Source organism: Dyella humicola (assembly GCF_026283945.1).
Taxonomy (GTDB): domain Bacteria; phylum Pseudomonadota; class Gammaproteobacteria; order Xanthomonadales; family Rhodanobacteraceae; genus Dyella; species Dyella humicola.
The window spans coordinates 1661737-1774773 of sequence record NZ_JAPDPC010000001.1; the positions used below are offsets into that span (position 1 = coordinate 1661737).

Consider the following 113037-nt stretch of genomic DNA (forward strand, 5'->3'; position numbering starts at 1 on the left):
TATCTGCGGACCCTGGTATGGGCAACCTCGCTAGCCGGTCTGCTGATGGTCGCTTTCGGCTTGTTCTGATTTGACGCCCTGCCGCGACGTTGCCGCGTTCGCGTGGCAACGTCGCTAGCCACGACCTCTTTCACTTAGGCGCATGTGAGCCAGCGGGATGAGTCGCGTCATTCATTTGACGATCGTCGATTTCTTGACGCCAGCCGTTCGCCGTCTCCGTGAGCTGGATACTCGCATTGACGACTGTCTATATTTAAATATGCATAATTATCAATTACGTACGTTACATTTGTGCGGTTAAGCATTAAGTAGGGTGTTCGCAAGAGCTCCGGTGCATGACCACTATGCGCCTCCGACGCCTACTCGCGTCGGGCCGCCGGCAAGGGGTCGGCGGTTTTCCCTACTGATGATTGGAGAACTGCATGAAAGCTCAATTTGAACGCACCGGCTCGCTGACCGAACTCGCCAGCTACCCGCAGTGGGCGCAAGACATGATCGCCTCCTGCGAACCCGCCCGCCGGAGCGTCCGTGACCACGCCATGTGGGACCTGATGAGCGAGGGGCGCATCGATCACCAGACCATGCGCAATTTCATGGTCGGTACTTGGTCGCTGATCGAGCGCTTTCCTTCGTTCATGGCGCAGAACCTGCTGAAGACCCAGTACGGCCGTAGCCCTGGTGACAACCTTGCCCGCCGCTGGCTGGTACGCAACATCCGGGTCGAGCAGAACCATGCCGAGTACTGGCTGGATTGGGCTGACGGGTCTGGTGTGCCGCGCGAGGAGGTGCTCGGTGCGCGTCCACCCAGGGGAACCCAGACGGCGGCCGACTGGTGCCATGAGGTGTGCGGTCGCGATACCTTGGCTGCGGGCATTGCCGCAACCAATTACGCTATCGAGGGGGTGACCGGCGAATGGTCGCAAAAGGTCTACGACAGCGTAGCCTACGCGCAGAGTCTGCCGGAGACAGGTCGCAAGGCGACGTTGCGCTGGCTTCAGTTGCACGCTGCCTATGACGATACCCATCCGTGGGAGGCGTTGGAAATCGTGTGCACGCTGATGGGCACGCGGCCGGCGCCGGAGCAGGTCGAGCATGTGCGGGAGTGCATCGTGCGCAGTTATACCAGCCTCCATTACGGACTGGAGCGTTGCATGGTGCCTCAGCTGGCCGAAGAGATGGGGGAGCGCGCTGCCTAAGTTTCAGACGGCGTCGTCGACAGTGTGATCAGCGAGATGTAGGTTTTCGAAGTGGTCGTGTAAAAGGTACGCCATGGATTCGATCCGCTCTCAAAGACCTCTGTCACGGCGCTTGAGGCCACTGGCCTACGGGCTGGTGGCCGTGATTGGTCTGATTCTCCTGTTGACCTGGGGCGCGCTCCAGGTCCAGGTCACTCTCGCCGGTTTTCTCAACGGCGAGAGTGTTTGGAGCAAGGCCGAGAAGCAGACGGTCATCGATCTGCTGAGCTTCGCCGAGACCGGCGATGCGGCTCGGCTGGCCAGCTTCAAGGACAACTATGAGCTGCTGATCTCCGATGGCCGGGCGCGCGACGCGATTGCGTCTGGCGTGTTCGATCACGCGGACGTGCATAAGGCGTTTGCCCGCGGCAAGATCCTGCCCGCGGCCGAGCCCGGGATGATCTTCATGCTCCGGTATTACACCGGGGCACGACACATGCGCGAGGCGGTCGAAGCCTGGCGCGCCGCCGACCGCCCCATCGCGCAACTCGGAAGGATTGCCGAGGAATTGCAGCGTGCCTACGCGCAGGGGCGGCCCGACGACGAACTGATTGCCCAACAGCGGGCGCGAATCAATGCACTCAACGACGAGTTGGAGCCGCTGACCAAGCGGTTCTCGCTGGAGGTTGCGCAAGGTGCGATCTGGCTCGGGCGCGTGTTGTTCGTGGGTGTGTTCTTCGCCGCCTGCCTGGCTTCCTTGCTATGGCTGCGCATGGCACAACGGGCACTGTCGCGCATTCGCGGGACGGAAGAGCGCTACAGCCTGCTGTTCGATAGCGCAGCAGACGCCATCGTCATGGTGGACGAGGCGAGTGGCCGCGTGCTTGGCGCGAATCGCACGGCGCGCGAGTGGACCGGACTCAATACCGATGCGCTGATCGGCGCCGAGCTCTCCAGCTTGTTCGTGCCCTTGCTGCACCGTGCCGACGGCGCCGTCACCGGCGAACTGCACGGACCCGACGGGCGCACGCGCCCGGTGGAAATGCGCAGCAGCGTGGCCAAATGGGGCGAGCAGAGCGTACGTCAGTCGATCTTGCGCGACATCACCGAGCGCGTGAACCTGGAGCAGCAGCGCCGTATCGCGTCCGAGGCGCTGGCGGGCATTGCCGAGGGGGTGATCATTGCGGATGCTGCGCGTCGGGTGACGCGGGTGAACGCGGCGCACATTCGCATGACCGGTTTCACGGCGCAGGCGCTGCAAGGCGTGCGTTTCGACGACTTGCGCAGCCTGCCCGATGGATCCCCGCTACCCGATTCGGTATGGAAGGCCATCGACATCGACAGCAACTGGGTGGGCGAGGTGCGCAGCCGGCGCCTCGACGGCTCGGCGTATCCCGAACTGCTGAGCATCAGTGCGATCCGTGATCCGGACGGGGCCGTGCAGCACTACGTGGCGGTCATCAACAACGTCAGCGCCGCGAAGGCGAACGAGAAGCGCCTCCAATACATGGCGGCACATGATCCGCTGACCGGCTTGGTCAATCGCGCCGAGTTCGAGCGGCGTTGCGTGCAGGCGATTGCCCAGGCGGAGCGCGACCGGGGCATGATTGCGGTGCTGTTCATCGACCTGGATGCGTTCAAGGCGGTCAATGACAGCTATACCCATGCCATTGGCGATCACCTGCTGGTGAAGGTAGCCGAACGCATCGCGTATGAACTGGGCGAGCGCGGCCTGGCTGGACGCATCGGCGGCGACGAGTTCACTGTCTTGCTCGGCGACCTGTATTCGCGCGAGCAGGCCAGCGCCTTGGCGGGGCGCCTGCTCACCACGCTGGCCGCGCCGGTGGTGGTGGGCGAATACGAGGTCGCGCTGAGCGCCAGCATCGGCATTGCCTGCTATCCGCTGGATGGCATGGATGTGCCGACGCTCGTCACCAATGCCGACGCCGCCATGTATGCGGCGAAAACCGAGGAGCGCAACGCGTTTCGCTTCTATTCGCCACGCATGCACGCCGATGTGCTCCGACGGATCGCACTGGCTTCGGAGTTGCGCAAGGCGCTTGCGGAGAAGGAGTTCCGCCTTGTCTATCAGCCCACGGTGGATATGCGCAGCGGCCGCATCGTGGCGGTGGAGGCGCTGTTGCGCTGGCATCATCCCGAGCGCGGCGCGATTTCGCCGGGCGAATTCATCCCCATGGCGGAGAAGCTGGGTCTGATCCGCCGGATCGACCAGTGGGTGCTGCAGGCGGCCTGCACGCAAATGTACCTATGGGACCTGGCTGGCGTGCCGCCGTTGCGCATGGCGATCAATGTCTCTGCGCACTGGTTCGGCCAGGCCAATTTCGTTGATGACATCCGTTCCCTGCTCGAATCGCGCCGGCTGGCACCGGAGCGCCTGATGCTGGAAATCACCGAGGGCGCGATCCTGCGCCTGGGTGAAGAGATGGAGCGAACCCTGCATTCCTTGCACGCGCTCGGCGTGGGCGTCGCCATCGACGACTTTGGCACCGGCTACTCGTCGATGCGCTATCTGAAGCTGCGCGCCATCGCTTATCTGAAGATCGACCAGAGCTTCGTCTTTGGCTTGCCGGACGACAGCAGTGACGCGGCCATCGTCGAAGCCATGCTCACGCTATGCCGCAACCTTGGCATCAGCCCGATCGCGGAAGGCATCGAGACGGAGGAGCAACACCGCTTCCTGCTCCGCGCCGGGTGTGTGGAAGGGCAGGGCTTCCTCTATTCCAAGCCGGTCGAGCCGGACGAAATCGTGCAATTGTTGAGCCCTGGCCTACGCCAGGGTGGTCCGCATCTCCGGCTGGTGCCGCCAGAATCGATCTGATCCCGGCGGCCCGTGGCCGCCGTGCTCAGTGCAGCTGCACGTCCACCACCATCTGCTCGGGCTGGTACAGGGCGGGGAGCAGCTGCTTGAGGTGCGTCACCTTCGGCGCATCGTTGAAAACGATATATGGATCATTCGGGTGCCGCTGCGCGTACTCCTGGTGATAGGACTCGGCCACGTAGAACGCCTGCAATGGCACCACTTGCGTGACGATCGGGCCGGGGAACGACCTGGCCGCCGCCAGCTGCGCGATATAGGCCGTGGCGACGCGCTTCTGCTCGTCGTTGCCGTAGAAGATCACCGAGCGGTACTGGGTGCCCACGTCCGGCCCCTGGCGGTTGAGTTGCGTGGGATCGGTGGCCACGGAGAAGTACACCTTGAGCAACTGGCCGTAGCTCACCTTGGCCGGGTCGTAGAGAATCTTCACGGATTCGGCATGACCGGTGTCGCCATCGCTGACGCGCTCGTATTCGGCGGTGTTGGCGGCACCACCCGAATACCCGGCCCAGACTTTCTTGACGCCTTTCACATGCTCGAATACCGACTGCAGGCCCCAGAAGCAACCGCCCGCCAATACGGCGACCTGGTTGCCTTGGCCCGGACTGGCATCGACGGTGGGGTCCGGGAGGCTGACGGCATCGCTGCCCGCAGCGGGCAGGCTGCAGGCAGCCAGGCCGGCCATGAGGAACAGACTGGTGAGGCTAGGCAGCAGCTTGAATCGGCGGATACTCATAACGGAACGCTCCATCGACAGATGAGACGGTATGCGCCGGCCCACGCGTGGGTCGCCGGCACGGTGGCCCGTTGCCTACAGGGTGGGCCGTCAAACCTGTATTCGCCGCAAAGCCGCGCCCGGTTACCTTGATCCTCGCACTCCGCGCCGGCTCGCGTGCAAAGCGGTCGACAACGCGATGTTATGTTGCGCGTCCAGCTTCCTTACAGGCTTGTCCATGTCCCATGCGATCGACCTGAATGCCTATCTGCGCCGGATCGGCTATAGCGGCCCGGTGCAGGCCGATATCGCCACGCTGCGCGGCCTCGCCACCGCGCATGTCGCCGCCATTCCCTTCGAGAACCTGGGCCCGTTGCTGCGCGTGCCGGTGTCGCTGGAGCCGGATGCGGTCGAGCGGAAACTCGTGCATGAAGGGCGAGGCGGCTACTGCTTCGAACAGAACCGGTTGTTCCTCGACGTGCTCAAGGCCATCGGGTTCGAGGTTTCGGGTCTGATCGCGCGCGTGTTGTGGATGCTGCCGGAAGACGCGGAAACAGCCCAGACGCACATGTTGTTGCGTATTGAGCTGGATGGCGTGAGCTGGCTGGCGGACGTGGGCTTCGGCAGCATGGCGCTCAGCGGCGCCTTGCGGTTGCAGGCAGAGATACCGCAGGTCACGGGAAACGAGCCATTTCGCCTGCTCAATCACGCGGGCGATTGGCGCATGCAGGCGCTGGTTCGCGGCGAGTGGAAAACGCTATACCGATTCGATCTGCAGCCACGCCGGGATATCGACTACGTGGTGGCCAATCACTACACGTCGACCTATCCGGGCTCGCACTTCCTGCACGGGCTGATCGCCGCGCGCACGCTCGCGGACCGGCGCATCGGTCTGCGCAATCGCGAGTTTGCCGTGCATCCCACGGGCGGCGAGTCAGTGCGACGCACGCTGCTCGGCGTCGCGGAGATCAAGCAGGTATTGCAGGAGCAGTTCGCGATTCGACTTCCCGCTCACGCGGATCTGGATCGCCGGCTGGAAGCGCTGCCGACACCCGCATAAGCCACGCCTGCCGGTAGGGCGTGGCGGCCTTGCTCACTCTGCCGCGTGCACGTGGATGACGATGTCTTCAATCTGCACCACCTGGCCCGCGTGGATCTTGCAGGTCTTGCGCAGCTCTTGCGCGCCGTCCACCGACACCGCGCCGCTGGCCACGATGGCCTTGCCGGCGCCGCCGCTATCGCATAACCCCACCAGCTTCAACAACTGGTTGAGTTCGATGAAGTCGCGGTCCAGTTCAAAATCGAGTTCGTGCATGGTGGCTCAGGTGTCGGTTTCGTCAAAGGCGCTTTCGGGTAGCGCGAAAAAAACAAAGAAGGGAGAACCCGCCTCCTGCCAGAAGTCCACGGCCTCCTCGAGAATATCGAGCAGGGCGTCGAAATCTTCCTCGTTCGAATCGCGCATGCTTTCCGCCCGATCGAACAGCAGGATGTAGCCCGGTGCTTTCAGCCAGGAGAGATCACGCAGGCTATCGGCCAGCGCGTCCCAATTGCGTCCGAAGTCGGCGGGCAAGCGAAGCGTGGCGGTCAGCTGATCGAACAGTGCCTCGCGGTCACGGTACTCGGCCAGGTTGACCCGGCAAACGCGCAAGCCCTGCATGCCGGCGGCGTCCGCCAACGGCTCGAGGTCTTCCGAAGTGACGAAGAAAATTCCGCCGTGCGAGGCATCGCCAAAGTCGAGATCGAATTGCGCATTCATCGGGCTACCTCAAAGGGGCGGAAACTGCGGTAGTGATCGTCGGTGTAGTAGTAGACCTGCGGTGGCGTGCCGCCGGTGATGATGCGGCGAGCGCCCCGATAGTCGAGGTTCGGCGTTTCCACCGTGTACTCGTGATAATAGCCTTCGGGCATTGGCGGCAGGCGGCCTTCGCGGTTGTTGAACACTACGCCGTCCTGGCGGTGGTTGAACGGGCCGCCGCGCGCGATGCGGGCCAGTGTGTCGGCCGCTTCCGGCGGCAGGAAGCTGGGCAGCGTGCCGTGGTTGCCGGAGGTGGCGACGGCGGGTGATGCCGCCGGCGTGCCGGTTCCCGAGGGGACCGTTTCCGGCGCATGCCGGCCCCACAGCAAGGCTGCGACTGCCAGCACAACCAGCAAGAGCAAAGGTTTGAGTGTGCGCATGGCACGGGCCCGGATGGAGTGGCGCGAGTGTAGAGCTTCCGCCCCGCCGAGGCACGCGTCACGCGCCTCAGGCCTTGCTGTCGACCCGCTGTTGCAAGGCCATCGCGGCAGCCGGGTTGCGCTCCTTCGCGCTGCTGATGAAGTAGATATACACGTCACGCGGCGCTTGCTTCACAACGGGAACGGTGACGTGGGGCAACTCGGCCGGATCACCACCTTGCGCCCATGCATGGGCACGCACCGTCCAGGCATCGAGATCGCTGGCGGCATAGCCGCTGTCGATATGCGATTCGCTGCGCATCAGCCGCGCATAAGCGAAATCGCCGGTGAGGTCGCCTAACGAAGGGTATTGCGGCGAATCGGTGAAAACCGTGGGAATGCAATGTGCGCGAGCCAACGCGACGTAGCGCTCATCCAGAAAGCTTTGGTGGCGCACTTCCAGCACATGCCGCATCGGCCGGCCGGCAAGCTCACGTGGCAGATGCTCGAGGAAGGCGGCCAGGTCATCCGCATCGAACGCACGCGATGGCGACAACTGCCAAAGCACAGGGCCGAGGCGATCCCCAAACGCTTCCAGTCCGCCAAAGACAAAGCCTTCGATGCCACGTGCGCTATCGGCCAGTCGCTTGCCCTCGGTGATGTAGCGCGGCGCCTTCAGCGAGAACACGAAACCCTCCGGTGTTTCGGCCGCCCATTTCGCATAGGTCGCCGGCTTTTGCGCTCCGTAGTACGTGCCATTGATTTCGATCGCACGCAGCTGACGACTCGCAAACTCCAGCTCGCGACGTTGCACCAGGCCTGCGGGATAGAAGTTGTTGCGCCACGGCGCGAAGTTCCAGCCGCCGATGCCGACGCGGATGGGTGAGGCGGTGCTGGGCTTCGGTGCGTTGGAGAAGAGATCGGCGGTTGGGGAGGATGTGGGCATGGGGGGCTCCCTTGGGAGGGCGCATGATGCCATGGAGGGGCGATGGTTTTGATGAGGCAACGTCATGCCGAAGGCCCTTAACTCCCTCTTCCCTCCGGGGAGAGGGTTGGGGTGAGGGGCGGGTGTTCGCGGAGGCGTCGATGGTGTGGTTGTCTTTGCCGCTTTGCAGGCGAGCAAGCGAGCGCCAACATCTCCACAGACCATCGACAACGTTGCCGCACCAGGCAGCATTCACCCACCCTGATCCCCCTCCACCACCTGCGGCCACGCTGGTGGCGCCGACGTCTCCAATTTCTCATCCAGGCGCGCCCGATTGCGTCCCGCGAGCTTGGCCCGATACATGGCGTGGTCGGCGCGCTCGACGAGGGACTCCACGGTGTCGTCGGGCACGCGCATGGCGATACCGATGCTCGCGCTGAGCACGAGTCCGTCAGTGGTCACCGGAATATCCAGACGATGCACGCGGCGACATAGACGGGTGGCCACTTGCATCGCCTGGCCTTGCTCGACGCCGTAGAGCATGGCGACAAACTCCTCGCCGCCGTAGCGGCCGAGCAGGTCGTGAGGGCGTAGTTCGTGCCGCAATGCATCGGCCACAGCGATCAATGCACGATCACCGGCGGCATGGCCCTGGAGATCATTGAGCAGCTTGAAGTGGTCGAGGTCGAGGAATAGCAGTGCCACCGGCTGCTCGGTCCCACTCGCCATGACCTTGCAGACGCCAGCGGTCCAGGCGCGGCGATTGAGCACATTGGTCAAGGCATCGTTGTCGGCAAGCTCCTGCACCAGCTCATGGTCGTGACGCATGATGAGTGCGCGATCGGCCAGGCCCAGCGACAGCACGATGGCCTCGAAGGCACCCGCGGCCAGGGCGGCGTCGCTAAGCCAGATGACGTCCGCCAGCATGCCGTTCACCTGGCTGCTGGACAGTGCGGTGAGGGCGAGCAAGGGTGTCCAGCCCACCAGGAAGAACCACGCTGGTCGGGCGCCTCGCACGGCGGCGACGATGGCGGCCAGCAGCAGCAAGAGCGTGCCGATGATCAGCAGCGGATCGATGAGGACCTGCGCGGTCTGTTGCAGCAGGGGAATCTGGCAACTCCGCAGCAATACGATCAGGGGCATGCCTACCGCCAGCGCCAGCGTTGGGGTATGCAGCAGCGGTGCGTAGCGCGGCAGTTCGCAAAAGCGCGCCACGAACATTGCGGCAAATGCCAGCGACAATGCCACCGCCGATGAACCGAGCAGCGGCGCGTTGCCGGCGAGCCAGGTCAGTCCGAGTGGATGATAAAAGTAGCCGGTCTGAATACCCTGGATGAGTGCGTAGCAGAGGATGTAGCCGGCATACCAGCCATAGGTGGAGTCGCGCAGCATGATGGCCAGGCACAGCGCCATCAACGCCATGGCCAGCATCACCGCAAAGCATGCACTCGCGAAGACCAGCCAATGGGCGTCCCGCTCGAGATAGTCGCTCCAGGTCTGTAGCTGGAAGCTCACCGGAATGTCGCGCGCCGACGCGGGTTCGAACTTGAGAAGAATCGGATCGGACGCAGGCGTGTCTTCGGTGAGGCGGTAGGCCAGGCGCCCGTTGCCGTGCGCGATGGCGGTGAAATCGTCCAGCGACAGGGTGAGCGGCGCCCCGTGGGCGGTGACCATGGTCACCGGAGTCAGCGGTGGCGGATAGATCGACAGCACGCGCTCCTCGCTGACGAGCGGCGGCTGCGGCTGCAGGATCACCCACGTGCCAAGCCCTTGCTGCGGGAAGCGCTGAAGCATAAGGGGGTCGAAACCATTGAGGCCGCCGTGGCGGTAATCCTCGAGGACACTGGCCGGCGTATCGCCAGCGCGTACCTCTCGCGTTAGGCCGGCTAGCGGGATGCCTGCATGGGCCGCGGCCACAAGCAGACTGGTGGCGACGATGCACAGCATCCGCCAGCGGTGACGCCTCGCGTGTGGCACGACCTGACCGCCCATCTGCCGTTCCCCTGTAACCGGCAAACTTGCCCACTCAAGAAAGTGCGTACTGCTCTCGCTCTCCGGTTGCCCCTGGTCGTATCTCCCCGTGCGCACCGGAAGCGCCCGGGGTGGCCTTGCCCTGGTGAAGCCCGGCGGCGCCAATCGGAGAGGCGGCCGATCCTGGCTGAGCTATGTCGAAAGGTATGGATGGCTGGGGCAGAGCATGCCACAAGACGCGCGTCACGGCAGGTAGGGGGCGATCACGAGGGGTTAACCGCCTGCGCTGGCATGCTTGGGGCTCCCGCTTCCCCATGACGTCCCCATCCGAAGGAGTAGAAGGGCATGAGCAAGATCCGCGTGGCCGTGCTGGTCGGCAGTCTCCGCCAGGGTTCGTTCAACCGGCATCTGGCCTTGGCCGTGGGGCGGTTGGCGCCGCCCGAATTCACGTTCGAGCACCTCCGTATCGACCACCTGCCGCTATACAACCAGGACTTCGACGGGGCCTACCCCGAAGAGTGCAAACGCCTGAAGCAGGAGGTGGAGGCCGCCGATGCCTTGTTGTTTGTGACACCCGAATACAACCGATCGATCCCCGGCGTCCTGAAGAACGCTATCGACATCGCCTCGCGGCCGTGGGGTACCAACTCATTCGCCGGCAAGCCCGCGGCGGTCATCGGAATTTCCGTAGGCGCCACCGGCACGGCGCTCGCGCAGCAGCATTTGCGCGGTGTACTGGCCTATCTGGATGTGCCGACGCTGGGGCAGCCGGAGGTCTTTATCCACAACAAGGATGGCTTGATGGATCCCGACGGCAAGATCACCAGCGAGGGTACGCACAAGTTCTTGCAGGGGTTTGTGGATCGCTATGTGGAGTGGGTGAGGTTGATCACCAAGAAGTGAGCGAGTCCACTTTTTATGCCGGCGGGGGCACCATTCCACGGCGAACCTGCTGAAACTCTCGCTCGGTCCCTCGCGCCCGTCATCCCCGCTTGACCAGCCGTGCGGCTGTTAAGAGCCGCAGGGATGGCGGGCAAGTCCAACAGGCCCAATGGCGGGTGGATCCGATTGCGGCGGAAGCAGACCCAAACTGGCCTATGCGTCGGTCGAAGCCCCCGAGCCACACAACTTCTCCAACAGCTGCACCTGCACATTGCGCTTGACCTGGTTCGAGCCTGGCCGCTCGCGCATATAGCGCCCGTCCGGCTGCAGCAGCCACGCGCTGGCATTGTCGGCCAGGTACAACTCCAGCTCCTTCTTCAGGCGAGCCTGGAGTTTCTTACCCTCGATCGGGAAACCGGTCTCGACGCGGCGGTCGAGGTTGCGCTCCATCAGGTCGGCACTGGCCAGGTAGAACTGATCCTCGCCGTTGTTGGCAAACCAGTACACGCGGCTGTGCTCGAGGAAACGGCCGACGATGGAGCGCACGCGAATGTTGTGCGACACGCCAGGCATGCCGGGACGCAGGCAGCACATGCCACGGACGATCAGGTCGATCTTTACGCCAGCGATGCTTGCCTTGTATAGCGCACGGATCATCTTGGTGTCGGTGATGGCGTTGATCTTGAAGACGATGCGGGCTTCGCGGCCGGCGGCGGCGTGTGCCGTTTCGCGGGCGATCAAGTCGAGCAAGGTCTTCTTCAACGTAAACGGTGCATGTAGCAGCTTCTTCATCTGCAGCAGCTTGCCCATGCCGGTGAGCTGGCTGAACAGCTTGTGCACGTCTTCGCACAGCGCCTGGTCCGAGGTGAGCAGGCTGTAGTCGGTGTACAGACGCGCATTGCCGGTGTGGTAGTTGCCCGTACCGAGATGCGCATAGCGCACGAGTTCTTCGCCTTCGCGGCGCTGGATGAGCATGAGCTTGGCGTGTGTCTTCACACCGACCACGCCGTAGATCACCATCGCACCTGCCTGCTGTAGGCGGGAGGCCAGCGTCAGGTTGGATTCTTCATCGAAACGCGCGCGCAGCTCGATCACCACGGTCACTTCTTTACCGGCACGTGCCGCATCCACCAGCGCGTCGACGATCTCGGAGTTGGCGCCGCTGCGGTACAGCGTCTGCTTGATGGCGAGCACGGCAGGATCTTTCGCAGCCTGATGCAGCAGATCCACCACGGGTGCGAACGACTCGAACGGATGCAGCAACAACACATCCTGGCGGCCGATGACCTGGAACAAGTCTTCGGCCTTCTTCAGCGCCTTCGGAATCGAGGGCGTGAATTTCGGATATTCCAGCTCCGGGCGCTGCGTCTTGCTGGCCAGCCCAAACAAGCGTGCCAGGTTGACCGGACCATTCACTTCGTACATCTCTGCGGCGGCCAGGCCGTACTGGCGCAGCAGGTAGTCGGTCAATTCGGGTGGGCAGTTGTCCGCTACTTCCAGGCGCACGGCGTCGCCAAAACGGCGTGAATACAGTTCGCCGCGCAGCGCACGCGCGAGATCCTCAACATCTTCCGGATCGATCGTAAGGTCGGCGTTGCGGGTCAGGCGGAACTGATAGCAACCATGCACGGACATGCCTGGAAATAATTCTTCAGCATGCGCATGGATGATCGAGGACAGCAGTACGTAGTTCTCGCCGCCTTCGCTCACGTCCTCAGGCAGGCGAATCAGGCGTGGCAGCACGCGTGGCGCCGGCACGATGGCCAGGCCCGAATCGCGGCCGAATGCATCAGTGCCTTCCAGCTGCACGATGAAGTTGAGGCTCTTGTTGACCAGCAACGGAAACGGATGCGTGGGATCCAGTCCGATCGGTGTGACCAGCGGTGCCACTTCGTGGCGGAAATAGCGCCGCACCCACATCTTTTGTTTGTGCGCCCACTCGTTACGCCGGACGATGCGGATACCGTGGCGTGCCAGCTCGGGCAAGATGCGGTCGTTGAGAATCGCGTACTGCCGCTCGATCTGCTTGTGGGTGATCTCGCTGATCTCGGCCAACGCGCGTCGGGGCGCTATGCCATCGAGGCCGACGATTTCGTGATCGAACGCAATCTGGCTCTTGAGGCCCGCCACGCGGATCTCGAAGAACTCATCCATGTTGCTGGAGAAGATCAGCAGGAACTTGAGACGTTCCAGTATCGGCTTGCTCTCGTCCAGCGCCTGCTCCAACACGCGGATGTTGAATTGAAGCTGCGACAATTCGCGGTTGATATAGAGGCTGGCGTCGTTCAGGTCCGGAGCAGTGGCCGCCGTCGTTGAACCGGCGTCGGCGATGATGACGCGCTCGATCTCAGTAGCTTCGGTTTCGCGGACGGGGTTGGGGCGGACGACATCGGTACTCATCGATTCACCGTTCAATAGGCGGGCGCACAACTGTCGCGCTATCCGCAAGGGGCCATAGTACGGCGCCGATGACGCCGGGGCCATGGCAGCGCAGGGTGCTTGCGACGCTGTCGCGTAGCGTACAGATTGCGCATGGCGTTTGACGTGAACATGACAATGCCGATGACGATGTCATGGCGTCGTGACGCGAATACCTACGCGGCAGGCGTGGCGAGGTAGCGACTTGGCGCAGCGCCCAGCACGCGCCGGAACGCGGCGGTAAAGGCGCTGGGGTTGCCATAACCGAGATCCACCGCCACGTGGGTGATGGACTCGCCGTTGCCTAGCCGGGTCAGTGCCGCCAGCAGGCAGGCTTGCTGGCGCCACGCCGTGAAACTCATCCCGGTCTCCTCGCGGAACGTGCGCGTGAAGTGGCGACGGCTCATGCCGGCGCGTCGGGCCATATCGTCGATCTTCACTTCGAGCGAGGGCTGGTCGAGCAACTCGCGACATAGTGCGGCCAGCCGCCTTTCGTGAGGCAATGGGGCGCTGAGCGGGAGCACGGGCATGCGGTGAATCTCGTCCAGCAACAGGGCCATCACCCGGCCATCGCGGCCGTCGAGATCGTATTCCGCAGGAAGGTCCACGGCCTCCTGCAGCAACTCGTGCAGCAAAGGCGACACGGATACCACCTGGCAGTGCGCCGGCAGTCCGGCCGCCTGCGCCGCCTCGGCTGTCACATAGGCACTGCGAGTGGATACCGGGCCGCCCATATGCACTTCGTGCGCGACGCCGGGTGGGATCCACAGTGCCCGGCGCGGCGGCACCACCCAGCTGCCTTCGCTGGTGATTATCGTCAGCACGCCGGTCGAGGCATACAGCAACTGGCCACGGTGATGGGAATGGGCGGGAAGCACGAAATGCGGCGGGTACTCGTTGCCGGTGGCAACGACATCGCGTGGCGTGTTCTCGTAGGCATCGGCGCGGGTATTGCGCACAGTTTGGCCCAAATTCAACAGATATTGACCCGCTGACGTAAGCGGGCCGGCTGAGGGCACTTTAAGGTGGCGGACCCGGTGACGCAACCGCGCCACCCATCCCCAGCCTGTCCGTCACTGAGATCCCATGCAGACCCGCGTCCAAGATATCCCGCTGTCACCGGCCCCCACCGTTCGGGCCGAATCGGGCACGAACTACCGCATCCTTGGCGCAATCAGCTTTTCGCATCTGCTCAACGACATGATCCAGTCGCTGATCCTGGCGATTTATCCGATCCTCAAGAGCGGTTTCCAGCTCAGCTTTGCCCAGATCGGCCTGATCACGCTGACCTATCAGCTCACCGCTTCGCTGTTGCAGCCGGCGGTAGGCATGATCACTGACCGCAAGGCGATGCCGTATTCGCTGCCGGTAGGCATGGGTTTCACGCTGGGCGGCCTGCTGCTGCTCGCCACCGCGCCGAGTTTTGCCGTGCTGTTGATCGCCGCTGCGCTGGTGGGCACGGGCTCGTCGGTCTTCCATCCGGAGTCGTCGCGCGTGGCGCGCATGGCGTCGGGCGGCCAACACGGCCTGGCGCAGTCGCTGTTCCAGGTCGGTGGCAACACCGGCGCGTCTCTGGGACCGCTGCTTGCTGCGTGGATCATCGTGCCGCATGGGCGCGGCAGCGTAGCGTGGTTCTCGCTGGCAGCCTTGTTGGCCATGGTGGTCTTGCTGCAGGTCGGCCGCTGGTATCGCGATCACCCCACGGTGCGCGGCAAGACCAAGGTGCGGCATGCATCGCTGGTATCGCTGACGCGCTCGCAAATGGGCTGGTCGCTATTGATCCTCGGCCTGCTGATTTTTTCCAAGTACTTTTATCTGGCCAGCATCAGCAGCTACTACACGTTCTATCTGATGCATAAGTTCGGTGTGTCAGTGCAGAACGCGCAGACCCACTTGTTCGTGTTCCTGTTCTCGGTGGCCGCGGGCTCCCTGATCGGCGGTCCGATTGGCGACCGCATCGGCCGTAAATGGGTGATCTGGGTGTCGATCCTCGGCGTCGCGCCGTTCACCTTGCTGCTACCACATGTGGACCTGTTCTGGACCGGCGTGCTGACCGTGGTGATCGGCCTGATCCTGTCCTCGGCGTTCTCCGCCATTCTGGTCTACGCGCAGGACCTGTTTCCCGGTCGCGTGGGCATGATCTCGGGCCTGTTCTTCGGCTTCGCGTTCGGTATGGGTGGCATTGGTGCGGCGGTGTTGGGGCAGGTTGCGGATGCGCGCGGCATCGAGTTTGTCTATGCGCTGTGCGCCTATTTGCCGTTGATCGGCGTGATCACGGTGTTCTTGCCGAATCTGGAGCGGGGGCGGGCGGGCTGATCTGCCGTGCCCTCGCTCCTAGCTCCTTCTCCCCTTTGGGGAGAAGGCTGGGATGAGGGGTGGGTGCTTGCGACACCGCGACAACTGGGCGTGGTGGCCAGGGTGCGCTTACGCAGCGGGCGTTTCGATCGCCTGCCGGCGCTCGAGTCACTTTTCTTTGCTGGCCCAAAGAAAAGTAACCCAAAGAAATGGCCTCTAGAGCTGGTAGCACTCCGTTGGATAGAAGCGTTGGAAGGTTTTCGCCATCGGATCGTGTGCTACCCAAGGCGCTACACAGCGGCTATACCGCAACGCGCCGAGGCGAAGAGGACTTAAAGCAGGTTTGGCCGACGGTCGAAACGTTCGCAGTATCCGGAGGCGCAGATGGTCAGCTCGCCACCCACGCCTTAAGCCCTCTCCGCCTCGGCGCGTTGCGGTGTAACCGCTGTGTGTCGGCCGTGGGCCGCCACCTATCTGGCTGGCCACGCCCGTCAGGCTCGCATCCCACGTAATGCTATGAGCTCTTCAGGCCATTTTCTTTGGGTTACTTTTCTTTTGGGCCAGCAAAAGAAAAGTGACCCGGACCGCGGCAGCGGTTCGGAACGCCCGCTGCGTAAGCGGCAAGCTGGCCATAAGGCTCGATTGTCGCGTCATCGCGAGCACCCGCCCCTCATCCCAACCTTCTCCCCGGCGGGGAGAAGGAGCAATGGCGCGAAACAGCCGCCGTCCTACCGGGACTCAACTGACAGCCGCGACCATGCGCGATCCCGGCGAGGATCAGCTTCAGCCACCCACCACGACGGGCTCCGGCTCCAGGCGCACGCCAAACTTCGCCTGCACCCCTGCGATCACTTGCTGTGCAAGCGCCCACAGCTCCGCCCCGGTGGCACGACCGTGATTGACCAGCACCAGCGCGTGCCGGTTGGAAATGCCGGCATCGCCTTCGCGCATGCCCTTGAAGCCGCTGGCTTCGATCAGCCGTGCGGCGGAAAGCTTCCAGCGACCGTCGCTGCCGACCCAGGCGACGAGTTCCGGATGCTCGCGCTTGAGCGCTTCACCGAGTGACGCATCGACGATAGGGTTCTTGAAGAAGCTGCCTGCGTTGCCGATGACGGCGGGATCGGGAAGCTTCCTGGTGCGTAGATGCACCACCGCTTCGGCGACATGGAAGGGCGCGGGCTTGTCGATGCCCATGCGGGCCAGTTCCTCGCGAATGCCCGCATAGTCCAGGCGCAGCTCGCGCGAGCGGGGCAGGGCGAAGCGCACGGCGGTGACGATATAGCGACCGGGTTGATGCTTGAACACCGAGTCGCGATAGGCAAATGCGCAGGCCGCATGGTCGAGGATGGCCACGCGATGTTCCTGCGTGTCCCATGCCTCCACACTTTCGATAAACTCGGCCACTTCGGTGCCATAGGCGCCGATGTTCTGGATGGGCGCGGCGCCGACCGTGCCAGGGATCAGGATGAGGTTTTCCAGGCCGGCATAACCCTGGCCCAGGGTCCAGCGGACGAAGTCATCCCAGCGTTCGCCGGCGGCCACGGCAATGCGGGCCACGCCACCATCCTGTTCCACCTGCACGCCGCTGGTAGCCATGGCCAGCACGGTGCCCTGGAAGTCGCCGGTGAACAGCAGGTTGCTGCCTTCGCCCAGCACCAGCAAGCGGCCGCTGCGTACGACCGGAAAGTCCAGTAACTCGGGCAGCTTCGATGCATCGCGCACTTCGGCCAGCAGCGCGGCGCGTGCATCGACGCGCAAGGTATTGCGCGTGGCCAGTGTAGCGTGCTCGATCAGCGTATAGCCGCCCATGTCAACGCGCTCAGCCACCATGAGTGTCCTCGCGCTGGCGGCGAATTTCGTTGACGCATTCGGCGATCAGTTTCGGGCCGCGATAGACCATGCCCGAATAGATTTGCACCAGCGATGCACCGGCATCGATTTTTTCGGCGGCGTCGCTGCCATCGAGGATGCCACCGACGCCGATGATGCCGATGCGATCACCCACGCGCTTGCGCATGCCGCGCAGGACAGCGGTGGAGCGGGCGAACAACGGCTTGCCGGAAAGGCCGCCGGTTTCATTGCCGTGCGGATCGCCGGCCACCGCTGCATGATCGATGGTGGTGTTGGTGCAGATCACGCCGTCCACCCTGGCGGCCAGCAACACTTCGGCAATCGCGTCGAGTTCGGTCTCGCTCAGGTCCGGCGCGATCTTCAACAGCATGGGCTTGCGCGCACCGCTCTGCGAGCCGAGGCGTTCCTGCGCTTCGCGCAGCGTTTCGATGAATCGACGCAGCGTGGCCTCTTCCTGCAGGTCGCGCAGGCCCTGGGTGTTGGGCGAGGAAATATTCACCGTCACGTAGCTGGCATGCGCGTAGACGCGCTCCAGGCAGAACAGGTAGTCATCGACCGCCGTGTCGTTGGGCGTGTCCTTGTTCTTGCCGATATTGATGCCGAGCACGCCGCGATAGCCCGACTGCTGGACGTTTCTGACCAGCGCGTCGACGCCCGCATTGTTGAAGCCGAGGCGATTGATCACCGCTTCGTGATGGGGCAGTCGGAACATGCGTGGCTTGTCGTTGCCGGGCTGTGGACGTGGGGTTGTGGTGCCCACCTCGACGAAGCCGAAACCGAGCGCGCCGAGCGCATCGAGGTGATCGGCATTCTTGTCCAGGCCGGCGGCCAGGCCGACGGGATTGGGGAAGCGGATGCCGAAGGCCGCGGTCGGCAATTCGGCCGGCGGCTTCACAAGGTGATGAAGGAAATTGCTGCGCTGGGCTACATCGAGCGCGTAAAGCGTCGCGCCGTGCGCGGTTTCCGCATCGAGTGCGAACAGCAAGGGGCGAATCAGATCATACATAGTCAGGGCACCTTGCCCACGTAGATAACGGTGTCGTAATCGAAGCTGATATGGCCGTCCTGCGCGCAGCTATCGAACAGCTCTCGCAAGGCGTGCATCATCGGCTCATGGGAGGGGTGACCGGCGCGCGGCGCGTAGGACGATGACATCAGGCGTCCGCTCAGTGCATCGAAGTCCAGCAACTGGCCATGGTCGAAACGACCCATGCCGAGGTAGCCCGCACCAAACCACGAACGCATTTGCCGCTCGTCACCGTAACGTTCGGCGACGCTGGTGTAGTCGGTGCCGTATTCCTTCAACAGCGCTTCGTAGCCTTCAAGGAACGGCGTACCGCTGAGGCGGCGGGAATTCCAGATGATGGCGGCCAGGCCAGCGGGTTTCAGGATGCGCTGGAACTCGCGTCGGGCCGCATCCTGGTCGAACCAGTGGAACGCCTGCGCCACGATCACCAGATCGATGCTGTCATCATCGAGGCCCGTTGCGGTCGCATGACCATCCACGGCGCGAAAGCGCTCGTTTTCACCCAGCCATTGCTCGGCCGCCGTGCGCATGACCTCATTCGGTTCCACTGCGATGACACGATAGCCGCCGTCCAGAAAGAGCTTGCTGGAAATGCCGGTCCCGGCGCCTACGTCGGCCACCAGCCAGTGGGGATTGACCTGATATTCGCGCTGAAGCCATTCCAGCATCGCGACGGGGTAATCCGGACGGTAACGCACGTAGTCGGCGACGCGGTCGCTGAAGCGTTCGGTGGGTTTGAGGTCGCGCATGGTGTTCATCCCGACAGCAATTGGCCGCCATCCACGCACAGCGTCTGACCGGTGATCCAGCTGGCGTAGGGCGAGGCGAGGAACAGGGCCGCGTGGGCGACTTCTTCCGGCTTGCCATAGCGACCGAACGGAATCTTGGCCAGCGTCTGCTGGTAGAGCTCCGGTGCATCGGTCTTGCGACGATCCCACAAGCCGTCCGCAAACTCGATCGAGCCTGGTGCGATCGCGTTGACGCGAATGCGGTGCTTGGCCAGCGAAAGCGCCTGCGACGTCGTGTACTGGCTCAATGCGGCTTTTATCGCCGCATACGGCGCGCCGCGCACGGTCGGATGGAAGGCGGCAATCGACGAGGTGTGGAGAATGCTGGCGTGCGCCGACGCCTTCAGCAACGGCAAGGCCGCGTGCGAGGCGCGTACCGCCGCCATCAGGTCAACCTGGAAGCCGGCCAGCCAGCCATGGTCGTCGTCAGTGAATCCATAGCCGCTGGCGTTATTCACCAGGACGTCGATGCCGCCGAGCACTTGCGCGGCTTCCTCGATGTACGCGGTGATCGCGGTGGCATCCGCAAGATCGCAGCTTCGCGTATGCGCGGTGACGCCGTGAGCCGCGATGGCATGGCGCACCTCATCGAGGGCAGCTTCGCCGCGCGCACAGACCGACACCGCAGCGCCAGCCTCGGCGAAGGCAAGCGCGATGCTGCGGCCAATGCCCTTGCTGCCTCCGGCGACGACAACGCGGTAACCGTGGAAATCGAAGCTGGGACGCAGGGGGAGAGTCATCGTGGCAGGTTGGGCTGAGCCGACTAGTGCGTGTGAAGGAAGACTTGCAGCGTTGTGAACGAAAGCAGCAGGAACACCACGCCATACAACGTATAGGCCAGCGCCTGGGCTGCCTTGGCCAGGCCGGCGCCGTGCAGGGCTCCCTCGGAAACGCGAATCTTCTTGAGCGCCATGCGAGCACAGACGGAAGCGATCACTGCACCGGCCAGCGGGAATGCCACGAAGTTCATGAAGTTCAGCGACATGAGCGCCATGCCCATCAACGGCAAAAGCGTCCATGCCAGGATGCCGAAGATCAGGCTGACGAGCGCCAGCATGCTGATGGTGGATGCCTCTTCAACCCGTCGTGCCTCGTCCATCGTTACAACTCCTGTCGTCGATGAGGGTGCGCCTGCGGATATTTTTGAGACGGGCGCACCCCGGACGATACCGGGATGCGCCGTGCCGTGCCTTACAGGTCGAACTTGATGCCCTGCGCCAGCGGCAGCGAGTTGGAGTAGTTGATGGTATTGGTCTGACGGCGCATATAGACCTTCCAGGCGTCCGAGCCCGACTCGCGGCCGCCGCCGGTTTCCTTCTCGCCACCGAACGCGCCGCCGATTTCCGCACCGGACGTACCGATGTTGACGTTGGCGATGCCGCAGTCCGAGCCGCCCGCCGAAAGGTACTGCTCGGCCGACTTCAGGTTTTGCGTGAAGATGGCCGAGGACAGGCCCTGCGGCACGCTGTTCTGTAGGTCGATCGCTTCGTCGAGCGTCTTGAACGGGATGACATAAAGAATCGGCGCAAAGGTTTCCGTCTGCACGACCTCGTCGCTGTTCTTCACGCCGGTGACAATCGTCGGCAACACGAAGTTACCCGGGCGATCGCTGAGCGCGGTCCCGCCGGTGCGCACCGTACCGCCCGAGGCCTTGGCTTTTTCCACGGCACCGAGGAACGCCTGCACGGCGTCCTTGCTGTTGAGCGGTCCCATCAGGGTGGTGGCCAGGGTCGGGTCGCCGATCTTGCCTTCGACCTGCTTGTAGGCGGTGATCAGCTTGTCAGTCACGTCACCGACGATCGACTCATGCACGAACAGGCGACGCGTGCTGGTGCAACGCTGGCCGGCCGTGCCGACGGCGCCGAACACGATGGCCGGAATGGCCAGCTTCAGGTCCGCGCTCTCGTCCAGGATGATGGCGTTGTTACCGCCCAACTCCAGCAGCGAACGGCCCATGCGCTTGGCGACGCGCTCGCCGACTTGGCGGCCCACCTTGGTCGAGCCGGTGAAGCTGATCAACGGGATGCGGTGGTCGTCCACGAAATGCTGCGACAGCTCGGTGCCGGCGTCGTTGAACAGGAAGAAGATGTCCGGGAAGCCGGCTGCATTCAGCGCCTCGTTGCAGATCTTCATGGAGGCAATGGCCGAGAGCGGCGTCTTCGGCGACGGCTTCCAGATGCAGATATCGCCGCAGACCGCGGCCAGGAAGGCATTCCAGGCCCACACGGCGACCGGGAAATTGAACGCGCTGATGATGCCGACCAGGCCGAGCGGCTGGTACTGCTCATACATGCGATGGCCCGGGCGCTCCGAATGCATGGTGTAGCCGTAGAGCATGCGGCTCTGGCCCACGGCGAAATCGGCGATGTCGATCATCTCCTGCACTTCGCCGTCGCCTTCGGGCTTGATCTTGCCCATTTCGAGCGCAACCAGCGAACCCAGGGCGTGCTTGTGCTTACGCAGCGCTTCGCCGCACAGGCGCACGGCTTCGCCTCGACGCGGCGCCGGGGTCGTGCGCCAGGTCTTGAAGGCTTCCTGGGCGCGCTTGACGATGATGTCGTAGTCCGCCGCGCTGGAGGCATACACCGAGGCGATGACTTCGCCCGTGGCTGGATTCACCGGCTGCAAGGTGCCAGCGTCGGTGGTCTTGGACCATTCGCCCTGGCCGAGATACGTACCCGATTGCGAGCTGCCGAGACCGAGTGCGGTGAGGATTTCGTGGGACATGTTTAGCTCCAGACCAAGGCGCTGGGGAAGGGCGCCGGGAATAAAACCGCTATTCTAGCAGGCGGGTCTGCGGGGCGGATCGCAGGGGGGCTGATCCAGCAAGGGCGCTGTATGGCCAGGGAGCGCATGGCTGAGTACGGCGCAAGGCAACCGGTGCGGTCCCCGTAAGGAAACAATCCGCCCCATTGACGGGCGAATTGGTCGAACGTCGGTGATCCATGATCAGCGGGCCCCGCTGCGCCGCCTGACTTTCCGGCCACCGGAGCCTGCCAATGGCGCGAATGCCAGCCCTCGACGCCTGGCCGCCATGGTTTTTCTCCATTTCCGTGCCCGTTCGGATGCGGTCGTCGACCTGGTACCGGGCGCTACTGTGCGCTACGTCACATTATCGCGACCGCAAGTCATTGCGCCGGCGTGCCCTATCCTGATGGGCTACGATAATGCTGCTTGAAAACAACGCCGGCGCATTCACAGGGGATATCGCCAGCCTGACTGAGCAGCGCGTGCACGTTGGCGCCGGTAAGCGAGTCCATCACGGGGTGGGGGCATGGGGAACCGACTAGGGTCGAGCATGTGGCTGCGCTACGCCGCGGTATCGCTTGCATTTGGGCTCGGCGGCATGTTGTTCCGCTACTTGTCGATTCGTCACTGGATCATTCTCAGTGGCTTCCATGTAAGCGTGTTGCTGCTCACCCGCTATCGCTATTGGCCAGCGCTGCTGGCCGGCGATGTGGCTCGCCTGGCCTACATCAGCTGGACGTGCGTCGATCAGTTCGGATTGACCTGGTCCCTGTTGAACCTGCTGCCTTCGATCGCTTTCATCATGCCCGTGGTGTTCGTATGCCGTGAGCGATGGCACTTATTTCCGACACGCACGACGGTGCACATCGGTGTGCTGCTTTCCACCGCACTGTTGGCAGCCGGAATCATCACGCTCAATACCCTTGGGATGATTGCTGTCACGCCTTTCCCACCGGGCTATTCGGTTCATGCGGGCGAGGTTGCCGCCCAGGTCGTGCTTGGCAATTACCTCGGCATCCTGACCATCGCGCCGCTCGCTCTACTTCTCCATCAGAAGCTGACGGCTGGATCCTGGCGTCGTCTCTGGCGTAGGGCCGGGGAGAGCCGACTGGTGTTTGAAAGCGTGTTCTTGGTGATGCCCGTGCTGTCGCTTCTCGTGTGGGTGGGGCTCGATCAGCCCGCTACGCGTCAGTTCACCCAAGTGGCGATGTTTCTGCCCGTGGTGGCCTTGGCACTTCGGCATGGTTGGGCGGGCGCGGCAGTAGGTGGCAGTCTGGCCAGTGTGGCCCTCATGGTGCTGATGCCGCAGCGTAACGATCCCAGCACCCTCCAGGCTGAGGTCGTGATTGCGTTTGCCATTTCCACCATGTTGCTGGTGGGCGCGCGTATTGCCGTGCTCGATCGGCGCGCGAGCAAGGAACGCGTCGATGTGCGTCAGGCCATAGCGCTGGCGCAGCGAAACGTGCAAACCGGCGAGCTGCAACTGCTCATGACCTCGCAAGTGCTGGAGCAAATCCGCGAGACCGTGCACGCCACCTGCGCCATGATGCTGGCGAGCATGCGGCATTTGGCACCGGCCTTCGATGAGCGTCACTATCGTCGCCAGGCACTGATTGCGCAGGATCAGCTCTATCGGTTGGCCGACAGCCTCTACCCTGTTAGCTGGAGGGAACGTGGCTTGCCGGCCGCCTTGCGCGAGGGGACGATTCCTCGTGTCCTGGGCGAAGTCGGCATTGGGTACTGGTGCGATTTGCGGGGACCGCTCAACCTTCTGCCGCCTGCGATCCACATGGCGATCTACCGCATCACCTGCGAAGCCGTTTCCGAGGCTTGTGCGCGCAAGAACGTCAGCGATATCGACTTGCGCTTGCGTTGCGGAGAGCATCAGGGGCGCTGCTGGATCGTGCTCCGTATTGGTTTCCGTGCGGACGCCGAGCACGTTGCGCGAATTCGTTGGGAAGAACTGCTGCCACGCGTCGTGCTGCGCACGACCAGCGGTCTGGGGCGTCAGGCCATCGAGGATCGGGCGGCAACGTTCGAAGGGCAGGTGCGCGAGCGGACGCTAGGTGATAGTCGACGGATCAGCGTGATCCTCTATGCCCCGTCAACCGCTGGCGGCGCGTAACGCTGCCAGCGGTTGTCCTACGTTTTACTGATTGCGGATATTGCAATCGATAGGGTCGCACCCGTTTGCGACAGCGGCACGGAGTTGCACGGTGCCGTCTGTCTGCGGGGTTGCCGTGACTTGCACCGAACTGTCTTGATACACCGTTGACGGTTGGGCAGCGGGCGCTGCCCCCGTCGCAACGGCTGCCGGCTGCTGCGGCGTGGAGACGAGCTGTGCGAACGCACCGATCGGCAAGGTGATGAACTGGCCGTTCGCCGTGCCGACGGCGCCCAACACGTTGCCGTTGAGATCGTTGATCTGGACGTATTTGATGCCCCCCAGCACGAAGACATACGCGTGCCAATTGGGGTTGGCGCTCACGTCGGTGGTATTCGGCCAAGACTGTCCGAGTCCGGTGGCTGGGGGTTGGGCAAGAGCCGTCCCCACGAGTCCGAACGACAGCAACGCTGCGAGTGCGCCGCGGCGCAAGCCAACCTTCGTCATGATAATTCCCCTCTTAACTCTTAAGTGGCGGTAGCGCCCCCTTTGGCGCCGTAGGAATGTAGCACCCCGGATTGACCCGAATCGTGCATGGCTCGCGGTTCTGTGGATCCCGCCCCAGAATCACATGCGTCGCTGCTGTTATGCATCCGACGGGACGCCGCGCGGTTTCGCTTTCGCCATCTCCCCGTTATCCTTCCTGGGTTGGCCCCGTAGCTCAGCTGGATAGAGCGACGCCCTCCTAAGGCGTAGGTCGCCCGTTCGAATCGGGCCGGGGTCGCCATTTCGAAGCGTGGCGCAAGCCGGGCGGTTTTTGGCGATCTTCAGCTCGACTCCCGTTCCCGCCGGGCGTAGGCGCATCCAGCCACCATGCCTGGATCGCAGGTATGGCTTGGGCGTTTCAAGCCGTTGCCAGCGCGGACGCGAGAGGGGTACGCGCCTTGCCACGCTTTCCCCTAGGCAGGCAGCAAGAGCTCTCGCGCGGTTCCAAGGGCAAGCTGGCGTTGCATGAGGCTTGCGTGGCACCTATCCCGTCAGGGAACCAAGCCGTGTTCGCGCGCCTAGGTGTAGATTTCGAGATCGCTTCTCAGTCCAAGTTTGCTCATCGCATCCATCTTTTGACGGCTGATCGTTTTCACGCTGCGGTTGAGCTGGGTGGCGATCTCCGACACGGTGATGCCCGATGCAAACAAGCGCAGTACCTCCGTCTCCCGTTTGGAGAGGGTGGGGTGCGCCGCGGCGGCTCCGCCGGCGCGCGTGACGTCCAGTGCCCTCTCGATACTCGTGCTGACGTAGTAGCGATCGTGCGAGACCGCCTGGACAGCAAGCGTCAATTCGGTAAGTGCGTCGGATTTGTTTAGCAAGCCACGTACGCCTGTCGCGAGGATGGAGCTCAGCACGCCCGCGTTACTCACCATGGTAAGCACGATGATAGGGAGGCTTGGCCATCGCCTCTCGATCAATCCAAGCATATTCAGGCCATCGGCGACCTGGCCGCCGGGCATGCTGAAATCAGTAATGACCAAGTCACAGGACTGCCGTTCCAGGACGTGGATCAACTCGTCAGGTGAGCCCACATCGACGATCACGGCGACGTTCGAGCTACCCTCAAGCAGCATGCGTACCCCGCTGCGCACGATAGGGTGGTCGTCGGCCAGAATGATGCGTAAGGTCACGGTTCCCCCCGTGTTGGTGCCGGCTTGACCACAAGGGTAACTGATTTTGCATCGCAGCAAATCAGCAAATTGCCTACAAAAACTTAGGTCATCTTCAGACAATTCTGATGGAGGGTGCGTAGGCCCCCCAAGTAAGCTCCAGACTTCGCGAGCACGTTCGACTCTTGAGCGCATCCATGAACGCAAACGTCGGCTCTTGCGGCAACAGGTAAATCAACGCTCTATTGCCCCCGCTTGGCGCAATAAGCAGGCCTTGGGGAGCCTGGCTGAGATGCCTGCTGCTGTCGTGCTCGCTAGGAGTGTGTGCGACAGCTCTCGCCGGTCAAAGTGAAGTCGCACAAAGCAGTACGGCATCCCCTGACAAGGTGGTGACGAGTGTGCCGATCCGACTTACGCCAGAGGAAGAAGCTTGGCGGGACAGTCATCCCGTGATTCAGGTGGGGGTCCTGGCGGGTGACCATTTGCCCATGGAGACCTGGGTGGCTGGCCGTCCAGCCGGCTTCGGCGTGGACTATGCGCGGCTGTTGGCCGGGCGATTGGGGATGCGGCTGGAGTTTCGTCCGTTTACCGACCTGGATGCGGTTGCCTTTGGCGGCCCATCGGAACCACCGCCTTACGGCCTGCTGCTAGGCATGGTGACGAGTGAGGTGAGCGAGGGGCGTTTCGATTTCCTGACGCCCTATGAGACCGGGCCACTGATCCTGGTCACTCGTAAGGGCGATGAGCAGATTCGCGACGAGCAAGACCTGAAACACACGCGCATTGTCATCGAGCGACCGTACCGCAACTTGGCCGTCCAGTTGGCGGGGCGCTTCCCGCAGGCGACCCTGGTATTCGCGAACGACGGTCGCCAGGCGATGGACATGCTGACGGCCGGCCAGGCCGATGCCTATCTCGGCACGCCGTTGGCGCGTGTACGCACGTTGTTGGACGAGCGTGCCAGCGACGATCTCGCCGTCATCACTCCGATCAACTTTCCACCGGTATCCGTCGCCATGGCGATACCGCGTGGGCAACCCATGCTCGTGCAACTGCTGCGGAAGGCCGAGGCCAGTCTGGCTGCCGAGGAGTTGGACAGCTTGCGCGAACGCTGGGGGCTGCGTGCCGAAGTCAACCTCCTGATTCCGGCGGCAGTTGGCCTGAGTGCGGAAGATCGGGCCTTGCTAAAGGCATTGCCGCCGCTGCGCGTCGGGTTCGAGATCGATCGCTATCCCTACACGTTTCTCAGCAGCCAGGGGCGCTTCGACGGTCTGGCCGCAGACTATGTAGAGATTTTCCGGCAACAACTTGGCCTACGCATCCAACCGGTCCCGGCGAATGATTCTGCCGGGTTGCAGCGTATGGTCCGCGCGAACGAAGTGGACATGGTGGTGGCCGCCATGCCGGAAGATTTCCGCGTCGAGGACATGGTCTTCAGCCGTCCCTACGAGCACTTTCCCGAAGTCATCGTGGCCAAGGCCAACAACCGCAGCATCGCCGGCCCCGAGGATCTCGCCGGGCACGTGGTCGCGATGCGCGAGGAGACCATGCCTCGGTATCAGCTACTCATGCCGCATAGTCGTTTGCGCCCTGTAGGCAGCAATGAGGCGGGTCTGGGGCTGGTGGCGTCGGGCAGGGCCGATGCCTATATCGGCACGCTTCCAGCCATCGACAATTTGATTCGCAACCGCTACACGACCTTGCGAATCATGGGGCCGGCTGGCGATGACCAGGATTTCACCGTAGGCCTCAACAAGCGCTACGGTCAGCTGATGCCACTGATCAATCGCGTGTTGGCGAGAGTGAAGGATCAGCAGCGGATGGCGATCCGCAGTCGTTGGCTGACCACGGAATACAACTATGGCGTGCCGTGGAAGTGGGTGCTGCTCGGCATGCTCGTCGCCCTCGCGGTGCTGGCGATCATCAGCTTTGCGTATACCCGCTTGCGCCGCCTCATGTACGCACGGCAGCTGGCGGAAAGGGAGCTCGCGATCCAGCTGGCGTTCCAGCAGGCCTTGCTGGAATCCATTCCGTACCCGGTGTTCGTCAAGGACGCAGAGGCGCGCTACATCGCCATCAATCACGCCTACGAGAAAATGTTCGACTGTTCGCGCACCCACTTGCTCGGACGAACGCTGATCGAGACGCGACATGGGAAGGACCTTAACGCCGAAGCGCTACATGGCGCTGACCTGGAAGTATTGAGCCAGGGCGGCGAAGTTCGCCGGGAGCTGCACATGAGCGCCTCGGGTGACGCGGATACCACGCGCGACGTACTTCTGTGGCTGCACACTTTCCTGCGCGGATCGGATCAAGGCGTCGGTCTACTCGGAACCGTGGTCGATGTAAGCGATCTCCGTAAAGCGGAGGCTCGTGCAACCGCGTCTGAGCAGCGGATTATCGACACCAACGACAGCTTGCCGGGTGTCGTTATGCGGGCCCGCTACAGCGTGGATGGAACAGCCGCCTATGAGTACATCAGCGGACCGATCGAAGCGCTATTCGGCCTGACCTACGAGGAGATGATGCAAGGCCGCCGACGCCCCTTCGACGTTATGCCTGTCGAGGACAGGCCGGTTGTGCAAGAGACTATCGATCACCTGCTGGAAGGTCGTGGCCCGGAAATGGTGGAGTTCCGCGTCAACACGCCCACCGGTGTTCGCTGGGTCCGGGCCTCGGCCGGCGTGCCACGCGCGGAAGCGCCAGGCGCCGTGTCCTGCAGCATCTTCTGCACTGACATAACACGGGAAAAGGAACAGGCGCAGGCGCTGGTCGAGGCCAAGGCCGTTGCTGAAGCGGCGTTTGCCGCCAATGGCGCGTTCTTGGCCATGATGAGTCACGAGATCCGCACGCCGATGGCCGGTGTGCTCGGCCTGATCGAATTACTCGACAAGACACCGCTGGACCGAGAGCAACTGCACATGATCGACATGGTGCACGACTCGGCCGGCGTGCTGTTGCAGATTTTGGATGACATTCTCGACTTTTCCCGGATCGAGGCAGGTCGGTTGATGCTGGACATCCATCCTTTTGATCCCCGTGCGCTGGCAGACGGCGTGCTCGGTCTGTTCGCTGCTCGTGCGCAGGAGAAAGGAGTCCGTTTATACGCTGTGCTCGATTGGCGGCTCGCGGCGGAATATCGGGGTGATATGACTCGCGTGCGGCAGATCATCACCAATCTGCTCAGCAACGCGCTCAAGTTCACGGAGAAGGGACATGTCGAACTACGCATGGAACTGCTCGGCGAATCGGCAGAAGGTCATCGCCTGAGCATCATCGTGATGGATACCGGTATTGGCATTTCCGAAGAGCAGCTTGGGCGTCTGTTTCACCCATTCGTCCAGGCCGAGATCTCCACGACAAGGCGTTACGGTGGTACTGGCCTTGGACTGAGCATAAGCAATCAGCTCGCCCATATGATGGATGGAGAAGTCCGCTTGACCAGCGCTGTGGGTTTTGGCACGCAGGCCATTTTTGAGGTCGTGCTACCTGTGAACCGTGCGCTTCAGCCCCAACCCGCCATGGCTGGGAAAGCAGCCTTGCTGTGCACGCGCGATCTCATGCTCGAACGCGAACTTTCCAACATGTTCTCGGCCATGGGTATGAGCGTTGTGGGCGCCGACGCGAACGATTTGCGCGACTTTGCGGCGAAAGATTTCGACCTTTTTGCTGTCGACGCGGATCTGGCGCGAAGTGGAGTCATGCCAGATGGCGCTCGCACGATTCAGCTCACTGACGCGCCCGATCCGCGTGGCTTCTACGTGGACGATGGCCAGGTGATCCTCAGCGGCCATCCCTTGCTGTGGCGATCGGCGGTGGACGCATGTCACGCCGTGCTTGGATTGCCAACACCGCAACGCACGACCGCGCCGGCTGCAGTTTCCGTCACACATGGAGCCCGCATTCTTGTTGCGGAAGACCATCCGACCAATCGTGCCGTGATAAGTCGGCAGCTGGAACGTCTGGGCTACGCACACACCATGGTCGAAAATGGGCTGCAAGCGCTCGAGGCGTTGGCTGTCGGGCACTACGATCTACTCATTACCGATTGCCATATGCCCGTGCTGGATGGGTTTGCGCTGGCGCGACGTATCCGCGAACGCGAGAAGGACGGCACCAGTCGTCTGCCGATCGTCGCGCTGTCGGCCAGTGCCTTGCCCGAGGAAGTCACTCGTTGCCGCGAAGCCGGCATGGATGAGTTTCTCGCCAAACCCGTCAAGCTCGACGATCTGGGTGCCATGTTGTCTGCGTGTCTGGCGCATATGCCCTCCGAGCATCCACGCGCTGAGGTCGGCGGCTCTGATTCAGCCCACCAACGTATTCAATCACTTCTGGAAGTATTTGGCTCCACGCAACAGGTCAAGCATGTGCTGCGTGGACTTCTTGACGCGAGTCGCAACGACCTCATTGCTCTCGATCAAGCCGTGCAATGTGGTGATGTTGAATCCCAGCGCGACATCCTGCATCGAATTCATGGTGCGCTTCGCCTGCTTGGCGACAACGCCAGTGAATCCGCCGACGACAGCTCAGCGCAGCGCCAGGAGCTGGTCGGTCGCCTCGATGCTCTGGAGGCGTTGCTGGGAGAACTCGATCGCCGTGATCCCAACAACGATACGGGGACAGGCTAGTCGGCCCAAAAGCGCGGAAGTCGCCTGAACGCCCACGCGGCAGCCATCCACGTGGCACGCCCATCCCGTGTGGCCGAAGATCCTCTAGCTCCCAGAAGGTTCTTCGCTCATTCATAGTGATGTGCTGCGATCCATGCCGTTTCCCCGGATGGAACGAGTCATGTTTTAAAGTTTCGCCCGCAGTACCTCGCAATGCGGCGACCGACGCGTCGCGCTGCGGTGTCAGGGCACGGAGTGAGCCTCGTGAGCAGGGCCCCCAAGGCCCCTTACTGCCCACAGGCCTGGTGCCAGCAGATATATCGTAGGGTCCACGGTTGTGAGTTGATCGCTCGGTCGCTGGTTGAGCCATGCGGCCAATTGGGACAAGCGACGGACGTGAGGCGCTATCCGGCGAAGATCGCCGGCTCATTGAATCGTCGTTTTCGACAGCAGGAGATAATGCATCCACGGATGCGTGCCGTAGTCTTTGCGGGCGTTGCCAAGGGCGGCTTTGGCGGTGAGAAATCCATTCTCACTTGTGAGACTTGACGCTAATTGGTGGCTATACATGTGGCCACCAGCAATGCAATTTCGTCGTATAGGTTTTCAGTTATTGAATTATTGCCAATCAGCAACATGATTGACGCTTGGATGTAACGTTGTTGGGTTAATGCCGTGCCTGACGGCAAATGAAGCGTTCATTAATATCGCGTTTGCCATATCAACGTCCGGGTAGTAGGAGCCGGGCAACGAGGCTTGCGTGGCGCTGTCGTTGGAGGGAGTTCAGGTGCCATAGGCTTCTTATCTAACCTTTCCATACGCATCGTCAACTCAGATATGACGGCAATATAACTAAAGAGACGCAGTTGTGTAAGTTACGCGCAAGGATATTGAGGGCAAAGTGTCATGATTAAGCTTGATTTAGGCAGGTCTGATGAATGTCCGATCACAATGGATTAGACTCATTTAGTCCCCTGAAAAGTTAGCCGTCATGTACAAACCTTCATCTGTGACCGCGATGTCTGACATCGCGGCAGCCGCACGTCGCCTGTCACTTGTCGGCATTCTTGGCTGGCAGGATGTGCGTCAGCGTTACCGCAGATCGACTCTCGGCCCGCTCTGGCTGACGATCAGCATGGGCGTCATGATCGGAACCATTGGGATCGTCTTCGGGTCCATTTTCAAGGCCTCGATGACTGAATTTCTGCCATCCCTCGCGAGTGGCATTATTTTATGGGGCTTCATATCGACTGTCATCAATGAAGGATGTTCCAGCTTCATTGCTTCAGACGCCATCATCAAGCAACTGCCCATTCCCTTGTTTGTTCACATCCTTCGCATGATGTGGCGCAACATGATAATGCTTGGCCACAACTTGCTTATATTTCCAATCGTACTTATCGCGGTCGGAAAGTCTGTACACCTCGTAATATTCCTTTCGATCGCCGGCTATGCGCTTCTCTTACTCAACCTGACATGGATGACGTTGATTTTAGGGGTTGTATGTACTCGCTATCGAGACTTGGCGCAAATCGTGGCCAGTGCATTGCAGGTCTTGTTCTACCTGACCCCGATTGTGTGGTTGCCAGCAAGCCTGCCGAAACAGGCTTCCGTATACCTTCTTAATTTCAACCCTGTATACCATTTGCTGGAAATTGTTCGCGCCCCGTTATTGGGAAATATGCCAAGTGCGACAAGCTGGATGGTGTCTGGTGCGCTCGCGCTGGTTGGTTGGGCGCTGGCCCTGGTTACCTACGGTAGCTTCCGGCGACGCATTGCTTATTGGTTATAACTTCATAGCAAACCCTTTCCGAGCAAATCTGCAGTTACCGAAGTGAAACTATGGCCCTCATTGAATTCAAAAACGTCTGTGTCGACTTCGCGATCTACAACGCCAGTGGTCGATCGCTGAAGAAGCGCCTCATTCAGGTGGCGACGGGTGGACAAATTGGGGCAGACCACGAAGGTCGCGTCGTGGTTCGTGCGCTCGAAAACCTGACCTTCTCTCTGCGCGATGGGGACAGGGTGGGTCTGTTGGGCCACAACGGCGCCGGGAAGAGCACTCTATTGAGGGTGCTCAGCGGTGTTTACGAGCCGTCGTCTGGAGCCGCCCGTATTGAAGGGAAGGTTGGCTCATTGATCGATATTTCACTTGGAATCGATCACGAAGCCACTGGGCGAGAAAATATTTACACGCGCGGCGCATTGCTTGGCATCGGGCGCGCGAAAATGAGGCAACACGTAGACGAAATCATTGCTTTCTCCGAGCTCGGTGATTTCATCGACATGCCCTTGCGTACTTACTCTTCGGGCATGCATTTGCGCCTGGCGTTCGCTGTGTCGACTATCCTGCGTCCCGAGATCTTGCTGATGGATGAGTGGCTTTCCGTCGGAGACGAAGGCTTCAGGCATCGCGCCGAAGCGCGATTGAACAAAATGGTCGAGGCCACCAACATCCTCGTGCTCGCTTCCCACTCTCGAGACCTTATCCTGCACACGTGTAACCGTGTCATCTGGCTCGAACATGGCAAGGTCCGCATGTCTGGTGATCCACGGACGGTGACGGATGCTTACTTTGGACAGATGCAGAGTGAGCGAGAGGCGGCATAGCCGCGGGCGGACTTCGATGACACCGTTCAACGGGCTGTCGTCGTGAGTGTGTGCTCGTTAGTGGGCTAGGCGCGATGGCCCGCTCGGGTGTCGAACCTCGTGAGCACATGCAGCAGCCATGCTTTCGGTAGGTGCCTGACATTCAGGCGGTGTAGGGGGCTTTTTGTTGGCCGGGGTTGGCGCCCAATTCAGTAAGCCAGGCTGGTGGCGTTTTCGAGAGCGCCTTCGAAGCTATTCGCCATGATGCCTGCGCCTGGCGGCAGGCGAGTCCGCAGCCAGGTATCAGCCAGCCCCCATCGTCATATGGCCGTCGCGCACGCGTGGGTGTGAATTTCTCGTGACCACCACGGCCTGCTGCTCGGTCACCAAACGTTCGCGCGGCATAAGGTAAAGAGTCGATTGTCACGGACGATGCCCTTCAAACCGACCGCATAAATCCCCCATTTTGGTTACGAGGTATTTCCATGCGAATCCTAGGCACGACGCTACTCATTTCCGCACTGGTGATATCCGGTGCCGCTCTTGCTCAAGATGCCAGCCAAGCCCCGATGGGCCCCGGCAGTAGTGCGGCGGGTGGTGGAATCTCGACGACCTGCCAGTTCACGAAGGGGCCAAAGGCAGGTCAAGTGCAGCATTGGCCATCAAATGCTCCCGATGTGACGCCTACGGCGATCGGTCAGGGCTGTACGGATGGGCAGAAAAGCTATGGCGTTGCGATAGCTGATGCCCCCAAAGGATCCTCGAAGCCTTCGGGCGGGCATTACATCGAGGGTGGGAGCGGGACGTTCGAGCCAAATGACGGTTTCTCGAGCACTTGTCAGTTCGACAGTGGGCCAAGGGCGGGTCAAGTACAGCATTGGCAGCGGGGCACTGCCGGCTTGGCGCTTGTGGCGATTGGCCAAGGTTGTACTGATGGCAAGGATAGCCATGGCATCGCGATCGCTGACCCTGAGGGCGGCGGCGGTTAGTGGCCTCGCATCGGTATTCATCGCCGTCGAGATGACCTAAGGCGAGAGCGATGAAGCGCGAACCTACGATCTCGCGCGTCGAAGACCGTGCCCGGCTGGCCTATTTATAGGCCAGCCGGGCATCTTTTCGGGAGCTTGTGACGGGACCCTCGCGGGTAACCGCAGGTAACCAGGTCAGAGTCCGTCACCACAAGCCTGCGTCTGGCTCACCGCGACAGGCAATAGGTATCACCCGCAGTGGCCGACGCGGCTCTCACCCGCTTTCGGCCTCGTACTACGAGCACCGTCGAGCCACATGGCGGGCACAAAAAAAGCCGCCTTTCGGCAGCCTCATTTGCTTGGTGGACGTGAGGATTGCGGAGCGTATCCCGAATTGCGGAGCGCCCAGGTACTGCTAAAGCTCACGTAAACCATTGGTACCGGTGATAGGACTCGAACCTACACGACATCGCTGCCAGTGGATTTTGAGTCCACCGCGTCTACCATTCCGCCACACCGGCACAACGAACGCTAATTATGCCGGGTTCAGTGGACCGGGTCGAGCCCCAATTTGCGGTCGGTGCGCTCGTAGTGCTCTTTGTCGTCCAGTGGCTGGAAGGTCGCGCAGTGCGTCATCTGGCCCGAATAGATGTGCAGGCTGACGGCGACAGCCTCGTCGCTGGCGTTGCGGATGGTGTGGTACTCATGAGGCGGGATCAGGCTACCGGCGGAGCCGGGGCCGGCCTGGATCGAGCCCACCGGCTGGAAGCGATAGAGGCCGTTCTCGTTTTCCAGGCGCTCGTACTGCACCACTTCCAGCGCGCCACTCCATACGCCTTCCACGCACCACATGCCGCAGTGGTCGTGAATGGGCGTGCCCTGGCCCGGGCCCCAGGTCATGGCTACCACGCAGTAGCCGTGTTCCTCGCTGCGATACAGCTCGCGGCGCGCGTAGCGGCCTTCGGCGGTTTCGAAGACGCAGTCTGGCAGCCGCACTTCCTGGCCGCGGATGAGCTTGCAGAGGCTGTTGCGCAGGCTGTCGGTGACGTCGCGGGTGCTGTCGTGGGCGACTGCGGCGTCGATGGCATCGATCAGTTTGCGGGAGCCGGGGAAATCGAGGGTGAGCATGAGGTTCTCGGGTTGCGGTGCTACCCGGCCATCTTAGCAGCGCGGGGCGGCGACGGCTTTGGGGCGTTCAGAGTCTGCTGAGAAATCCGCCAATGGCGCGGCTGTAATTGGGGATGTCGACGAGGAAGGCGTCGTGGCCCTGTGGCGAATTCAGCGCCACGAATTCCACGGCAGCGCCCGCCGCGCGCAGGCCTTCGGCGATCTGTTCCTGCTGTTCCAGCGGAAACAGGATGTCGGTGCTTACACCAATCACCATGGCCTGCTCGATGCGGATGCGCTTCAGGCCTTCCAGCACGCTGCCGTCACCGTATTCGGCGATGTCGAACCAATCGCTGGCGCGCGAGAGGTAGAGGTAGCTGTTGGGATCGAACGTGCGCACGAAGCGCTGCGCGTGTCCTTCGAGATACGACTCCACCTCGAATTCCAGGCCGAACGGATTGTCGTCGCGTTGTTCCGCATCCAGGCGGATGCGTGCGAAGCGGCCGTTCCATTCCATCGCCGAGCGATAGGTGATGACGCCGAGCTTGCGCGCGATGCTCATGCCGTCCTCGGGGTAGCTATCGGCGCCGTAGTGACCCCGGTTCCAATGTGGATCGAGCCGGATCGCCTCGCGCTGCAGCGAGCGAATGGCGATGGCGAATGGCTGCGCCTGGGGCGCGGTATCGACGCTGATATGGGTGCGCACGCTGCCCGGGTGCAGCACCATGTAAGCCAGCGCGCTCATGCCGCCCATGGAGCAGCCGATCAGGCAGCCCAGTTGCTCGATGCCAAGGCCCCTGACGGCCGCATGCGCCGCGTTGGCGACGTCTTCCAGCGACAGCTCCGGAAAATCGAGACGATAGGGTTCGCCCGTGGCCGGATTGATCGATGCGGCGCAGGTGGAGCCCTTGTCGCTACCTAGCGAGTTCACGCAGATCACGAACCAGCGCGAGGTGTCGATGGCCTTGCCCGGTCCGATCATCGCCTCCCACCAGCCGGCCGAGGGATCGTCAGCGTTGGAGGCTGCGTGCGCGCTGGGCGACAGGCCGGTGAGGATCAGCACGGCGTTGTCGCGTGCGGGACTCAACTCGCCCCAGGTTTCGTAGGCAACGCGGGCGCCGTGGAGCTCGCCGCCTCGCTTCATCGCAAAGGGCGAGGGCAGGGCGCAGTATCGGCGGGCGTCGCGATTCATCTATGAACCTTGTCGATGCTGATCTTGATGGGAGTGTGGTTGTTGACGTCGACAACACCGGCATCACCTTCCAGATCGCCCGCCTGGGCGATGGCCTGGCCGCTCCTGCTGATGCGTGCGCCAACGAACACGCGCGGCACGGAGGATAGTTTGAGTTGGGGTGCCATGCCCATGGCATCGGTGAGCGTGACGGTGGCGGGCAGGGCCGTGGCATCGAGGCGCGCCACCGCCAGCGGCATCGGCGGGCCTTGTTCGGCGCGCGCGTAGACGAACAGGGTGTCGCCCGGGGCCAGCTTGCTCTTGAGCGCAGGGGCGAGGGCGATTTGCACCTGCAGCGCGGGGCCCTGAGCGTGGTCCGTGGCGGCGGCAGCGGGCGCTTCGGGAGCGAGCTTGCCACCGTCGCGCACGCGGGCGTCCGCCACGGCGATCTGCTCGCTGACGGCCTTGGCGACGGTGGAGTCCGGATCCAGCAGCGGCTGCAGCTGGCGCCAGGTGGCGGCAGCTTCGCTGTAATGGTCATGTTGGAACTGGCTGATGCCGAGCAGCCACAGGCCACGCTGGCTTTGTGGGTCCAGCTTGACGGCATGCTCCAGCAGCTCGAGCGAACGGCCTTCGATGCGATGGTCCTGGCGAATTAACGAATCGGCTTCGGCCCAACCCACCATGGCCACGCTGTTGTTGGGGTCCAGGCGCAGCGCCTGGTCATAGGCGTCGCGTGCATCGGACGGGCGCCGCATGGCGCCGTAGGTCTGCGCCAGCAGCATCCAGCCCTGCTGGTCATCAGGCTTCTGCGCAAGGTGCGCCTTCAGTTCGCCAACGGCCTGGTCGATGCTCATGGCGGCATCTGGGCGTTGCACGCCAACCAGCGCCACCGGCGTGCCGACCAGTCGGTACAGCCCGACGGCGGCCAGCGGCAAGGCGAGCGCCACCATCAGGGCGAGCACAAAGATGCTGCGGGGGCGACCTTGCTGGCGACCGTGACGGATCAGCGGCAACAGCAACAAGGCCAGCGCCACGGCGATCATCGCCGTGGCGATCAGAAAGAAAGCGAGTTTCACCAGTCGTCCCCTTCGTCGGTCGACTTGTCATCCATGGTGGCGACCGGCGCCACGCGACTGCGACGGCGCACCGTCACCACGACCACCACCGCGCCTGCCAACAAGATGGCCAGCGGACCAAACCACAGCAGCAGCGTGCTGGATTGCACCGGCGGGTCGTACAGCACGAAGTCCGAATAACGGTCGACCAGATATTGCTTGATCTCGTCGTCGCTCTTGCCCGACTGCATCAGATCGAACACTTCATGACGCAGGTCGCGGGCAAGGTCGGCGTTGGAGTCGGCCAGATTCTCGTTCTGGCACACCAGGCAACGCAGTTCACGCGTCAGATTCTGGAAGCGCACTTCCTCGGCGTGATTCTTGAACGGCAGCGGATCGATCGCCTGCGCAAACGCGATGCCGGTGAAAAACATCAGCGCCAGCAGAAGCGCACCCAGTGCGCGATGTCCACTCATGGCGAGGTTTCCTTCGCCAGCGCCGCGATGGCGGGCCTGAGTTCCGTCTTGATCACGTCCGGCGTCAACGGCCCGATGTGTTTGTAGCGAATGATGCCCTTGCCATCGACCAGGAAACTCTCCGGCGCGCCGTACACACCGAAGTCGATGGCCGTGCGGCCTTCCTGGTCGACGATGACCATGTCGTACGGGTTGCCGTGTTCGGCCAGCCAGGCCTTGGCGTCGTTCGCGGCGTCCTTGTAGTTGTAGCCGATCAGCGGCACGCCGATGGACTTGCCGTCCGTCATCAGCACCGGATGTTCGTCACCGCAGGCGATGCACCAGCTGGCGAAGACGTTGATGAGGTAGGGCTTGCCTAGCAGCGAATCGCGGCTGACGGTCTGCGCGGGCTCATCCAGCCTGGGCAGCACAAAGGCAGGCGCCGGCTTGTTGATCAGCGGCGACGGCACTTCACGCTGATCGTGTTGGGTGTTCCACCAGATGCCGAAGCCGAACAGCGCCACCAGCAGCACAAAGCCGAAGAACGGCAGCAGGCGACTCATGCGCGCGACTCCTGCAGCGCGGCTGCGGGCACCTCGGACGTTTCCGCTACGCGCTTGGCGCGGAAGCGACGATCGGCGGCGGCGAAGAACCCGCCCAGCATCATGAGCAGGCCGCCGGCCCAAATCCAGCGCACAAACGGCTTGTCGTACAGGCGCAGTGCCCATGCGCCTTCCGGTTGGCTGCGATCCATCGGTTCGCCCAGGGCCACGTACAGATCGCGTGTCACGCCCGGATCAATTGCCGACTCGGTCTGCACCTGGCCGCGCGTATACGTGCGCTTCTGCGGATGCATCACGGCGATCTGCTTGCCGTTGCGCATCACCGTGACCGTGCCCTGGTCGCCTTGCCAGTTCGGGCCGGTGGTTTCCTGCACACCGTCGAAGCGGAAGTCGTAGCCGCCGATGGATTCGGTCTGTCCTGGCGACAGGCGCACATCGCGCTCGACGCTCAGCGCATTGGTGAGCAGTACGCCTGCCAGGAATACGCCCACGCCAAAGTGCGCCAGCAGCATGCCCGCCATCTCGGCGGGGTAGCGGCGACCCGCAGGCATCTCGCGCCAGCGCTTGATCACAAAGAGCAGGGTGCCGAAGCCGCACCACACGGCGGCCGCAGTGCCCGCAATCACCTTGCTGGTGCCGTCGGTCAACAGGCCCGCGACGATGGCGCAGGCCGCCGCGGCCAGTCCGGCACGCAGCATCACGCCCTTGAGCAGCGCGGTATCGCCTTTGCCCCAGCGCAGGTACGGACCGAACGGCAGCAGCGCCACGATCGGCAACATCAACAGGGTGAACAGGAAGCCGAAATACGGCGGACCCACCGAGATCTTGCCCAGATTCAGTGCGTCGCCGATCAAGGGGAACAGCGTGCCCAGCAGCACCATGGCCGCAGCCACGGTGAGCATCAGGTTGCCAACAAGAATGGCGGTCTCGCGCGAGACCACGCTGAACGGCTTTCCGCCCGCCACCTTTGGCGCGCGCAGTGCATACAGCAGCAAGGAGCCACCGACCACGATGGCGAGGAAGCACAGGATGAAGAGGCCGCGCCTCGGATCGGACGCGAACGCATGTACCGAAGTGAGCACGCCCGAGCGCACCAGAAAGGTACCCAGCAGCGACAACGAGAACGCGAAGATCGACAGCAGGATGGTCCACGCGCGCAAGCCGCCGCGCTTCTCCGTCACCGCCTGTGCATGGATTAGCGCCGCACCGACCAGCCATGGCATGAAGCTGGCGTTTTCGACCGGATCCCAGAACCACCAGCCGCCCCAGCCCAGCTCGGCATACGCCCACCAACTGCCCGCCACGATGCCGGCCGACAGAAAAGCCCACGCGACATTGGTCCATGGACGCGCCCAGCGCACCCAGGCCTGTTCCAGTTCACCGCCGAGCAAGGCTGCGATGGAGAACGCGAACGCCACCGAGAAGCCCACATAACCCATGTACAGCACGGGCGGGTGGAAGGTCATGCCCGGGTCTTGCAGCACCGGATTCAGATCGCCGCCATCGGCTGGCATTGGCAGCAGGCGTTCGAACGGATTGGAGGTGAAGACGATGAAGGCGAGAAAGCCGACGGCAACCAGGCCGAGCACGCCCAGCACGCGCGCCACGAACACCTCGGGCAGGTGCCGGCTCAACGCGGCAAGCGCCAGCGTCCACACGTTGAGGATAAAGATCCACAACAGCAGCGAGCCCTCATGCGCACCCCACACGGCCGCTACGCGGTAGTACCAGGGCAGGGCAAGATTGGAGTTGTCGGCGACATAGCGCACCGAGAAATCGAATTGCAGGAAGGCCCAAACCAGCAGGCCGAACGCCAGCGCCACGAACACCGCCTGACCGGCCGCGGCGGGCCGGGCGACGGCCATCAGCGCACGGTTGTTGCGCCAGGCACCGATCAGCGGCAGCACGCCTTGGGCGACGGCCAGCAGCAGGGCCAGGATCAGCGCGAGTTGACCGAGTTCCGGCGTCATTGCGGCTTGTCCTGCCCGGCGGCTTCATTCACTTGCTTGCCCTCGTGCGCCTTGGCCATGGCGTCTTTCAGCTCTTTCGGCATGTAAGTCTCGTCATGCTTGGCCAGCACTTCGGTGGCGATGAAGCGTGCGTTGTCCATATGGCCGCTGGCGATCACCGACTGATTGTCGCGGAACAGGTCCGGCAGGATGCCGGTGTATTCCACCGGCATCGAACCGCTGGCATCGATGACGGTGAAGGTGACTTTCAACGAATCGTTGCTGCGCTGGATGGAGCCTGCCTTGACCATGCCGCCCAGACGGAAGTTCTTGTAGCTGGTGGCCTGGCCTGTCTGCACCTGGCTCGGCGTGAACAGGTAGTTCATGTTCTGCTGCAGGGCGAACACGATCAACCCAATCGCTACGACGGCCGCGGCGATAACAGAAAGGACAATGGTGAGCCGGCGCTTGCGAGTGGGATTCATGAATTGCTCTTGCGATGATTGCTCATGGCGACGACGGGGTACGTTGCTGGCGCGCAATCTGGCGCGCCATACGGGCACGCAGCTCGCGCAGGTCGCGGCGCCGGCGCAGGACCGGGCTCACGTAGTCGGCGATCAGCACGATAAAGAACACGGCGTAGGCCGGCCATACATAGGTGGCATAACCGCCCATGGCGATAAAGCTGTCCCAGGAAAAAGCGCTCATCGCTGGCTCTCTCGCTCCGCCGCTCCTGCGCGTCCTGCGCTCGCGGCACTCGCACCTCCTTGTGCTTCGGCGATCTGGCGCACCCAGTCCTTGCCGCTTTCCAGCGACAGCAGATCGGTACGCACGCGGCCGAACAGGCTCGCGATGTAATAGCACTTGGTCGCGGCCATCATGGTCAGCAGCGGCCACAACATCTCGCGGCTCATCTTGGACGGACCCAGGATGCGCACGGTGGAACCCTGGTGCAGCGTGTTCCACCAGTTCACCGAGAAATGCACGATCGGCACGTTGATGATGCCGATGATGGCGAGGAATGCAGCGGCGCGTGCGCCCTGGCGACGATCCTCGAACGAGTGGTACAGGCCGATCACGCCCAGGTACAGGAACAGCAGCACCAGCTCGGAGGTGAGCCGCGCGTCCCACGTCCACCAGGTGCCCCACATCGGTTTGCCCCAAAGCGAGCCGGTGACCAGGGTGATGAAGGTGAAGGCCGCGCCGATCGGCGCCGATTCCATCGCCACCACTTCCGCCAGCTTGATGCGCCAGACCAGCGAGATGAACGAGGCGACCGCCATGACGGCGTAGATAAACAGGCCCATCCACGCGCAGGGCACGTGGATGAAGATGATGCGGTAAGCGTCGCCCTGCTGGTAATCGGCGGGCGCCAGCACCAGGCCGCCATACAGCGCCACCGCGCCCAGCAGCAGTGCCAGCGCCAGCGCCCAGGGGCGCAGCGTGCCGGCGAAGCGGTAGAAGTTGGGCGGCGAGCTGAGCTTGTGTACCCAGAGCGGGATCCAGTTGGCCATAGCGTCTCAGGCGTCCAAGGCAATTCGTAGGGCGGCGGCGCAGGCCAGCGGCGCCAGCACCAGGGCCATGGCCAGTGCGGCCCCCAGCCAGGCGATGGGCGCGAGCCACGGCAGACCCTGTTGTGCCGCGGCCACGGCGCCAGCGGCAAAGATCACCACTGGCACGCAAAGCGGCAGCAGCATCAAGGCCAGCAGCATACCAGAGCGACGGGTGCCGGCCGTCAGCGCCACCAGCACGGCGCCCAGCAGGCTGAGCAGCGGCGTCGCCAGCAGCAGCGCGTAGATAAGCACCGGCATCACCGCGGTCGGCAGATGCAGCATGCCGGCCAGCAGCGGCGCGATGACGATCAGCGGTAATGCGGTGGTGATCCAGTGCGCGAGGATCTTCATGCCCATCATCAGCGCCAGCGGCTGCGGTGACAGCATCAACTGCTCCAGCGAACCGTCCTCGATATCGCTGCGAAACATCGCGTCCAGCGCCAACAACATGGCCAGCAGCATGGTCACCAGTACGGCGCCGCCGGCAATGCGTTGCAGCAGGGCGTCTTCCGGACCCAGTGCGAACGGGAATAGCGTAGTGACGATCAACGCATAGAGCACCGGCATGACGATGTCGCCACGGCGGCGCCAGGCCAGGGTGAGGTCGCGACGCAGGACGGCGGCGCAGGCGGGGGCAAGCGGAGCGTGACTCATGCGTGCATGCGCACCCGTTTGGGTTCCCCGTGAAGAAAGCTCACCGCGCCGTGACTGGTGACCAATACTGCGCCACCGCTGGATGAGTGTTCGGCGAGCAGGCGATTGACCAGGTCGATGCCGGTGCGGTCAAGGTTGGCGTAGGGCTCATCCAGCAGCCACAGCGTGGCCGGCAGCAGCAACAGGCGGGCAAGTGCCGCGCGTTTCTTCTGGCCAGCGGAGAGGCGGCGGACAGGTTCGTCTTCGTAGCCGGACAGACCGACGTCCGCCAAGGCGCCGTCAACATGGCGACCGCAGCGCGTGCCATAAAGACCCGCGGCCACATGGAGGTTCTCACGGGCGCTGAGATCCGACTTCAGTCCCAGGTGATGCCCCAGGAACAGGGTGTCGCCCAGGTGTTCTTCGCGTCGCCAGGGGCGTCCACGCCAGTGCAGTTCGCCTTCATCGACGTGCAGCAGACCGGCCAGGATGCGCAGCAAGGTGGTCTTGCCGCTGCCGTTGTCACCTTCGATCAAGGCGACTTCGCCCGCCCGCACGCTGAAATCCAGCGGGCCGAACACAGGTTCGTCCTGGCGATAGAAGGAGAGCGCCCGTGCTTCCAACAGGATAGGGGCGACGGCAGGCAAGGCAGTCATCGCGCGATTGTCCGCAATGGCTGGCAAGCTTGTCCATGTGGCGCAGTGCCGCCAGCGAATTCTCCGCTCGTCGTCACCGGTTCAAGCCAGGTGAGACGACTGCGGTTGGTCGACGACTCAACGTTCACCAGGATGCGGCATCAGACGCAGTTGCGCCGCGGCGGGGCCGTGGCCGTGAACGTAAGCGTTCTGCCCGAAGCGTTGGGCCAGGCGATCGAGCAGATCGGGGGCAGGCCCGATAACGAACAGGCTGGGCTCCTTCCAGCCATCGCCACCGACGCCGATGGCGGCATGCACGGCGATCATTTCGGGTTGCGCCCTCAAGGCGCCAAGGAGCTGTCGTTGTGCACGGCGGTTGGCCGCGCGTGCCCGCGGCTGCGAATGAGGATTCCAGGCGGTGATAAAACCCCAGCGGTGATCCCCTACCCAATCCACTAGTGGATCGGGCAGGGGATGATCGATCTGGATGTTGGTCCGGCCGCCGCATGGAAGGCGCACTCGATACTCGGTGGCCCGGTAAGCGGCGAGCAGGGACTCATCCATGCCGCAGATCGGGCAGCGGCGGGAGGATGGCGCGGAGGGCGGCGACCGCGGCATCCAGGTCGACCGACGTCGCCTGGGTCGAGCCGCGCAGCAATTGCTCCAGCAGCTGATCCTGTGCGCGGCCGCGCTCGAAGGCGTAGGCGTAGGGCAGGTGGGTGAAGGTCACCATGCGATAACGCGCCATGAAATGCTGCGGCGCGCGTGCGGCCAGCAGTGCGCCCAGGTCGCGCTTGGCGAGATAGTGCGGATCGGCGACGGAGTCGCGCATCTCCACGTAGTTTTCCAGCGCCATCGCCGCGATGGCGTCGGCGTTGGGCTGGCGGATGCGTTGGAATTCCGCGAACGCGTCGGCCGTGTCGTTGGGCGACTGGGCCAGCAGCGAGGCCAGCACCACGGTGTCTTCGAAGCCGCAATTCATGCCCTGGCCGTGGAACGGCACGATGGCATGAGCTGCATCGCCGACCAGCAGCGCGCGCCCGTCGAGATGCCAACGATGCAGATACAACGTGGATAGGGTGCCGACGGGATGGCCCTCGTAGTCCGCGGCGAAATCGGGAATCAGCGGCAGCAGGTCGGGGAAATCTTCCTGGAAGAACGCGTGGGCTGCCTGGGTATCGGGCAAGGTCGCAAAGCTCGGGTGGGCACCCTGGGCCGGCAGGAACAAGGTGACCGTGAAGCTGCCTTCGGTATTGGGCAAGGCAATGCACATATAGCCGCCGCGCGGCCAGATATGCAGTGCATGCGGTTCCACCGCGAACTGGTCATGGCCGCCGCTGCGACCGACCAGGTCCGCCGCCAGCACGCCAGCGGAGGGGATCTCCAGCTCCTTGTAGGCATGGCCAAGTGCATCCACCCGCTCGCCCAAGGGGGTGTGGGCATTCATCGCCGCGCGCAGCGCCGAGCCGGCACCATCGGCGCCAATGATGACGGCAGCATCGAGGTCCCGCTCCACCCCTTGCTCGTCGGCCAGGCGGATGCGGCGCGCGTCGAAATCAGCAGTCACCAGCGATTGGCCAAAATGGAAGCGCACGCCCGCCGCTTCCGCGGCATCCAGCAGCAGCATGTTCAGGGCGCCGCGAGAGACCGACCAGATCACCTCGCTATCGTCCACGCCGTAGCGCTGCAGGCCGGAACGGCCATCGCGCGTATGCACCATGCGGCCGCGCATCATCACGGCACGTTGCAGCACGTCCTGCGCCAGTCCGGCTTCGCGCAGTGCCTGCAAACCACGTTCAGCCAAGGCCAGGTTGATCGAACGGCCACCGACGAAGCCGGCTATTCGGGGATCGGGGCGTTTTTCGAACACATCAACTGCAAACCCTCGTCCGGCCAATTGCTGGGCCAGCAAGGCGCCGACCAGGCCGCCGCCAATAAGGGTGATCGTTTGCTGCTGCGCCATGGTGCGTTCCGTCGGGGCAATCAGAACACTGTTCCTCAAGCTGCCGCGGACTGCAAGGCTCTGGGTTGGAGGATCGGGGGTGGGTAGCGGCGGTGCGAAGACCTGGCGTTGTCGCAGCCCCTGATCGAAGGCAGGTCGCGGCGATGAAGTTGGCGTGGCGCCCTTTTTTTTTGCGCCTCCGCTACCCATCCCCATCCCCGCTTTCTCAGAAGCTCATGAAGTAGCCGCCATTCACCGGCAGGTTCGCGCCGGTGATATAGCCAGCGTCGTCCGCCGTGAGAAAGGACACCGCACGCGCGATATCGGCGGGCGAACCCAGGCGGCCGACGGGAATGTCCGAGATGATCTGGTCGCGGATGTCGGCCGCTACGGCGGCCACCAGCGCGGTGTCGCAATAGCCAGGCGATACGGTGTTCACCGTGATGCCCTTGCGCGCCGTCTCGCGCGCCAGGGCCATGCCGAAGCCATGCACGCCAGCCTTGGCGGCGGAGTAATTGGTTTGGCCGAACTGGCCGGTCTGGCCATTGACCGAGCTGAGATTCACGATGCGGCCGAAGCCTCGCGTGCTCATGCTCTCGACGACATGGCGGCAGGTGTTGAAGACGCCGTCGAGATTGACCCGCATCAGTTCGTGCCATTGCTGCGGCGTCATCTTGCGCAGGCTGGTATCGCGCGTAATGCCGGCAGCGTTGACCAGGATGTCGACGCTGCCGTAGCGGCTTTCGGCGCGGCCGATCAATTCGCCGCAACTGTCGAACTGACTCACATCACCGGGTTCGAACACGACCGCGCCATTGAGATCGGCCAGTTCGTGCCGGAAGGCTTCCAGCCGTTCCTCGCGTCCAGGCAGGTCGACAGCGATGACCTGGCGTCCGGCCTCGGCCAGCTGGCGACAGATCTCGGTGCCGAGGCCGCCGATGCCTCCGGTGACGATGGCAACGCGCGGAGTGCGGACAGAAGGGGTCATGGGTGGGAACTCGTACACGGTCATGCCGCAGGGCAGCACGTGCTGTGCTGCAGCGGTCGATAGTCGGGAGATGGCTGGCGCCCGTGGGCGCCGGCCGGAACGGATTAGCCGGGCTTCTTGCCGCTGCCTGGCGGCTTTGCCTGGGTGGCGGCGTCCAGCAGGCCGCGCTGCATGTTGCGCCACGCGTCCATATTGCGTTCGGTCAGCTCGTTCAGCATCGACCAGGGCGTCTGCCCGAGCAGGCTGTTGAGCTGGGTACGGAACTGCTGCTGCTGGTCCAGGAACACCTGCAGGCTGCGCTCCAGATACGGCCCCATGAAGCCCTGCAACGAGTCGCCGTAGAAGCGGATGATCTGGCTGAGCAACTGGGGTGACAGCATCGGCTGCCCCTTTTCCTCGTGCTCAGAAATGATCTGCAGCAACACCGAGCGGGTCAGGTCGTCCCCGCTCTTGGCGTCGCGGACCTCGAAGGTCTCACAGTCGAGCACCAGCTGACGGACCTCTTCCAGCGTGATGTAGCTGGAGATCTCCGTGTCGTAGAGCCGGCGGTTCGGGTACTTCTTGATGATGCGGATCGTTTGTGCCATGCGGCACAAACTAGCAGAAGGTATTGCGGCGCACCAGTCGTCCGTGACTTACGTCATGTTGCGACCACTTGTGCAGCAATCCTTATGGATCAGTGGCCTGCTGCCGGACCACCGGCGCTGCCGAACGGCGGCTTGGCGAACCACAGCACCGGAATCAAGAGCACGAACAGGATGGCGCATAGCCAGAAAATATCATTCACCGCCAGGGTCAGTGCCTCCTTGTTGACCAGCTGATCGGTGATGCCCAGCGCCTGGGTCGGACTGAAGCCGCCGCGGTTCAGCTGCTGCAGCACCTGGCTGGCCGGTTGGCTGGCGGTGGTCACGTTCTCCGTCAGCGTGGCGTGGTGCCAGATGCCGCGGTGTTGCCACAAGGTCACCGACACGGCGGTGGAAACGCTCGATCCCAGCGTACGGAAGAAATTGGCCAGGCCGGTGGCGCTGGCGATTTCCTCGCCGGGCAATCCCGCCAGGTAGATCTGGTTGAGCGGGATGAAGAAGCAGGGGATGGCAATACCCATCACGAAGCGCGGCAGGATCAGCGAGTTGAACGACGCCCCGCTGTCGAATGTCGAGAACCAGTAAGACGTGCCCGCGAATACGATAAAGGCAAAGGTCACGACCGCTCGCAGTTCCAGTCGGTGCAGGTTGCGTCCGAGGAGCGGCGCGATCAGGAAGGCCAGGACACCCACCGGTGCCGAGGCCAGGCCAGCCCAGGTGGCGGTGTAGCCCAGGGTGGTTTGCAGCCACAACGGGAACACCACGTTGATGCCGAAGAAGGCGAACATGCCTAGTGATTGGGCAGAGACACCGACGGTGAAGTTGCGCCGTCGGAACAGGCTCAGGTCGACCACCGGGTGTTTCGCGTTCAATTCCCACACGATCAGGAAGGTCAGGCACACCAGCGCGACAAGGCCGAGCGTGGCGATCATCGGCGAGGAGAACCAGTCGTGATCGTTGCCGTTGTCCAGCATGAACTGGAGGCTGCCCACGCCGGCCACCAGCAGCACCAGGCCGATGACGTCGATCGGCGACTGGAACACCTTGGTTTCACGCTTGCGCAGCAGCGACCAGGTGATGGCAGCGGCGAGCAGGCCTACCGGCACGTTGATATAGAAGATCCACGGCCAGGAGAAGTTGTCGGTCAGCCAGCCGCCCAGGATGGGGCCGAAGATCGGCGCCACCACCACGGTCATCGCCCACAACGCCAGCGCGATGCCCTGTTTGGCCTTGGGATAGCTCGATAGCAGCAGGGTCAGCGACAGCGCCACCATCGGACCGGAGCCGGCGCCTTGCAGCAGACGGCCGATCACCAGCATCGGCATCGACGTCGCCAGGCCGCACAGCATGGAGAACACCACGAACAGCATCACCGAGAAGACGAAGGTCTTCACTTCGCCGAAGCGTCGCGCGATCCAGCCGGTAAGCGGCTGCATGACGGCGCTGGCGAGCGAGTAGGAACTGATCGTCCAGGTGCCCTCGCTTGCACTGACGCCGAGACTGCCTGCGATATGAGGCACGGCGACATTGACGATGGTCATGTCCAGCACCTCCATGAAGGTGCTGAACGCGACCGCGATGGTCAGCAGGACCAGCGCACTGCCTTGCAGTGGCGGTAGCGGCTGCGTGTCGTTGGGGGTGGAGGCCATGGCGGTCTGGGTCGCTTGTCAGTTCGCGTTGCGCTTGCCCAGGTTGGCCTCGATGATCTTCTCGGCCTCCGCATCGGCCTTGCTGGCCATCTGCTCGTACACGTCGGTCTGCGCCACGGGCTGGCCGTTGTTGACAGGTGCCATCACCGGACCCGAGTCGTCGGTAATGTCGACCGTGACTTCGGTGGACAGGCCTACGCGCAGCGGATGCTTGTCGAGCTCCTTGTCATCGAGCGCAATGCGCACCGGCACGCGCTGTACGACCTTGATCCAGTTGCCGGTGGCGTTTTGCGCGGGCAGCAGCGAGAACACGCTGCCGGTGCCGGCGCCCAGGCCGATCACCTTGCCGTGGTAGGTGACGCCGCTGCCGTAAAGGTCGCTCACGATCGTGGTCGGCTGGCCGACGCGGATATGGCGCAGCTGGTTTTCCTTGAAGTTCGCATCCACCCACAGCTCGTGCAGGGGCAGCACCGTCATCAGCTGCTGGCCCGGCTGCACGCTGTTGCCCACTTGCACGCTGCGCTGCGCGACATAGCCGCTCACCGGCGCGAAGATGGCATTGCGCTGCGAGGCCACCCAGGCCGCGCGAAAGTTGGCACGAGCCTGTTCCACCGCCGGGTTGCTGGTGATCTCGGTGCCTTCGATCGAGGCATGCGCGGCAGCGGCCTGTGCTTGGGCCGAGTTCAAGGCGGCCTGAGCCTGGTCGACGGCATCACGCAGATGCTGCACGGTCTCGGGTGCTTCCGCCTGTTCGGCGATCAAGGGCAGGCGGCGCTTGAGATCGGCCTGGGCTTTCTTCAGATCGACTCGCGCGGTGACGACCTGCGCATCGGCACCGGAGGCCGATTCGGTCTGCTGACGTACCTGACGCACGGCCTGCGCGAGCGCGCTGCTGACCTGCTGCAAGCGCACGTCGGCGTCGGTGCTGTCCAGCTTTACCAGGATCTGGCCGGCTTCGACACGCTGCGTGTCGTCGGCGAGGATCGCCACCACGATGCCCGACACCTGGGCAGAAATGGCCACCTGATTACCGCCCACATAGGCGTTGTCGGTCTTTTCGCGCGTGGAGAACACGAACACCCACAACAACACCCATGCCGCCGCGGCGAGGATGAAGATCGACGCGACGATCAGCAGCGTACGTCGACGCTTGGCCGGATCCTTCGCGGCCATGCCGCTGTCGTTGTCCTGCGATGCGGCAGCGGAATCAGTGGCGCTCATGCGTGGCGTCTCCGGCAAGGTTCGAAGTGGAATCGGAAGAGGGCGTGCTGCTTGCCTGATCCGGTGAGCCGGCGCGATAACCGCCGCCAAGCGCCTTGATCAGTGCGAGATCGGTGGAGAGGGCCTGCGCCTGCAGACTGAGCGCGTTGTCGCGCTGCTGCAGCAGCTGCGCCTTGGCGCCGAGGGTCTCGCGGATATCACGTACGCCCTGGCGGGCACGGGCTTGTGCGGCGGCGACCAGTCGTTCATTGGCGTCGATCTGCGCTTGTTGCTCGTGACGGCGCCCGGCCAGTTGTTGGGCGGTGAGGCTTTGCGTCGAGACATCGCGTGCAGCGCTCAGCACCGTGCTGTTGTACTGTGCCACGGCCGCATCGAGTTGTGCCTTGCTCACGCCGTAATTGGCCTTGAGCAGTCCGCCAGTGAAGATCGGCAGATGCACAGCCGGCGTCAGCGCGAACACGCGGCTGCCGGAGCTGAAGAACTTGTCCATGTCGAGACTGGAAAGACCGGCCATGGCGCTGATGCTGATATCGGGGAAGAACTCCGCGCGCGCGACGTCGGTCTGGCGCAACGCCGACTCCACCTGCCATCGACTGGCGGCAATATCCGGACGGCGGGCCATCAGGTCCACGCCCACGTTGTCGGGCAGGCCGCTGTCGAAAGCGGGCAGGGCGCGCGGCTGCAACGGAGGGAGGTCAGCTGGAGCGACGCCGACCAGGCTGGCCAGTGCGGCCACGCGGATCTTGGCGGAACTCTCGATGGTCACCAGCATTTCGCGTGAAGCGGCGAGCTGCGCTCTTGCCGATTGTGCGGTATCAGGAAGATCCACGCCCTGGTGCACGCGCAGTTCGGCGATGTGGACCAGCTGCTCCTGCGTCTGCACGGCCTGGCGTGCGATATCGATACGCGCTTCATCGGCCAGCCAACCGAAATAGGTGTCGGCCACGTTGCTCTGGATCGCCAGGGCCGCCGCACTGTGCTGCGCCTCGGCCGCATGGGCCTGATCCACGGCGGATTCGATCGTGTCGCGCTTCTTGCCCCACCAGTCAAAATCGTACTGCGCCTGCACGCCGAGGTCCGCTTGGTTGTACCAGGTGAAACCGAGGAACTTGGGCGGAATCAGCCCGGTTTCGCTCAATCGTTGGCGCTCGAACTGGCCACTGCCGTTGACGCTAAGTCCGGCCTGCGCCGCCGTGGCGCGAATCGACTGTTGCGCCGAGTCCACGCGCGAGCGTGCCTGTGCAATGTCGGGAGAGCCCTTCATGGCCATCTCGATCAGCGTGTCCAGCTGCGGATCGTTGTATTGACGCCACCAGTTCGCGTCGGGCCAGCCGGCGCGTGTCGTGACATCGAGACCTGCGAGCGGTACATCGTCGCGGATCGCCGGATGGCTCAATTTTGAGGGGATCGAACAGCCCGCCACGGCGAGGGCGATGGCACAGGCCAGTGCCGCCCGATAGCCGAGTCCGTGGCGAATCGCAGAGTGTGCAGTCATGGACGAGGGTCCGGATGGGTAAGCGAATCGATGTTGAGAGCGACCTGGCGCAGCAGGCGATCAAGCGTGCGCTTGTCACTCGCGCTCAGCGAAGCGAATGCGCCGAGCACTTGGGGGAAAAGGGGAGGGACGATCTTGCGCACCAGGCGCTTTCCCGCAGGCGTGATGCTCAGTACGACACGGCGACGATCCTCGGCACTGGACGCGCGGGTTACCAGGCCGGCCTTTACCAGCACATTGGCGATGCGCGTCATGTTGGTGGCGCCCTGTTGCGCGTAATCGCAAAGCTCGCTGGGGCTCGCGCTGCCGGAAGGGCTGCTGTGAATCATCATCAGCGTGCGGAAGTCGCTGTCGTTCAAGCCATAAGGCTTGAGGTTGCGCTCCAGCTCTTCCAACAGGTTGCCGCCCACCAGCAGCAACAGCCGCGTCAGCTTCACCTCCTGCAAGGGGATGCCCGGAAGGATTTCGCCCGCGCGGGCGATTCCGGCATCCATGTGCTCGAGGCACTCGTTCATCCGCTTCATTTCATCAGAGGATATTTAGCCAGTGAAGTATTAGGCTAGCACTGTACCGTCGGGTTCAACAAGTCTCAGTCGAGCTTGAACAGGCGCCGTGCGTTCGCGGTGGTCGCTGCCGCCACGGCAGCCGCGTCCTCGCCCCGCAGCAGCGCGACGACACGCAATATTTCGGCAAGTCGCATCGGCTCATTGCGCTGGCCCCGATGCAAGGCATCCGGCTGATCGGGTGCATCGGTCTCGAGCAGCAAGTGTTCGATCGGCATCGTGCCGACGATGTGGCGGAGTCGTTGAGCCCGTTCATAGGTGGCGGGGCCGCCGATGCCGATGTGAAAGCCGAGCTCCCACAATCGTTCGGCCTGCTGCAGGCTGCCCGAAAAGCTATGCACGACGCCACGCAGGCCGCCTATGCGCTTGATCGTGGAAGTGACCTCATCCATGGCGCGCCGTGCATGGACTGTCACGGGCAGGTCGAAATCGCGGGCGATTCGAAGTTGCCGAAGAAAGTACTCGCGCTGTCGTGCGGGATCGAGATCGGTCAGGAAAAAGTCGAGGCCGATCTCGCCTACCGCGATGGCGTGATGGTTTTGCAATTGGGTGACGAGCTCGTCGAGATGCTCTGGACGATGCTGGTCCAGGAACATCGGATGCAGGCCATAGGCCGGGTGGGCCTGGGCATGATTGGCGCAGATCGATGCGATGCGCGGCCAGGAAGCCTGGTCCACCGCCGGCACCACGATATGCCGAATGCCTGCCTCGCGAGCCCTCGCGAACATCAGGTCGCGGTCGGCGTCGAAACTCCTGTCATCGATATGGGCGTGGCTGTCAGTGAGTTCGAGCACAGATTGCAAGGTCCTGTCCCGGGAAAATGGCCGATTTCGATCTAAGCGAACATTCAGTGAATGAGAGGTTCAATGGGTGCACGTTCGGGTCGTACAGGCGGAAGCGGGGTGCTCCGCCGATCCAGACAGGAGAGCATTATGAACAGGTTGGTCGTTACAGCGTTGAATCTCGGAGTCGGCGCCGTACTGGTTTTTGGTCTATCGGCATGTAATCGCGACGCCAATGCCGATGGTGGTGTGGATGCTACGACGCAGCAGGCGCCGGCTCAGGACGCTCCCGCTTACGCCCGAGTCGTCAGCGTGACGCCGGTCCACCAGGCGGCCAGTGCCCCGCGACAGGAGTGTCATGACGAAGTCGTCACACAGCGCGCGCCGGTAAAGGACACCCACCAGATTGCCGGCACCGCCATTGGTGCCGTCGTGGGTGGTCTGCTCGGTAATCAGGTAGGCGGTGGCAAGGGGCGTACGCTCGCGACGGTGGCGGGTGCCGCCGGCGGCGGTTACGCCGGTCATGAGATCCAGAAGAATCACCAGGAGAACAACACCGTCTCGAGCACGCAAAAGCATTGCACCACGGTGAACGACAACACGGGCGACCGTGTGGTGGCGTACGACGTCAGTTACGAATACAAGGGCGTGACCCGCACGGTGCGGATGGATCATGACCCGGGCGACAAGTTGCAGGTACAGGAGGGCGTGGTCGCCGTTTCCGACGCTCACTAAGGATTCACGCCATGCAGACACGTCGTAGACAGTTTGCAGTTGCTGGGCTCGTTTCTATCGTCGCCATCGTTTCCGGATGCACGCCGCCACCGCAGCGTCCGCCCGTGGCCTTCAATAGCTACGCATCCCCCAGCGAGCACTGCGAACTGTGCGGCGTGGTGAATGACGTGCGGCAGGTGGCTGTGCCCAAGGGAGCGTCGCCTGGCGGCATGGTGATCGGTGCCATTGCGGGTGGCCTGCTTGGCAGCACCATCGGCGGTGGCAGTGGTCGAACTGCTGCCACGGTGGTTGGTGCGGTCGCCGGTGGCGCTGTCGGCAACGAGGTCGGCAAGAACGCTGGAAGTTCTGATTTGCAATGGCAGGTCACGATGCGTCTCGACGATGGCCGTGACGCGACGGTTACGCAGGCAGGCGATCCGCAAGTCCGGCCAGGTGATTACGTGCAGATTCGCAATGGCCATATTTTAGGTTATGACGTTATGGACGGCTAGACGTCCATAACAAAAAGGCCCTCTTTTGAGGGCCTTTTTTCTTGTTTGTCGAGGCTAGTTGACGGCGTAGAAGGCGTGTTCGCCAATCGTCTTTACGATGCGTCGGGTCGACCATGATGGCGCGACGGCGAGCGTGGCGAAATGATCTGCTTGCGGCACATAGACCGTGCGCTCACTCTTCGGCAGGCTCCAGTTGCTGATCGAGTCGCCGGCAATTTTCCACGCCTTGGTCCACGAGTTCAGGTCAGTGACTTCGAAGGTGCGTGCGGTCGTGGTCAATGCGAATTGATTCGGTGAGGTGACGACCTTGCAGACGCTGCCGCCCCATGTGCCGCGATCTCGGCGGCGAAGTGCAACTTCCGCCACCGCGTACTGGCCAATGGTCGATTCACTGCGTGCCTCGAGATACACCGTCGTGGCCAGGCAGGTCTGGTCCGCAAGGGGTTGGGGTAGCACGGACGCTAGCCACAACAGCATGGAAAGTTTCATTAGATCTGCCTCCAACGTGCTGTACGCGCGAGATCGATGTTGCTGAGCTCATGCGCCGTTGCGGTGGACGGGCGGGCAGGCCGTTCCACCTGGATTAAACCCACCAAACCGAAACTTGTGGCTGGGCGGTTTGCCACGGGATTGTGGCCAGTCGAGCGGCTGATCCGGGGCCACTCTCAACATGTTGTGCTGCAAAGGCATTGCTCGGGTACTAACGACCTCGTTGCCTGCAACTTCGTCCGCGCTTAGGGCGGCATGTACTCCGACATCGCTGTCGGGTCGCGCTGATCCGGACCCTTCCGGTTCGTCGCGTATATCGACACCCATGGGCTGGGGGCGTCGTTCAATTGGTCGGCGGAGCCTAGTAGCGCACTACGAGTATGGCAAGTGCCGAGCCATTCAGATTCACGTCGCGCTCACATTGCTGTGATGCCGTCGTGAATCCTTGCGCAATGATCATGGTCATGCGGACCAGCTGTTTGTAACTCGCATCGACACGTCTCCGTCTACACAGTGCGGGGCACCCTGATCGAACTGTGAAACGATGTCATCACCGATGATGGCAAGTGCTTCGATGCTGTGCGCGTCGGCTGCAACATCGAGCAGTTGGGCAACCTCCTTGCTCTCATGGCGCAGCACGGTGCCCGCATGCAAGGGTTGCGACAATACGACGCAATGCATATGCCGCTTATGGCCTCCGCGATAATGCAGTCGCGCCACGATCTCCTGCCCTGGATAGCAACCCTTGTCGAAGGCAACTGCCTGCAATCGCTCAAGCGATAGCGCCGGTGCCAGATATTGGTCGAGCGCGTTGTCGGGCAGCCATGGCCAGCCCGCACGAATCTGCGGAAGTCGCCACGTATCGTCTTCACTCGCGCCCACCACCAGGCTGTACGCGCCGCAGCCGAAAATGGTCGCGTCGCCTTCACGACTTAAAGCGTAAGTGTCGAGCGCTGGGCCTGTGCCGAGTGCGCGCGGTTCGTGCGCGGTCAGCCTGAGCTTGGAGCGGAACACGAAACGCTGAAGCGACTGCGCCATCGGCGCAGCTTCGCCGCCGCGCAGTAGCAGGAGCAAGGCGTCGTCGGCAAGCCTGGCCAGATGGAACAGCGCACGGACGCGTCCTTGTGCATCCAGCCACGCACTGAATTGCCATTGCCCGATGGCGAGCGACTGGACGTCGCTACTGAATTGGGCCTGGGCAAAGGCCCTAGCATCCGGGCCTTCGATTAGAAGGGTTTGAGCAGAATAGTGTGTGGGCATATGCCGGCCGAGGTGAGGGCGGAGCAGGAGTGACACAAGTGACACAGGTGCGACGGGCTTACTGTCAGACGATCGCCCGGCCGTCAAGGTTGTGCTGAATTTACGCAAGTATTACGCTTTCACAGCTTTCACATACCATGTCCGATACGTCCTCCCAACCAGAGTCCAAGCCCGCTTCCGTTCCCTCGGAGCATGCAACCGTGCCTACTGTTCCGGCGACGGACAAGATGTCGGTGGAACGGCCGGCGCCGGATCCCACACGCTACGGCGATTGGGAAAAGAACGGGCGCTGTATCGACTTCTGATCTGTCGGGCCGGCTCATGCGCTGGCCTCGAAGGAAACAGGGAAGGGCGTTAAAGGGCATCAGCGATTCCACTCAGGATAGCCGCCATGGCAGACACGCAACGACCGCTCTCTCCTCATATGGGCATATATAAGTGGCAGGTGCAGATGGTGACATCCATCCTGCATCGTGCGACCGGCATTGCCCTGGCCGTGGGCACCCTGATGGTGCTGTGGGGGGTGTTTTCTCTCGCACAAGGCGAAGAGAACTACAACCAGTTCAAGATCTGCATCGGTAGCCCGCCGGGCCTGGTGCTGATGTTCGGTTGGTCCTGGGCGCTGTTCTATCACCTGTGCAACGGCATTCGTCACCTGATCCAGGATGGCGGTGCTGGTTATGCCATCCCGCAGTTCATCCGCTCCAGCTGGCTGTCGATCATCGTGAGCATCCTGCTCACTGTCATCGTGTGGGCCTATGTACTGACCGCCGGAGGTGCCGCATGAGCACGGGCAAGGATTTCCAACATCCGCTCAAGCGCGCTCGTGGCCTGGGCTCGGCGCAGTCGGGCGTAAGCCACTGGTGGACGCAGCGAATCACCGCCGCCGCCCTGGTGTTCCTGAGCCTCTGGTTCGTCGTGATTGTGCTGAGCCTGCTGCATGCCGACTACGCCACCGCGCGCGCCATCGTGGCCAAACCCTGGAACGCCTTGCTGCTGGTGGCCTTCGTGCTCACCGTGTGCTGGCACGCCGTGCTCGGCCTGCAGATCGTGATTGAAGATTACGTGCACACCCGCTGGAAGGAGGTTGCCCTCCTGGTGCTGGTCAAGTTCATTGCCGTATTGGGCACATTGGCGACGCTGATGGCCGTGCTGCGCGTGGCGCTGGGAGCCTGAGTTCGATGGAAAGCTACAAGATCCAACAACATAAGTATGACGTGATCGTGGTCGGCGCTGGTGGCGCGGGCCTGCGCGCCACCTTCGGCCTGGCCGAGAAGGGCCTCAAGGCCGCCTGCATCACCAAGGTGTTCCCGACCCGTTCGCACACCGTGGCGGCGCAGGGCGGCATCTCGGCGGCACTCGGCAACATGGGCGAGGACGATTGGCGCTTCCACTTCTACGACACGATCAAGGGCTCGGACTGGTTGGGTGACCAGGACGCGATCGAATACATGTGCCGCGAGGCGATTCCGGCGATCATTGAGCTGGAACACTACGGCGTGCCGTTCTCGCGCACCGAAGAGGGCAAGATCTACCAGCGTCCGTTCGGCGGCATGACCACGCATTACGGCAAGGGCACCGCGCAGCGCACCTGCGCCGCAGCCGACCGTACTGGCCATGCCATCCTGCACACGCTGTACCAGCAGGCGCTGGCGCACGATGCCACATTCTTCATCGAATACTTCGCCATCGACCTGATCTTCGACGAAGAGGGTGTGTGCCGCGGCGTGCTCGCGCTGGACATGAACGAAGGCACCTTGCACTTCTTCCGCGGCCACTCGGTGGTGCTGGCGACCGGTGGTTACGGTCGCGCCTACTTCAGTGCCACCTCGGCCCATACCTGCACCGGTGACGGTGGCGGCATGGTGTTGCGCGCGGGTCTGGCGTTGCAGGACATGGAGTTCGTGCAGTTCCATCCGACCGGCATTTACGGTTCGGGTTGCCTGATCACCGAAGGTGTTCGCGGCGAAGGTGGTTACCTCACCAACTCCAATGGCGAGCGCTTCATGGAGCGCTACGCGCCGAACGCGAAGGATCTGGCCTCGCGTGACGTGGTCAGCCGCGCCATGACGATGGAGATCCGCGAAGGTCGCGGCGTGGGTGAGCACAAGGACCACATCTTCATCAACCTGATGCACCTGGGCGCGAACGTGATCCACGAGCGCCTGCCTGGCATTGCCGAATCGGCACGCATCTTCGCTGGCGTGGATGTGACCAAGGAGCCGATCCCGGTCATCCCGACCGTGCACTACAACATGGGCGGCATCCCCACCAATTATCACGGTGAGGTGGTGCAGAAGAAGGGTGATAACGTCGACGCCATCGTGCCGGGCCTGTTCGCCATCGGCGAAGCGGCCTGCGTGTCGGTGCACGGCGCCAACCGCCTGGGTTCCAACTCGCTGCTCGACCTGGTGGTGTTCGGTCGTGCCGTGTCGCATCGCTGCGCCGAGCTGATCAAGCCCGATACCGCGCACAAGGATTTGCCGTCCAACGTGCTGGACAAGGCCCTGGCCCGCTTCGACGACCTGCGCAACGCCAAGGGTAGCCAGCCGACCGCCAAGATTCGCGCGGAAATGCAGCGCACCATGCAGTCCGATGCGGCGGTGTTCCGCACGGGCGAGTCGTTGAAGGAGGGCTGCGAGAAGATTTCAAAGGTCCGCGATTCGTTCAAGGACGTGGCCGTCAGCGATCGTTCCATGGTGTGGAACTCCGACCTGATCGAGACGCTGGAACTGGCCAACCTGCTGGATCAGGCCGTGGCCACCATGTACTCGGCGGCTCAGCGTCACGAGAGCCGCGGCGCGCATGCCCGCGAGGATTTCCCCGATCGCGACGATGCGAACTGGCAGAAGCACACGCTGGTGGCGGTGGATGAAGCCGGCAAGACCAGCTTCGATTTCCGTCCGGTGCATATGTACACCATGACCGATGAAGTCGATGTGGTGCCGCCGAAGAAGCGCGTTTACTAACCGGGTTCGAACTCCTCAGGGGTTCGGCTCGAGGTTCTTTCATCGTTGTACCGGCGCTCGCAAGACGAGCTGTTACGGCAAGCACGAGATTAGTGAGGCAAACGTGGCAGAGTTTTCGCTACCCAAGAATTCCAAGGTCCAGCCCGGCAAGCACTACCCGGCCAAGGACGCCAAGAAGCCGCGCACGTTCCGCATCTATCGCTGGACGCCGGACGATGGTCAGAACCCGCGCATCGACACCTATGAGGTCGATCTGGCCGCGTGCGGCCCGATGGTTCTGGACGCGCTGCTGAAGATCAAGAACGAGATCGATTCGACGCTGACGCTACGTCGATCGTGCCGCGAAGGCATTTGCGGTTCGTGTGCGATGAACATCGATGGCACCAATACGCTGGCCTGCACCAAGGCCATTGAGGATTGCGGTTCGGGCGACGTCAAGATCTATCCGCTGCCGCACATGCCGGTGGTGAAAGACCTGGTGCCCGACCTGACGCACTTCTACGCCCAGTTCGCCTCAATCAAGCCCTGGCTGCGCACGCAGAGCCCGGCCCCGGCCGACAAGGAGCGTCTGCAGTCGCCGGAGGACCGCAAGAAGCTCGACGGCCTCTACGAGTGCATCCTGTGCGCCTGCTGCTCGACCAGCTGCCCGAGCTACTGGTGGAACGGCGACCGTTACCTCGGTCCGGCCATCCTGTTGCAGGCTTATCGCTGGATCGTCGACAGTCGTGATGAAGACACCGGTGCGCGCCTGGACGACCTGGAAGATCCGTTCAAGCTGTATCGCTGCCACACCATCATGAACTGCGCGCGCACCTGCCCGAAGGGTCTGAACCCGGCGAAGGCGATTGCGGAGATCAAGAAGCTGATCGTCGAGCGCAGGACTTGATCTTCATTCCCTCTCCCCGGCGGGGAGAGGGTAGGGTGAGGGCGGGTGCTCGCGAAAGAGTTTCTACTTGCCACTACTGAGGCAAGATTGCCCCTCACCTCAATCCTCTCCCCGGAGGGGAGAGGAAGCAACTAGGAGGCGCCACGCTTTTTATGGAAGAAGCCCGCATCAAACGCCTCCGCTGGCGCACCCGTCGCGGTACCCGCGAACTGGACGCCCTGTTCGGCGGCTGGCTGGACGAGCGTTTTGCCGAGGCCGACGAGGCGCAGCGCCAGGCTTTCGAAGCCTTGCTGGACGTGCAGGACCCGGACCTGTGGGACTGGGTCATGGGGCACGCCAAGGCATCTCGCCCGGATTGGCAGGCGATCATCGATGACATCCGCGCCCGCCATCGGCTTTGAGTATTCGCCGTCGCGTTGGCTCCCGCGCTTGCTCGCAGGGATGTCGATGCTGGCCCTGTTGGCGATACTGCTGGCGGCTGTCCCGTTCTGGTTGAAGTACCCGCTGGCGCTCATGCCGGTGCTGGCGGCTCGTTACGCCGCGTTGCGTTTCAAGCGGTCGCCGGTGCGCGGGGCTGGCTGGAGCCGCGATGGCAGCTGGACCTTGCGCTTCGCCTCCGGCGACGACCTGCCGGCCTCGCTGGGCTCGTTTCGCGTGATAGCCGATGTCATCTGGCTGCGACTGACCTTGGCAGGCGGTGGCAGCGTCGTTTTGCTGCTGGCGCCCGACAATACGGATGCCGATATCCGGCGGCGGCTCCGTATGCGCCTGGCCTTGCCTGCCCACGACGAGGCGGCGAAGCCGGTCTAGCGAGCCCGGGCACTCTGCCGGCTGAACGCGGTCCTACGGTTTGCCCGGTTATCAGGCGATAATCGGCGCCACTTGGGCGGCTAGCCCTTTCGAATCCCACAAGCGACCTGCCCATGTTTCGACCGTTAGAGCTTTTTATCGGCCTGCGTTACACCCGAGCCAAGCGTCGCAACCAGTTCATCTCCTTCATCTCCACCGTGTCCATCGTCTGCATTGCGATCAGCGTGACCGCGCTGATTACGGTGATGTCGGTGATGAACGGCTTCGATAACGAGCTGCGCACGCGCATCCTGGGCGCCATTTCCCATGCCACCGTGTCGGGTCTGCCGGGCGAGAGCGTGCAGAACTGGCCGCGTGCGGTGCAGATTACCGATGCCAACAAGCACGTCCTGGGCGCTGCGCCCTACGTGGAGATGCAGGCCTTCCTGCAGGCACGCCGGCCGAGTGGCGCGCTGGTGCGCGGCATCGAACCATCGGAAGAACCGAAGGTTTCGGACATCGGTACCCATATGGTGGAGGGCCGTCTGACCGATCTCACGCCTAGTAGCTGGAATATCGTGCTCGGTCGCGAGCTGGCGATGACGCTTGGCGCCTCCGTGGGTGACAAGATCACCATGGCCGTGCCCGAGCTCCGCGCCACGCCGATGGGCAGCGTGCCGCGGGTACGTGGCTTCAAGGTCGTCGGCATCTTCGAGCTCGGCATGCAGGAGTTCGATGCCAATCTCGCCCTCATCAACATGAGCGATGCCGAGAGGCTCAACAGCATGACCGGCCCCACCGGCATCCGCCTGCGCCTGGATGACATGTTCAATGCGGGCCTGGTCGCGCATCAGCTGGCCGACCAGCTGGGCCAGGTCTACCGGGTCGACACCTGGATGGACAGTCACGCGAATTTCTTCTCTGCCATCTCGATGGAGAAGAAGGTGATGTTCATCATCCTCTCGCTGATCATCCTGGTGGCGGTGATCAACCTCATCTCGATGCTGATGATGCTGGTAACTGACAAGCAGGCCGATATCGCGATCCTGCGCACGCTGGGCTCGACGCCGCGCAGCATCATGGGCATGTTCATGGTGCAGGGCGTGCTGGTGGGCGTGGTTGGCATCGGCTTCGGCGTGGGTCTTGGCTCGCTGCTGTCCTGGAAGTTGCCCGTCATCGTGAAATGGATCGAGAGCGTCACCGGCGTGACCTTCCTGTCGCCGGACGTCTATTACATCAGCGAGCTGCCCAGCAAGCTGCTAGCCAGCGATGTGGGCTGGGTGGCCTTGATCACCTTCCTGTTCTCGTTACTTGCCACCCTCTATCCCGCGTGGCGCGCCTCGCGTACCCAGCCGGCACAGGCGCTGCGCTATGAATAAGCCCATGACCTCAAAAAACGACATCGTGCTGCGTGCCAGCAACATCGCCAAGGTCTACGAAGAAGGCGACCTGAAGACTGACGTGCTCGCCGATGTCAGCTTTACTCTGAAGCGCGGCGAGACACTGGCCATCGTGGGCGCATCGGGCTCGGGCAAGAGCACGCTGCTGCACATCATCGGCGGGCTCGACAGCTTGACGCGCGGCGAGGTGGAAGTGGAAGGGCAGAATCTTTCACGACTTTCCGATGCCGATCGCGGTCGCGTGCGCAATCGCTCGATGGGTTTCATCTACCAGTTCCATCACCTGCTGCCCGAGTTCACGGCGCTGGAGAATGTGTGCATGCCGCTGCTGATCCGCGGCGTGGCCATTGCCGAGGCAGAGCGGGCGGCCACGGCCTTGCTCGAACGCGTGGGCCTGGGCAAGCGCTTGCAGCATAAGCCGGGCGAGCTTTCGGGTGGCGAACGCCAGCGTTGCGCGGTGGCGCGTGCACTGGTAACGCGGCCGGCTTGCGTGCTGGGTGACGAGCCCACGGGCAATCTCGACGAAGGCAACGCGGCACAGGTCTACGACCTGATGCTGGAACTCAATCGCGAGATCGGCACCAGCTTTATCCTGGTGACGCACGACAATCGCCTGGCTGCGCGGATGGACCGTACGCTGGAACTGCACAACGGCGTGCTGATCGAGAAGATTCACGCCTGAGCGCGGGCGTTCTTCAGCAACCAGGTTGAGCCAACGCCTACACGCACTGCGCTGCTGCGCAGGCAAGTGGGCACTAACCTGTCTCCTTCCTCAGGGAAGGGGGTGGCTGATGCTGCACAGGAACGGCGCGATTGGGCCGGGCATGATGTTGCTGATCGGCGTGCTGGTTGTGCAGTGGCTGCCGGCACTGCCTGCACGCGTGTTCTGCGTGGCGTTGGTGGTGATCGCGCTTGGTCTGGCGTGGCGTGTACCGCGTCTGCGCTGGCTCGCCTGGGGAGTGTTCGGCATTGCCTGGGCTTGCTGGCGCGGCGGCATGGCGATGGAGTCGCGACTTCCTCGCGACTGGGAAGGTCGCGACCTGCAGGTCGTCGGCACCGTCAACGACCTACCCATGCGCCGCGATGACGCCACGGGTTTCTTCCTGTCGGTCACGCGCGCCGAGCTTGATGGCACACCGGTCACATGGCATGGACGCGTGCGGGTGAACTGGTACAACGACGCGCCGCCCATCGCACCCTGTGGTCGTTGGCAGCTGACACTACGCCTGAAACGGCCGCGCGGCCTGATCAATCCAGGCGGCAGCGATAGCGAGCGCACCGCGCTGGAACGCGGCATCGTGGCCACCGGTTATGTGCGCGACGACCCTTCGAATGTTCCGCTGGGCCGGGCACGTTTTTGCATTGACGGTGTGCGCGATGCGATCAGTCGCGGCATAGCCGCGCGCGTCGCCGACACGCACGATGCCGCGCTGCTGCAAGTCTTCGCCGTGGGCGATATCCGCGGCCTGAATCAGCAGGACTGGGAGGTCGCGCGGGCCAATGGCATCCCGCACCTCATTTCCATCTCCGGATTCCATGTGGGCGTGGCGGCGCTGTTCGGTATCTGGTTGGCGCGACTGGCCTACTGGGTGTTGCCTGCATGGGGCCTGTGGTTGCCGCGACCTCAGGCCCTGGCGGCAAGTGCGTTACTCACTGCTGGCCTTTACAGCGCGCTGGCCGGCTTCAGCCTGCCAACTGTGCGAACGCTGTTGATGATCGGTGTGGTGGCGCTCGCTCGTTGCTTGCGTCGCCAACCCACCGGTCTGCAATCGCTGGCCATGGCCCTGGTTGTCGTCCTGTTGTTCGATCCGCTGAGTGTGTTGGCCGCAGGGTTCTGGCTCTCCTTTGTCGGCGTGGCGTTTCTCATGCTCTGCCTGACCACGCGTGGTCGTGGCCTGCGCGGCTTCCTGCATGAGTTGTCGGCGGGGCAGCTGGTGATGACGCTATCGCTGCTTCCCCTCACGATGTGGTTCTTTGGTGAGGCGTCGCTGGTCGGTGCCCTGTCCAATCTGATCGCGGTGCCCTTCGTCAGTTTTGTGATCGTGCCTTGCGCCTTGCTCGGCATGCTGTTGCTCGGGCTGTGTCCGCCGCTCGCTACACCGATGCTGTGGCTGGCCGGCAAGTTGTCGCACGCCCAATGGTGGTTGCTGGAACGCATGGCGACTTGGCCGGGCGCCCACTGGTATCTGCCCGAGGTCCGCTTGTGGGCATTGCTGCTGGCGACGTTGGGGGCGTTGTGGTTGTTCACGCCGCGTGGCGTGCCGATGCGTTGGCTGGGTGGGTTGTTGTTTCTACCGTTGCTGCTGCCCCCGCGTGCCTCGATCGGCGAGGGGGCGTTCCAGCTGTGGGTATTGGATGTGGGGCAGGGATTGGCGGTGTTGGTGCGCACCCAGCACCATGCCCTGGTATACGACGCCGGCGCGCGCTACCCATCGGATTTTGATCTGGGCGAGGCCGTGGTGCTGCGCTCCATGCGAGCGCTGGGCATCGTCGACCTGGATCTGCTGGTGGCGAGCCATGCCGACAATGATCACGCGGGTGGGGTGCCGGTTGTGGCGAGGGCGTTTCCCGCGGCCCAGCGTTATTCAGGTGAACCCGAACGCCTGCCCTTGCCGATGGCGCCCTGTGTAGCCGGACAGTCCTGGGTTTGGGACGGTGTGACCGTGCGCGTGCTGCCATCAGGAGCGAAATCGGGGGTGCGTAACGACCATTCCTGCGTGTTGCTGATCGAGGGGCGTGGTGGCCGGGCCTTGCTCACCGGCGACATCTCCTCGCGCGCCGAGCCAACGGTGGCAGGCGACTTGCCGCCAGGTCCACCGTTGGTGTTGTCCGTGCCGCATCACGGCAGCCGCAGCTCGTCCAGTGCCGCCTTCATCCAGGCGACCCAACCGACGCTGGCGCTGATTTCCTCCGGCTGGCGCAACCGGTTCCGTCACCCGCATCCGCTGGTCATTCAGCGCTACGAAGACGCTGGCATTCCCTGGCTGAATACCGCGACCTCGGGTGCGATCCAGGTCGATTTTCCGGCCGATGCGCCGCCCCGGGTGACATCCGAGTGGCGCCGGTGCCAACCGCGCTACTGGCGCGAATAGGCCTTGGCGGGCTGACCGGCGGAGAACATGAACGGCTGGCCTCGCCCTCGATTCCGCACCCCAATCCAGCTTTTTGCACAACTGCCACCGGTGCCGCGGAACCGCTGGATGGGGCTGTTATGATGCGCCCTTCCTAACGATCGAGTGGCGCGGAGTCGTTGTGCTGGAAATTCTGATGGCTGGTGGCTGGGCGATGTTGCCCATCCTGATCTGTTCGGCGGTCGCCCTGGCGATCGTGCTGGAGCGTTGCTGGACGCTGCGTCGTCGCTCGGTGCTGCCGCCCGGTTTGGGCGAAGAAGTACGCAACTGGGCGCGCTCGGGCCAACTGGACCCGAACCACCTGACAGCGCTGGCCAACGGTTCGCCGCTGGGTGAGCTGCTCGCCTCGGCGTTGGCCGTGCGCAATCGCCCGCGCGAGTTGATCAAGGAGCGCATCGAAGATACGGGCCGCCACGTCGTGCATCGCATGGAGCGTTATCTAAATACGCTCGGCACCATTGCCTTGATCGGCCCGCTGCTCGGCCTGCTGGGCACGGTGATTGGCCTGATCCGCATGTTCATGGACGTGATGAAGGGCGGGGTGGGCGATCCGATGAAGATGGCAGGCGGTATCGGCGAGGCGCTGATCTGCACGGCCACCGGTCTCATCGTGGCCATTCCCGCTTACGTGCTGCACCGGTATTTCCGCTCCAAGGTGGCTGGCTACTGCGTGGAGATGGAACGGCAGGCCACCGTATTGCTCGATGAGTTGACGATTGTCCAGCAGCCAGCTCCGCGTACGCGCGCTGCAGCTCGAGCCACGACCGAGTCGAGCGCGGGCTGACGCATGCGTATTGGCAATGACCGTCGGCAAGACGATTTCGAGATCAACGTGATCTCGCTGATCGACGTGCTGCTAACCCTGCTGATGTTTTTCGTGCTGACCACCACCTTCATCCAGCACTCGCGGATGCAGGTGACGCTGCCCAAGGCCAGTGCCGAGGAACGCGATATGCAGGCCCCCGCGCTCACCGTCGTGGTGGATCGTGATGGCCATTTCTACGTAGGCAGCGATGAGGTGCTGGGCGAGGGCGTGGAGCCGCTCAAGCAGGCCATCGCCAATGTGGCCGGCGACGATCGCGAGCGCCAGGTGACCATCCGCGCCGATGCCATGACGCCGCATCAGAACGTGGTGATGGCGATGGACGCGTTGGGCCAGCTGGGCTTTAGCAAGCTATCCATTGCCACGACGCCGACGCAGGAGCAGGGCAAGCCGTGAGCAAGAAGAACAAAGGGGTCTGGGATGCCGAGGCGTGGCAGACCTATAGGCGACTGATTGGTTACACGAGCCCTTATAAGCTGATCGCCGTGCTGACCGTGCTGGGCATGGCGGTGGATGTTGGTTGCCTGGCGCTTTTCACCAAGCTGATCCAGCCGATGCTGGACGACATGTTCACCAAGAAGTCGGCCTATCTGATCTTCTGGATGCCGATCTGGATCGTTGCGATCTTCATCGCGCGTGCGTTCGGCACGTTTGCCTCTGACTATGGCATCGCCTATGTCGGGCGCAACGTGGTGCAGGTGATTCGCCAACAGGTTTTCGCGGCCTATCTGCGGCTGCCCGCACCGTTCTTCTCCGAAGAAGCGTCGGGGCATCAGATAGCGCGAATCACCTATACCTCCGAGCAGGTCGCCTCGGCGACCACCGATTCGCTCAAGGTCATGGTGACCGAAAGTCTGATGGTGGTCGGCATGTTGGGCGTGATGCTCTCTCAGAGCATATACCTCACACTTGCGCTCTTCGTGCTGGCGCCAACCGTGCTGCTGATCGCCACCGTGGTTAGCCGGCGTTATCGTCGGATCAGCGGACGTATCCAGGACATGATGGGCACGGTGACGGGCTCGGTCGAAGAAGCCGTCAACGCGCATCGCGAAGTGCGAATCTATGGTGGCCAGGATTTCGAGCGCCAACGATTCGATGAGGTGGCCGAGCGCACGCGAACTCTTAATCTAAAAGTATCATTCACCAGTTCGCTTTCCAGCTCCACCATCCAGACCATGGGGGGGGCGGCGATCGCCGCACTAGTGCTGTTGGCCACGCGTCCGGGCGTGCTGGGCCACATGTCGCCGGGCATTTTCTTTTCGGTGCTGACGGCCATGGGCGCGATGATGCCATCGCTCAAGCGTCTGACCGGGGTGCAGGGCAGTGTCCAGCGCGGCCTGATCGCAGCGAAGGATCTCTTTGGCATCCTCGACCGGCCACCGGAGATAGATAACGGCACGCTGTCCATCACGCGTTGCGTTGGCGATATCACGTTCCGCGACGTGCACCTTAGCTATCGCGATTCGACCGAAGAAGCCCTGCGTGGCGTCAATCTGCATTGCCGTCCCGGCACGGTCACGGCGCTGGTCGGGCGTTCGGGCAGCGGCAAGAGCAGCCTGGCCAGCTTGCTGCCTCGTTTTTACGAACCCACGGCTGGCCAAGTGCTGCTCGATGGTCACGCCCTCGATGAATACCTGCTCGCCGAGCTGCGTCAGCAGATCGCGTGGGTGGGCCAGAATGTGGTGATGTTCGACGACACGGTGGCCAACAACATCGCCTACGGTGAGCTGGCCGGTGCCAGCGAACAGGACATCATCGCCGCCGCCGAAGTGGCCAATGCGATGGAGTTCATCAGTCGCATGCCGCAGGGTCTGCAGAGCCGCGTCGGCGAGCGCGGTGGCATGTTGTCCGGTGGCCAGCGGCAACGCATTGCGATCGCCAGGGCCATCCTCAAGAACGCACCCATCCTGGTGCTGGACGAGGCGACCAGTGCGCTGGATACGGAATCCGAGCGGCTGATTCAGCAGGCATTGCAGCGACTGATGAAAGACCGTACCACGCTGGTGATCGCGCATCGTCTTTCCACCATCGAGCATGCCGACCAGATTGCCGTGATGGACCTGGGCCGTATCGTCGAGCGCGGCACCCATGGCGAACTACTGGCCTTGGGCGGGAAGTATGCCGCGCTCCATCAGATGCAGTTCCGCAATCCGGGCAGTGACTGAGGCGCAGTCATGACACTGGCCGAACGTCTCGAATCGGCTTGGTATGGTGCTGGGCGAGCACTCTGGTGGGCGGCACCGCTTGCCGTCCTCTACGGCGTGGCGATTCGTTGGCGTCGCGTCTTGTATCGACGTGGCCTGCTGAAACAAGTGCGCTTGCCGGTGCCCATCGTGGTCATCGGCAACCTCAGCGTCGGCGGCACCGGCAAGACACCGGTCACCATTGCCGTGGCTGACGCTTTGCGCCGGCGCGGCTATACACCTGGTGTCGTCAGTCGTGGTTATGGCGGTTCCCAGGCCGAGCCCATGCTGCTCGACGCTGCAGCCGATCCCGCCAGGGTGGGCGACGAGCCTTGCCTGATCCGCGCCAGCGGTGTCGCCGTGGCGGTGGGTCGCGATCGCCCCGCCGCCGCCAGGCTTTTAATCGATGCGGGCTGCGATGTCGTGATCGCCGACGACGGCCTGCAACACTATGCGCTGGCGCGGGACGTGGAGATCTGCGTGATCGACGGGGTGCGCCGTTTCGGCAATGGGCGGCTGCTACCTGCCGGCCCGCTGCGCGAACCGCTGTCTCGCCTGCAGCAGGTGGACTTCCGCATCAGCAACGGCGGAGTCGTGGCCCCCGATGATGTGCCCATGCAACTGCAAGGAGGCCTGGCGCGGGCATTGGCCGACGATCACGTCAAGCCGCTGTCTGACTTCGTCGGGCAAACCGTGCACGCTATAGCGGCCATCGGCCACCCGCAACGCTTCTTTGCCAGCCTGCGCACGCAAGGCATCACGGTGGTGGAGCATGCGTTTCCTGATCACCATGCTTTTGTGGCGGCCGATCTGGCGTTCCCCGACAGTCGGGCGGTCCTGATGACCGAGAAGGATGCAGTGAAGTGCCGTGCCTTTGCCCAGGCGCACTGGTGGGCGGTGCCAGTTCGGGCCGTGCTGCCACCGGCCTTCTACGATGATTTGGTGGCGCGACTGGCTTCTGTCCGCCACCAATGAGCGCCATGTTTCGGGCAAGAAAAAAGCCGACCCTGGGACCGGCTTTTTGTTTCTGAGCCGGCTGCGCCTACTGGATGCGCGAGATACTGCCGTTCGGGTCGATCTGCACGATATCGCCTGGACGGATGGCGCTGGCATCCGGCACGGTGACATTGGCGATGCTGCCATTGCCCATGCGCACGTGCACGGTGAAGCTCTGGTGGCCACCACCGCTATTGGCGCCGATGCGGTTGCCCGCATAGCCACCGCCGACCGCGCCGGCCACCGTAGCCAGGGTGTTGCCCTTGCCCTTGCCGACCTGGTTGCCCAGCACGCCACCGGCAATGCCGCCGATGATGGTGCCAGCCATGCTGTGGTCACTGCCTTGGCTGACATTCTGGTCAATCGAGTCGACGGTGCCGCACTGGTCGCAACGCACGTAGATGCCGTCGTTGCGGACCAGGACGTTGCCGTTGCCGCGGGACTGGGCGCCGGCAGCAAGCGGGCTGAGGGCAAGCAGGGCGGCCAGGGGCAGCATGAAAAAACGTTGCGTAGACATGGAACCTCTCTGATTGGGGGGCAGTTGCAATGACAGTCTAATGCGACAGGCTGAACCATCGGAGAAGACATCGAATTATGATGTGCGTTCCATCAGGCGGGCATCGTGACCGATTTGTCACGGGGCGCCGTCCAGACCAGCCGGAGTTCTTCCATGAGCCTTATTCAAGTCCCCGTTTCCTACGGCGAGCTGATTGACAAGATCACCATTCTGGAAATCAAGTCGCAGCAGATGACCGACCCCGCCAAGCTGGCCAACGTTCGCAATGAGCTTGACCTGCTCAACGCCACCTGGTCCAGCGCCGCCGCTTCCCAGACCGACATCGCCGACGAGCGCGCCCGCCTGCTGGCGGTCAACGAGCTGCTGTGGGACATCGAGGACCGCATCCGCCTCAAGGAAAAGGACCAGGCTTTCGATGCACAGTTCATCGAGCTGGCCCGCGCTGTGTATTTCCGCAACGACGAGCGCGCCGCCGTGAAACGCGAGATCAACCTCAAGCTGGGCTCCCAGCTGGTGGAAGAGAAGTCGTACAAGGACTACCGCGCGCCGTAAGCGCGGCTACGCCACGCGGCGGCAACCGCCGCGTGGCGATCAATCCAAGCCAAGGTGACGAGCGCAGGCTTCGAAGCGATCGATGGTGTCATCTACGCTGATCAGATCCATCACGCCTGGCTTTTCAATCTTGCTGCCCCAGAGAATCTCGCTGGCCGGTTTGCCGAAGTATTTTCGCGAGGCTTCGTCGTATTTGTTCACACACCAGCGGCGATCGGAATAGGGGCCGGAGCGATCCGGGTTGCTGGCGGCATGCAGGCCCAACACTTTGCAACCGACCGCGTTGGCCATATGCATTGGCCCCGAATCCGGCGTCAGCAACATCGGGGCGCGCGCAAGCATCGCCATCAACTGCTTGAGCGTGTCCTTGCCGGTGAGGTTGAGCGGTGCGTGGCTGCAGGCTCCGAGCACGGCGTCGGCCATCTGACGTTCGAGCGGCGATGGACCACCAACCAGTACCACGCGCCACCCGCGCGCGTTGGCGTGATCCATCACGGCCGCATACCGTTCTGGCCGCCAGTTGCGCAGCACGTGGCTGGAGGTGGGGCTGACCAACAGGGTCGGCGTGTCGCCGGGTAACTGTTCGGCCGCCCAGGTGTGTGCCTGCTCGGGTATGGGAATGCCCCACTGCACATCGGTCTGCTTGAGTCCCAGTGGTTCGCAGAAACTGCCGATGGCTTCGAGCACATGCTCGCCCGTGCGCGCGGGGATGCGCTCGCTGATGACCAGGCCATGGCCGTCCTTGGCGCGCGCCTTGTCATAGCCAACGCGCTGGCGTGCCTTGATGAACAGGCTGAGCAGGTTGGAGCGCAGTGCCACTTGCATCTGCAGCAGCGCATCGAAGCGTTGGCCACCCAGCGCCTCGCCCACGGCGCGCATGCCGGCCAAACCGGCGCCCTTGTCGAACGTTACGAAGGTAACGCCGGGCAGGTCGCCCACCAGGCGTCGCTCCAGCTTGCCGATGATCCAGGTCAGCTCCGTTTGTGGCCATGCCTTTTGCAGGGTCCGCACCAGCGGCACCACATGGGTGACATCGCCAATGGCGGAAGTGCGTAGCAGGCAGATCGAGGAGGGAGCGGGCATGGGCTAGAATCGCTGGACTCGGTACAGGGTAGGCGTCGATAACGCAGGGGGCGCGATGCAGGAACGAATCCGCGAGGACTCCACCGGAGCGATTCTGTTCGACTCGGCGGTGTTGCCACAAGTCGACAATGACTGGTTCGTGCCCGAAGCCTGGCGTGAACGCGGTGCGCTGCGCCAGCAGGCGGGGGGCCGCGGTGGCATTGCCATCATCGATACCCCGGTGGGCGAATGCGTATTGCGGCACTACCGGCGCGGCGGCCTGGTGGCCACCTGGATGGGGGACCGTTACCTGTGGACCGGCGCCGATCGCACGCGCAGCTTCAGTGAATTCCGCTTGCTTGGTGTCATCGCGTCGCTCGGCCTGCCTGGGCCGCAAGCCGTCGCTTGTCGCTACCAGCGGAGCGGACTCTTTTATACAGCTGACCTGATCACCCGCCGCATTGCCCCATCCCAGACGCTGGCGGAGTGCCTGGCAGCCGGTTTGCTCGACAGCGAGATGGCCGAGCTGGTGGGCGCGCTGGTGGCGCGCTTTCATCGGGCCGGCATCTGGCATGCCGACCTCAATGCCCACAACGTGCTGGTGACGTCGGACGAGCTTTACCTCATCGACTTCGATCGCGGCCGCCAGCGGCAGCCTGCGGAGGCGTGGCAGCAGGCCAACCTGCAGCGCTTGCGTCGCTCGCTGGTAAAGCTGGGGGCGGCGGCCCAGGATCAGACCGGCTTCGAAGAGCAACTGTGGAAACCCCTGGTCTACCGCTACGAGCGTACCCTTCGCGCATGAACTGGAATCTGCATTTTCTTGGTGTTGGCGCGGCGCATGCCGTGGAGCTGGGCTCGTCGGCGGTCGTGCTCGAGCGGGATGGCGCGCCTATGCTGCTGGTCGATTGCGGCCCCGATACGCTGGATCGTTACCAGGCAGCCTATGGCGAACCGCCCAGCGCGGTTTTCATCACGCATACCCATATGGATCATGTGGGTGGCATGGAGCGGTTGTTTTTCCGACTGTGGTTTGACGAGCAGTGGCGCGGGCGCACCAAGCTGTTCCTGCATGCCGGTTTGATGACTTGGCTGCAAACGCGTGTGGCGGACTACCCGAACGCGCTGGCCGAGGGCGGCGTGAATTTCTGGGAAGCGTTTCGGCTGGTGCCGTGCACGCGCGGATTCTGGCTCGATGGCCAGTGGTTCGATGTGTTTGCCACGCGCCACCATATGGCGGGCACGTCCTATGGCGTGGCGTTGGCGGGCAGCTTTGCCTATACCGGCGATACGCGTCCGATTCCTGAAGTGCTGGCGCGGGTTGCCGCGGGTTCGGAGGTGATTGCGCACGACTGCGGCCTGGTCGGTAACCCGTCGCATACCGGCATCGACGATATCGAGCGCGAATACGACACGGCACAGCGCCAGCGGATGCGGCTTTATCACTATGGCAGCGAGACGGATGGTGCCGCGCTGGTGGCTCGAGGTTATGCCATTGCGCGAACGGGTGAGCGCATCGCGCTGCCGGAACCCGCGCCGACCCGGCCTGATGCCGGCTAGGCATGACCTCGATGTACCGTCATCTGACTTCGCATGAATGAAGGGCGGAGTCCCCAGCCACGACCTTCAGCCACAGGGCATCTACCGTCATGACAGCCCGCTATTTGCATAAATTGCTGCGTTACCGCGCCTGGGCCGACCAGCTGACCTACGATGCTGTCGCCGCCCTGCCGGAAGGGGCCGCCGAGGCGGTGCGCGCCACGATTTTCGGCAATATGCTGCGCACGCTAAGCCACACCTACGTAGTTGACGATATTTTCCAGGCGCACCTGCAGGGACGCCAGCACGGATATACCAGTCGCAACACGCCCGAGCCGTTGGTGCTGGATGAGCTATGGCGGCGCCAGCAGGCCATGAACGACTGGTACCTCGGTTACGCCGAGGCGCTTTCGCCAGCCCAGGCCGTCGAGGAAGTGACATTCCAGTTCATTGGTGGCGGCGAGGGGCGCATGAGCCGCGAGGAGATGATTCTCCATGTGGTCAACCATGCCACCTATCACCGCGGCTTCGTCGCCGACATGTTCTACCAGGTACCGGCCAAGCCGCCGGCCACCGACCTGCCGGTATTTCTGCGCGACGTTCCCCAGCCCTGAGCCGACCGGCGCTCTCTTGTACGAAAGGTCCGCTGCCGTTATCCTTTCGCCTCTTTGCCGGGGCTGTTGCACGGTAAAAGAGGTTTCACCACCGCGGAGAGGTGTCCGAGTGGTTGAAGGAGCACGCCTGGAAAGTGTGTATACGGCTTATCCCCGTATCGCGGGTTCGAATCCCGCCCTCTCCGCCAGTGAGTGAAACCAAGCGACGCCCCCTGGGCTGCCGCAAAATGTACGTCTCTATGGTGGCCCTGTCGGTCCCCCCGCGACGATAGTTCGTAAATTCCGCCAGGCCCGGAAGGGAGCAACGGTAGCGAATGATTCGGGTGCCGGGGTGTGGCTGGCAGGGCCGCCGCCTTTCTGGCCCCCTGGCAGCCGTCGCGACGGATGTTACTGACTTGCCGCGAGCGACTTGGCACAATCGACGCTCGCCCCAAGGTAGTAACGCATGTCCTATCAGGTCCTCGCGCGCAAATGGCGCCCCCGCAAGTTCGCCGAACTGGTCGGGCAGGAGCATGTGGTGCGCGCGCTCACCAATGCGCTCGACACCGGCCGCATGCACCATGCCTATCTGTTCACCGGCACCCGCGGCGTGGGCAAGACCACGATTGCACGCATCTTCGCCAAATCGCTGAACTGCGAGCGCGGCGAATCGGCCGATCCCTGTGGCGAATGCGCGGTGTGCACGGCGGTCGATGCCGGCCGCTTCGTGGACCTGCTGGAAATCGACGCTGCCAGCAACACCGGTGTGGACGATGTGCGCGAAGTAATCGAGAACGCGCAGTACGCGCCGGCCAGGGGGCGCTTCAAGGTGTACCTGGTCGACGAGGTGCACATGCTCTCCAAGCCGGCCTTCAATGCGTTGCTGAAGACGCTGGAAGAACCGCCGCCGCATGTGAAGTTCCTGCTCGCCACCACCGATCCGCAGAAGCTGCCGGTGACCGTGCTGTCGCGCTGCCTGAAGTTCAACCTCAAGCGGCTGCTGCCGGAGCAGATCTCGGGACAGATGCGCCACATCCTGGGCGCTGAAAACATTCCCTATGAAGACGCCGCCATCGCCGAACTGGCGCGTGGCGCGGATGGCTCCTTGCGCGACGGCCTGTCGCTGCTGGACCAGGCGATCGCCTATGGCGGCGGCTCGCTGCGCGTGGACGATGTCCGGGCGATGCTCGGCAGCGTGGCGCGCGGCCAGGTGCTCGGTCTACTCGACGCGCTGGCGGCCGGCAACGGTGATGCCTTGCTGGCCGAGTGCACGCGCATCGCCTCGTACTCGCCCGACTTCGGCGGCGTGCTGGACGATGTGGCCAGCGTGCTGCATCGCATCCAGCTGATCCAGCTGGTGCCAGGTTATCGACCGGATGTAGACGGCAGCGATGACGACGCCCTGATGACGCTGGCGCAGCAGCTGGCGCCCGAAGACGTGCAGCTTTACTACCAGATCGCCACGGCGGGCCGCCGTGATCTTGCCTTGGCGCCGGACGCGCGCACCGGCTTTGAAATGGCGATGCTGCGGATGTTGGCGTTCCGGCCCGCCGATGGCGGTGGCGCAAACATTGCCGAACGTCCGTCGGCTCCTGCATCGCGCGCATCCGCACCGCCGCCACGTGCAGCATCGCCCGTTGTAAACGAGCGGATGCACGTTGCCAGCGTGGCCGCGGCGACCCTGCCCCAACCAGCGCCAGCGGCATCGCCGGCACCGGCGGTGGCGCCACGGGAACCAGTGGCTCTCGACGCGAATGGACTTCCTCACTGGGATGCCCTGATCGAACGCGCCAATCTCCGCGGTCCGCTGGGGCAGCTTGCGCAGAATGCGGCCTTGCGTGGGCGCGAAGGCAGCACCCTGCTGCTGGCCTTGCAGCCGGCGCATATGCATCTTGCCGTCGAGCCGATGGTAGGGCAGATGGAGGAGCGCATCAGCCAGACGCTCGGCGAACGTATCCGCCTGCGCTTCATGGAGGAGCGCGGCGTGACCACCGAAACGCCAGCGGCGCGTGCCGCCAATGCGCGCGAAGCCGCGCAGTCGGCGGCCGAGCAGGCCATCGAAGAAGATCCCCTGGTGCAGTCGCTCAAGCGCGAGTTCGGTGCGCGCGTGGTGCCCCAGTCGATCAAGCCGTTTGAGAACTGACAGAGATAAGCGGAGTACGTCATGAGAGGACAGATCGGCCAGCTAATGCAGCAGGCCCAGCGCATGCAGGACGAGATGAAGCGCGCGCAGGAAGAAATCGCGAAGCTGGAAGTCACGGGAAGCGCAGGTGGCGGCCTGGTGAGCGTGCTTATGACCGGCGCACACGAAGTACGTCGAGTGCAGATCGATCGCAAACTGTTCGCCGATGATCCGGAGATGGCCGAGGATCTCGTCGCTGCCGCGGTGAACGACGCGGTGAACAAGGTCGCCGAGGTCAGCAAGAACAAGCTTGGCGGCGTCACCTCGGGCATGAATCTGCCGCCAGGCTTCAAGATGCCGTTCTAAGTTTGTGTTGTAGGAGCGCACCCAGTGCGCGACAAACCGGCAGGAATGCCGGCTTGCACAGCGCAAGCTGCCCGCAGGGCGAGGGCCAAGGATGGCCCGAGTGAAGAACGTTTCGGCGTCAGCACTCCGTTGGCTTTTCGCGCACTGGGTGCGCTCCTACACGTCACAGGGACCCATGAGCAAGCTCCTCACCGACCTGATCGAAGCGCTCCGCTGCCTGCCCGGCGTGGGTGGCAAGAGCGCGCAACGGATGGCCTTCCATCTGCTGGAGCGCGACCGCCAGCGTGGCTTGCGCCTGGCTCAGGCGCTGGAGCAGGCGATGCGCCAGATCGGCAACTGTTCGCGCTGCCGCAACTTCAGTGAAACGCCGATCTGCTCGTTGTGCGCCAGCGCGAGCCGCGACCGCCAGATACTGTGCGTGGTGGAATCGCCTACCGAACTGGCGGCGATCGAGCAGGCGACGGGTTTTCGAGGGCAATACTTCGTGCTGCTCGGCAGGCTGTCGCCGCTCGATGGCCTCGGCCCAGAAGAGCTGGGGCTGGACCTGCTCTCGGAGCGACTGGGTGAGGGCGAAATCGAGGAGCTGATCATCGCCACCAATCCCACCGTGGAAGGCGAGGCGACGGCACACTACCTCGCGCAACTGGCGCGTGCGGCCAACGTACGGCCTTCGCGGCTGGCTCATGGCGTGCCGCTGGGCGGCGAGCTGGAATACGTCGATCGCGGCACCTTGGCGCATGCGTTCGGCAGCCGGCAATCGTTGGATTGAAGGCCATGACATCGGCACCGCAGCTCTCGCTTGAGATTCCTGGCGCCGACGAATACCGCGCCTTGCGTAGCGCTGCGGGCTTGAGCGCGATGACACCTGAAGCGGCTGCCGTGGGGCTGCCGGCGAGCTGGTGCTCGGTGTGTGTACGTCACCAAGGCGAGCTCATCGGCATGGGCCGCGTCGTCGGCGACGGCGGGCTATTCCTGTTCGTGGTCGACATCGCCGTGGCGCCGGCTTGGCAGGGCCAGGGCTGGGGCCGGCGCATCATGCAGGCCTTGATGGATCAGGTGCATGCACGCGCGCCGGCTCGCGCCATGGTCGGGCTGATCGCCGATGGCACGGCGTCCAGGCTTTACGAGCCATTCGGTTTCAAACTCGTGGCGCCGGTGGCGCACGGTATGCTGCTGCGTCTGTAAACGGAAGGAGTCTGCTGTGGGCGACACCATTTTCGGCAAGATCATCCGGCGCGAGATACCCGCCGATATCGTCTACGAGGACGATGACGTACTCGCGTTCCGTGACCTTAATCCGCAGGCACCGGTGCACGTGTTGTTTGTGCCGAAGAAGGCGATCGCCACGCTCGACGCGGCGACGCCGGAGGACGCTGAACTGCTAGGCAAACTGTTATTGGCCGCAGCCCGTTATGCCCGAAGCGAAGGCTTGGCGGAAAAGGGCTACCGCACCGTCGTCAATTGCAATGAGCACGGCGGGCAGACCGTCTTCCATTTGCACGTGCATCTGCTGGGCGGGCGTCCGATGCACTGGCCGCCTGGCTGAATCCGCGTCACTGATCTCGCTTACGAAAACGCCGGCACATGGCCGGCGTTTTCGTGGCTGCAGATCAGCCGTGCGCCGGCGGCACACGGCGCGGCACGACGATGACGCGAGTTGGGTAGTACCCGCCCCAGCCGTACCCGCCCCAGCCCCATGGGCCACCCCAGTATGGGCCCCAGTAAGGACCCCAGCCCGGACCCCAGAACGGGTCGTAGTAGCCCCCATACGGATAGACCACGCGCTTGGGCCACAGATAAACCACGTTGGCTTCGACCCGCGGATAGGGGTAGCCGTATTCGCCCACTTTCTCCGACACGGTGCCGTGCAAGGTGCCGGTGACGGTGATATCGCGGCCCTGGGCAAACACTTCGGGATCGTAGAAGCCGGCGCGGCAGGCCACAAAGCGACCCTGGGTTTCGCTGTTGCTCTCGGAATCGTGCGGACGCGCTTGGCTATCCAGGGGGCGTGAGAGCACGTAGAAGCAGGTTTCTTGCGGGCCCGGTTCGGTCTTGATGATCTGGCCACCCCAGCGCACCTGGGCGCCGGCAGCAGCGCCCTGCTGGACAGACACCGAGGATACGTCGGTGTACGTGCCTTGCAGCGGTTGCGGCACCGTTGCGCAGGCGGCCAATGTCGCTACTGCGGTCGCGAGGATCAACGGCTTGAACATGGACATGACGCTATCTCCATCGTGTAGTGGACGCGAGGCATCCACGGCTCAATATCATTTGACCATGCGACGCGGTCGAAAGTCCTGCACGGCCCGTCGAAAGTTCTTTACCAGGATCGCAGGTGGTTCGTCGTAGGCGTAGCGCAGTTCGAGATACGTCCTCATCAGTCGGCCCAGTTCCACGCGTTGGGCAGGCAGGGCCCGCGCAGCGCGACTGAAAAAATGCTGTGGTCCTTCACTGTGGCGACGCGCAACATCGACGGCGGCCAGCCTCCGTTCCAGCGACTGCATCGCCGCACGCAGCGGATCGGCCGGTGGGCGCGTCCACAGTGCCCACACCAGCCCTATGGCTGCGAACAACGTGCCGACGATGGCAAGCAACAGGCCCAGCGTACCTGGGTCGGTGTCGCGTAAACCGAAAGGGGTCAGCAGTCCGTGTTGCCTCAGCGCGTCAAAGCCGATAACGCCCTGGTTCCACCAGCGGTTGACGATGTCCCAGCGATTGCGCAGATCAAGCCACCAGCCGTTGGGCGACCACGCAGATGCGGCGCCTGACGCGCCGGCCGCACCCAGGCTTACGCGTTCGGGACGCACGGCGGCGGTGGGGTCCACACGCGTCCAGCCGCGCTCCGGTAGCCACACTTCGCTCCAGGCATGGGCATCCGATTGGCGCACCAGCAGATAGTTGCCCAGCGCGTTCCAATAGCCTCCCTGATAGCCGGTGACTACGCGTGCTGGAATGCCAGCTGCACGCATCAACACCGTGAAAGCCGACGCGTAGTGCTGGCAGAAGCCTTCATGCGTGGCGAACAGGAAGTCGTCGACCGAATTACGGCCGAGCGGCGCAGGGGAAAGCGTGTAACTGAAGCCGCCGTCGTGGAACAGATTCAACGCGGCCTTGATCACCGCCGCGTCATTGGCGCCGTACCGCGCACGCCAGCGGGCAGCCAGGGCAAGTGCCTGTGGATTGAAATCCCTGGGCAGTTGTAAACCGAGACGACGCCCGGCTTCGCTGAGTTGTGGTTGAAGCCGATAATTGAGTGCGGAGCGTACCGAGTAGGTGAGCGAATCGTTGATCGGCCGGTCGGCCAGCAATTCTCGATCGGGACCGAACAGGGCATGCGCCGGTGCCTCGATCGGAACATCCAGAGCGGGCAAGACGCGCTGTCCGCTGGCCTCAAGGCTGATGGTGTAGTCAATGGTTTCGGCGTGTTCGATCGCGGGGGCCTGCGGGTCGAGCCCCGCGAGCTGGCTCCATCGGCGCCCGTCAAAGCTCGACATGACATAGGCGCGGAAATAGCGCCGGCTGGTCGCCGGTGGTGCCCCGCTGAAACTGACACGCATGGCCGGTCGATCGTCGGTCAGCAGATCGAAAGAGTCGCCAGGCGCCATGTCGTCGCTGAGCCCGGTCCGCGCCTGTGGCGGATTCGGCGCGCCCCATAGTGGCGAGCTGAGTCGGGGCAGCAGGAGGAAGGCGAGCAGCGCAAGCGGCAGCGATACGCCCAGTAAACCTAGCGCCGGCAGTAGCTCGCGCGGCAGAGAGGCCGTTCCATGGGCGGGTTCGAGGGCGCGCAGCGTGGCCAGGGCTGGCAACAGACCCAGCGCAACCAACAGGGTTGCCAGCATGCCTTGATCGAACAGCAGGGCGGTCATCAGGGCAAAGCAGGCGAACGCCGCGCCGACGCGCGCGTCGCGAGTCGCCTCTGTTTCCAGCAACTTGAGCACCAGCAGGCCCACGGCCAGCGCCGCGCCGGGCTCGCGTCCGAACAGGGTGCCGTAGTGAAAGATCACGGCTGCGGACAGCAGCGCAATCAAGGGCAGCTTGAGGTACAGCGGCGCGCGGCCACCAAGCTTGCGGCGCTGCCACCAGCGCAGCCCAAGCACGAGGACGAGAGCCCCGCTGAACCACACCGGCAAATGCGGCGTGTGCGCAGTCAGCACGACGAGGACGGTAAGGCAAAGCAGGTCGAAGGCGCGCGCGCCAAGCGGCGGCCGTGGTTTGCGATGAAACAGCGAGAACGTGATCACGGCATGCGCGCCAGTGCGTTCATGCAGCGCGCGTAGTGATTGTGGCCGTGGCCCAAGGGAATCTCCTCGTCGGGCAGCCACAGACTGCTAGTACGTCCGAGTGCGTCTGCTTCACCGAGCCAACGGGCGAGTCGTGAGATACGCGCCTCAGGAGAGAGCTGCGGAAGGTGACGCCAATCCAGCCGCCATTCCTGCCGTGATTCGGGTTGCTCGAAATCCTTCACCAGCAGATTCGAGTGTCGGGCACTGACCTTCCACGCAATATGCCGTTGTGGGTCACCGGCGCGGTAGTCGCGCAACGCAGCGACGTCTTCACCATGGTGCAGGCGTTGGCGTTGCCCGTCCTCGCCTGGCAGTACCGGTGGTGGGCCGCCGGTTTCCGGTTGCGGCCACACGAGCACGGCCTGGTCCGGGTGAATCCAGCTCCAGGCGTGGAACAAGCCAAGTGGCCAGTTGCTCCACAGCTTGATGCGCGGCAAGGGCTGCCAGCCGCGTTGCAAGGTGGGCACGTGCAGCGCTACCAGAGTTTGTTCGCGAGGGGCCAGCGAGAATGCTTCCGTATGGCCGTCCAGATCCGCGTGTACCGAAGCGTGTGCGCGTTCGCCTCCCTCGAAGACGAGTTGCAGCGCGAGCGCCTCGCCAGCGATGGCGTGTCCCTGCTGGATGCTGATAAGGCGCAATCCGTTGAGGCTTCGAAAGGCAATCAGCATGCTGGCCGAGCTGGCGGCACCCAGCAGGCACGTAAGCAATAGCGCGGCATTGTTGGCGTAGTTGAGCGCGCCGATAAGCATGATGAAAAGCAACGCTGTGAAACCCGCGCCGAAGGCCGTGGGCACGATGTAGATACGCCGACGATGCAAGGCGATCGGGAGGTTTTCAGGTCGCTTGTAGCGGGTAAGCGCGGGTAGTCGTCGCTCCGCCCCTGCCTGAAAGCGACGAAGTGCTGCCAGCATTAGCCCACCGCGACGTTGGCGAGCAGATCGCGAGCCAGGTGATCGCCGCTGGCACCGCGCGCGGCGACCATGCGATGTGCAGCCAGGGGTACGAATAGTGCTTGTACGTCCTCGGGCAATACATGCATGCGATCGCTAAGCATGGCCCACGTCCGCGCGGCGCTGAGCAGGGCCAGGCCCGCACGAGGCGAGAGACCCACGCGGATGTCCGTGTGCCGGCGGCTTGCCGCCAGCAAGGCCTGCAGGTAGTCCAGCAGCGCGCTGCTTGCGGTGACCGCACGGGCGCGACGCGACAGCTCGGCGAGGCCTTCACCATCGAGCTGGGGCGAGAGCTGGGCCAGCAGGTCGCGGCGATCGCTGCCGGTCAACAGGGCGCGTTCGGCCGCGGCGTCGGGATAATCCAGCGACACCCGCAGCATGAAGCGATCGAGTTGCGAGTCGGGCAGGGGGAAGGTGCCCGCCAGGTCCATAGGATTTTGCGTGGCCACCACAAAGAACGGCTGCGGCAGCGCATGGGTTTGGCCGTCTACGGTGACCTGGCCTTCGGCCATCGCTTCCAGCAGGGCGCTCTGCGTCTTGGGGGTGGCGCGATTGATTTCATCGGCCAGCAACAGACCGGTAAAGATCGGTCCCGGGTGAAAACGGAAATGGCCGGTCTCGCGCTCGTATACGCTGACCCCGATAATGTCCGAGGGGAGCAGGTCGCTGGTGAACTGCACGCGTTGGAAATCGAGCGCAAAGCTGGCTGCCAGTGCGTGGGCCAAGGTGGTCTTGCCTACGCCGGGTACGTCTTCCAGCAGCAGGTGGCCACCTGCGATCAGGCAAGTAAAGGCGAGCTTGACCTGGCGCGGCTTGCCCAGCAACACGCGATTGACCTGGGCCATTGCCGCGTCCAGGCGCGTACGCAATGTTTCATCGTGCAAGGGAGTGATGGCGGACATGGGTTTCCGGCAGCTAAAAAGAATGGCGCAGGGCGAGGCCTATGCGTGACGCAAGCAGTGTAGCCGTCGACCTCGCGCGCTGGCGAGGCGCTTTCGTCATAGGCTTTATGGCGCTATTCCTCATCAAGCTCATGCTTGCCGCCACCCTGTCGCCATTTGGTGACGAAGCGTTCTATTGGCAGGAAAGCCGTCATCTCGCCTGGGGCTATAGCGATCTGCCACCCCTCACGGCCTGGTTGATCCGGCTGGGTGAATCGGTGGCTGGGCATGGCCTGCTTGGCATGCGCTGGCCGTTCCTGCTGATCGGCAGTGCCCTGCCGTGGCTGGTGCGCGCTTTTGCCATGCGGCTATTCGACGAGCGCGCCGGCTGGCAGGCCGGGTTGCTGTGTCTGAGCCTGCCATTGGCTGGCTCCCTGGGCGTCCTGGCGCTACCTGATGTGCCGCTGACGGTGGCCATCATGCTGGCGCTGGTCGCGCTGGTCCGTGCGATGGACGGCAATCGTCTGCTTGATTGGTGGTTGCTCGGTGTCGCGTTGGCCGTTGGTTGGCTGACCCATTACCGGGCGGCCATGCCCATGCTGGCCGGTCTGCTGCTCTGCGTGCTGACCCCGCGCGGTCGCCGGCAGTGGCGTCGCGGCGGTTTCTGGCTGGCGATGGGCGTGGCCGCGCTGGGTCTGATTCCCTTGCTCGTATCCAACTGGCAACAACGTGGTGCCGGTTTGGCCTTCCAATTGGTGCAGCGCCATCCGTGGACGTTTCATGCCGATGCCCTGGTGCAGCCGTTGGAGCAGGCCATCGCCTGCACGCCGCTGCTCTATGCGCTGTTGCTGTGGGCGGCGTGGCAGTGCTGGAAGCGTAGCCGGGAGGAGGGCGCGCCGTGGGATGTCATTGCCACGGTGTCGTTGAGCTTCATCGTCCTCTACTTCGTGCTTGGGCTGTTCGCGGATGACCTGCGTTTCCGCGCGCATTGGCCTTTGCCGGGATATCTGCCACTGCTGGCAGTGTTACCGATTCTTCTTCGCCATGAGGCGCTCGGGCGACGGCGCGCATGGCTGGTTGCCACCTTTGCGTTGGCCGTACTCGGTCAGCTCGGTGGACTGCTTTATCTGGGCATGGCGGCTAGCCCGGAGGGCGCACGGGCGTGGTCGGGAACCAAAGCATTTCCTTCGGGCTTCTTGGGCTGGCGCGAGAGTGGCGACGCGGTACGCGATTTGTTGTCACAGCATCCGGCCGTGCTGGTGGCTGACAATTTCATGCTGGCGGCCGAGATCGACTTCCAGCTTGGCGGCCGTGTGCCGGTCTATTCGCTCGATAGCCCGCTCAATGTGAAGCATGGCCGAGCACCGCAACTGGCGATCTGGCAGCGCGATGAAAATGCGCTACGCGCCATGCGCGGTGGCGATCCGATGCTGCTGGCGGTGGACGAGGCTGCCTTGCGGGTGCACGAACGACCGCCATGGCTGCGCACGCTGTGTGGCCGCATCGACGAGCCGCAACCCTTGCGACGGCTGGATCTTTTCGATGGGCGCCGGCGTATCGCTTTCTATGTCGGCCGCGTGCCGACAGCATTGCCGGTGGTTGCCCACAGTGATGATCAATGTTCGATCTGGCAGTTCGCGCACAAGGCGGAGCGTTGAGCGGCAGAGCGGTTGCTCAGGGCAGGGCCATGCCCGCCTCACGCAGCAAGCGCGCCAGTGCAATCAAGGGCAGGCCGATCAAGGCGCTGGGGTCTTGGTTGTCGATTCGTTCGAACAGGCTGATGCCCAGGCCCTCGCATTTGAAGCTGCCGGCGCAGTCGAGCGGCTGCTCGCGTTCGACATAGCGCGCGATTTCTCCCGCATCGAGGCTGCGAAAACAAACGCGAGTATGGTCGACGTGGATGCGATCCTGTCCGCTGCGGGTGTCGTGCAGGCACAGGGCGGTGTGGAAATGCACCTCGCGACCGGAGCAGGCAGCGAGCTGCTGACGGGCACGTTCCAGCGTGCCTGGCTTGTCCAAAACCAGGCCATCGCATTCGGCGACCTGATCCGAGCCAATCACCAGGGCATCATCCAGCTCCACGGCCGCTGCGCGGGCCTTGGCGACGGCGAGGCGCAGGGCGCGCTCACGCGGCGATTCCCCCGGCAGCGGACGTTCGTCCGTTCCAGGCGCACGCTGGTCGAAATCCGCATAAATCCGCCGTAGCAGTTCGGCGCGATAACGCGAGGTCGAGCCCAGCACCAGGCGCGGCGGGCTCAAGCGTCGTGCTCTCGGCGGATGTGTTCGCGCATGGCGCTGTCCAGGTCGTGCTGGGCGCGATCCAGCGCCTCGACCAGGGGCCGCACGCGTTCGCGCGTCTGGTTCATGGAGGTGACGGCCTGGTCCAGCTGTCGCTGGCTGGCGCGGGGTGCCTGGTCGCGAATCCAGATGCGCTGCTGCAGAAGCGAGCGCAGGCCAGCGTCGATTGCCTGTCGCGCCTCCTGCTCACCATTGGCCGGCTGGTCGGGATTGAGCGACATCACCGCGTGGGCTTGCTGCAAGCCGGTACGGCAAGTCTTGAGATCCACCTCCAGCCGGTCGGCCAGCTCCAACAGCCGGTGCAGGCTGCTGCTGCGCCGGTCCGTGCGGTACCGGTAGAATAGGGCGAGGCCGATGGCGGCCGCCGCGAAAGCCACCAGGGCGGCCAGGCCGAGCGTCAGATAGTCATTCACGGGGACGGTCGGCTCGCTTGAAGAAGTGGTTGAAGTCTGCCGTACCAGCCGCGTTCAGGCAAAATGGCCGCGATAGGGCGTTTTGAGGTGCCTTGCCCGTTGACTTCAACTGGTTGTAATCCTAGAATTTCATGTCTATGTCCGTGACACTGCCAGAGTCCGTGGACGCTTGGCGCATGGTCTCGGCGCGGCGTTCCTTCCAGGGAGAACTACCCGTAGCCGCCTTCAAGCGGTTGGGCGAGGTCTTGGCCGGTACGGAAGGAACACTGCAATACGAGCTGGATTTTGGGCGGGACGAGTTTGGTACGGCGTACCTCGATGTCCGCGTTCAAGCCCCTCTCACGCTGACCTGCCAGCGCACCTTGGAGCCTTTCGTGCTGCCGGTGCCGGTAGACAGCCGCCTCGGCCTGATCCGTACCGAGCGCGAGGAATCGGCTTTGCCGCCCGGTTGCGAGCCCTTGCTCGTGGCCGACGACGGCAAGCTGAACCTGGCGGATGTGATCGAAGACGAATTGTTGTTGGCACTGCCGCTGATCCCGGTAAATCCGGACAGCACGCTGCCCGAAGCAGTAACAGGCCACGAGCCAGAGGGAGAATCCTCCGGTGAAGGGCGTTCCGATAACCCGTTCGCGGTTTTGCGCGAACTCAAGAAACGTTGATTTAGCTGGAGACTCGCCATGGCCGTTGCCAAGAGCCGCAAGACCCCGTCCACCCGCGGCATGCGCCGTTCACACGACGCGCTGAAAACCGTGCAGCTGGCCACCGATCCGACCAGTGGTGAAGTGCATCTGCGCCACCACGTCACCAAGGACGGCTACTACCGCGGCAAGAAAGTCATCGACACCAACACCTCGGTGACCGAAGAAGATTGATCGTCTCCCGCAAGGGATACGGTTACGCAGGGCGGCGCGGTGACGCGCCGCTTTGCGTTTAAGCGATCACCCACGTAAGTTTGGCGGTTTGGGGGCGGGTGCCTGCGCGCAAGCGCGAGCTGGCGGCCCGCTTGGGCCGACTCCGCACCTGGAAGGTTAATGTCCCAGATCTACGCCCGCATCACTGGCACCGGCAGTGCGCTGCCCGACCGCGTGGTAACCAACGCCGATCTCGAAAAGATCGTCGAGACCAGTGACGAATGGATTCGCACCCGCACCGGCATCCAGCAGCGACACATCGCCGCTGACGGCGAAACCACCGGCGACCTGGCCACCCTGGCCGCCCAGCGCGCGCTCGAAGCCGCAGGCGTGAAGGCGTCCGAACTGGACCTGATCGTGCTGGGCACGACCACGCCCGATATCATTTTCCCGTCCACCGCCTGCCTGGTGCAGCATCGTTTGGGTGCCAATGGTTGCGCCGCGTTCGACCTCAATGCCGCTTGCTCGGGTTTCGTCTACGCACTCGGCGTGGCCGACAAGTTCATCCGTAGCGGCCAGTCAAAAAAGGTGTTGGTGATCGGCGCGGAGACGCTGACGCGCATGGTCGACTGGACCGAGCGCGAAAGCTGCGTGCTGTTCGGCGATGGCGCTGGCGCCGTGGTGCTCGAGGCGTCCGAAGAGCCGGGCATCTATGCCACCTGCCTGCATGCCGATGGCGGCTTCAAGCATCTGTTGTACAACCCGGTCGGTGTTTCCGTGGGCTTCAAGGACGAGCCGAACCACGGCGTGCGCATCACTATGGCAGGCCGCGAAGTGTTCAAGGTCGCGGTGAAGACGCTCGATGCGCTGGTCGATGAAACCCTGCAGGCGGCCGGTATGGAAGCCTCGCAGATCGACTGGCTGATTCCGCACCAGGCCAATCTGCGCATCATCGAGGCCACGGCCAAGCGTCTGAATATGCCGATGGAGCAGGTGGTGGTGACGGTCGACAAGCATGCCAACACCTCGTCCGGCTCGGTGCCACTGGCACTCGACTTCGCCGTGCGGTCAGGCAAGGTGCAGCGGGGGCAGACGCTGCTGCTGGAGGCATTTGGCGGCGGTTTCACCTGGGCGTCGGCGTTGTTGCGCTACTGATCCGCTGGGCTTTTTGTTTCGACGCAGTGCCGTCCTTGTGGGCGGCATTTCCTTTTTTGGAGCGTTAGTCGTCCCGGTGAGGGGTGGCGGCGAGGGTGTTCTGCGCGCCCGTATCCCCCGATACAGCTGCGTATGTCCGCCATTACTGGCACCATTCCGTTTTTCGTTGCCAGACATCCGTCGATCCATGACTCAAACCTCCGCTACGCTCGCTTTCGTTTTCCCTGGCCAGGGTTCGCAATCCGTCGGCATGCTGGCCGAACTGGCAGCTGCCCATCCGGAAGTGAAGGCCACTTTCGACGAAGCCTCGCAGGGCGCCGGTGTCGACCTGTGGGCGCTCAGCCAGCAGGGTCCGGAAAACGATCTCAACCGCACTGAGAACACGCAGCCGGCCCTTTTGGCCGCCAGCGTGGCCGTGTGGCGGGTGTGGCAGAAGCTGGGCGGGGTGCAGCCGGCGCAGTTGTCGGGCCATAGCCTTGGTGAATACAGCGCGCTGGTCTGTGCCGGTGCTTTGTCGTTGCACGACGCGGCGGCGCTGGTGGCCGAGCGTGGTCGCCTGATGCAGGCGGCCGTGCCGCCGGGCGTGGGTGCGATGGCGGCAATCCTTGGTGGTGACGATGCGCAGATTGCCGCTGTGTGCGAGGAAGTGGCGCAGGGGCAGGTGGTGTCGCCGGCCAACTTCAATTCGCCGGGGCAGCTGGTCATCGCCGGCAACGCCGAGGCGGTGGATCGTGCGCTGGCAAAGCTGGCCGAGCTGGGCGTGAAGAAGGCGATCAGGCTGGCGGTGTCGGTACCGTCCCATTGCGCGTTGATGCGTGATGCGGCCGACCGCCTTGGTGAGCGTATGGCAACCTTGAACTGGCAGTTGCCGGCGATTCCGGTGGTGCAGAATGCCGAAGCACGCGGCTACGCCACGGTGGAGGAGATCCGAGGCGCGCTGCAACGTCAGCTCTATCTGCCCGTGCGCTGGACCGAATGCGTGCAGGCCCTGGTGGAGGGCGGTGCAACACGCATCGCCGAAGCCGGTCCCGGCAAGGTACTGGCCGGCTTGATCAAGCGCATCGACAAGAGCGTGGAAGCGCGCGCCATTGGCACGCCGGCCGAGATCGAAGCCACCCGTACCGAGTGGGCTTGAGTCGATCGCAGTAACTCACGTGGGCGAGGCACGCCGTGTCTCGCATGATTGATGCGGCCGCACTCGCTTCGACGCATGTGCGTTCGGCCATCCAAAAGGAACTGACAGATGAGCAAGACCCTGCAAGGTGAAATCGCCCTCGTCACTGGCGCGAGCCGCGGTATCGGCGCAGCGATTGCCGATGAACTGGCGACGCTTGGCTCCACCGTGATCGGCACCGCGACCAGCGAGAGCGGTGCAGCAGCGATCGGCGAACGGCTGGCAGCGCACGGCGGCCATGGTCGCATGCTCAACGTGACCGACGGTCCGTCGGTCGAGGCCTTGATCGACGGCATCAGCAAGGAATTCGGCCCGGTATCGATCCTGGTCAACAACGCTGGCATTACGCGCGATCAGCTGTTGATGCGCATGCGCGACGAGGACTGGCAGGCCATCCTCGATACCAACCTGACGTCGGTGTATCGCACGTCCAAGGCGGTGATGCGCGGCATGATGAAGGCGCGCAAGGGCCGCATCATTTCCATCGCCTCGGTGATTGGTCTGACCGGCAATCCCGGTCAATCGAACTATGCCGCGGCGAAGGCCGGCATCATCGCTTTCTCCAAGTCACTGGCGCGCGAGATCGGCTCGCGCGGCATTACGGTCAACGTCGTGGCACCCGGCTTCATCGATACCGATATGACGCGTGCGCTGCCGGAGGAGTCCAAGCAGGCACTGCTGGGACAGATCGCGCTGGGGCGTCTGGGCGAGTCCAGTGATATCGCCAAGGCGGTGGCCTTCCTGGCGTCACCGGCGGCTGCGTACATCACCGGTGAAACCTTGCACGTCAATGGCGGCATGTACATGCCGTAAGACCCGTTCGACAAGACGGCTAAGGCCGCTTCGCGGTCGGTGGCCGTGTGCCGGCATCACTGAAATCTAACGTTTGAAACGGCCGGACAGGGTCGTCCAGCCTCGGCTGGAGCACCGTTCGGAGCGCCGGCACGGGCCGGTTTAACAGGGGGTTGTCGCCAGCGGCTTCGTTTTAGGCGACAATTACCCTTTCGCGCCGGTCCCGTGGCCTGCGTCCAACCATTGCTTGCGGATCGTGGCGGCCCCTGTGCTTAGCCACTACAATCCGCCGGCCATAGTCGGCCCATGGGTCGGCGTTGATAAGTAACTACTCCTTGGGAGGTATTGGCAACATGAGCACCATCGAAGAGCGCGTCAAGAAAATCGTCATCGAGCAGCTGGGCGTGAAGGAGGATGAAGTCACGGCGAACGCTTCGTTCGTGGACGATCTGGGCGCTGATTCGCTGGACACCGTCGAGCTGGTCATGGCCCTCGAAGAAGAGTTCGAGACCGAAATCCCGGACGAGGAAGCCGAGAAGATCACCACGGTGCAGCAGGCTGTTGACTACATCAAGGCCCACACCAAGGAGTGATCGCTCGGTGACGGCTGGCGCGTTCGCACTATGCGTCCGCCCACTAGCGATACCGGAAGCTGCGCCACATTGGCGCAGTTTTCGTTTCTGCATTTTGCAACGTCCGATCCCGTATGGTGCGCGGATGCGTGCCGTACGGTACGGATGCCGTGGCCGCGATAGCGCGGAAACACTGCCGAGCGCGGCAGTGTCACGGAACCACGAAGGAAGATCAGCATGAGTAAACGACGTGTGGTAGTAACCGGCATGGGGATCATTTCGCCGGTCGGTAACGAAGTCGCCATCGCCTGGGAGCAGATTCTCAAGGGCGTCAGCGGTATCGGTCAGGTTACCCATTTCGATGCCACCGCCTATGCCACGCGCATTGCCGGGCAGGTTCGTGGTTTCGATCCTTCCCAGTGGATGGCGGCCAAAGACGTCAAGAAGATGGATCCGTTCATCCATTACGGCGTCGCGGCCGGTACGCAGGCACTGCGCGATTCCGGACTGGAAGTGACGGAAGCGAACGCACCGCGCATCGGCGTGGCGGTGGGCGCTGGTATCGGCGGACTGAACACCATCGAAGACACATCGATCGAGCTGCATGAGAAGGGCCCGCGTCGCGTGTCGCCGTTCTTCGTGCCCAGCTCGATCATCAACATGGTCTCGGGTCATCTCTCGATCATGTTTGGCCTGAAGGGCCCGAACATCGCGTGCGTCACCGCCTGCACGACGGGCACGCATAACATCGGTCTCGCCGCGCGCATGATCCAGTACGGCGATGCCGACGTGATGATCGCCGGCGGTGCCGAATTCGCCACGACGGGTACGGCAATGGCGGGCTTCTGCTCGGCCAAGGCCATGTCCACCCGCAACGACGAGCCGACCAAGGCCAGTCGTCCGTGGGACAAGGATCGTGACGGTTTCGTATTGTCCGATGGCGCCGGCGTGCTGGTGTTGGAGGAATACGAACACGCCAAGGCTCGCGGCGCGAAGATCTATGCCGAGCTGGTGGGTTTCGGCATGAGCGGCGATGCGTACCACATCACCGCGCCGAGCGAAGGTGGCGAAGGCGCGGCACGCTGCATGGACAGCGCACTCAAGGACGCTGGCCTGAACCCGACCGATGTGCAGTACATCAATGCGCACGGCACTTCGACGCCGCTGGGCGATCTGGGTGAGGTGATGGCGGCGAAGAAGGTCTTCGGTGACCACGCCTACAAGCTGGCCATGAGCTCGACCAAGTCGGTCACCGGTCATTTGCTCGGTGCGGCCGGTGGCGTGGAGGCGATCTTCACCATCCTGGCGTTGCGCGATCAGGTGCTGCCGCCGACCATCAACCTGGACGAGCCGGGCGAAGGCTGCGATCTCGATTTCGTGCCCCACGTAGCACGCGAGAAGAAGTTCGACGTAGCCATCTCCAACTCGTTTGGCTTCGGTGGTACCAACGGCACGTTGGCGTTCCGCCGCGTTTGAGCGGCGCCTTGAACTTTTTTCGCCGCACTCTGCACGGCCGGCGCGATCTACTCGCGCCGGCCGCTGCATTTCCAGAGCGCTATCCCGGTCTGCTGCAGAGCGTGACGCGCGGTACGCCGCAGTCCCGCTATGACATTCTGTTCGCGTATCCGCAGGAAAGTTTGACCCTGCATGCGAATGGACGTCTGCTCGATGCGCAAGGCGTGGCGCGCGGCGGGCGCTTTCTCGATGCGCTGGACGAAGCCTGGCAGCAGCTCCGAGTGCCGCGCGACGACCCTGACGAGCTGCCATTCCACGGCGGCTGGCTGCTGCTGCTTGCTTATGAGCTGGTCGGTGAGATCGAGCCACGCCTGCGACTCCGCTCGCCCGAGCCACTTCCCACCGCGCTGGCGCTGCGTTGTCCCGCAGCCGTGATCGTCGATCATGAGGCCGATTGCACCATCCTGGTTGCCGAGGCGGGCCACGAGGCGCTACTCGATGCCATGGCGGCGGATCTCGCTGCGATACCTGATATCTCGGCGCTGGCCGCTCCTTCCCGCTGCGACGAGGATGATCCGACGCTGTTCCTCGATGGTGTGGCGCGCATCCACGAACATCTCCACGCCGGCGATATTTTTCAGGTCAATCTCTCCCGCGCATGGCATGCGCACTACGCCGTGGCACCGAAGCCCGTCGAGCTGTACCAGGCGCTGAGGCAGGCCAATCCCGCGCCGTTCGCGGGCTTGTTGCAGCAGCCGGACTGGGCGGTCGTGAGCTCTTCGCCGGAGCGCCTGGTGGAAGTGCGCGACGGACTGGCGCAAACGCGCCCGATCGCAGGCACGCGACCGCGCACCGCGGGTGATGACGACCTGGCCCGTATTCGCGAACTCAGCACGCATCCCAAGGAGCGAGCCGAGCATGTCATGCTGATCGATCTCGAGCGCAACGACCTGGGCCGCGTCTGCGTACCGGGGTCGGTCGAGGTCAACGAACTGATGGTGGTGGAAAGCTACGCTCACGTTCATCACATCGTGTCCAACGTGCGTGGACGGCTGCGTGACGAGGTGACGCCCGGCGAGGTCATTGCAGCCACGTTTCCTGGCGGCACCATCACGGGTTGTCCCAAGGTGCGTTGCATGGAAATCATCGCTGCATTGGAGAACGCCCCACGTGGCGCCTATACCGGTGCGTTGGGTTATCTCGACCGCAACGGCGACCTGGATCTGAACATTCTTATCCGCACCTTCTCGCTGGCCGACGCACAGGTGACCTTGCGCGCTGGGGCCGGCATCGTGGCCGACTCGGTGGCGGACAAGGAGCTGGACGAAACACGCGCCAAGGCGCGCGGATTATTGCGGGCGCTGGGAGTGCCGGGCTGATGTCCGCGTTTGCCTGGGTGCTGGTCGATGGCGTATCCGTCCAGACGGTGTCCGCGTTCGATCGGGGGCTGTCCTATGGCGATGGGTTGTTCGAGACCATTCGCTTCGTAGACGGCGTGGCACCTTTGTGGTCGCGTCATATGCAGCGACTACATGAAAGCGGCGAGCGACTGCGACTGCCCGTACCCGACGCGGCGCTATTGCTGCGCGAGGCATGCGTCGTCGCGAAGGGCCTGGATCAAGCGGTCGTGCGTATCACCGTGACGCGCGGGCTAGGGGAGCGCGGTTACGCGCCGCCGACGTTGCCGCAACCCACCCGCATTGTCGCTGCCTTTGCGGCACCCGCCATGGCCGGCGACGCCTATGTTCACGGCATTTGCCTGCGCTGGTGTGAAACGCGTCTGGCTCGGCAGCCACGACTGGCGGGCATGAAACATCTCAATCGGCTGGAACAGGTGCTGGCGCGTGCGGAGTGGAGCGATCCCTCGATCACCGACGGCCTGCAATGCGATACCGATGGCAACGTCATCGCGGCCACCATGGCCAACCTGTTCGCGGTCATCGACGGCGTGCTCGTCACGCCTTCGGTAGAGCATTCCGGTGTGGCTGGCGTGGCGCGTGCCGAGATTCTGGCGAACCGGGCCGCTGCCCATGTCGGTGATATTTCTCGCAAAGACCTGCTGCGCGCTGACGAGGTCTTCCTCAGTTCGAGCGTCCGCGGCATCCTGCCGGTTCAGGCCGTGGACGATACCGTGTATGTTCCCGGCCCGGTCACCCGCGCCTTACAGCGTCATTGGCGCGGTCTGGGTTTCCCGATGGAGCAGGCATGAGTCGAGACAAGATGCAGGGGCGCGTGCGTTGGCGCGCACTGTTCGTACTGGTGTTGCTGGCCGTGGCCGGCGCCTTGATCTATGGATGGCTGGATTTCGAGCGCTTTGCTCGCACGCCGCTGGCGGTGACAGCGCAGACCCCGAGCATCGACGTGGGCCGCGGCAGCAGTCTTCGCGACGTGGTGGGTCAGCTACGCGAGGAACACGTCACTTCGGTCGGGCCGCTCTACTGGCGCGTGCTTGCCGAGCAACTGCGCGTGGCGGGGCGTTTGCATGCGGGTGAATACGCACTCATCGTGGGTATGACCCCGCGCGAACTGCTGCTCAATATGGCGGCGGGCAAGGTGCTGCAACGCAACTTCACCATCGTCGATGGCTGGAATTTCCGCGACCTGCGCCAGGCGCTGGCCAAGGCCGACCGCCTGCGCCAGGACGGTGCCGGGCTGGATGACGCGGCCTTGATGGCCAAGCTCGGTGCCGATGGCGAGATGCCGGAAGGGCGCTTCCTGCCCGAGACCTATGCCTACGTGAAGGGCGATAGCGATCTGGACATCCTGCGCCGTGCGCATGTCGCGATGGGCAAGATGCTCGATACGCTGTGGGCCCAGCGCGACAAGAATGTGCCGTTGGCTACGCCGTATGACGCCTTGATCCTGGCCTCCATCGTGGAGAAGGAGACCGGTCGTGCGGATGAGCGTCCGCGCATCGCTGGCGTATTCGTGCGCCGTCTTCAGGATCACATGCTGCTGCAGACCGACCCCACGGTGATCTACGGCATGGGCGAGTCGTATACGGGGAGTATCCACAAGGTGGACCTCACTACGGACACGCCGTACAACACCTATACCCGTCCCGGCTTACCGCCAACGCCGATTGCCATGCCCGGCAAGCCGGCCATCGAGGCCGCGCTGCACCCGGCAGACGGCACCGAGCTGTATTTCGTGTCCCGTGGCGACGGCAGCCACGCGTTCTCCAGTACGCTGGACGAACACAATCGCAACGTCGCCTGCTACCAACTGAAGCGCTGCCCATGACCCCAAGCGGTATGATCCCAGGCGGTATGACTCCACGCGGCAAGTTCATCTCGCTCGAGGGAGGTGAAGGTGCCGGCAAGAGCACCTTGCTAGCCGGGCTCCATAAACACCTGATGGGGCTGGGCGTAGATCTGGTGCAGACGCGTGAGCCTGGCGGCACGCCGCTGGGCGAGGCGGTGCGCAGCATCGTGCTCGATCCGGCGCGCGGCGACATGAGCGCCGAGTCGGAGCTGTTGCTGATGTTCGCTTCGCGCGCGCAGCTGGTGCGCGAATGCATCGAGCCGGCCCTGACCGCCGGCCGCTGGGTACTGTGCGACCGTTTCACCGATGCCAGCTTTGCCTATCAGGGCGGTGGCCGTGGCATGCCGTTGGAGCGCATTGCCGAGCTGGAGCGCTGGGCGACCAACGGACTCAAGCCAGACCTCACCTTGCTGCTCGATCTTCCGGTGGCCGACGGGCGCGCGCGTGCCGCCGGTCGTGGTGCGGCCGATCGCATCGAAGTCGAAGCCGATGCATTTTTCGAACGCGTGCGCGCCGCTTATCGCGCGCGCGCCGTTGCCGAGCCAGCCCGTTTTCGCGTGATCGATGCCAGCCTTTCACCGGCGCACGTGCTGCAGGCAGCTGTGGCCGCCACGGCCCACCTGTTTGGAGCGGCGGCATGAACGCGATGCCCTGGCACGCCGAGCACTGGTCCCGCTTGCAGTCGCGCCGTGCGCGCGATGCCATGCCGCATGCTTTGTTGCTGTGTGGGCCGGAGGGCTTGGGCAAGCGCGGGTTCATGCGTCGTTTTGCGCAGGGCTTGCTGTGCACACAGCCGCAGGATGGCGATGCCTGTGGACGCTGTCGCAGCTGCCAGTTGTTCGTCGCCGGTACGCACCCGGATTTTGCCGTGCTGAGTTTTGGTTTGCGCAAGGATGGCGTTGAGCGGAGCGAAATCGTGGTTGATCAGATTCGCGAACTGTCGGCCCGCCTGTCCATGTCCAGTCAGTTTGGCGGGTGGCAGATCGTCTGCATCGATCCGGCCGATGCCATGAATGCGGCCGCAGCCAACGCCTTGCTCAAGACGCTGGAAGAACCCTCGCAACAGACCTTGCTGATGCTGGTGGCCGACGCGCCATGGCGGTTGCCGCAAACCATTCGCAGTCGCTGCCAGCGCATCGAGTTCCAGTTGCCATCGCGAGAAGACGCACTCGGCTGGTTGCAACAGGCTGGCGTGAGCGATGCCGCTTCGGCGCTCGATGCGGCAGGGGGCAACCCAGGACTTGCGCGCGCGTGGGTGGATGCGGGCGCCCTGGCTCGAAGGCAGGAAGTGCGCAAGGACCTGTCCGCGCTTGCGGCGGGGCGTGGCGAGGCGATGGAAGTGGCGCGCCGCTGGCTCGACAGCGAGCCCGAGCAGCGCTTGTGGTTCGCCGCCCAGGCCGTAGCCGACGAAGTGAAGTCGCGTGCCGGCGCCGCCGTCGGTCCGCTTGCGAGCGGTCTGGATGTCGAGGCGTTGGATCAGTGGTACATGTCGGCCAATCGCACGCGTGAATCCTTGCGAGGCCCGTTGCGTGGGGACCTCCTGTTGCTGGAATTGCTTGCTCGCTGGCGCTGATGGCGCGCACTTAGGCGCCTGAAAGCGGCGCTTGATAGCAGGGAAAGCTGGCAGACAGGACGTCTGCCTAGGCTTGCGGGATGAAGTCCCCGCTGCCGCAACGTGTCCCTGTTTGGCCCTGGCTATCTCTCCTGCTCCTGCTGGTGCTCCGGCTGGTGTGGTTGAACGCGTACACGCTCAATTCCGATGAGGCCCAGCATGCCCACGTGTCGTGGGCGTGGACGCAGGGGCTGTTGCCGTATCGGGATGTTTTCGATAACCACGGCCCCTTGTTTGGTTGGTTGCACTCGCCGCTATTGACCTTGCTCGATGGGCGAGCCGACGTGCTGACCTGGCTGCGTCTGGCCATGCAGGTCTGGTATGTCGTGGCGGTCGGCGCTGTCGGCTGGATGGGGCTGCGTCTGTATGGCTGGCGTGTAGCCGTGGTCGCCATGCTCGTCGCCGGATTGTTTCCCCGTTTCTTCATCGTGAGCGGGCAGTTTCGTACGGACGACCTGTGGACAGCCATGTGGCTTGCTGGCCTCGCCTGCGTGGTCGGTGCACGTGCGCGAACCTGGCGCTATTTCGCGGCTGGATTGCTGGTCGGCTGCGCCCTCTCGGTGTCGCAGAAGACGCTTGTGTTGGTGGTCACCGCCTTGGCGGCGGCAGCCGTGGTCCGGTTGATACAGCCGACAGACTCTGCACCGGGCGGACGGCGGCGCTGGGCTGCGGCAGGAGTGGGCCTGCTGCTTGTCCCGGCCATCTTCGTCGGCTGGTTCGCCTGGCATGACGCGCTGAGCGACGTTTGGTACGGTCTGGCCGGTTACAACGTGGGCGGTGCGAAAAAGCGCCACGCCGCGCTGAACCTGCTCTGGTTCCTGGTGCTGGCGGGGGCGATGGTTGCCGTGGCGGCGCGTGCAATCCGTCAGCGCGGGTTGCGAGATTTTGACTGGCCGGTTTTTCTTGCCTTGCAGAGCGGTCTGTACCTCCTGTTGATCTGGTTTGTCTGGCCGTTGATCACCAAGCAGGATTTCCTGCCCGCCGTTCCATTGTTGGTCCTGGTGGCGTGCGGTTGGGCCTCGCACTGGGGCTGGTTGAGCACGCGGCCGGGACTTCGTCGTGCCTTGGTCGTCCTGATCCTTGGCGGTGAACTGGTGACGGTCATCGCTTATGCGCCGCCCTGGCAGGACAATCTGGCACCGCAGCGCGCCGAGCTGGCGTTGGTACTCCGCTACACGGACAAGACTGATACGGTGATGGATACCAAGGGCGAGTCGATTTTTCGCGCGCGTCCGTACTACCCCGTGCTGGAAAGCCTCGCCATGCGCCGGTTGCGGCGTGGGGAAATGGCAGACACGATCGTTGACGAGCTGGTGAGTCATTGCACCATGATGACGACGGCTCATCGCCTGCCTGCTGCGAGCAAGCATTTCCTGGAGGGCAATTATGTGGCGGCGGGTCCGAATGTGTGGGTGGCAGGACGCATGCTTTCCTCGCGCTCGGTAGATCAGGTCATCGACGTGGCGTTGCCGGGCGACTACGTGCTGACCGACGGGCGGGCGCGTCTGCGCGCGAGCCTGGATGGTGCACCGGACGCCGACCACTGGTTTCTTGATCGAGGCCGCCACCATTTGGAGGTGACTGAGGGGGCGCCAGTAGCCCTGGTCTGGAGCAAGGCGTTTGACCGCGGCTGGCGGCCGCTTTCGCCTCATGGAGAGGGCGGCTGATATGGCGTTGAGTCTCAACGCCGACACACGCTTGCTGGTGGTGGCACCTCATCCTGATGACGAGTCGATTGCGACGGGCGAACTGATCCAGCAGGTGCGAGAGTCGGGCGGTGACGTCCAAATCCTGCTGCTGACGAATGGTGACAACAACCCCTGGCCACAGCGTTGGGTGGAGCGGCGCCTGCGTATTGGTACCGACGAGCGCCGCCGCTGGGGTGAGCGTCGACGCGGCGAAGTGGAGCGCGCGTTGCGTCAGCTGGGTGTGGATCCTGTCGCCTTGCATCCGCTGGGCTGGCCCGACATGGGCATCACCGAGCGGTTATTCGAGGACTTCATCCCGGCGGTATCTGCCTTGACCGCCTGCCTCGCTGCGTGTCGGCCGAATCTGGTCGCGATGCCGGCGCTGGGTGACCACCATCCGGATCACGGGGCCGCCCACGTGCTGGTTCGCCTGGCGGTCTCGCAGTGGCAAGGCGGCGCCCCGGAGATGCTTGCCTATCTGGTTCACGGCCGTGAAGACGAGGTGACGGGCAGGGTGAAGCTCGACTCCTCGGTCGGGCTGCATGCCAACAAGCTCGCGGCACTGGCCTGCCATCAAAGCCAGATGGCGCTCAGCGGCAAACGCATGCGCCGTCTTGCCGACCGCGCCGAGCGCTATCAGTCGATCAAAGAGGGTGCCGCCGGCATGGCTGCACCGGTGCTGCCCTGGGTTCCGTCCGCAGCGCTGCATCCCTGGCTTCGCCTGACCGTGGTGGATAGCCGCGGTGTCCACGATTGGCCCTGGTCCAAGGCACCCATCAGCCAGGACGGACAAGGGAGGTACGTGCTGCACGGCGTGGCCGCGGGGGACCCGAGCCCTGCTTTCGCCAAGCTGCATATGTATGTGCCGTCGCCATGGATCTTCGACCGCTGGGGTTGGTGCGAGCTCTAGGAGTCCTGACGCGCCGTGCTGCGATGGAGTCGACTCCCGGCGACCATCACATTTCGTCGACAGGTCGCTTTACGCTCGGCCCCCGCGGTCGCTAGGATGCGCCTTAGGGGGCTGCCGCCCCAGCGGTTTGCAGGAGCACAGCAATGAACCCGGCCATTGCCGCCCGCCAGGGCATCATTTCGTTGAAGATCAAGGACACGGCCGCGCTTTATAACGCGTACATGCCCTATCTGAAGCATGGCGGCCTGTTCGCGCCCACGGCCCAGCGCTATGCACTGGGTGACGAAGTAGTACTCCTGATCAATCTTACGGACGAGGGCGAGCGTCTGTCCGTGGCCGGCAAGGTCGTCTGGGTCACCCCGGTGGGTGCCCAGGGCAATCGCACCGCCGGCATCGGCGTGCAGTTCAACGAATCGTCCGATGGCGAAGTGGCCCGCATCCGGATCGAGAATATCCTTGCTGGCATGACCGGGTCCGAGCGTCCCACGCACACGATGTAATTCCTTACGCCGCCTGCGCTACCAAAGTCGCAGACGGCATGTGCGCAAAGTTGCCTGCAAATAGCCATCAAGGCTTGTTGTTGTTAAGCGCACTGATACAATGTCGCGATTCCCGACCTTGATCGTGGAAAGTCGGACGTTCGTGGCTCAAAAACGCGCGCGATCGTGGCGGATAGCCCATGGCCTTCATCGGCCTACCGAACCCAGTTGCCGGACCGTTTACCCCGACGGTCACTGATGCGCCATGAAGGCGCGGAGGTACGCTCCATCGTGCTTGCCGAATACTGGCCCATTCTGCTGTTCATCGGCGTCGCCGCCGGCCTAGGCGTGGTCCTGCTGGTCATTGGCCTGCTGGCCGGTCCGCGTCGTCCCGAAGCAGACAAGCTCTCGCCTTACGAGTGCGGCTTTGAAGCCTTCGAAGATGCGCGCATGCGCTTCGACGTGCGCTACTACCTGCTGGCGATCATCTTCATCATTTTCGATCTGGAAATCGCGTTCCTGTTCCCATGGGCCGTGGTGTTCCAGAAGATCGGCCTGACCGCCCTCGTCGAGATGGCGCTGTTCCTGCTGCTGTTGGTTATTGGTTTTGCTTACGTGTGGAAGAAGGGAGCACTGGAATGGGAGTGATCTCGTCGCTCGATCGGGTGATGCACAACCCGCAGCCGTTGAACCTGGTGGACGACATCCTGCGTCCGGTCGAGGACAACCCGATCATGCAGCGTGGCTTTGCCACCACCAGTGTCGATGCGCTGATGAACTGGGCACGCACCGGTTCGATGTGGCCGATGACGTTCGGGCTCGCCTGCTGCGCCGTGGAGATGATGCATGCCGGTGCCGCGCGACTGGACCTTGACCGCTACGGCGTGATCTTCCGTCCCAGCCCGCGCCAGTCCGACGTGATGATCGTAGCCGGCACCCTGGTCAACAAGATGGCTCCCGCGCTGCGCAAGGTCTATGACCAGATGCCGGAGCCGAAGTGGGTCATTTCGATGGGTAGCTGCGCCAATGGCGGCGGCTATTACCACTACTCCTATTCCGTGGTGCGCGGCTGTGACCGCATTGTGCCGGTGGACATCTACGTGCCGGGCTGCCCGCCGACGGCGGAAGCGTTGATCCACGGCATTTTGCAGTTGCAGAAGAAGATCCGTCGTACCAACACCATCGCGCGTTCCTGAGGACGCAGCCAGCCATGACTGATACACCATCGAACTCGCTGGCCGAGCGCCTGTCTGCGCGATTCGGCGAAACGCTGTCGATCAACATCGTACGCAACGAAGTGACCGCCGAGGTCGCTGCGGCCGATCTGCTCGCGGTGGCTACCGCCCTGCGCGACGAAGCGGCGTTCAGCTTCCGTCTGCCGATCGACGTGTGTGGCATCGACTATATGGGCTACGGCCAGACCGAGTGGGACACCGAGACCGTATCCGGTACCGGCTTCTCGCGCGGTGTGGAAGGCGAAGCGATGGGTCGCTTCACCTGGGCCGATCGTCCACGTGCCGATAGCCAGCCGCGCCGTTTCGCTGCCGTGATCCATCTGCTTTCGCTGGAGCACAACCATCGCCTGCGTTTGCGCGTGTTCTGCGAAGACGACACGCTGCCGATGGTACCGTCGCTCACCGGCATCTGGCCGGGCGTGAACTGGTTCGAGCGTGAAGCGTTCGACCTGTACGGCATCGTGTTCGAAGGCCACCCGGACCTGCGCCGCATCCTGACCGACTACGGTTTCGTGGGCCATCCGTTCCGCAAGGATTTCCCGCTGATCGGCAACGTCGAAGTTCGCTACGACCCCGAGCAGAAGCGCGTGGTGTACGAGCCCGTGTCGATCGAGCCGCGCGTGCTGGTGCCGCGCGTGATCCGTGATGACGCCGACCTGGTCCAGGCCAAGGCCGAGTCCGCCGACAAATGGCGGGAGAATTGAGCATGCAGGAAATCCGCAACTACACGATGAACTTCGGCCCCCAGCATCCGGCTGCGCACGGTGTGCTGCGCCTGGTGCTGGAAATGGACGGCGAAACCGTCGTTCGCGCTGATCCGCATATCGGCCTGCTTCATCGCGGTACCGAGAAGCTGGCCGAGTCCAAGCCGTTCAATCAGTCGATCGGCTACATGGATCGCCTCGACTACGTGTCGATGATGTGCAACGAGCACGCTTACGTGCGCGCCATCGAAAACCTGATGGGTATCGAGGTGCCGGAGCGTGCGCAGTACATCCGCACGATGTTCGACGAGATCACCCGCATCCTGAATCACCTGATGTGGATCGGTTCCAACGCGCTCGACCTGGGTGCGATGGCCGTGTTCCTGTACGCGTTCCGCGAGCGCGAAGAGTTGATGGACGTCTATGAGGCGGTGTCGGGCGCGCGCATGCACGCGACCTACTACCGTCCGGGCGGCGTCTACCGCGATCTGCCGGCACAGATGTCGCAGTACCGCGAGTCGCCCTGGCACAAGGGCAAGGATCTGAAGCGCCTCAATAGCTGGCGTGAAGGTTCCATGCTCGACTTCCTCGACGCCTTCACCGCCGATTTCCCCAAGCGCGTGGACGAGTACGAGGAACTGCTCACCAACAACCGCATCTGGAAGCAGCGTACCGTCGGCATCGGCGTGATCCCGCCCGAAAAGGCCCAGGCCTGGGGCATGACCGGCGTGATGCTGCGTGGTTCGGGCATCGAATGGGATCTGCGCAAGAAGCAGCCGTATGCCAAGTACGCCGAGGTGGATTTCGATATCCCGGTGGGCGTGGGTGGCGACTGCTACGACCGTTACCTGGTGCGCGTGGAAGAGATGCGCCAGTCCAATCGCATCATCGCGCAGTGCGTGAAGTGGCTGCGGGCGAATCCCGGTCCGGTGATCGTGCAGAACTTCAAGGTCGCGCCGCCGCATCGCGAAGACATGAAGCAGGACATGGAAGCGCTGATCCACCACTTCAAGCTGTTCACCGAAGGCTACGGCGTGCCCGCGGGCGAGACCTACGCTGCGGTGGAAGCTCCCAAGGGTGAGTTCGGCTGCTACCTGGTTTCCGATGGCGCCAACAAGCCGTTCCGCGTGCATCTGCGCGCGCCGGGTTTTGCCCACCTGTCGTCGATGGACGTCACCGTCAGTGGCCACATGTTGGCCGACGTGGTGGCGATGATCGGTACTTATGACCTCGTGTTCGGCGAAGTCGATCGCTGAGCCCGGAGGAAAGCACCTATGAAAGCAACCGGAAATTTCGACCAGGTCAAGAACGTTGACCCGCTGGTCGTACTCAATGACCACACTCGTCATCATATCGAGGAGTGGGTGGCCCGCTTTCCGCCGGATCGCAAGCGCTCGGCGCTGATCCAGGCGCTGTTTGCCGCGCAGGAGCAGAACCACGGCTTCCTGACTGACGAGCTGATCACCGCTGTGGCTAAGTATCTCGAGCTGCCGGCGGTATGGGCTTATGAGGTCGCCAGCTTCTATTCGATGCTGGAAACCAAGCCGGTCGGCCGCAACAACGTGGCGATCTGCACCAATGTCTCGTGCTGGCTCAATGGCGCCGACGAACTGGTGGCGCATGCCGAGAAGAAGCTTGGCATCAAGCTCGGCGAAAGCACCGCCGATGGCCGCGTGTATCTCAAGCGCGAAGAAGAATGCATCGCCGCCTGCGCCAGCGCGCCGGCGATGACCGTCAATGGTCACTACCACGAGCGTCTCACGGCCCAAAAGGTCGACGAGATTCTCGACGGTCTCAAGTAAGGGCAGGGCGCAATGGCATACGGACCGGCACCCCAGGAACACCAGGTCGTCTACACCACGCTGCATTTCGACAAGCCGTGGGCGATGGACAGCTATACGCAGGTTGGCGGCTATGAAGCGTGGAAGAAGATCCTCGCCGAGAAGCCCGACCCGAACGCGCTGATCGAAGAGATCAAGAAGAGCAACCTGCGCGGCCGCGGCGGCGCAGGCTTCCCGACCGGCTTGAAGTGGTCCTTCATGCCCAAGGGCACGATGCAGAAGTACATCCTCTGCAACTCGGACGAATCGGAGCCCGGCACCTGCAAGGACCGCGACATCCTGCGCTTCAACCCGCATGCGGTGATCGAAGGCATGGCGATCGCGTGCTATTGCACGGGTTCGACGGTGGCCTACAACTACCTGCGTGGCGAATTCCATCACGAGCCGTTCGAACATTTCGAAGAGGCGCTGAAGGAAGCCTACGCCGCGGGCCTGCTGGGCAAGAACATCCAGGGTACCGGCCTTGATATCGACATTTATGGTGCACTCGGCGCTGGTGCCTATATCTGTGGCGAAGAAACCGCGCTGATGGAATCGCTGGAAGGCAAGAAGGGCCAGCCGCGCTTCAAGCCGCCGTTCCCGGCCAACTTCGGCCTGTACGGCAAGCCCAGCACCATCAACAACACCGAGACGTATGCCTCGGTGCCGGCCATCCTGCGCAAGGGCGCGGACTGGTTCCTGGCCCAGAGCAAGACCAAGAACGGCGGTCCGAAGATCTTCTCGGTCTCCGGTTGCGTGCAGAAGGGCGGCAACTTCGAAGTGCCGCTGGGCACCACCTTCGACGAATTGCTGGAAATGGCCGGCGGCCTGCGTCCGGGTCGTACGCTGAAGGGCGCGATTCCCGGCGGTGTGTCAATGCCGGTGCTGCGTGCCGAACAGCTCAAGGGCCTGCCGTTCGACTACGACACCTTGCGTGACCTCAAGACCGGTCTCGGTTCGGGCGCCATCGTGGTGCTGGACGACACCGTCTGCACGGTGCGCTTCACCCGTCGCATCTCGCAGTTCTTCCATAAGGAATCCTGTGGCCAGTGCACGCCGTGCCGCGAAGGCACCGGCTGGATGCATCGCGTGCTGACCCGCATCGTCGACGGCCAGGGCACCATGGACGACCTGCACCGCCTGAAGGCCATTGCCGGCCAGATCGAAGGCCACACCATCTGCGCGTTCGGCGAAGCCGCGGCGTGGCCGGTGCAGGGCTTCCTGCGCCAGTTCTGGGATGAATTCGAGTACTACATCGTCAACGGGCGTTCCATCGTCGACGACAAGCTTGGAGCCGCCGCATGAGTGCGCAGCCCGTTGCCCCCGCCCTTGATCTGCTGAATATCGAGATCGATGGCAAGCCCACGCAGATCCGCAAGGGCGCCATGATCATCGAGGCCGCCGACGCCATTGGCGTGGCGATCCCGCGTTTCTGCTATCACCGCAAGCTGCCGATCGCCGCGAACTGCCGCATGTGCCTGGTCGAGGTGGAGATGGGCGGCAAGCCCATGCCCAAGCCCCAGCCGGCCTGCGCCACGCCGGTGGCTGAAGGCATGAAGGTGAAGACCCGCACCGACGTCGCTCTGAAATATCAGAAGGACGTGATGGAGTTCCTGCTGATCAACCATCCGCTCGACTGCCCGATCTGCGATCAGGGCGGCGAGTGCGAACTGCAGGACGTGGCGCTGGGCTATGGCCGCAGCGTGTCGCGCTACACCGAGCGCAAGCGCAGCATCGCCGACGAAAACCTCGGCCCGCTGGTCGCGACCGAAATGACCCGCTGCATCCAGTGCACGCGCTGCGTCCGCTTCACCAGCGAGATCGCCGGCACCTACGAACTGGGTGGCATGAGCCGCGGCGACAACCTGCAGATCGGCACCTATATCGGCAAGACGATCGAGACCGAGCTGTCGGGCAATATCATCGACGTCTGCCCGGTGGGCGCGCTCACCAACAAGCCGTTCCAGTTCCAGGCACGCGCCTGGGAGCTGGTGGCCAAGCCATCGATCGCTTATCACGATGCGCTGGGCTCCAACCTGTGGCTGCATACGCGCCGCGGTGAAGTGCTGCGCACGGTGCCGCGCGAAAACGAATCGATCAACGAGTGCTGGCTCTCCGACCGCGACCGTTACAGCCATCAGGGCCTGTACGCCGCCGATCGCGTGAGCACACCGCAGGTCAAGCGCAACGGCCAGTGGCAGACCACCAGCTGGGAAGACGCGCTCGGTGCGGCCGTCGAATCGCTGAAACAGTCCGCCGGTAGCGACCTGGGCGTGCTGGTGCATCCGGCCACCACCAACGAAGAAGGCGACCTGCTGGTGCGCTTGGCACGTGGCCTGGGCAGCGCGCATATCGATCACCGCCTGCGTCAGCTGGACTTTGCTGACAACGCCGCGGCTCTGGTATTTGCCAAGCCGGTGGCAGAGCTCGATCACGTCAAGGCCGCACTGCTGGTCGGTTCAGACCTGCGCCATGAGTTGCCGCTGGTCAATCACCGCATCCATCAGGCGGTGAAGAAAGGCGCCAAGGTCTACGCCGTCAATCCGGCGAGCTTCAACTTCAACTACAAGCTGGCGGGTGAAGCGATCGTCGCGCCGCAGGCGCTGGTCGATGCGCTGCTGGCCCTGGCCAAGGCCGCCGTCGAGGCGGGTGCCGCGGCACCGTCCGCATTGGCTGCCGCGATCAACGGCGCCTCGTCGGACCAGGGTGACAAGGACGCCATCGTTGCACTCAAGAGTGGCAGCGCCGTGGTGATTCTCGGCGAAGCCGCCGTGACGCATCCGCAGGCCTCGTGGCTGCGTGCCGTTGCCCGCTTCATCGCCGAAGCCACCGGGGCGGGCTACAACGAGCTGCCGGTCGGCGCCAATGCGCTGGGCCTGGCCCGCGTCGGCGTGGTGCCGGGCAATGGCGGCCTCGACGCACAGAGCATGCTGGCCCAGCCGCGCAAGTCGTATGTGCTGTATGGCGTCGAACCGCAGGACGTGGCCGATGGGGCCGCACTGCTCAAGGCGCTGCGCGGTGCCGAGCACGTGGTGGCGTTCTCCGCTTATGCCGGTCCGGTGCTGCGTGACGTGGCCGACGTGATCCTGCCGATTGCGCTGCTGCCGGAAAACGACGGCACCCTGGTCAACGTCGACGGCTTGTCGCAAAGCGTGGCTGCCGGTGCCAAGGCGCCGGGTGAAGCGCGTCCGGGCTGGAAGGTTCTGCGTGCGCTGGGTGGCGTGCTGAAGCTCGCGGGCTTCGAGTTCGACGACCTGGCGGGTCTGCGCGAAGGCATTATCGAGCGCGGTCATCAGGTGCGTGCGGAACTGGCGACCCGTCCGGCGGTTGCCGGCCTGAGCCGTCTGGCGACCTGGCCGATCTATCGCACCGACGCTGTGCTGCGTCGGGCGACCGCTCTGAGCGCCCACCCGTTGAACCGGGCGCCGGCCGTGCGCGTCAATGCCGACGAGGCGCAGCGCCTGGGTCTGGGCGAGGGCGTGCCCGTACGCGTTGCCGATGCGGTGCTGCCGCTGGTGATCGACATCAGCGTGCCCGATGGCACGGCGTGGATCGAAGCCGCACACGATGACACCGTCGCGCTGCCGCCCTACGGCGCAGCCCTCACCCTGAGCAAGGCGTAAGCACATGGGCGATCAGATTCTCAACCAGCTCATCTGGCCGGTGGTCTACATCCTGGCCATCATCCTGCCGCTGGTCATCGCGGTGGCGATGTTCGTGTACTGGGAGCGCAAAGTCATCGGCTGGATGCACGTGCGCATGGGGCCGAACAAGATCGGTCCCCTCGGCCTGCTGCAGGCATTCGCGGACGTGGTCAAGCTGCTGCTGAAGGAAGTCATTCTTCCGACCGAAGCGAACAAGTTCCTGTATTACCTCGCACCGATGCTGGCGTTGATTCCAGCGCTGGCGGCCTGGGCGGTGGTGCCGTTCAACGAACAGATGGTGTTGGCCAACGTCAATGCCGGCGTGCTGTATCTGCTGGCGATGACCTCGCTGGGCGTGTACGGCATCATCCTCGCCGGCTGGGCCTCCAACTCGCGTTACGCCTTGCTCGGCGCCATGCGTTCGGCCGCCCAGGTGATCTCCTACGAGCTGGCCATGGGCTTGTGCCTGGTGTGCGTGCTGGTGCTGGCCGGTTCGCTGAACCTTACCGACATCGTGCATGCGCAGTCCGGCCACAAGGGCGTGTTCGACTGGTTCATGTGGCCGCTGCTGCCGGTCTTCATCATCTACTTCATCTCGGGCGTGGCCGAAACCAACCGTGCGCCGTTCGACGTGGCGGAAGGTGAGTCGGAAATCGTGGCCGGCTTCCACGTGGAATATTCCGGCTCGGCGTTCGCGCTGTTCTTCCTGGCCGAATACGCCAACATGATCCTGATCAGCTTCCTGGCTGCGATCCTGTTCATGGGCGGCTGGTTGTCGCCGTTCCCGGCCTCGTGGGGCTTTATCGGGCACGGCAGCTTCCTGTGGCTGTTCATCAAGGCCTTTATTTTCGCCTTTATGTTCCTGTGGTTCCGCGCCAGCTTCCCGCGCTACCGCTATGACCAGATCATGCGTCTAGGCTGGAAGGTATTCATTCCCATCACCATCGTCTGGGTCCTCGTCGCCGGCTGCATGAAGTATTTCGGCTGGGTCACCGTCGGCACGGGAGGCTGAAGAAAATCATGTCCCGCATCACCCACTATTTCAAAAGCCTGCTGCTGATCGAGCTGTTCAAGGGCATGGCTTTGACCATGCGTTACATGTTCAGCCCGAAGTACACGATGCGCTACCCGATGGAGCACATCCCCAAGTCGAACCGCTTCCGCGGCCTGCATGCCCTGCGTCGTTATCCGAACGGCGAAGAGCGTTGCATTGCGTGCAAGCTGTGCGAGGCGGTGTGCCCGGCCCTGGCCATCACCATCGACTCGGCGCCGCGCGAGAGTGACGGCCAGCGCCGCACCACGCGCTACGACATCGACCTGTTCAAGTGCATCTTCTGCGGCTTCTGCGAAGAGAGCTGCCCGGTCGACTCGATCGTCGAGACGCATATCCACGAGTATCACTTCGAGCAACGTGGCGAGAACGTGGTGACCAAGTCGCAGCTGCTCGCCATTGGCGACCGCTTCGAGCAGGACATCGCGGCCGCTCGCGCTCAAGACGCTGCGTATCGCTGAGGACGGGACATCATGATTGACCCCCAAATGTTCCAACTCATCTGTTTCTACGCGTTCTCCGCGGTCACCGTCGGTGCCGCGCTGGGCGTGATCAGCCTGCGCAACACGGTGCATGCGGTGCTGGCGCTGGTGCTCACGTTCTTCAGCACGGCCTGCATCTGGCTGCTGGCCGAAGCCGAGTTCCTGGCCATCGCGCTTATCGTGGTCTACGTGGGCGCCGTGATGGTGCTGTTCCTGTTCGTGGTGATGATGCTCGACATCAAGCAGGAGCATGTGCGCGAAGGCTTCATCAAATACCTGCCGGTCGGCATCATCGTGGCCCTGATCATGTTGGGCGAGATGCTGGCGATGATCGGCGTACGCGCCATGCACGCCCAGGTGATGGGCGCCAACCCGGCCACCGTGGCGGGCATGTCCAATACCGAATGGCTGGGCACGGCGTTGTACACGCAGTTCCTGTTGCCGTTCGAAATCGCCGCGCTGATCCTCACCGTCGGTGTGGTGGCAGCGGTGGTATTGACCCTGCGCGAGCGTCCCGGTGTGCGTCACCAGTCGGCGTCGCAGCAGGTTCTCGTCAATCCCCGTGATCGCATTCGCCTGGTGAAGATGGCGGCGGAAGTACCCACCGCGCCCCAGCCGGCACCGGGCAAGGAGACCACCCCATGATCACGCTTTCGCATTTCATCGTGCTCGGCGCGGTGTTGTTCAGCATCGCCCTGGCCAGTCTCTTCATCAACCGCAAGAACGTCATCGTGCTGTTGATGTCGATCGAGCTGATGCTGTTGGCGGTGAACATCAACTTCGTCGCGTTCTCCCGCTTCCAGGGCGATGCCGCGGGGCAGGTGTTCGTATTCTTCATCCTTACCGTGGCTGCGGCGGAAACCGCTATCGGCCTGGCGATCCTGGTGTTGCTGTTCCGTAATCGCAGCACCATCAACATCGCTGAAATCGACAGCATGAAGGGCTGACCCGATGGAATTGTCCACCTCCATTTTGCTGACCATTGCCCTGGCGCCGCTCGTCGGCTGCCTGCTCGCGGGCTTTTTTGGTCGCATCATCGGCCGCGCCGGTTCGCACACCGTCACCATCCTCGGTGTGGCGCTTGCCTGTGGCCTGTCGTTCTATGTGTTGTACCAGCTCACCGCTGGCGGTGCGCCGGTCTATAACCAGAACATCTACACCTGGTTCGAGATCGGTCGCTATACGGCCAACGTGGGTTTCCTGATCGACCGTCTCACCGCCATGATGATGGTGGTGGTGACCTTCGTGTCGTTGCTGGTGCATATCTACACCATCGGCTACATGGCCGACGACGATGGTTACCAGCGCTTCTTCAGCTACATCTCGCTGTTCACCTTCTCGATGTTGATGCTCGTGATGAGCAACAACTTCATGCAGCTGTTCTTCGGCTGGGAAGCAGTGGGCCTGGTGTCGTACCTGTTGATCGGTTTCTGGTACAAGCGCCCCACGGCGATCTTCGCCAACCTCAAGGCGTTCCTGGTCAACCGCGTGGGCGACTTCGGTTTCCTGCTCGGCATCGCGGCGATCCTGTATTTCCTCAATACGCTGGACTACGCCACGGCGTTTTCCAACGCCGACAGCCTGATCGGCAAGACGCTGCAGATCACCCAGAACACGCATTGGGATGCCGCCACGGTCATCGGCATCCTGCTGTTCATCGGTGCGATGGGCAAATCCGCCCAGGTGCCGTTGCACGTGTGGTTGCCGGATTCGATGGAAGGCCCGACCCCGATCTCGGCACTGATCCACGCCGCGACCATGGTGACCGCCGGCATCTTCATGGTCGCGCGCATGTCGCCGATCTTCGAGCTGTCGGACACCGCGCTCAGCTTCGTGATGGTGATCGGCGCCACCGGTGCCTTGTTCACCGGCCTGATCGGCATCGTGCAGAACGACATCAAGCGCGTAGTGGCCTATTCCACGCTGTCGCAGCTGGGTTACATGACCGTCGCGCTCGGCGTGTCTGCTTACGCGGGTGCGGTGTTCCACCTGATGACGCACGCGTTCTTCAAGGCGCTGCTGTTCCTGGGCGCAGGCTCGGTGATCATCGCCATGCACCATGAGCAGGACATGCGCTACATGGGCGGCCTGCGCAAGTACATGCCGATCACCTGGATCACCATGTGGATCGGTTCGCTGGCGCTGTGCGGCGTGCCGTTCTTCGCCGGTTTCTACTCGAAGGACGCGATCATCGAGGCGGTGGGCGAGTCGCATCGCTGGGGCGCCAATTACGCTTACTTCTGCGTGATGGCGGGTGCCTTCGTGACCGCGCTGTACACCTTCCGCCAGATGTACCTGACCTTCCATGGCAAGGAGCGCTTCGTCGTCGTGCATGACCATGGCCACGGCGAGCATCACCATGAATCGCACAAGGATGACCACGGTCACCACGATGCCGGCATCATGCATGAGACGCCGAAGGAGTCGCCGTGGGTGGTGACGCTGCCGCTGATCCTGCTGGCGATTCCCTCGCTGCTGGTGGGCTTCTTCGCGATCCAGCCGCTGCTGTTCGGCGAGTGGTTCGGTAGCGCCATTCAGGTGCACGAGGCAAACAACGTACTGGCTGAACTCGGCAAGGAGTTCAGCGGCTCGATGGCGATGGCGCTGCACGGCTTCACCCAGCTGCCGTTCCTGTTGGTGTTGTCGGCGTTCGCTATCCAGACCTACATCTATCTGTTCAACCCGGCCTTGGCCGACCGCATCAAGAATGCGCTGCAGCCGATCTACAACGTGCTCAACCACAAGTACTGGTTTGACGCGGTGTACTACATCGTCTTCGCGCGTGGCGGTATCGCGCTCGGTCGTGCGCTGTGGAAGGGCGGCGACGCCGCCGTGATCGACGGCGTGCTGATCGACGGCTCGGCGGGTCTTGTCCAGCGGATCGCAGGCGGCGTGCGCCGACTGCAGTCCGGCTACCTCTATCACTACGTCTTCGCGATGATTCTCGGCCTAATCCTGCTGCTTGGCGGGTATTGGCTGGTCGGGCAATAAGGGAACCAGCTCCATGTTCAATCATTTGCTCAGCCTGCTGATCTGGCTCCCCATCGTGGGTGCCGTCCCGGTGCTGCTTGCCGGCTCCGGTCGACCCAACACCGCGCGCTGGATGGCGCTGTTGGTGGCCGTGATCACCTTCGTCCTCAGCCTTTACCTGTTGCCGCAATACAACGCGGCAGACAGCGCCAAGCAGTTGGTCGAAAGCCATGTATGGATCGCCTCGCTCGGCGTGCACTACAGCCTAGCGGTCGACGGCATCTCCATCGCGCTGATCCTGCTTACCTGTTTTGTCGGCATCCTGGTGATCGTCGGCGCGTGGGAGGTGATCCAGGACAAGCCGCACCAGTACATGGCTGCCATGTTGGTGCTGCAGGGTCTGATGATCGGCGTGTTCTGCGCCACTGACGCGTTGCTGTTCTACGTGTTCTTCGAGGCCATGCTGATCCCGATGTTCATCCTCATCGGTGTCTGGGGTGGTCCGCGTCGCGTCTACGCCACCCTGAAGTTCTTCATCTACACCTTCTTCGGCTCCATCTTCATGTTGGTCGGCCTGATCTACCTGTACCTGAAGGCCGGTTCGTTCGACCTGCAGGTGCTGGCAGCGCTGCCACTGACGATGAAGGAGCAGAGCTGGCTGTTCTTCGCCTTCCTCATCGCCTTCGCGGTGAAGGTGCCGATGGTGCCGGTGCATACCTGGTTGCCGGACGCCCACGTGGAAGCGCCTACCGGCGGCTCGGTGGTGCTGGCGGCGGTGATGCTGAAGATCGGTGGCTACGGTTTCCTGCGCTTCTCGCTGCCGATCGTGCCGGATGCTTCCGAGGCCTATGCCTGGGTAGTGATCGGCCTGAGCCTGATCGCGGTGGTCTACATCGGCTATATCGCCCTGGTACAGGAGGATATGAAGAAGCTGGTGGCGTACTCGTCCGTGGCGCACATGGGCTTTGTCACCCTGGGTATCTTCATCGCCTTCATGCTGGTGCGTGGCGCGGGCAATATCGACGCAGCCAAGCTCGGCATGCAGGGTGCGATGGTGCAGATGATTTCGCACGGCTTCGTCTCGGGCGCGATGTTCTCGTGCATCGGCGTGCTGTATGACCGTCTGCACACTCGCCAGATCAAGGACTACGGCGGCGTCATCAACGTGATGCCGTGGTTCGGCTTCTTCTATGTGCTGTTCGCCATGGCCAATAGCGGCCTGCCGGGCACCAGCGGTTTCGTGGGCGAGTTCCAGGTGATCCTGGCCAGCTTCCAGGCCAATCCGTGGATCGCGCTGTTCGCCGCCTTCACCTTGATCATCGGCGCGGCCTACACGCTGTACATGGTCAAGCGCGTGCTGTGGGGTGATATCCACAACCCGCACGTGGCCGAGATGAAGGACATCAACGGCCGCGAGATCTTCGTACTTGGCGCCTTCGCCGCCGCCGTGCTGGCACTGGGCATCTGGCCGCAGCCGCTGATCCATCTGATGGATTCGTCGGTGACGCAGCTGGTGACGCAGCTTGGCAATCACAAGGTTTAAGCAGGACTGATCATGCCGAATTTCAATGACATTCTGATCCTGTTGCCGGAGCTGTATCTGGTGGTGGCGGCGTGCTTGCTGCTACTGCTCGATGCCTTCATGAAGCCCGAGCAGCGTCCCATGCTGCATTGGCTGTCGGTCGCAGTGCTGCTGGTGGCCATCTATCTGGTAATTGCGGGCCAGCCACCCGGGACCGTAACTGCCTTCAACGGCATGTTCGTGCGCGACGGCGTGGCGGAGATCCTCAAGGTCTTTGCGCTGCTCACCACCGCTCTGGTGTTCATCTACGCCAAGCCTTACCTGGTCGACCGCAAGCTGTTCGTAGGCGAGTTCTACACGCTGACCATCTTCGCGGTGATCGGCATCATGCTCCTGGTGTCGGCGGGCAACCTGCTGACGGTGTACCTGGGCCTGGAGTTGCTGACGCTGTCGTCGTACGCGCTGGTCGCGTTGAATCGCGATTCCGGTCTCTCGTCGGAAGCTGCGATCAAGTACTTCGTCCTGGGTGCGCTGGCCTCGGGCATGCTGCTGTACGGCATGTCGATGGTGTATGGCGCCACCGGTACGCTGGATCTGGCGCACCTGCACGCGGCGGCCACGCATACGGGCATGCCGCAGCTGCTGATCTTCGGCCTGATCTTCATGGTCGTGGGCATTGCCTTCAAGCTCGGCGCCGCGCCGTTCCATATGTGGATACCGGACGTTTACCAGGGCTCGCCCACCGCGGTAACGATCTTCATCGGTTCCGCCCCGAAGCTGGCCGCGTTCGGTATGGCGTATCGCCTGCTGGCCTCCGGCCTGGGTGACCTGTCGCAGCATTGGCAGCTGATGCTGGCGGTGCTGGCGGTGCTGTCGCTGGCGATCGGTAACCTCGTCGCCATCGTGCAGAGCAACCTCAAGCGTCTGCTGGCGTACTCGACCATCTCGCACATGGGTTACCTGCTGCTGGGCCTGGTCAATGCTGGGCCAGAAGGCTATGCGGCCGCCTTGTTCTACGCGATCAGCTACGCGCTGATGAGCACCGCGGCCTTCGGTGTGATCCTGGCGTTGGCCCGTGCGGGCTTCGAGTGCGAAGAGATCGATGATCTGAAAGGTCTCAACCAGCGTTCGCCGTGGGCTGCGTTCCTGATGATGCTGGTGATGTTCTCGCTGGCTGGCGTGCCGCCGCTGTTCGGCTTTTTCGCCAAGTTGCTGGTGCTGCAGGCCGCGATCCACGCCGGCATGATGTGGCTGGCCATCGTGGGCGCGGTGTTCGCCATCGTCGGTTTGTATTACTACCTGCGCGTGGTCAAGGTGATGTACTTCGACAAGCCGGTGGAAGGCACCGAGATTCGCCTGCAAAGCGATGCCTCGGTGCGCCTGGTGCTGTCGTTGAATGTGCTTGCCTTGCTGGTGCTGGGTATTGGCTGGGGCCCGTTGTTCGGCTGGTGCCAGCGCGTGTTTGTCGGCTGATTGGGTCGTGACGGAAGTTCTCCGTCACGAAGGCGTCAGGCGATTCTTTGAAAATATTCTCGAAAAGGCTTGCAAGAACCCGGCCATCTCGTTAATATTCTCGGACTCTGATGCGGGGTGGAGCAGTCTGGCAGCTCGTCGGGCTCATAACCCGAAGGTCGCAGGTTCGAATCCTGCCCCCGCTACCAGATCTTTCTTAGAACAAGAAAGCCTCCTCGTGAGGCTTTTTTGTTGGGCGCAAGGAAGCGTCGCACAAGCGTCACAGTGGCTTCGATGCTGCATGTGCGGGTGCCCCGGAAAGAGTCTGGATGGGTCGGGACATCGGCGAGGGCGCTCTATTTTAAGAGCAAGGAATGGGCCGCTTGAGCCCTTTTTTTGTTTCTGGCGACGGTAACGATAG

At 63.3% G+C, this 113037-nt stretch carries 111 protein-coding genes, 4 tRNA genes and 1 other RNA gene (1 of these 116 only partly in view); 69 read left to right on the forward strand and 47 right to left on the reverse strand.

Translation table 11 applies throughout. The annotated features are described in order from the left end of the window. The 3 genes from OUZ30_RS07335 to OUZ30_RS07345 form a co-directional block, all read left to right on the forward strand. Positions 1–69, forward strand: the end of a protein-coding gene (locus tag OUZ30_RS07335; RefSeq protein ID WP_266181579.1) for an MAPEG family protein. It extends 321 nt beyond the left edge of the window; the window shows 69 of its 390 coding nt (coding positions 322–390); its start codon lies off the left edge, out of view; its stop codon occupies positions 67–69. A 353-nt stretch (positions 70–422) separates the two neighbouring features. Continuing rightward, complete coding sequence (locus OUZ30_RS07340; protein ID WP_266181580.1) at positions 423–1196, forward strand: iron-containing redox enzyme family protein; 774 nt, start codon at positions 423–425, stop codon at positions 1194–1196. Between the two features lie 142 nt (positions 1197–1338). After that, a complete protein-coding gene (locus OUZ30_RS07345; RefSeq protein WP_425601482.1) occupies positions 1339–4014 on the forward strand; it encodes a putative bifunctional diguanylate cyclase/phosphodiesterase in 2676 nt (891 codons plus the stop codon). Positions 4015–4039: 25 nt separating this feature from the next. Here the strand turns inward: OUZ30_RS07345 and msrA are convergent, their stop codons facing one another. Next, complete coding sequence (msrA, locus tag OUZ30_RS07350; RefSeq protein WP_266181582.1) at positions 4040–4747, reverse strand: peptide-methionine (S)-S-oxide reductase MsrA; 708 nt, start codon at positions 4745–4747, stop codon at positions 4040–4042. 217 nt (positions 4748–4964) lie between these two features. Here msrA and OUZ30_RS07355 point away from each other — a divergent pair, with 217 nt between their 5' ends. Beyond that, the gene (locus OUZ30_RS07355; protein ID WP_266181583.1) at positions 4965–5786 is read left to right on the forward strand and encodes an arylamine N-acetyltransferase family protein; all 822 of its coding nucleotides are present in this window, start codon (positions 4965–4967) and stop codon (positions 5784–5786) included. Between the two features lie 33 nt (positions 5787–5819). Here OUZ30_RS07355 and OUZ30_RS07360 read toward each other — a convergent pair whose 3' ends face one another. The 5 genes from OUZ30_RS07360 to OUZ30_RS07380 all read right to left on the reverse strand — a co-directional run bounded on the left by OUZ30_RS07360 (position 5820) and on the right by OUZ30_RS07380 (position 9797). After that, positions 5820–6041: an RNA-binding S4 domain-containing protein gene (locus OUZ30_RS07360; protein ID WP_266181585.1), complete on the reverse strand. Its 222-nt coding sequence runs from the start codon at positions 6039–6041 to the stop codon at positions 5820–5822. Positions 6042–6047: 6 nt separating this feature from the next. After that, the gene (locus OUZ30_RS07365) at positions 6048–6482 is read right to left on the reverse strand and encodes a barstar family protein (RefSeq protein ID WP_266181586.1); all 435 of its coding nucleotides are present in this window, start codon (positions 6480–6482) and stop codon (positions 6048–6050) included. Then, the gene (locus tag OUZ30_RS07370) at positions 6479–6901 is read right to left on the reverse strand and encodes a guanyl-specific ribonuclease (protein WP_266181587.1); all 423 of its coding nucleotides are present in this window, start codon (positions 6899–6901) and stop codon (positions 6479–6481) included. Before OUZ30_RS07370 ends, OUZ30_RS07365 begins: the two co-directional genes overlap by 4 nt. A 67-nt stretch (positions 6902–6968) precedes the next feature. Continuing rightward, entirely contained in the window at positions 6969–7826 is an 858-nt protein-coding gene (locus OUZ30_RS07375; protein WP_266181588.1) for a DUF72 domain-containing protein, read from the reverse strand. A 231-nt stretch (positions 7827–8057) separates the two neighbouring features. Beyond that, a complete protein-coding gene (locus OUZ30_RS07380; RefSeq protein ID WP_266181589.1) occupies positions 8058–9797 on the reverse strand; it encodes a GGDEF domain-containing protein in 1740 nt (579 codons plus the stop codon). Positions 9798–10121: 324 nt separating this feature from the next. On the opposite strand from OUZ30_RS07380, the gene OUZ30_RS07385 reads away from it, so the two are divergent. Next, positions 10122–10679 carry an NADPH-dependent FMN reductase gene (locus tag OUZ30_RS07385; protein ID WP_266181590.1) on the forward strand — a complete coding sequence of 186 codons (558 nt, stop codon included), beginning with the start codon at positions 10122–10124 and terminating at the stop codon, positions 10677–10679. Between the two features lie 192 nt (positions 10680–10871). Here OUZ30_RS07385 and ppk1 read toward each other — a convergent pair whose 3' ends face one another. Continuing rightward, complete coding sequence (gene ppk1 / locus OUZ30_RS07390; RefSeq protein ID WP_266181591.1) at positions 10872–13058, reverse strand: polyphosphate kinase 1; 2187 nt, start codon at positions 13056–13058, stop codon at positions 10872–10874. Between the two features lie 194 nt (positions 13059–13252). After that, on the reverse strand, positions 13253–14035 hold the full coding sequence (locus OUZ30_RS07395) for an AraC family transcriptional regulator (protein ID WP_266181592.1): 783 nt from the start codon (positions 14033–14035) through the stop codon (positions 13253–13255). A 127-nt stretch (positions 14036–14162) separates the two neighbouring features. Between OUZ30_RS07395 and OUZ30_RS07400 the strand changes: the two genes are divergently transcribed. Further along, positions 14163–15392: an MFS transporter gene (locus OUZ30_RS07400; RefSeq protein WP_266181593.1), complete on the forward strand. Its 1230-nt coding sequence runs from the start codon at positions 14163–14165 to the stop codon at positions 15390–15392. 762 nt (positions 15393–16154) lie between these two features. On the opposite strand, the gene murB is transcribed toward OUZ30_RS07400, so the two are convergent. The 6 genes from murB to amaB form a co-directional block, all read right to left on the reverse strand. Continuing rightward, positions 16155–17180, reverse strand: a complete 1026-nt coding sequence (gene murB / locus OUZ30_RS07405; RefSeq protein WP_266183127.1) for a UDP-N-acetylmuramate dehydrogenase — start codon at positions 17178–17180, stop codon at positions 16155–16157. A 10-nt stretch (positions 17181–17190) separates the two neighbouring features. After that, complete coding sequence (locus tag OUZ30_RS07410; protein ID WP_266181594.1) at positions 17191–18228, reverse strand: quinone-dependent dihydroorotate dehydrogenase; 1038 nt, start codon at positions 18226–18228, stop codon at positions 17191–17193. Positions 18229–18230: 2 nt separating this feature from the next. Next, positions 18231–18998, reverse strand: coding sequence for a class I SAM-dependent methyltransferase (locus tag OUZ30_RS07415; protein ID WP_266181595.1), 768 nt, complete (start codon positions 18996–18998; stop codon positions 18231–18233). 5 nt (positions 18999–19003) lie between these two features. Next, the gene (locus OUZ30_RS07420; protein ID WP_266181596.1) at positions 19004–19777 is read right to left on the reverse strand and encodes an SDR family NAD(P)-dependent oxidoreductase; all 774 of its coding nucleotides are present in this window, start codon (positions 19775–19777) and stop codon (positions 19004–19006) included. 23 nt (positions 19778–19800) lie between these two features. After that, the gene (locus OUZ30_RS07425) at positions 19801–20136 is read right to left on the reverse strand and encodes a hypothetical protein (RefSeq protein WP_266181597.1); all 336 of its coding nucleotides are present in this window, start codon (positions 20134–20136) and stop codon (positions 19801–19803) included. 92 nt (positions 20137–20228) lie between these two features. Then, positions 20229–21764 carry an L-piperidine-6-carboxylate dehydrogenase gene (gene amaB, locus OUZ30_RS07430; protein WP_266181598.1) on the reverse strand — a complete coding sequence of 512 codons (1536 nt, stop codon included), beginning with the start codon at positions 21762–21764 and terminating at the stop codon, positions 20229–20231. Between the two features lie 571 nt (positions 21765–22335). On the opposite strand from amaB, the gene OUZ30_RS07435 reads away from it, so the two are divergent. Further along, positions 22336–23910: an MASE1 domain-containing protein gene (locus tag OUZ30_RS07435; RefSeq protein ID WP_266181599.1), complete on the forward strand. Its 1575-nt coding sequence runs from the start codon at positions 22336–22338 to the stop codon at positions 23908–23910. A 24-nt stretch (positions 23911–23934) separates the two neighbouring features. On the opposite strand, the gene OUZ30_RS07440 is transcribed toward OUZ30_RS07435, so the two are convergent. Then, complete coding sequence (locus tag OUZ30_RS07440) at positions 23935–24396, reverse strand: hypothetical protein (RefSeq protein ID WP_266181600.1); 462 nt, start codon at positions 24394–24396, stop codon at positions 23935–23937. A gap of 203 nt (positions 24397–24599) precedes the next feature. Between OUZ30_RS07440 and OUZ30_RS07445 the strand changes: the two genes are divergently transcribed. Next, a tRNA-Arg gene (locus OUZ30_RS07445) sits at positions 24600–24676 on the forward strand. Positions 24677–24953: 277 nt separating this feature from the next. Here the strand turns inward: OUZ30_RS07445 and OUZ30_RS07450 are convergent. After that, positions 24954–25568 (reverse strand): response regulator, encoded by a 615-nt coding sequence (locus tag OUZ30_RS07450; RefSeq protein WP_266181601.1) that lies wholly within the window; start codon positions 25566–25568, stop codon positions 24954–24956. A 377-nt stretch (positions 25569–25945) separates the two neighbouring features. Between OUZ30_RS07450 and OUZ30_RS07455 the strand changes: the two genes are divergently transcribed. The 3 genes from OUZ30_RS07455 to OUZ30_RS07465 all read left to right on the forward strand — a co-directional run bounded on the left by OUZ30_RS07455 (position 25946) and on the right by OUZ30_RS07465 (position 32764). After that, positions 25946–30175: a transporter substrate-binding domain-containing protein gene (locus OUZ30_RS07455; protein WP_266181602.1), complete on the forward strand. Its 4230-nt coding sequence runs from the start codon at positions 25946–25948 to the stop codon at positions 30173–30175. Between the two features lie 970 nt (positions 30176–31145). Then, positions 31146–31946 (forward strand): ABC transporter permease, encoded by an 801-nt coding sequence (locus OUZ30_RS07460; protein ID WP_266181603.1) that lies wholly within the window; start codon positions 31146–31148, stop codon positions 31944–31946. A 50-nt stretch (positions 31947–31996) separates the two neighbouring features. Then, entirely contained in the window at positions 31997–32764 is a 768-nt protein-coding gene (locus OUZ30_RS07465; protein WP_266181604.1) for an ABC transporter ATP-binding protein, read from the forward strand. 1382 nt (positions 32765–34146) lie between these two features. On the opposite strand, the gene OUZ30_RS07470 is transcribed toward OUZ30_RS07465, so the two are convergent. From OUZ30_RS07470 to OUZ30_RS07570, 21 genes are all read right to left on the reverse strand, one after another. Next, positions 34147–34232: transfer RNA gene (locus tag OUZ30_RS07470), tRNA-Leu, on the reverse strand. Positions 34233–34257: 25 nt separating this feature from the next. Beyond that, positions 34258–34839, reverse strand: a complete 582-nt coding sequence (locus tag OUZ30_RS07475; RefSeq protein ID WP_266181605.1) for a cysteine dioxygenase family protein — start codon at positions 34837–34839, stop codon at positions 34258–34260. A 67-nt stretch (positions 34840–34906) separates the two neighbouring features. Next, entirely contained in the window at positions 34907–36010 is a 1104-nt protein-coding gene (gene metX, locus OUZ30_RS07480; protein WP_266181606.1) for a homoserine O-acetyltransferase MetX, read from the reverse strand. Beyond that, on the reverse strand, positions 36007–37068 hold the full coding sequence (locus OUZ30_RS07485) for a tetratricopeptide repeat protein (RefSeq protein WP_266181607.1): 1062 nt from the start codon (positions 37066–37068) through the stop codon (positions 36007–36009). Before OUZ30_RS07485 ends, metX begins: the two co-directional genes overlap by 4 nt. Next, positions 37065–37523 carry a cytochrome c-type biogenesis protein gene (locus OUZ30_RS07490; RefSeq protein ID WP_266181609.1) on the reverse strand — a complete coding sequence of 153 codons (459 nt, stop codon included), beginning with the start codon at positions 37521–37523 and terminating at the stop codon, positions 37065–37067. The genes OUZ30_RS07485 and OUZ30_RS07490 overlap by 4 nt, the downstream gene beginning before the upstream one ends. Further along, on the reverse strand, positions 37520–38065 hold the full coding sequence (locus OUZ30_RS07495; RefSeq protein WP_266181610.1) for a DsbE family thiol:disulfide interchange protein: 546 nt from the start codon (positions 38063–38065) through the stop codon (positions 37520–37522). Before OUZ30_RS07495 ends, OUZ30_RS07490 begins: the two co-directional genes overlap by 4 nt. After that, positions 38062–40035, reverse strand: a complete 1974-nt coding sequence (locus OUZ30_RS07500; protein WP_266181611.1) for a heme lyase CcmF/NrfE family subunit — start codon at positions 40033–40035, stop codon at positions 38062–38064. Before OUZ30_RS07500 ends, OUZ30_RS07495 begins: the two co-directional genes overlap by 4 nt. Further along, complete coding sequence (gene ccmE / locus OUZ30_RS07505) at positions 40032–40499, reverse strand: cytochrome c maturation protein CcmE (RefSeq protein WP_266181612.1); 468 nt, start codon at positions 40497–40499, stop codon at positions 40032–40034. Before ccmE ends, OUZ30_RS07500 begins: the two co-directional genes overlap by 4 nt. A 22-nt stretch (positions 40500–40521) precedes the next feature. After that, entirely contained in the window at positions 40522–40722 is a 201-nt protein-coding gene (ccmD, locus tag OUZ30_RS07510; RefSeq protein WP_266181613.1) for a heme exporter protein CcmD, read from the reverse strand. Then, the gene (locus OUZ30_RS07515) at positions 40719–41528 is read right to left on the reverse strand and encodes a heme ABC transporter permease (protein WP_266181615.1); all 810 of its coding nucleotides are present in this window, start codon (positions 41526–41528) and stop codon (positions 40719–40721) included. Before OUZ30_RS07515 ends, ccmD begins: the two co-directional genes overlap by 4 nt. A 6-nt stretch (positions 41529–41534) precedes the next feature. Further along, positions 41535–42221, reverse strand: a complete 687-nt coding sequence (ccmB, locus tag OUZ30_RS07520) for a heme exporter protein CcmB (RefSeq protein ID WP_266181617.1) — start codon at positions 42219–42221, stop codon at positions 41535–41537. Then, complete coding sequence (ccmA, locus tag OUZ30_RS07525; protein WP_266181618.1) at positions 42218–42856, reverse strand: cytochrome c biogenesis heme-transporting ATPase CcmA; 639 nt, start codon at positions 42854–42856, stop codon at positions 42218–42220. Before ccmA ends, ccmB begins: the two co-directional genes overlap by 4 nt. Before the next feature lie 117 nt (positions 42857–42973). Continuing rightward, a complete protein-coding gene (locus OUZ30_RS07530; protein WP_266181620.1) occupies positions 42974–43399 on the reverse strand; it encodes a DUF3293 domain-containing protein in 426 nt (141 codons plus the stop codon). Next, positions 43392–44798: an FAD-dependent oxidoreductase gene (locus OUZ30_RS07535; RefSeq protein ID WP_266181621.1), complete on the reverse strand. Its 1407-nt coding sequence runs from the start codon at positions 44796–44798 to the stop codon at positions 43392–43394. The genes OUZ30_RS07530 and OUZ30_RS07535 overlap by 8 nt, the downstream gene beginning before the upstream one ends. 205 nt (positions 44799–45003) lie before the next feature. Next, on the reverse strand, positions 45004–45765 hold the full coding sequence (gene phbB, locus OUZ30_RS07540) for an acetoacetyl-CoA reductase (protein WP_266181622.1): 762 nt from the start codon (positions 45763–45765) through the stop codon (positions 45004–45006). 104 nt (positions 45766–45869) lie between these two features. After that, complete coding sequence (gene phaR, locus OUZ30_RS07545) at positions 45870–46352, reverse strand: polyhydroxyalkanoate synthesis repressor PhaR (RefSeq protein WP_266181623.1); 483 nt, start codon at positions 46350–46352, stop codon at positions 45870–45872. A gap of 89 nt (positions 46353–46441) precedes the next feature. Next, a complete protein-coding gene (locus tag OUZ30_RS07550) occupies positions 46442–47998 on the reverse strand; it encodes a DHA2 family efflux MFS transporter permease subunit (RefSeq protein WP_266181624.1) in 1557 nt (518 codons plus the stop codon). An 18-nt stretch (positions 47999–48016) separates the two neighbouring features. Further along, positions 48017–49219, reverse strand: coding sequence for an HlyD/EmrA/EmrK family protein (locus OUZ30_RS07555; protein WP_266181625.1), 1203 nt, complete (start codon positions 49217–49219; stop codon positions 48017–48019). Then, positions 49206–50714 (reverse strand): efflux transporter outer membrane subunit, encoded by a 1509-nt coding sequence (locus OUZ30_RS07560; RefSeq protein ID WP_266181626.1) that lies wholly within the window; start codon positions 50712–50714, stop codon positions 49206–49208. The genes OUZ30_RS07555 and OUZ30_RS07560 overlap by 14 nt, the downstream gene beginning before the upstream one ends. Continuing rightward, positions 50711–51229 carry a MarR family winged helix-turn-helix transcriptional regulator gene (locus OUZ30_RS07565; RefSeq protein WP_345781041.1) on the reverse strand — a complete coding sequence of 173 codons (519 nt, stop codon included), beginning with the start codon at positions 51227–51229 and terminating at the stop codon, positions 50711–50713. Before OUZ30_RS07565 ends, OUZ30_RS07560 begins: the two co-directional genes overlap by 4 nt. Positions 51230–51303: 74 nt before the next feature. Further along, complete coding sequence (locus OUZ30_RS07570; protein ID WP_266183128.1) at positions 51304–52071, reverse strand: TatD family hydrolase; 768 nt, start codon at positions 52069–52071, stop codon at positions 51304–51306. Positions 52072–52209: 138 nt separating this feature from the next. On the opposite strand from OUZ30_RS07570, the gene OUZ30_RS07575 reads away from it, so the two are divergent. Further along, complete coding sequence (locus OUZ30_RS07575) at positions 52210–52794, forward strand: glycine zipper 2TM domain-containing protein (RefSeq protein ID WP_266181629.1); 585 nt, start codon at positions 52210–52212, stop codon at positions 52792–52794. Between the two features lie 11 nt (positions 52795–52805). Continuing rightward, the gene (locus tag OUZ30_RS07580; protein WP_266181630.1) at positions 52806–53285 is read left to right on the forward strand and encodes an outer membrane lipoprotein; all 480 of its coding nucleotides are present in this window, start codon (positions 52806–52808) and stop codon (positions 53283–53285) included. A gap of 54 nt (positions 53286–53339) precedes the next feature. Here the strand turns inward: OUZ30_RS07580 and OUZ30_RS07585 are convergent, their stop codons facing one another. Beyond that, positions 53340–53774, reverse strand: coding sequence for a cell wall hydrolase (locus tag OUZ30_RS07585; protein ID WP_266181631.1), 435 nt, complete (start codon positions 53772–53774; stop codon positions 53340–53342). A gap of 462 nt (positions 53775–54236) precedes the next feature. Next, entirely contained in the window at positions 54237–55034 is a 798-nt protein-coding gene (gene ygfZ / locus OUZ30_RS07590) for a CAF17-like 4Fe-4S cluster assembly/insertion protein YgfZ (protein ID WP_266181632.1), read from the reverse strand. Between the two features lie 227 nt (positions 55035–55261). On the opposite strand from ygfZ, the gene OUZ30_RS07595 reads away from it, so the two are divergent. The 14 genes from OUZ30_RS07595 (at position 55262) to lpxK (ending at position 68190) form a co-directional block, all read left to right on the forward strand. Then, positions 55262–55339: a DUF1674 domain-containing protein gene (locus OUZ30_RS07595; protein WP_266183130.1), complete on the forward strand. Its 78-nt coding sequence runs from the start codon at positions 55262–55264 to the stop codon at positions 55337–55339. An 86-nt stretch (positions 55340–55425) separates the two neighbouring features. Beyond that, on the forward strand, positions 55426–55821 hold the full coding sequence (gene sdhC, locus OUZ30_RS07600; protein WP_266181633.1) for a succinate dehydrogenase, cytochrome b556 subunit: 396 nt from the start codon (positions 55426–55428) through the stop codon (positions 55819–55821). After that, on the forward strand, positions 55818–56210 hold the full coding sequence (sdhD, locus tag OUZ30_RS07605; protein ID WP_266181634.1) for a succinate dehydrogenase, hydrophobic membrane anchor protein: 393 nt from the start codon (positions 55818–55820) through the stop codon (positions 56208–56210). The genes sdhC and sdhD overlap by 4 nt, the downstream gene beginning before the upstream one ends. A 5-nt stretch (positions 56211–56215) precedes the next feature. Then, positions 56216–58003, forward strand: a complete 1788-nt coding sequence (gene sdhA / locus OUZ30_RS07610; protein ID WP_266181635.1) for a succinate dehydrogenase flavoprotein subunit — start codon at positions 56216–56218, stop codon at positions 58001–58003. Positions 58004–58106: 103 nt separating this feature from the next. Next, on the forward strand, positions 58107–58889 hold the full coding sequence (locus OUZ30_RS07615) for a succinate dehydrogenase iron-sulfur subunit (protein WP_266181636.1): 783 nt from the start codon (positions 58107–58109) through the stop codon (positions 58887–58889). Positions 58890–59041: 152 nt separating this feature from the next. Further along, positions 59042–59290, forward strand: coding sequence for an FAD assembly factor SdhE (locus OUZ30_RS07620; RefSeq protein WP_266181637.1), 249 nt, complete (start codon positions 59042–59044; stop codon positions 59288–59290). Further along, complete coding sequence (locus tag OUZ30_RS07625; RefSeq protein WP_266181638.1) at positions 59262–59699, forward strand: hypothetical protein; 438 nt, start codon at positions 59262–59264, stop codon at positions 59697–59699. The genes OUZ30_RS07620 and OUZ30_RS07625 overlap by 29 nt, the downstream gene beginning before the upstream one ends. Before the next feature lie 113 nt (positions 59700–59812). Then, positions 59813–61057, forward strand: a complete 1245-nt coding sequence (locus OUZ30_RS07630; RefSeq protein WP_266181639.1) for a lipoprotein-releasing ABC transporter permease subunit — start codon at positions 59813–59815, stop codon at positions 61055–61057. A gap of 4 nt (positions 61058–61061) precedes the next feature. Further along, a complete protein-coding gene (gene lolD / locus OUZ30_RS07635) occupies positions 61062–61760 on the forward strand; it encodes a lipoprotein-releasing ABC transporter ATP-binding protein LolD (protein ID WP_266181640.1) in 699 nt (232 codons plus the stop codon). A 109-nt stretch (positions 61761–61869) separates the two neighbouring features. Continuing rightward, complete coding sequence (locus OUZ30_RS07640; RefSeq protein WP_266181641.1) at positions 61870–64170, forward strand: DNA internalization-related competence protein ComEC/Rec2; 2301 nt, start codon at positions 61870–61872, stop codon at positions 64168–64170. 160 nt (positions 64171–64330) lie between these two features. Continuing rightward, the gene (locus OUZ30_RS07645; protein ID WP_266181642.1) at positions 64331–64993 is read left to right on the forward strand and encodes a MotA/TolQ/ExbB proton channel family protein; all 663 of its coding nucleotides are present in this window, start codon (positions 64331–64333) and stop codon (positions 64991–64993) included. A 3-nt stretch (positions 64994–64996) separates the two neighbouring features. Next, positions 64997–65428, forward strand: coding sequence for an ExbD/TolR family protein (locus tag OUZ30_RS07650; protein WP_266181643.1), 432 nt, complete (start codon positions 64997–64999; stop codon positions 65426–65428). Next, on the forward strand, positions 65425–67197 hold the full coding sequence (msbA, locus tag OUZ30_RS07655; protein ID WP_266181644.1) for a lipid A export permease/ATP-binding protein MsbA: 1773 nt from the start codon (positions 65425–65427) through the stop codon (positions 67195–67197). Before OUZ30_RS07650 ends, msbA begins: the two co-directional genes overlap by 4 nt. 9 nt (positions 67198–67206) lie before the next feature. Next, positions 67207–68190, forward strand: a complete 984-nt coding sequence (gene lpxK, locus OUZ30_RS07660; protein ID WP_266181645.1) for a tetraacyldisaccharide 4'-kinase — start codon at positions 67207–67209, stop codon at positions 68188–68190. 67 nt (positions 68191–68257) lie between these two features. Here the strand turns inward: lpxK and OUZ30_RS07665 are convergent, their stop codons facing one another. After that, positions 68258–68728: a glycine zipper 2TM domain-containing protein gene (locus tag OUZ30_RS07665; RefSeq protein WP_266181646.1), complete on the reverse strand. Its 471-nt coding sequence runs from the start codon at positions 68726–68728 to the stop codon at positions 68258–68260. A gap of 153 nt (positions 68729–68881) precedes the next feature. On the opposite strand from OUZ30_RS07665, the gene OUZ30_RS07670 reads away from it, so the two are divergent. Next, a complete protein-coding gene (locus OUZ30_RS07670) occupies positions 68882–69280 on the forward strand; it encodes a DUF6165 family protein (protein ID WP_266181647.1) in 399 nt (132 codons plus the stop codon). A gap of 39 nt (positions 69281–69319) precedes the next feature. Here OUZ30_RS07670 and OUZ30_RS07675 read toward each other — a convergent pair whose 3' ends face one another. Then, positions 69320–70363 carry a glycosyltransferase family 9 protein gene (locus tag OUZ30_RS07675; protein WP_266181648.1) on the reverse strand — a complete coding sequence of 348 codons (1044 nt, stop codon included), beginning with the start codon at positions 70361–70363 and terminating at the stop codon, positions 69320–69322. A 55-nt stretch (positions 70364–70418) separates the two neighbouring features. Here OUZ30_RS07675 and OUZ30_RS07680 point away from each other — a divergent pair, with 55 nt between their 5' ends. The 10 genes from OUZ30_RS07680 (at position 70419) to OUZ30_RS07725 (ending at position 76505) form a co-directional block, all read left to right on the forward strand. Next, complete coding sequence (locus OUZ30_RS07680) at positions 70419–71144, forward strand: 3-deoxy-D-manno-octulosonic acid kinase (protein WP_266181649.1); 726 nt, start codon at positions 70419–70421, stop codon at positions 71142–71144. Further along, the gene (locus tag OUZ30_RS07685) at positions 71141–71899 is read left to right on the forward strand and encodes an MBL fold metallo-hydrolase (protein ID WP_266181650.1); all 759 of its coding nucleotides are present in this window, start codon (positions 71141–71143) and stop codon (positions 71897–71899) included. Before OUZ30_RS07680 ends, OUZ30_RS07685 begins: the two co-directional genes overlap by 4 nt. 89 nt (positions 71900–71988) lie before the next feature. Next, positions 71989–72492, forward strand: coding sequence for a DinB family protein (locus tag OUZ30_RS07690; protein ID WP_266181651.1), 504 nt, complete (start codon positions 71989–71991; stop codon positions 72490–72492). A gap of 95 nt (positions 72493–72587) precedes the next feature. Next, positions 72588–72680, forward strand: a tRNA-Ser gene (locus OUZ30_RS07695). A gap of 61 nt (positions 72681–72741) precedes the next feature. Beyond that, an RNA gene (ffs, locus tag OUZ30_RS07700) (signal recognition particle sRNA small type) lies at positions 72742–72838 on the forward strand. Positions 72839–72937: 99 nt separating this feature from the next. Further along, positions 72938–74614 carry a DNA polymerase III subunit gamma/tau gene (gene dnaX / locus OUZ30_RS07705; RefSeq protein WP_266181652.1) on the forward strand — a complete coding sequence of 559 codons (1677 nt, stop codon included), beginning with the start codon at positions 72938–72940 and terminating at the stop codon, positions 74612–74614. Positions 74615–74635: 21 nt separating this feature from the next. Beyond that, positions 74636–74959: a YbaB/EbfC family nucleoid-associated protein gene (locus OUZ30_RS07710; protein ID WP_130620510.1), complete on the forward strand. Its 324-nt coding sequence runs from the start codon at positions 74636–74638 to the stop codon at positions 74957–74959. Positions 74960–75134: 175 nt separating this feature from the next. Further along, positions 75135–75728 carry a recombination mediator RecR gene (gene recR, locus OUZ30_RS07715; RefSeq protein WP_266181653.1) on the forward strand — a complete coding sequence of 198 codons (594 nt, stop codon included), beginning with the start codon at positions 75135–75137 and terminating at the stop codon, positions 75726–75728. A gap of 5 nt (positions 75729–75733) precedes the next feature. Then, a complete protein-coding gene (locus OUZ30_RS07720; protein WP_266181654.1) occupies positions 75734–76144 on the forward strand; it encodes a GNAT family N-acetyltransferase in 411 nt (136 codons plus the stop codon). A 16-nt stretch (positions 76145–76160) separates the two neighbouring features. Then, positions 76161–76505 carry a histidine triad nucleotide-binding protein gene (locus OUZ30_RS07725; RefSeq protein WP_266181655.1) on the forward strand — a complete coding sequence of 115 codons (345 nt, stop codon included), beginning with the start codon at positions 76161–76163 and terminating at the stop codon, positions 76503–76505. Positions 76506–76569: 64 nt separating this feature from the next. Here the strand turns inward: OUZ30_RS07725 and OUZ30_RS07730 are convergent, their stop codons facing one another. From OUZ30_RS07730 to OUZ30_RS07745, 4 genes are read right to left on the reverse strand one after another with little or no spacing between them, the layout of a single operon-like run. Next, a complete protein-coding gene (locus OUZ30_RS07730) occupies positions 76570–77178 on the reverse strand; it encodes a Slp family lipoprotein (RefSeq protein ID WP_266181656.1) in 609 nt (202 codons plus the stop codon). Positions 77179–77226: 48 nt separating this feature from the next. After that, positions 77227–79200 (reverse strand): transglutaminase TgpA family protein, encoded by a 1974-nt coding sequence (locus tag OUZ30_RS07735; RefSeq protein ID WP_345781042.1) that lies wholly within the window; start codon positions 79198–79200, stop codon positions 77227–77229. After that, positions 79197–80153 (reverse strand): DUF58 domain-containing protein, encoded by a 957-nt coding sequence (locus OUZ30_RS07740; protein WP_266181657.1) that lies wholly within the window; start codon positions 80151–80153, stop codon positions 79197–79199. The genes OUZ30_RS07735 and OUZ30_RS07740 overlap by 4 nt, the downstream gene beginning before the upstream one ends. Continuing rightward, positions 80153–81094, reverse strand: coding sequence for an AAA family ATPase (locus OUZ30_RS07745; RefSeq protein ID WP_266181658.1), 942 nt, complete (start codon positions 81092–81094; stop codon positions 80153–80155). Before OUZ30_RS07745 ends, OUZ30_RS07740 begins: the two co-directional genes overlap by 1 nt. Before the next feature lie 41 nt (positions 81095–81135). Here OUZ30_RS07745 and OUZ30_RS07750 point away from each other — a divergent pair, with 41 nt between their 5' ends. Next, the gene (locus OUZ30_RS07750; protein ID WP_266181659.1) at positions 81136–82731 is read left to right on the forward strand and encodes an ArnT family glycosyltransferase; all 1596 of its coding nucleotides are present in this window, start codon (positions 81136–81138) and stop codon (positions 82729–82731) included. 16 nt (positions 82732–82747) lie between these two features. Here OUZ30_RS07750 and OUZ30_RS07755 read toward each other — a convergent pair whose 3' ends face one another. Together OUZ30_RS07755 and OUZ30_RS07760 are read right to left on the reverse strand one after the other, a co-directional pair. Then, positions 82748–83332: a Maf family protein gene (locus OUZ30_RS07755; RefSeq protein ID WP_266181660.1), complete on the reverse strand. Its 585-nt coding sequence runs from the start codon at positions 83330–83332 to the stop codon at positions 82748–82750. Further along, on the reverse strand, positions 83329–83784 hold the full coding sequence (locus OUZ30_RS07760; protein WP_266181661.1) for a hypothetical protein: 456 nt from the start codon (positions 83782–83784) through the stop codon (positions 83329–83331). The genes OUZ30_RS07755 and OUZ30_RS07760 overlap by 4 nt, the downstream gene beginning before the upstream one ends. 176 nt (positions 83785–83960) lie before the next feature. Between OUZ30_RS07760 and OUZ30_RS07765 the strand changes: the two genes are divergently transcribed. The 30 genes from OUZ30_RS07765 (at position 83961) to OUZ30_RS07910 (ending at position 112825) form a co-directional block, all read left to right on the forward strand. After that, complete coding sequence (locus OUZ30_RS07765) at positions 83961–84443, forward strand: YceD family protein (RefSeq protein ID WP_425601509.1); 483 nt, start codon at positions 83961–83963, stop codon at positions 84441–84443. Positions 84444–84461: 18 nt separating this feature from the next. Beyond that, positions 84462–84656: a 50S ribosomal protein L32 gene (gene rpmF, locus OUZ30_RS07770; RefSeq protein ID WP_266151239.1), complete on the forward strand. Its 195-nt coding sequence runs from the start codon at positions 84462–84464 to the stop codon at positions 84654–84656. Positions 84657–84815: 159 nt separating this feature from the next. Further along, positions 84816–85790, forward strand: a complete 975-nt coding sequence (locus OUZ30_RS07775; protein WP_266181663.1) for a beta-ketoacyl-ACP synthase III — start codon at positions 84816–84818, stop codon at positions 85788–85790. Between the two features lie 187 nt (positions 85791–85977). Beyond that, a complete protein-coding gene (fabD, locus tag OUZ30_RS07780; RefSeq protein WP_266181664.1) occupies positions 85978–86925 on the forward strand; it encodes an ACP S-malonyltransferase in 948 nt (315 codons plus the stop codon). Positions 86926–87033: 108 nt separating this feature from the next. Continuing rightward, positions 87034–87777, forward strand: a complete 744-nt coding sequence (gene fabG / locus OUZ30_RS07785) for a 3-oxoacyl-ACP reductase FabG (protein ID WP_266181665.1) — start codon at positions 87034–87036, stop codon at positions 87775–87777. A 332-nt stretch (positions 87778–88109) separates the two neighbouring features. Further along, positions 88110–88349 carry an acyl carrier protein gene (gene acpP / locus OUZ30_RS07790; protein WP_114823364.1) on the forward strand — a complete coding sequence of 80 codons (240 nt, stop codon included), beginning with the start codon at positions 88110–88112 and terminating at the stop codon, positions 88347–88349. A gap of 216 nt (positions 88350–88565) precedes the next feature. Continuing rightward, the gene (gene fabF, locus OUZ30_RS07795; RefSeq protein ID WP_266181666.1) at positions 88566–89804 is read left to right on the forward strand and encodes a beta-ketoacyl-ACP synthase II; all 1239 of its coding nucleotides are present in this window, start codon (positions 88566–88568) and stop codon (positions 89802–89804) included. Positions 89805–89812: 8 nt separating this feature from the next. Beyond that, a complete protein-coding gene (locus tag OUZ30_RS07800) occupies positions 89813–91162 on the forward strand; it encodes an aminodeoxychorismate synthase component I (protein ID WP_425601483.1) in 1350 nt (449 codons plus the stop codon). After that, complete coding sequence (pabC, locus tag OUZ30_RS07805; RefSeq protein WP_266181667.1) at positions 91162–91992, forward strand: aminodeoxychorismate lyase; 831 nt, start codon at positions 91162–91164, stop codon at positions 91990–91992. Before OUZ30_RS07800 ends, pabC begins: the two co-directional genes overlap by 1 nt. Continuing rightward, positions 91989–93026, forward strand: a complete 1038-nt coding sequence (gene mltG / locus OUZ30_RS07810; RefSeq protein WP_266181668.1) for an endolytic transglycosylase MltG — start codon at positions 91989–91991, stop codon at positions 93024–93026. Before pabC ends, mltG begins: the two co-directional genes overlap by 4 nt. 26 nt (positions 93027–93052) lie before the next feature. Then, complete coding sequence (gene tmk / locus OUZ30_RS07815) at positions 93053–93688, forward strand: dTMP kinase (protein ID WP_266181669.1); 636 nt, start codon at positions 93053–93055, stop codon at positions 93686–93688. After that, the gene (gene holB, locus OUZ30_RS07820; protein ID WP_266181670.1) at positions 93685–94620 is read left to right on the forward strand and encodes a DNA polymerase III subunit delta'; all 936 of its coding nucleotides are present in this window, start codon (positions 93685–93687) and stop codon (positions 94618–94620) included. Before tmk ends, holB begins: the two co-directional genes overlap by 4 nt. An 80-nt stretch (positions 94621–94700) precedes the next feature. After that, entirely contained in the window at positions 94701–96326 is a 1626-nt protein-coding gene (locus tag OUZ30_RS07825; RefSeq protein WP_266181671.1) for an ArnT family glycosyltransferase, read from the forward strand. A 1-nt stretch (position 96327) separates the two neighbouring features. Continuing rightward, positions 96328–97257, forward strand: a complete 930-nt coding sequence (locus OUZ30_RS07830) for a PIG-L deacetylase family protein (protein ID WP_266181672.1) — start codon at positions 96328–96330, stop codon at positions 97255–97257. Positions 97258–97400: 143 nt separating this feature from the next. Then, complete coding sequence (locus OUZ30_RS07835) at positions 97401–97757, forward strand: PilZ domain-containing protein (RefSeq protein WP_266181673.1); 357 nt, start codon at positions 97401–97403, stop codon at positions 97755–97757. 270 nt (positions 97758–98027) lie between these two features. After that, positions 98028–98384, forward strand: coding sequence for an NADH-quinone oxidoreductase subunit A (locus tag OUZ30_RS07840; RefSeq protein ID WP_266183133.1), 357 nt, complete (start codon positions 98028–98030; stop codon positions 98382–98384). Continuing rightward, positions 98375–98932, forward strand: coding sequence for a NuoB/complex I 20 kDa subunit family protein (locus OUZ30_RS07845; RefSeq protein ID WP_266151252.1), 558 nt, complete (start codon positions 98375–98377; stop codon positions 98930–98932). The genes OUZ30_RS07840 and OUZ30_RS07845 overlap by 10 nt, the downstream gene beginning before the upstream one ends. A 14-nt stretch (positions 98933–98946) precedes the next feature. Next, positions 98947–99675 (forward strand): NADH-quinone oxidoreductase subunit C, encoded by a 729-nt coding sequence (locus OUZ30_RS07850; protein ID WP_266181674.1) that lies wholly within the window; start codon positions 98947–98949, stop codon positions 99673–99675. After that, entirely contained in the window at positions 99660–100931 is a 1272-nt protein-coding gene (locus OUZ30_RS07855) for an NADH-quinone oxidoreductase subunit D (protein ID WP_425601484.1), read from the forward strand. The genes OUZ30_RS07850 and OUZ30_RS07855 overlap by 16 nt, the downstream gene beginning before the upstream one ends. Before the next feature lie 18 nt (positions 100932–100949). Further along, on the forward strand, positions 100950–101477 hold the full coding sequence (gene nuoE, locus OUZ30_RS07860; RefSeq protein ID WP_266181676.1) for an NADH-quinone oxidoreductase subunit NuoE: 528 nt from the start codon (positions 100950–100952) through the stop codon (positions 101475–101477). A 12-nt stretch (positions 101478–101489) separates the two neighbouring features. Continuing rightward, positions 101490–102800, forward strand: a complete 1311-nt coding sequence (nuoF, locus tag OUZ30_RS07865; RefSeq protein ID WP_266181677.1) for an NADH-quinone oxidoreductase subunit NuoF — start codon at positions 101490–101492, stop codon at positions 102798–102800. Continuing rightward, positions 102797–105118, forward strand: a complete 2322-nt coding sequence (gene nuoG, locus OUZ30_RS07870; RefSeq protein ID WP_266181678.1) for an NADH-quinone oxidoreductase subunit NuoG — start codon at positions 102797–102799, stop codon at positions 105116–105118. Before nuoF ends, nuoG begins: the two co-directional genes overlap by 4 nt. A 4-nt stretch (positions 105119–105122) precedes the next feature. Further along, positions 105123–106151, forward strand: coding sequence for an NADH-quinone oxidoreductase subunit NuoH (gene nuoH, locus OUZ30_RS07875; RefSeq protein ID WP_266181679.1), 1029 nt, complete (start codon positions 105123–105125; stop codon positions 106149–106151). A gap of 8 nt (positions 106152–106159) precedes the next feature. Continuing rightward, positions 106160–106651, forward strand: a complete 492-nt coding sequence (gene nuoI, locus OUZ30_RS07880; RefSeq protein ID WP_266181680.1) for an NADH-quinone oxidoreductase subunit NuoI — start codon at positions 106160–106162, stop codon at positions 106649–106651. A 12-nt stretch (positions 106652–106663) separates the two neighbouring features. Beyond that, positions 106664–107317, forward strand: coding sequence for an NADH-quinone oxidoreductase subunit J (locus OUZ30_RS07885; RefSeq protein WP_266181681.1), 654 nt, complete (start codon positions 106664–106666; stop codon positions 107315–107317). After that, positions 107314–107619, forward strand: a complete 306-nt coding sequence (gene nuoK / locus OUZ30_RS07890; protein ID WP_266181682.1) for an NADH-quinone oxidoreductase subunit NuoK — start codon at positions 107314–107316, stop codon at positions 107617–107619. Before OUZ30_RS07885 ends, nuoK begins: the two co-directional genes overlap by 4 nt. Before the next feature lie 4 nt (positions 107620–107623). Then, positions 107624–109663, forward strand: a complete 2040-nt coding sequence (nuoL, locus tag OUZ30_RS07895) for an NADH-quinone oxidoreductase subunit L (RefSeq protein ID WP_266181683.1) — start codon at positions 107624–107626, stop codon at positions 109661–109663. 13 nt (positions 109664–109676) lie between these two features. Continuing rightward, positions 109677–111185: an NADH-quinone oxidoreductase subunit M gene (locus tag OUZ30_RS07900; protein ID WP_266181684.1), complete on the forward strand. Its 1509-nt coding sequence runs from the start codon at positions 109677–109679 to the stop codon at positions 111183–111185. A 12-nt stretch (positions 111186–111197) separates the two neighbouring features. Further along, positions 111198–112637 (forward strand): NADH-quinone oxidoreductase subunit NuoN, encoded by a 1440-nt coding sequence (nuoN, locus tag OUZ30_RS07905; protein WP_266181685.1) that lies wholly within the window; start codon positions 111198–111200, stop codon positions 112635–112637. A 111-nt stretch (positions 112638–112748) separates the two neighbouring features. Continuing rightward, a tRNA-Met gene (locus OUZ30_RS07910) sits at positions 112749–112825 on the forward strand. Positions 112826–113037 lie beyond the last annotated feature (212 nt).

Bases quoted from the DNA above. Each gene is read 5' to 3' on its own strand.
- OUZ30_RS07560 (WP_266181626.1), bottom strand. From the start codon at position 50,714: ATGACTGCACACTCTGCGATTCGCCACGGACTCGGCTATCGGGCGGCA.
- OUZ30_RS07630 (WP_266181639.1), top strand. From the start codon at position 59,813: ATGTTTCGACCGTTAGAGCTTTTTATCGGCCTGCGTTACACCCGAGCC.
- OUZ30_RS07365 (WP_266181586.1), bottom strand. From the start codon at position 6,482: ATGAATGCGCAATTCGATCTCGACTTTGGCGATGCCTCGCACGGCGGA.
- nuoE (WP_266181676.1), top strand. From the start codon at position 100,950: ATGAAAGCAACCGGAAATTTCGACCAGGTCAAGAACGTTGACCCGCTG.
- OUZ30_RS07400 (WP_266181593.1), top strand. From the start codon at position 14,163: ATGCAGACCCGCGTCCAAGATATCCCGCTGTCACCGGCCCCCACCGTT.
- ppk1 (WP_266181591.1), bottom strand. From the start codon at position 13,058: ATGAGTACCGATGTCGTCCGCCCCAACCCCGTCCGCGAAACCGAAGCT.
- ccmB (WP_266181617.1), bottom strand. From the start codon at position 42,221: ATGAGTCACGCTCCGCTTGCCCCCGCCTGCGCCGCCGTCCTGCGTCGC.
- OUZ30_RS07415 (WP_266181595.1), bottom strand. From the start codon at position 18,998: ATGCGCGACCTCAAACCCACCGAACGCTTCAGCGACCGCGTCGCCGAC.
- ccmE (WP_266181612.1), bottom strand. From the start codon at position 40,499: ATGAATCCCACTCGCAAGCGCCGGCTCACCATTGTCCTTTCTGTTATC.
- OUZ30_RS07535 (WP_266181621.1), bottom strand. From the start codon at position 44,798: ATGGCGCAGCAGCAAACGATCACCCTTATTGGCGGCGGCCTGGTCGGC.
- OUZ30_RS07740 (WP_266181657.1), bottom strand. From the start codon at position 80,153: ATGCTGGCAGCACTTCGTCGCTTTCAGGCAGGGGCGGAGCGACGACTA.
- dnaX (WP_266181652.1), top strand. From the start codon at position 72,938: ATGTCCTATCAGGTCCTCGCGCGCAAATGGCGCCCCCGCAAGTTCGCC.
- OUZ30_RS07380 (WP_266181589.1), bottom strand. From the start codon at position 9,797: ATGGGCGGTCAGGTCGTGCCACACGCGAGGCGTCACCGCTGGCGGATG.
- OUZ30_RS07900 (WP_266181684.1), top strand. From the start codon at position 109,677: ATGTTCAATCATTTGCTCAGCCTGCTGATCTGGCTCCCCATCGTGGGT.
- OUZ30_RS07465 (WP_266181604.1), top strand. From the start codon at position 31,997: ATGGCCCTCATTGAATTCAAAAACGTCTGTGTCGACTTCGCGATCTAC.
- nuoI (WP_266181680.1), top strand. From the start codon at position 106,160: ATGTCCCGCATCACCCACTATTTCAAAAGCCTGCTGCTGATCGAGCTG.
- phbB (WP_266181622.1), bottom strand. From the start codon at position 45,765: ATGACCCCTTCTGTCCGCACTCCGCGCGTTGCCATCGTCACCGGAGGC.
- OUZ30_RS07640 (WP_266181641.1), top strand. From the start codon at position 61,870: ATGCTGCACAGGAACGGCGCGATTGGGCCGGGCATGATGTTGCTGATC.
- phaR (WP_266181623.1), bottom strand. From the start codon at position 46,352: ATGGCACAAACGATCCGCATCATCAAGAAGTACCCGAACCGCCGGCTC.
- OUZ30_RS07555 (WP_266181625.1), bottom strand. From the start codon at position 49,219: ATGAGCGCCACTGATTCCGCTGCCGCATCGCAGGACAACGACAGCGGC.
- OUZ30_RS07675 (WP_266181648.1), bottom strand. From the start codon at position 70,363: ATGCCCGCTCCCTCCTCGATCTGCCTGCTACGCACTTCCGCCATTGGC.
- OUZ30_RS07425 (WP_266181597.1), bottom strand. From the start codon at position 20,136: ATGGACGAGGCACGACGGGTTGAAGAGGCATCCACCATCAGCATGCTG.
- OUZ30_RS07885 (WP_266181681.1), top strand. From the start codon at position 106,664: ATGATTGACCCCCAAATGTTCCAACTCATCTGTTTCTACGCGTTCTCC.
- OUZ30_RS07775 (WP_266181663.1), top strand. From the start codon at position 84,816: ATGTCCCAGATCTACGCCCGCATCACTGGCACCGGCAGTGCGCTGCCC.
- OUZ30_RS07585 (WP_266181631.1), bottom strand. From the start codon at position 53,774: ATGAAACTTTCCATGCTGTTGTGGCTAGCGTCCGTGCTACCCCAACCC.
- OUZ30_RS07475 (WP_266181605.1), bottom strand. From the start codon at position 34,839: ATGCTCACCCTCGATTTCCCCGGCTCCCGCAAACTGATCGATGCCATC.
- amaB (WP_266181598.1), bottom strand. From the start codon at position 21,764: ATGTCCCACGAAATCCTCACCGCACTCGGTCTCGGCAGCTCGCAATCG.
- fabF (WP_266181666.1), top strand. From the start codon at position 88,566: ATGAGTAAACGACGTGTGGTAGTAACCGGCATGGGGATCATTTCGCCG.
- OUZ30_RS07850 (WP_266181674.1), top strand. From the start codon at position 98,947: ATGACTGATACACCATCGAACTCGCTGGCCGAGCGCCTGTCTGCGCGA.
- OUZ30_RS07490 (WP_266181609.1), bottom strand. From the start codon at position 37,523: ATGAGTGGACATCGCGCACTGGGTGCGCTTCTGCTGGCGCTGATGTTT.
- OUZ30_RS07670 (WP_266181647.1), top strand. From the start codon at position 68,882: ATGAGCCTTATTCAAGTCCCCGTTTCCTACGGCGAGCTGATTGACAAG.
- OUZ30_RS07845 (WP_266151252.1), top strand. From the start codon at position 98,375: ATGGGAGTGATCTCGTCGCTCGATCGGGTGATGCACAACCCGCAGCCG.
- nuoL (WP_266181683.1), top strand. From the start codon at position 107,624: ATGGAATTGTCCACCTCCATTTTGCTGACCATTGCCCTGGCGCCGCTC.
- nuoN (WP_266181685.1), top strand. From the start codon at position 111,198: ATGCCGAATTTCAATGACATTCTGATCCTGTTGCCGGAGCTGTATCTG.
- metX (WP_266181606.1), bottom strand. From the start codon at position 36,010: ATGAATCGCGACGCCCGCCGATACTGCGCCCTGCCCTCGCCCTTTGCG.
- nuoH (WP_266181679.1), top strand. From the start codon at position 105,123: ATGGGCGATCAGATTCTCAACCAGCTCATCTGGCCGGTGGTCTACATC.
- OUZ30_RS07835 (WP_266181673.1), top strand. From the start codon at position 97,401: ATGAACCCGGCCATTGCCGCCCGCCAGGGCATCATTTCGTTGAAGATC.
- recR (WP_266181653.1), top strand. From the start codon at position 75,135: ATGAGCAAGCTCCTCACCGACCTGATCGAAGCGCTCCGCTGCCTGCCC.
- OUZ30_RS07580 (WP_266181630.1), top strand. From the start codon at position 52,806: ATGCAGACACGTCGTAGACAGTTTGCAGTTGCTGGGCTCGTTTCTATC.
- OUZ30_RS07370 (WP_266181587.1), bottom strand. From the start codon at position 6,901: ATGCGCACACTCAAACCTTTGCTCTTGCTGGTTGTGCTGGCAGTCGCA.
- OUZ30_RS07620 (WP_266181637.1), top strand. From the start codon at position 59,042: ATGGAAGAAGCCCGCATCAAACGCCTCCGCTGGCGCACCCGTCGCGGT.
- OUZ30_RS07765 (WP_425601509.1), top strand. From the start codon at position 83,961: ATGGTCTCGGCGCGGCGTTCCTTCCAGGGAGAACTACCCGTAGCCGCC.
- ccmA (WP_266181618.1), bottom strand. From the start codon at position 42,856: ATGACTGCCTTGCCTGCCGTCGCCCCTATCCTGTTGGAAGCACGGGCG.
- OUZ30_RS07665 (WP_266181646.1), bottom strand. From the start codon at position 68,728: ATGTCTACGCAACGTTTTTTCATGCTGCCCCTGGCCGCCCTGCTTGCC.
- fabD (WP_266181664.1), top strand. From the start codon at position 85,978: ATGACTCAAACCTCCGCTACGCTCGCTTTCGTTTTCCCTGGCCAGGGT.
- OUZ30_RS07340 (WP_266181580.1), top strand. From the start codon at position 423: ATGAAAGCTCAATTTGAACGCACCGGCTCGCTGACCGAACTCGCCAGC.
- OUZ30_RS07515 (WP_266181615.1), bottom strand. From the start codon at position 41,528: ATGGCCAACTGGATCCCGCTCTGGGTACACAAGCTCAGCTCGCCGCCC.
- OUZ30_RS07375 (WP_266181588.1), bottom strand. From the start codon at position 7,826: ATGCCCACATCCTCCCCAACCGCCGATCTCTTCTCCAACGCACCGAAG.
- OUZ30_RS07650 (WP_266181643.1), top strand. From the start codon at position 64,997: ATGCGTATTGGCAATGACCGTCGGCAAGACGATTTCGAGATCAACGTG.
- OUZ30_RS07750 (WP_266181659.1), top strand. From the start codon at position 81,136: ATGCGTGACGCAAGCAGTGTAGCCGTCGACCTCGCGCGCTGGCGAGGC.
- nuoG (WP_266181678.1), top strand. From the start codon at position 102,797: ATGAGTGCGCAGCCCGTTGCCCCCGCCCTTGATCTGCTGAATATCGAG.
- fabG (WP_266181665.1), top strand. From the start codon at position 87,034: ATGAGCAAGACCCTGCAAGGTGAAATCGCCCTCGTCACTGGCGCGAGC.
- OUZ30_RS07460 (WP_266181603.1), top strand. From the start codon at position 31,146: ATGTACAAACCTTCATCTGTGACCGCGATGTCTGACATCGCGGCAGCC.
- OUZ30_RS07730 (WP_266181656.1), bottom strand. From the start codon at position 77,178: ATGTCCATGTTCAAGCCGTTGATCCTCGCGACCGCAGTAGCGACATTG.
- lpxK (WP_266181645.1), top strand. From the start codon at position 67,207: ATGACACTGGCCGAACGTCTCGAATCGGCTTGGTATGGTGCTGGGCGA.
- OUZ30_RS07710 (WP_130620510.1), top strand. From the start codon at position 74,636: ATGAGAGGACAGATCGGCCAGCTAATGCAGCAGGCCCAGCGCATGCAG.
- sdhC (WP_266181633.1), top strand. From the start codon at position 55,426: ATGGCAGACACGCAACGACCGCTCTCTCCTCATATGGGCATATATAAG.
- OUZ30_RS07565 (WP_345781041.1), bottom strand. From the start codon at position 51,229: ATGAACGAGTGCCTCGAGCACATGGATGCCGGAATCGCCCGCGCGGGC.
- OUZ30_RS07500 (WP_266181611.1), bottom strand. From the start codon at position 40,035: ATGACGCCGGAACTCGGTCAACTCGCGCTGATCCTGGCCCTGCTGCTG.
- murB (WP_266183127.1), bottom strand. From the start codon at position 17,180: ATGGGCGGCTATACGCTGATCGAGCACGCTACACTGGCCACGCGCAAT.
- OUZ30_RS07595 (WP_266183130.1), top strand. From the start codon at position 55,262: ATGTCGGTGGAACGGCCGGCGCCGGATCCCACACGCTACGGCGATTGG.
- holB (WP_266181670.1), top strand. From the start codon at position 93,685: ATGAACGCGATGCCCTGGCACGCCGAGCACTGGTCCCGCTTGCAGTCG.
- msrA (WP_266181582.1), bottom strand. From the start codon at position 4,747: ATGAGTATCCGCCGATTCAAGCTGCTGCCTAGCCTCACCAGTCTGTTC.
- sdhD (WP_266181634.1), top strand. From the start codon at position 55,818: ATGAGCACGGGCAAGGATTTCCAACATCCGCTCAAGCGCGCTCGTGGC.
- OUZ30_RS07410 (WP_266181594.1), bottom strand. From the start codon at position 18,228: ATGTATGATCTGATTCGCCCCTTGCTGTTCGCACTCGATGCGGAAACC.
- sdhA (WP_266181635.1), top strand. From the start codon at position 56,216: ATGGAAAGCTACAAGATCCAACAACATAAGTATGACGTGATCGTGGTC.
- OUZ30_RS07420 (WP_266181596.1), bottom strand. From the start codon at position 19,777: ATGACTCTCCCCCTGCGTCCCAGCTTCGATTTCCACGGTTACCGCGTT.
- ccmD (WP_266181613.1), bottom strand. From the start codon at position 40,722: ATGAGCGCTTTTTCCTGGGACAGCTTTATCGCCATGGGCGGTTATGCC.
- OUZ30_RS07435 (WP_266181599.1), top strand. From the start codon at position 22,336: ATGTGGCTGCGCTACGCCGCGGTATCGCTTGCATTTGGGCTCGGCGGC.
- acpP (WP_114823364.1), top strand. From the start codon at position 88,110: ATGAGCACCATCGAAGAGCGCGTCAAGAAAATCGTCATCGAGCAGCTG.
- rpmF (WP_266151239.1), top strand. From the start codon at position 84,462: ATGGCCGTTGCCAAGAGCCGCAAGACCCCGTCCACCCGCGGCATGCGC.
- OUZ30_RS07720 (WP_266181654.1), top strand. From the start codon at position 75,734: ATGACATCGGCACCGCAGCTCTCGCTTGAGATTCCTGGCGCCGACGAA.
- OUZ30_RS07495 (WP_266181610.1), bottom strand. From the start codon at position 38,065: ATGAGTCGCCTGCTGCCGTTCTTCGGCTTTGTGCTGCTGGTGGCGCTG.
- pabC (WP_266181667.1), top strand. From the start codon at position 91,162: ATGTCCGCGTTTGCCTGGGTGCTGGTCGATGGCGTATCCGTCCAGACG.
- OUZ30_RS07575 (WP_266181629.1), top strand. From the start codon at position 52,210: ATGAACAGGTTGGTCGTTACAGCGTTGAATCTCGGAGTCGGCGCCGTA.
- OUZ30_RS07550 (WP_266181624.1), bottom strand. From the start codon at position 47,998: ATGGCCTCCACCCCCAACGACACGCAGCCGCTACCGCCACTGCAAGGC.
- OUZ30_RS07855 (WP_425601484.1), top strand. From the start codon at position 99,660: ATGGCGGGAGAATTGAGCATGCAGGAAATCCGCAACTACACGATGAAC.
- nuoK (WP_266181682.1), top strand. From the start codon at position 107,314: ATGATCACGCTTTCGCATTTCATCGTGCTCGGCGCGGTGTTGTTCAGC.
- OUZ30_RS07685 (WP_266181650.1), top strand. From the start codon at position 71,141: ATGAACTGGAATCTGCATTTTCTTGGTGTTGGCGCGGCGCATGCCGTG.
- OUZ30_RS07830 (WP_266181672.1), top strand. From the start codon at position 96,328: ATGGCGTTGAGTCTCAACGCCGACACACGCTTGCTGGTGGTGGCACCT.
- OUZ30_RS07690 (WP_266181651.1), top strand. From the start codon at position 71,989: ATGACAGCCCGCTATTTGCATAAATTGCTGCGTTACCGCGCCTGGGCC.
- OUZ30_RS07625 (WP_266181638.1), top strand. From the start codon at position 59,262: ATGACATCCGCGCCCGCCATCGGCTTTGAGTATTCGCCGTCGCGTTGG.
- tmk (WP_266181669.1), top strand. From the start codon at position 93,053: ATGACTCCACGCGGCAAGTTCATCTCGCTCGAGGGAGGTGAAGGTGCC.
- nuoF (WP_266181677.1), top strand. From the start codon at position 101,490: ATGGCATACGGACCGGCACCCCAGGAACACCAGGTCGTCTACACCACG.
- ygfZ (WP_266181632.1), bottom strand. From the start codon at position 55,034: ATGCCCACACACTATTCTGCTCAAACCCTTCTAATCGAAGGCCCGGAT.
- mltG (WP_266181668.1), top strand. From the start codon at position 91,989: ATGAGTCGAGACAAGATGCAGGGGCGCGTGCGTTGGCGCGCACTGTTC.
- OUZ30_RS07745 (WP_266181658.1), bottom strand. From the start codon at position 81,094: ATGTCCGCCATCACTCCCTTGCACGATGAAACATTGCGTACGCGCCTG.
- OUZ30_RS07355 (WP_266181583.1), top strand. From the start codon at position 4,965: ATGTCCCATGCGATCGACCTGAATGCCTATCTGCGCCGGATCGGCTAT.
- OUZ30_RS07440 (WP_266181600.1), bottom strand. From the start codon at position 24,396: ATGACGAAGGTTGGCTTGCGCCGCGGCGCACTCGCAGCGTTGCTGTCG.
- OUZ30_RS07680 (WP_266181649.1), top strand. From the start codon at position 70,419: ATGCAGGAACGAATCCGCGAGGACTCCACCGGAGCGATTCTGTTCGAC.
- OUZ30_RS07385 (WP_266181590.1), top strand. From the start codon at position 10,122: ATGAGCAAGATCCGCGTGGCCGTGCTGGTCGGCAGTCTCCGCCAGGGT.
- OUZ30_RS07360 (WP_266181585.1), bottom strand. From the start codon at position 6,041: ATGCACGAACTCGATTTTGAACTGGACCGCGACTTCATCGAACTCAAC.
- OUZ30_RS07825 (WP_266181671.1), top strand. From the start codon at position 94,701: ATGAAGTCCCCGCTGCCGCAACGTGTCCCTGTTTGGCCCTGGCTATCT.
- lolD (WP_266181640.1), top strand. From the start codon at position 61,062: ATGACCTCAAAAAACGACATCGTGCTGCGTGCCAGCAACATCGCCAAG.
- OUZ30_RS07530 (WP_266181620.1), bottom strand. From the start codon at position 43,399: ATGGATGAGTCCCTGCTCGCCGCTTACCGGGCCACCGAGTATCGAGTG.